The organism is Streptomyces bambusae, from assembly GCF_020532645.1.
GTDB classification, from domain to species: Bacteria; Actinomycetota; Actinomycetes; order Streptomycetales; family Streptomycetaceae; genus Streptomyces; species Streptomyces bambusae.
Genome location: NZ_JAJAUZ010000007.1, coordinates 55946 through 171288, shown reverse-complemented (window position 1 = coordinate 171288; position 115343 = coordinate 55946). Strand labels below are relative to the sequence as shown.

The following is a 115343-nucleotide window of genomic DNA, read 5'->3' as shown; positions in this document are numbered from 1 at the left end:
CTTCCGGTGAGGAACAGTCTGGCCGCATGATTCCGACGAAGATCGCACTGGTCGCTGCCGTCACGGCCGTCACGGCCCTGGTCCCTCTGGCGAGTACCGCCTCCGCTGCGCCCGAACCGGCCCCGCACGCGTGTAAAGGCGCAAAGACCTGCTACGTGAACGTGTCGGTTGCCCAGCTCTGGGAGAGCCCCGACAAGGTGCGCGCAGTGGACGCCAAAGCGCTCACGAACCCCGTCGACCTGCGCGGCTGGTTCGCCGACATGGCCCACGACATCAACCTCCGGCGCGACATCCCCGGCGAGACACAGGCCCTCTACGGCAACCGGGTCACCGTCGTCGCCACGACCAGGACCCGGGACGGCATGCTGTGGGACAAGGTCCTGCTGCACGGGCAGCCGACCCCCAAGGACAAGGCAGGCTATCCGGGATGGGTGCCCGACCGGCAGCTGACGAAGCACCGGAAGAAGGCACCGGCCGGGACGACTCCCGAGCGCATCAGCAGCCGGACGGCGTGGGGCTTCGGCACTCCGCAGGCAGCTGCTTCGGGCTCCGCGTCACGGGGCGGGACCGAGTACTCGTTCAACACCGAGTTCTCCGTGAAGCCCTCCCCTGCGGACCCTTCCCTGCTGGAGGCGTACGCCAACGACGGCAGCCCGATCTACTTCAAGCCCCAGGACCTCACGGCACCACCACCGGACGTGACCGGTGGGACCGTGGTCGCCGAAGCACGCAAGTTCCTGGGGCAGGACTACCTGTGGTCGGGTGCATCGGGGTTCGGCTACGACTGTTCCGGCCTCACGAGCCAGGTGTACTCCGCCCTCGGCATCACCATTCCCCGCGACAGTCAACCGCAGTTCGATGCGGGCGGCGGCAGGGCACCTGCCGGCTCGGCACGCGGCGTACGCATCGACTCCGAAGCCGATCTCCGGCCCGGTGACGTCGTGGGCTTCGGCAGCAGCACGGCGAACGTGACCCACGTGGGCATCTACGCCGGGAGGAACGACAAGGGGGAGCCGATGATGATCGACGCGCCCAAGACCGGTGAGAAAGTGAAGGAAGAACCCATGACGGGAAGGCCGTTCGTGGGAGCCACGCGGTTCATCGGCGCTTGACGCACGGGCCCGTCGCCCCGGCCACCGGAGGGTGGCCGGGGGCGGGTCGGCCCCGCGCCGTCCCGCGGTCGCGCGCTCAGAGCGCTCGGGTCACTCCGCTTCCGGAGAGCGGGCAGAGCCGGGTGTCGGCGAGTTCCGCCGCGGTGAGGGGGATCTCGTCCCAGGTCAGTCCGTCGGACCCGTCGCTCACCGCCTGCTTGACCGACCACGGCACGTCCACCAGGACGCCACCGTCGTTGATCCGCGCCGTGGCCGTGCCAGTCAGCACCTGGTAGGTGGGGGTCTTGTAGAGCACGCTCCGGTGCTTGGCGGGGATCGTCACCGAGTCCTGCTGCTTGAAGGTCGTCGTGTTGGTGGTGGAGTGCCCGTACGTCTGCGAGAACGCCAGCTCGATCCCGGTCTTCAGATCGCCGAACTCAAGACCGAGCACGAGCTTCTGGCCGTACTCGGTGGTGAACGACGTCTCGTTCGCCACGCTGGTCTCCCACCACAGCGCCCTGTTCTGGGCCACGGAGGTGCAGTTGGTGCTGAAGGCCACCGGCTTCGGCTCGCCCGAGACGATCGTCGCCTTGTAGTCCTTCAACGTGCACGTCGCAGCACCGCTCCCACACGCCTGCGCGGCCTCCTCACGGGTGGGCGTCGGGTAGTAGTACACCGAGGTGATCTCGTTGTGGAGGTTCGTGCCGGGGTTGTGCCAGCCGATGGGCCTGGCGTCGCCGGTGACACCGGTGTGGTTCGGGTGCTGAGCGGGGCTGACCTGACACTCGTTCATCCCGATCTCGGAATTGACCCGGTTGTCGAAGGCCGAGTCGATCAGGTGCAGGTTCATGACCCCCGGACGCGGCATGTTCCCCTTGCAGCCGTTGGCCGCGATGGAGAGCACGCTCCCGGTCCAGTCGGGCTGGGAGAAGTGCATGGAAGACATGTAGGGGTTGTACGCCTCGATGCGCTTGCGCAGGGCGTCCATTGCCTGCCAGCCGCCGGTCGCCGTGAGCGGGGCGTCCCCCACCCCGCCGCCGGTGACGATCCTGACCAGCTCGCGGAAGTTGGGGGCGCACGCGAGCTTGCCGTTGAAGTGGCAGTAGCGGTGCACGGTCACGGTATCGGCCTGGGCGACCCCGCCGGCGGTCAGCACGGCAAGGGCGGAGAGGGCGGCGGTGGCGAGCTTGTGTCTCAATGCTGCTCCAAAGTCGGAGGGGTGAGATTTCCGTCCTCCGAGAGACTGCAACTCAACTGTCCCTGTTGAGAATTGGCCGATCGGATGACCTTCTGGTCTAGAACCGGCGGCTGATTCCGTAGATCCGGCGCACCTCGAACATCACCATGGGAGTAGCGCCGGTCACCGTCCCGGCTACTGACGGTCCGTCAGGGTGCGGTGCCGGGGCCTTGACATATCCGTCCAGCGGGGCGAGCACCTTCCATGGGGGATTCGCCGAGGGCTTTACCCCTGCAGGATGGCGCCGAGCATGACGAGAGAGTCGCCGTGCCGGGCGTGCGCACCGCTCCGGGTCCCCTCGCACCGCGCCTCACGGGGAGGCGGAGAGATGACACGAGCTGTTGATCTACTTATCGGCGCAGAGGCATCCAACGGGCTGAAACCGGGCAGCAACCCGGGCTCCTCCACGTCATTTCGGGCTTTTGGGAACAGAATCGGTCCGCTCTTGGCTCCTGCCTACTGCACGGCAGCCTCCGTGTAACTCACCTCGAGGAACCTTCGTGCCTTCGACAACCCCGCATGCGCCACGGACCCGCCGCGGGCGGGCCCTGGCTGCTGTCTGCGTACTCGCCACGGCCACCCTGTCCGCCCTGCCGTCCACCGCCGACGCCCAGGAATCGTGCACCACTCAGGCCAGCGTGCCGGGCCTGTTCAACCCCGGCACCAAGACCTGCACCTACAACTTCCCCACGACGGCCGGCGAACAGACCTTCGTCCTTCCCTCCGGCGTCGGGAGCTTCACCGTCGCAGCCACCGGAGGCCGCGGTGCGAACGCTGCACCCGGCGGGCCGGGCGGGTCCGGGGCCACCGTCAACGCCGTCCTGCCGGCGAGCGTTCTCGACGGCGACCGCACGGTGTACGTCGTGGTGGGTGGCAACGCGTCGGGCAGCGCCGGAGGGTTCAACGGAGGCGGTGGCGCGGCCGCCCCCAATGGAGGCGGCGGCGGGGCCAGCGACGTTCGGCTCGAACCCCTGTCCGTGCCCCTCAGCACCACCGATTCACGCCTGGTCGTCGCAGGCGGCGGAGGAGGAGGCGCGGAGGGTGGCGCAGGCGGGGGTTCCGCCCCGGCGCCCGGAGGGATCCCCGGACCCGGCATGTCCGCCCCCTCCGGCCTGCCCGGTCTCCCCGGCGGGCCCTTCGGCACCGGCGGCGGGGCCGGTGGTCAGGGCGGGGCGACCGGGTTCCCGGGCGGCGCCGGTGGGGCGGCAGCGCCGAACGTGTCCGGAAGCGGCGGCGGAGGCGGCGGCGGAGCCGTCTCCTCGTTCCCCTCGCCGGCACGGGGAGCGGGCGGCGGCGGGGGCGGCGGCGCCACAGCCGGGGGTGCCGGGCAGGGTACCCAGAACGGCAGCAATGGTGCTCTCGGGGTCGGAGGCAGCGGCCCGGGCAACGGCGGCGGAGGCGGAGGCGGAGGCTACTTCGGAGGAGGCAGCGGTGCCGACGCCGCCCTCCCCTCCGGAGGCGGGGCCGGTTCGTCGTTCGCCGCACCGGGTGCCACGTCGGCAGACGTGGGCAGCACTGGCCAGCCGCCTCGGATCGTCATCACCTACCAGCTCGCTGCCACCACCACGACGGTCTCCTGCGTTCCCAATCCGGTGACCTCCGGTCAGAGCTCCGTGTGCACGGCTACCGTCAGTGACAGTTCCACCCCCACCGGCACCGTTGCTTTCAGCGTCGACGGCACCCCTGTCGGCGACCCGGTGGAGCTCGTGACCGCTGGAGGGAACGCCGCCGAGGCGACGTTCACCACTGATCCCGGCCTCGCCGTCGGCGAGCACACCATCGAAGCCAATTACACCGGCAGCATCGCGTACGCCTCGTCCACAGGCTCCACCACCCTCACCGTCGGCGTCGCTCCCACCACGACGGTGGTCACGTGCGTGCCTGCATCGGTTCCCGCCGGAACGAGCTCCACCTGCACCGCGACCGTCACCGACACCACCACGCCCACCGGAACCGTCACCTTCAGCATCGACGGCACCCAGGTCGGCAGCCCGGTCAACCTCACCGATGGCTCCGCAGCCATCACCACGCCCACCACGCTCACCGTCGGCACCCACACCGTCCTCGCCCAGTACAACGGCAGCCCCACCCACGCCCCGTCCTCCGACGACACCACCCTCACCGTCGGCGTCGCTCCCACCACGACGGTGGTCACGTGCGTGCCTGCATCGGTTCCCGCCGGAACGAGCTCCACCTGCACCGCGACCGTCACCGACACCACCACGCCCACCGGAACCGTCACCTTCAGCATCGACGGCACCCAGGTCGGCAGCCCGGTCAACCTCACCGATGGCTCCGCAGCCATCACCACGCCCACCACGCTCACCGTCGGCACCCACACCGTCCTCGCCCAGTACAACGGCAGCCCCACCCACGCCCCGTCCTCCGACGACACCACCCTCACCGTGACCGCGCCCAGTGGTGGCACCGGCCGCCCCCTGATCGACCTCAGCGGCACCGTGACGGCGTTCAACAACATCGCCATCAACAACAACATCAAGAGCCCCGGTGGTCGTAACACCACTGCTCAGGGCCTGACCTCGGAGCCGTCCGGCTCGTGAGGCACCGGTCCTGCGGCGGAGGCAGCCAGGAGAGCATCCCCGGCTGCCTGAGGCACAGCCGTTTGGCCGGATGACGAGGTAGCAAGGGTCGGGGGCGGTCCTCTGCGGACCGCCCCTCGATCGTGTGGTCTCGGCACCGCTGTCCCTGTCAGCCGCGGGACCGCCCCCCAGCGGGTCCGTTGCAGCGGCCCAGGCGGAGGCATTGGTCTTCTGTGCCTCCCCCGGTCGGTGGAGACGTGATGGTCCACGGCACCCTCTGGTCGGCCGTCGCTCACCGGGCGGGTGCATCGCAGGATTGCAGGAGCGCCATCCGGGGGCCGCTCGGCTCCACTCCACCCGGCGACCCCGCCGTCCTCTGGTGCCCCGTCTGGCCGACCGCGCTATGGCGTCGGCCTGCAAGAGGAGATTTCATGCGATCCATCATTTCCACGTTCCGCAGGTCGTTCGCCCGCTGGCTGCACCAGGGACCGGACGATCAGGTCCTGCTGTCGCAGCGGGGTCATCTGGCCGTCCGGCGTGGCGCAGCCTGCCTCTGCGGTGCGTGCAGGGACGGAAGCTAGCCGCACCGAAGCCGGCCGTATCGATCATGCGCGTTCCGGGCACCGGCCCGGTCTTCGCCGGGCTGCCCGAACGGCTGCCCATCCGCTTGCTGTCCCGCCGGCATCTCGCCTGTTGACTCCCGAGGACGCAGCCGGAGCAAGGTTCGGTGCGAGTGCAAGGAGTCAGGACAGCACATGGGCAAGAGGAATCACCGCAGCTCCCGAAGGGGTGTCTACATCGGCACGGGGGCGGCGATGGCGGCGATGTCCTTCGCCGTGCTCCAGCAGGCGAACGCCACCGAGGAGACGGAGGTGCCGCAGACCATCGACCTGAAGAACGGGAGCTTCGAGGAGTCCGACAACGTGGCGATGGCCCTGCACTGGAGGAACGGCGGCACCCAGAAGGTCATCAAGAGCAGCGACCCCGGTGTCAAGGCGTCCGACAAGGACCACTACCTCGAGATGACGGGCATCACCGAACAGGACGTCCCGGTAGAGCTCGGGCGCCAGCTCCGTTTCCGGCTCGACTACCGGGCAGCCGGGCTGACGGGCGGCGCATACATGGCGACCATGTCCGACCCTGACAAGCCCAGCAACGGATACCAGCAGTTCCGGTTCGTCACCGAGCCCAACAAGGACTGGGCGACTATCGACGGCTTGTACACCGTCCCGGCGGAGATGCAGAACGGCAAGAGCTCGCTCCGGCTCAAGATCGGCCCCCAGGTCCCCGGTCCCGAGAATCCGGAGATCCTGGTGGACAACTACCGGATCGAGTACGCGCCTGTGGTGGAGACGTCCTCGACGCAGTCGGAGGGGCCCGTGCAGATCGGGTCCCGCGTCGAGGTCGAGTCGGTCATCCACCACAAGGGCGGTGGGTCTCTGCTGAATCCCCTGTTCGCCGTGCCGATGCCGGCGGGGCTGTCGTACGTCGACGGCAGCGCCGAGGTGATCAAGGACGACGTCCCTCTGGCGGGGTCCCAGGTCAAGCTCGGGAGCGACGGACGGCAGCTGGAGATCGTGCCCGGTACCGAAGGAAAGATGTCCCCCGGCACCTACAAGATGAGGTACACGGTGGAGATCGCCAAGGAGGCGGCCGACACCTTCGCCCTGAAACCCGTGCTGCTCCACCAGTGGGCCGGCAAGACCGGACGCGACCAGGACATCGCCGTTGCCGCGTCGGAGTTCACCGTCGCCACCTCCAACGCGCAGTTCACCGAAGGCGCCGGCGGTTTCGTGAAGGAGAAGTACGCCAAGGGGGAGACCGCCGAGCTCGTCATACCCGTCGAGAACACCGGTCCCGATGAGGCTCGGGAGGTCGCGGTGCTGATCACCTCCGAGGGCGGCGGCATCACTGACCTCACGGGTGAGGGCGGCGAGTGCGAGGCGGCCGCCGATTCCCCCGGCGCCGTTCGCTGTTCCGTGGCGGCTCTGCCCGTGGGCGGCAAGAAGGAGTTCAAGGTCAAGGGCCTCGTCAGCGGCAGCGGCGTCCTGAAGGCCCAGGCCACCTTGAGTACGGGCAGCCGCCAGGCGGCCAGGTCCGAGACGTACACCACCTCGGTCGACCGCTACTCCGCCATGGCCGTCCGCACCAGCGTGGTCAACGCCCGGGGCGAGGAAGCTCAGACCGTCGAGCCCGGCGAGGAGCTGACGTTCAAGACCACGCTGGAGAACACCGGCCCCGACAAGGCGTCATCCGTCGTCGTCTCGCTCGACCTGCCGCCGGGTATGACGTCGGACGAGCCGCTGCCCGGCACCTGGACGGTCGGCGACCTCAACGCCGGGGAGACCAAGGAACTGGTCTTCACTGCGAAGGCGCCCGCGGACCTCGCCGAGTTCCACCATGCGGCGACCGTGACCAAGTGGGTCGGCCAGGACAACTCGCAGGAGCGGACGTCCGAGTCCGTGGTGAAGGTCAACCGCAACGCGAAGCTGGACGTCGCCGTGACCGTGGACCGTGGCGGGCTCCCGACCGCAGCGCCCGTGGTGCCCGGGACCTCCCTGGGCTACACGGTCAAGATCACGAACAGCGGACCGTCCACGGCCGGGCAGGTGGTCGTCGCCCAGCAGCTGCCGGAGGGATTCGCCCCGGACCCGTCGTACCCGCCGCGCGGCATCTGGTACGACGCGAAGGAGCAGAAGTGGACCGTGGACGCCGTGCCCGCCGGGAAGACCGTGGAGCTCACGCTCAAGGGCAGGGTGCTGGCCGACCACCCCTCGCTGGCGTACGGCGCCCGGATCGAGGCTGCTTCCGTTCCGGACCTGCGTGCTGACGGCGGCGGCTACGGTGAGCTGGCGAACCATCGGGCGTCCCACACGACCGAGGTCACGCAGCAGGCGGAGATGAACCTCACGGTCGAACGGAGCAAGCCGAAGGGTGAGGCCAGGCCGGGCGAGGAGGCGGTCTGGACCGTCACGGCGTCGAACACGGGAGTGTCGACCGCCCGGGGCATGGAGATCGCCAACCAGCTGCCCGAGGGGGTCACCTTGACCTCGGCGAAGGACGCGGACGGCAAGGACGTCGAACTGGAGGGTGCCGAGCAGCTGTGGAAGCCGGCCGATCTCGGGGCGGGAGAGAGCGTCACGCTGACGGTCGGCGGCACCGTTCCGGCCGACCGGGACACGCTGGACTTCACCTCGTCGCTGGTGCGCGCCGAGACGGCGGACTCCCGCGGAGAGACCGGCCAGGTCGCCCAGCACAAGGCCGTCAACTCGATGAAGGTGGTGCAGCAGGCCGATCTGGAGGTGAAGCTCACCCCGGCGAGCAGCGGCCTCAAGCCGGGAGAGAAGGGCACCGTCACCGTTACGGTCTCCAACGCGGGTCCGTCCACCGCCCGTTCGGCCGTCGCGGAGCTGACCCTGCCGGAGAACCTCGCGGGAGTCACCGACGACGGGAACGGCTCCTTCGATCCGAAGACCGGCTCGTGGCAGGTCGGCGATCTCGGGGTGGGAGACGAGAAGTCCCTGACGCTCGGCTTCAGTTCCGACAAGGAGCAGGAGAGCACGTTCACCGTCCTGGCGCTGTCCTCGGCCGCGGAGGACCCCAACACATGCGTCGAAGTGTGCGCCAGCGCCACCACCAAGATCAGTGCCACCGGCGAGGCGCCCGGTGGCGGTGACGAGGCGCAGGAAGAGGGGTCGGTGCTCGACCAGGCCCTGGCTGCGACCGGCAGCAATGCGCTGTGGTGGGGAGCGGGCGCGCTCGGCGCCCTGGGCGTCGGCGCGGCGGCTCTGCTGTTCGCCCGCCGCCGCAACAGCAGCTGACCGTCCCCTTCCGCGACCGACGGCCCGCCTCCGCCGAGGCGGGCCGTCTGTCGTGCCGGACACGGACACGGGGCGTTGATCCCAGAGCGCGTTGAGGTGGTGGACGGCGAAGTGCCCCTGGTGGACGGGGCGGAGGTCCGGGCACCGGAGCGCGGGTGGACAGCGGCGTGGCGGAGGCCGGTTCGCCCTCGTCGGTCCCCCGACCGGTTGATGCCCGTCCGGGCCCCGGCCAGCAGGATCGGCGCACGTAATCGTCATGCGGACGCCAGGTCCCGGACGGCTTGACCAGCAGAAGGCACTCCCATGCGCAAGACACGTAAGTGGCTCTCCCTCACCTTCCCCGCCGCGGCGGCCGTCGTCCTCGCGGCGGGCGCCGTGGGCGCGGCCCATGCCGCCGGCCCCGCCGACCCGGCGGAGCCCTCCTGCTCGGACGGTGTCTGCACGCAGACCTTCGAGTACACCGGGCACGAGCAGACGTTCCGGGTGCCTGACGGTGTCGGGCACCTGAAGGTGCGGGCCGTGGGGGCCAAGGGCGGGACATCGGAGGAGAACGAAAGGGACGGCGACCAGAAGGCGAAGGCCGGGGGCTCCGGCGCGGACGTCACGGCCGATGTCGAGGTCTCCCCCGGCAGCCTGACCGTGAAGGTCGGGGGCAACGGCGGTGCGAAGCCCGCAGGCCCTGACGCCGCACCCGGCTTCGAAGGCGGCTGGAACGGCGGGGGCAAGGGCGGCCGGCCCCCGAAGGCGTCCGATCCCCAGCAGGACTGGCGCTTCTACGGCGGCGGTGGCGGCGGGGCGACAGGGCTGTACGACGGCAAGAGCGCGCTCGTCGTCGCTGCCGGCGGGGGCGGCGGCTCGCAGTACCACGTCGGCGGCAACGCGGCCGAGGACGGGAAGAGCTACAGCCCGCCGGCCAAGGCCGGTACCTCGAAGCAGGGCGGCAAGGGCGGCGGTCCGGAAGACGCCGCCAACCGAGGTGGCGACGGCTCTGCCGGCAAGGGCGGCGACGCAGACGTCAAGCTCGACGAATCCGACAACAAGCCGTACTACGGTGGCGGCGGCGGTGGCGGCGGCTCCTTCGGCGGCGGCGCCGGCAACAGCGCCCCCAACGGCTACAACGGCTCCGGGGCCGGCGGCTCCGACTTCGCGCCGCAGGGAGCCGTGGTGAAGACGAGCGCGTCCGGCGAGACGGCGAAGCTGGTGATCAGCTGGAAGGCGCCTTCGCCGGGCGCGGAAGGCAAGGGCGCCGGCTCCGCCGCGGAGCACGAGGAGCCCCGGGCCGAGCCCGGCGGCACCGGCACCGACACCGGCACTGCGGGCACGGACGGTACCGGTCCGGCGGCCCGCGCGGCGGATCCGGCCACGACCGGCCGATAGCCCGTGCTGCCCCCGCCCGCGCGTCACAGGCACGGGCGGGGGCCTCACGACGGCCCGTACGAGCTTCAGCTCGGGGTGATCACGAGGACCTGGGAGGTCCCGTCGCGCATCCCGGCGATGCTGAGCTGCCCGCCGCGCAGGCGGTCGGCTCCCTGGAGGCCGGCCAGGGGCCGGAAGCCCTGCCAGGACGCCGGACGGCGGATGTCGTGCCACACGTTCCCGTCGGCGCCGACGGCCAGGACCTGGGCCGTTCCGTCCGGCATGCCGGCGATGGCGACGGCACTGGCGGACATCGTCGCGGTGGTGACGCCGCGCGGGGCGGCGAACCCGTCGAAGCGCCCGTCCGGGTGGCGGACCTGGTGGTAGACCATGCCGTCCAGGCCGATCGCCACCAGCTGCGAACTTCCGTCCGGTAGGCCGGTGATGTCGAGGGCGGGGCCGGCGAAGTCCGGCCGGCCGTGCGCACCGGGGACCCGGGTCCAGGTGCCCCAGACACCGTTGGGCCTGCGGACGACGAGGTACATGTCGCCGCCTGAGCCGTAGCTCAAGATCTGGGTGCTGCCGTCGGGCATGGCGGCGATGGCGGCCTTGACGGAGGTCCAGGTCGTGCCGGTCTTCGTACCGGGAACGGGGGCGAATCCGGTCGTGCGGCCGTCGGCCTGCCGGACCTGGTGGTACAGCCTGCCGTCGAGGCCGGTGGCGAGGATCTGGCAGGAGCCGTCGGGCATGCCGGCGATGGCGGCGTCGAGGACGGCCGCGCCCGCCTGGACGGCGCTCGCCGCCGCGCCGGCGGGGCCGGCGGCCGCGATGCCCGCGGTGGTGCCGGAGGTGACGATGCGGGCGGCGGCCCCGGAGGGCCCCGAGGCACGCGCCGCGGCTGTGGCTGCGGCATCGGAAGCCGGTCCGGCCAGCTGCTGCCACGGCTGCCACTGCCCGTTCTTCTGGCGGGCGGTGGTCCAGAGGGTGTTGTCGCTGTGGAGGGCGACCGCAGCGGCCGAACCGTCGGGCAGGCCCGTGAGGGAGGCCCTGGGGCCGTTGAACGTGGGCGCGCCGCCGATGCCGGGGACGGGGGCGACACGGGCCCAGCTGTCCGGGTACCGCACCGTGTGCAGGAAGGTCTGGCCGCCCTGGTAGACGGGCTTCGGAGTCGGTGCCGGGCCGAACCACACCGGGTTGGTGAGGGCCACCATCTGGTCGAGCGTGCTGCTGCCGGGCTTCGGGCGCCGCACCTCCACGCGGGCGAAGACCGAGGCCAGGCCCCAGCCTCGCCAGTCGAGGCGGCCGTTGCCGTCGGCGCCGATCCAGGTCGCCAGCATCAGGCCCCATTCGGTGTACAGGGCCAGGAACGAGTTCGGGGCGCCGGAGACGCTGACCGAGACGTCCACCGCGTCGAAGAACGACACCGGGACCGAGTCGCCCGGGCCGCCGGAGCGGCCGTTGCAGCGCGCGTTCAGCGAGACGGTGACCTGAGCCGACTCCGCCAGGTAGGAGTGGCCGCGGCGGACGCCGTCCAGGATCGCGTCACGGGACAGGGCGGTCGCCCGTACGACGGTCTGCGGGAGGCCGACGACGTCCGAGGGGGCGTGGGTGTCGCTGTTGGCGATGGCGGGGATCCGTTGTCCGAAGAAGAGCATGGCGGCCCACAGGGCGACGGCCGCGGCGTCGTCGAGGGTCCACGGGCCGTTCCACACTTCGATGGCGTCGACGTCGGCGAAGCCGAACTCCCAGAAGGATCCGGGTGCCGGGGTGAGCGGGTGGGCTGCCACCACGAGTCCGCCCCGGTCGCGGACGTGGTTGGCGTGCCGGGTCATGGCGCCGGCGTCCCGGGGTCCGAAGTGCCAGTCCATCACCTCCCCTTGGGGCAGTCCCAGGGCCAGCCAGTGGCCGTGACGGGTGGTCACCTCCTCGCCGTTGATGATCAGGAGGTCGGACGGGATGCTGCCGGCCCAGGACACGCCGGCCGCGCTGGTGTTGTGCTCGGTGGAGCCGAGGAAGTGCAGACCGCCCGCGCGGGCCGCGTCCACGAGCTGGCCCAAGGTGCGGCCGCCGTCGGAGTGGACGGTGTGGGTGTGCATGTCGCCGCGGTACCAGAACGGGAGGGGAAACGGGAAGCCCGGGATCTGGCCCCGGCTGGGCGCGGAGGACGGAAGGACGGCGAAGGGGGTGCCGGCCAGCGGAGGGCCGTACTCCAGGGTGACCTCGACGCGCCAGTTCATGCCGGCGGGGTTGAACACGACGGGTCCCAGGGCCACCGACCAGCGGCCGGGCTCGATGGGGCCGGGGACGTAGCCGGGGGTGGCGTCCGCGCCCGAGACCGTGAAGGCGTCACGGGCGCCGCCGGACCAGCCGCGGAAGCCCGAGGGGCCGAACAGGCCGATGTCGAGGACGTCGGACATGATGCCGGGGAGTCCGTCGTAGTGGTCGAAGGCGCGGGTGACAGATATCCGGTTCACGCCCGCCGGGACGTCGAACTCGACCGCGGACCACTGGTCGAATCCGAAGGGCGAGTGCCCGGGGTAGGCGGTGGTGACCCGGTCCCCCGGGCCCGGAGCAGCCCCGGCACTGCGCCGGGTCTGCGCGTATGCCGTGTCCACCGGCACGAGTGCGGCGAGTCCGCCCGCCGCCATGAGGGCGCCGAGCCGCAGTACGTCCCTGCGTCCCCGCCCGTGCGGCGGATGCCCGTGACCGGCACCGCAGTTGCCGCCTGATGCGTCTTGCCCGCCGTGATGACCGCACACAGGTACTTCTCCTTGTCGGGAAGGAATGCAGGAGTCACACCAACCGAGCGCGGGCGGGAGCAGGGCGCCGCACTCCCGTCGAAGGGACACCGGCACCCGAACCCGCCGTTCGTTCGAACGAACGATAGGCCCTCCCGGCCGGTCGGTGAAGGCACCTGACAGCCGCCGTCCGGGGGCAGCTGTGGTGCGTCGGCACAGCGGCGGTGCGGGGACTTCGACCGCTGCGGCACGACGGCCGGGGCCCTGTCCGACGCAGGTCCTCCCGCGCCCCAGTAAGGACGACGGGAACGCCGCCGGGAAGCACCGGCATCCCGACGGAGCGACTCGCATGGCGGTGCGGAGGAGCGGCCCTCCCCCGCGCAGAAGGCCAATCGGGGGAGAAAGAGAACGTTAAGCACTCCCTAGGGTGAGGGGACCGCCGCTTTTGTCCCCGCCTTTCCGGCCGTACCCCTGCCCGGCCCCTACGGAGAGTCCCGCCGATGTCCACGACCGTTTGCCCTCGCCCCGCGCTGCGAACCGATGTGGGCCGGCGATGGCCGGCACGGTTGTGGGGTGTGCTCGCGGTGCTGTGCCTGGTGCTGTTCCTGGACGGCCTCGACGGATCGATGGTCGGGATCGCGCTGCCTTCCGTCGGCCGCGACCTGGGCATGGGTACCGCATCGCTGCAGTGGATCGTCAACGGATACTTCCTGGGGTACGGGGGCCTGCTGCTGCTCGGCGGCCGGGCCGCCGACCTGCTGGGGCGCCGACGGGTCTTCCTGATCGCCCTGGGGCTCTTCGCCGCCGCCTCCCTGCTCGGCGCTCTGGCCGACAGCGGCTCCCTGCTGATCGCGACCCGGTTCGCCAAGGGCATCGCCGCCGCCTTCACGGCTCCCACCGGCCTCTCCCTGCTGACCACGACCTTTCCGGAAGGACCGCAACGCAACCGGGCACTGTCGGTCTTCAGTCTGTTCGGCGCGATGGGCTACTCCCTGGGGCTGGTCCTCGGCGGTGTGCTGACCGGCTTCGGGTGGCGCTACGTCTTCCTGATGCCCGTCCCGCTCGCGTTGCTGGCCCTGGTCGGAGGCTGGAAGCTCCTCCCCCGGGACCGCCCCGGCAAGACCGGTGGGAGCGACCCGGCCGGCGCCGTCACGCTCACCGCGGGCATGCTGTCGGCCGTGTACGCCGTGGTCTCCGCCCCGGCCCACGGCTGGACCTCGGCCGGGACGCTCTGCCCGCTCGCCCTCGCTCTCGTGTTGCTGACCGCGTTCGTGCTGATCGAGAAGCGCGTACGGCACCCGCTGGTGCGTCTCGGCATCCTGCGCCACGCCGGCACCATCCGCGCCAACCTGAGCATCGTGGCACTGGTCGGTTCCTACATGAGCTTCCAGTTCATGCTCACCCTGTTCCTGCAGGACGGCCGCGGCTGGTCGCCGCTGCGCATGGCCTTCGCCCTGCTCCCGATCGGCGTCGTGGTCGCGGTCGGCTCACCCGGTTCGGGCAGGCTCGTCAACCGCTTCGGAACCGCAGCGCTGATCCGCGCCTCCATGATCGCCACCACCCTGGGGTACGGCTGGTTCCTGATCACTGCGGGAACCTCGCCGCCCTACCTGGCCACGATGCTGCCGTCGCTCCTGCTGCTCGGCACGGGCTTCGCCCTCGGCTACGGCACGATCATGTCGCAGGCGACCGAGGGCATCCGCGACGAGGAGCAGGGCCTTGCCTCGGGTCTGGTCCAAACCTCTGCCATGGTCGGAGCCGCGCTCGTCCTCGCCGTCCTCACCGGCCTACTCGGCGGCACGGGCCACGGGGGCGACTTCACGCCCTACCGTCCCGGCCTGAACCTCGTCACCGCCGTCGCAGCCGCCGGCCTCCTCCTGAACCTCGTCCCCCTCCAGCGCCTGCGCCTGCGCCTGGGCGGACGCTGACGCTGACGCAGGGCCGCGCCGCAGACATCACACCGGTCCGGAACGGCCGACCGAAGAACCCGTGCAGCCCGGGCACGCGTGCCCGTACGAGCACACGTGCCTGGCCCAAGGTCCGCCCCGAGGTCACTCGGCGGATGAGCTCTGCGCTCTAGGCTCCGGGTCCGGAATTCAGCAGCGAGGGCGGAGATCAAGATGATGCATGCGGACGGCGAGAGCCGGAACCACCGGATGGTGCGCTGCCGGGTCACCGAGCACGTCGGCGACCTGGGCGTGGCCGTGTCCCTCGTTTCCCCTTCGAGCGATGTGCCGGCCTTCATAAACTCCCGGTTCCTCGGTGACGGGGCGAGGGTGCCGGCAGGTGAGTTCCCGGAAGTGGGCAGCATCCTCGATGCGGTGGTCCTCGGCTCTCACCAGAGCGGGGAACTCCGGCTTTCCGCGCGGGAATCCTCCCTGGAACGAGCCCGCGCCCGGGTCTCGACGACAGGAGCGGGCCGTCAGAGCAGGAGTTCCCCTGCGGGGTATCCCGTGCCGACCCGGGACCGCGGGCGGTAGGAGCCGGTCCCGTCGCCCGGGTACAGCCACAGCACACCCGACCCGTCACGCGCCAGAAGGTCGCGCCGGCCGTCCCCGTCGGCATCGCCGGGTGCCGACAGGGCGTTGTAGATGTTCCAGCCACTGCCGGCCCGGGCACGCGGTGCGAACCCGCCCGCGCCAGTGCCGCGGAACAGCCACAGCACCCCGGCCCGGTCACGGGCCAGCAGGTCCGGCCGGCCGTCCCCCGAAAAGTCACCGGGCGCCACCAGCGCGCCGTACGTCTGCCATCCGGTGCCCGTGCGCACCGGCGCGGCATAAGTGGTGCCGTCCGCCCTTCCGGCGTGCAGCCACATGCCGCCCGCGGTGTCCCGGCCGAGGAGGTCGGGCCGGCCGTCCCCGGTGGTGTCACCCGGAGCGAGTACGGCGTCGTACCCCTGCCAGCCGCTGCCGACGCGGATCCGGGTGGCGCCCGCGTAGGCGCCGGCTGCGTCCGCCGGGTAGCGCCACAGGTCCCCGGCCCCGTCGACGGCGAGGAGGACCTCGCTCTGCGGCGGGCGGACGACGTGCCGCATGGCCTGCCAGCCCGCGCCCACCTTGCACGGCCCCGCGAAGGTCCCGTTGCCGTCCGCTGTGATCCGGAACAGGGACCCGGCGGCATTGCGGCGGAAGAAGGCCGCCCGGCGCACGTCGAGGGGGCCGCAATCGCTCCAGGCTGCCGCGCCCCGCACCATCCGGTGGTCGGAGACCAGGAGGTCGAGGGGCCGCACGTCGGCCGCGGGGGTCGTGAAGTGGGCTGCGGTGAGGAACACGTAGTCCAGCTTCTTCTTCAGGGAGGGCACCGTCGCCTCCCCGGAACGGCACGCCTCGGTGACACCGGGGGTGCAAGCCGCCGGGTCGAAGAAGTCCGCGTCGGACTGGTCCGCCTCGACGAAGCGGCCCATCGCGCCGTCGCCCACGGCGCGGTCGTAGAACCGGGTCATGGTGGAGCTGCGGGGCGAGTGGTTGAAGTCACCGCCCAGGACCACCGGGACGCCCTGGTCCTCCCAGCTGCGTGCGCGTGCCGCCAGCCGGTCCGCCTCGGGCCCGGCCAGCGTGCCGTCGTCCCAGTACAGGTGCACCGAACAGGCCCAGTTCGTGCGGTACTGGACGGTGTTCCTCAGGCAGGGAACCCGGATCGGCTCCTTCTCTCCGCCGACCGTGAGATCGAGGTCCAGGCTCTCCTGGACCTCTCCCCTCACGAAGACGGCGTTGCCGTAGTCGGCATTGCCGCAGACGCCGGGCCGGCCCAGCACCGTACGGCTGAACAGGCCGCGGTAGCCGAGCCTGCCGAGCCGGGTCAGCACGGCGTCGTACTGCGGCCGGCACACCTCCTGAAGGAAGATCTGGTCGGCGTTCCACGTGGCGGCGCCTGCTTGCGCAACGATCGTGTCGATGCGGCGCCCGCTGTCGTAGGAGGCGGCACCACAGCTGTTGCCGCAGATGTTGTAGCTCACGAACCGCAGGGGCGGGGCATCGCCCGCCGTCACCGTGTCGGCCGGCCGGGCGGACCGGGACCCGTCCGCCGCCGTGGTGTCCACCGGACCGCCGGCTTCGGCAGGAGCGGCCGCCGCCGATGCACCACCGGCCGCCATCAGACACAGCGCCGCTGTGACCCACCCGTACCTGGTCCTCCGTGACATGGGGCTCATCGGACCACCCGGGCGGCCGTGCCATGTCCGGCGGCGACCTCTCCACCCCGTGTTTCACTCACCCGGCCGCAGCGGGCGACGGGTCACGCATCCGTGAGGCGGCAGGGCCGCTCAGGGGGTCAGGGGCGGCGGAGGGGCCGCCGGCCGTCGGCGGTGCGATCCAGGGCGTCGATGAGCCGTGCGGCGAGGTCGAGGTACGCATCGAGGTTGTCGCGTCCGAACTCCTCGAGTGCGGGCCTGAGCTCGGCATCGACCTTGTCGATCGTGTCGTCCGCGACCCGTGCGCCGTGGGCGGTGAGGCGGTTCTCGACGATCCGGCCGCGGCCGGAGATCCGTTCCACGAAGCCGTCGGCCTGCAACTGCTTCAGGATCGCCCCGCACGCCTGGGGTGTGTGGCCCGCCGCCCGGGCGAGTTCGGCGGCGGACGCCCCCGGCGTCCGCCGGAGCTCACGCATCACCGTCCACTGGCCGAGCGTGAAGCCCATCGGCTGGATGACCGACTCGACCCGTACCGCGAACAAGTGCTGCACGGTCCGCGCCACTGCGCCGGTGTCGACCGCGAGGGGGAGGTCGCCCTGGAATCTCATGCGTCCAGCATATACACTCCCTTCTATATGGAATGCATTTTCTATATGGAAGGTGCATTCATCACCTCCTGAGGCCGACCTCCGTCAGAGCCCGACGCGCATCCAGAGGTACCCATGCCTACGCCCATCACCAAGGGATCCACTGCCCCCGCCCCTCCGCAGCACGGCACCGCCGGCGCCCCTCCCGGCCGGCTGGTGGTCCTGCTCGCCGCGTCCTGCGGTCTGACCGTCGCGAACCTCTACTACGCCCAGCCCCTGCTGGACGTGCTCAGGCTCACGTTCCGTCTCGACGAGGGCACCGTCGGCACGCTCGTCACCGTGACCCAGATCGGCTACGCCCTGGGCATGTTGCTGCTGGTGCCGCTCGGCGACCGGCTGGAGAACCGCCGGCTGATCTCGGTCCTGCTGGCCGTCGTCACCGCCGCCATGGCCGTCGCCGGGCTGGCACCGGACTTCGCCGTGCTCCTCGGAGCGGCCCTGATCGCCGGGGCGGCGTCCGTCGTCGCCCAGATCCTGGTGCCGTTCGCCGCGGACCTCGCACCGGACCACACGCGCGGCCAGGTCGTGGGCCGCGTCATGAGCGGCCTGCTCGCCGGCATCCTGCTCTCCCGCACCCTCGGCAGCCTGCTCGCCGAGGCCGCCGGCTGGCGCGCGGTCTACCTGGTGTCGGCGGCACTGATGGGCGTGCTCGCCGTGACCCTCCGCATCGCGCTGCCCCGACGCACCCCCACCGCACAGGGAGGCTACGCGGCGTTGCTGCGGTCCACCCTCCGCCTGGTCCGCACCCAGCCGGTGCTCCGGCGCCGCGCCGTCTACCAAGCGGCGATGTTCGGTGCGTTCAGCGCCTTCTGGACCACCATCTCCTACGTCCTCACCGACGCCCCGTTCCACTACTCACAGATCGGCATCGGCCTCTTCGCACTGGTCGGCGCCGCCGGCGCACTCGTCGCCCCGCTCGCAGGCCGCTGGGCGGACCGCGGCCGGGGGCGTCCGATGACCGCGGCCGGCTTCGTCCTGTGCATCGGAGCGCTGGGCCTGGCGATGCTCGGGCAGCACCACATCGTCCTGCTGGTCGCCGCCGCCGTCCTCCTCGACCTGGCCGTCCAGAGCACCCTGATCGTGGGCCAGCACGCCATCTACCAGCTCGACGGCAGCGCCCGCGCCCGCCTCAACAGCATCTACATCGCGACGTTCTTCTTCGGCGGGGCGCTGGGCTCGCAGATCGGATCGTTCGCCTTCCGCTGGGGCGGCTGGACCGCCGTCACCGGCTGCGCCGCGGTCCTGCCTGCCCTCGCGCTCCTGCTGTGGCTGACCGACCGCTCCGGCGGGAGCGGAAGGGCCGCCCGGAGGCCTTCGGGCACGCTTCCGGCAGGGCTGACGGGATCGCAAGGGTGACCCCTCGGGTGCCCGAAAGAGGATTCTCAGCACGGCCGCCCACCTGCAGAGTGGCGATCCTGTCAGGCCCCGCATGCGGTACGTCCTGCCGGTGTGGATGCGCGAGAGCCCATCGCTTTCACGGGCCGGGCCGCGTGCCGTCCCGAGAACTCCGCCGGCCACGGCGTCGGACTCCGGGACAACGGGCGCTCTCACATCCGCGAGGACACCCCGCGGATCCGTTGGAAGGAGACCGCGTGGGTCGGCTCCCTGTTCGAGGACTCGCCGTCACGACTGCCACTGCCGTCACGGTGGTCGGAGTCGTCGTCGGCGCGCACCGCAAGCCGCCCGCCGACCACATGGAAGCAACCGCTGCCGGCACGCCGCTCCTCACGGATCTTGCGGCCGGCGGGGACACCCGACAACACGCCGCGTCCCTGACCCTGCAGGCCAAGACCTTCTCCTCCCTGGCCGACGAGCACGCGAGGAAGGCCGCGGCCAAGGCGAAGAAGGCCCGCATGGCCAGGGAGGCGGCGAACCGTTCTGCAGCCCACTCCGTCCCGCGGTCCTCCTACACGGCCGCGCAGGTCAAGAGCATCGCCCGCCGGATGGTTCCGGCGAGCCAGTTCCAGTGCTTCAGCGACATCGTGAAGCGCGAGTCGTCGTGGAACCACCGGGCGACCAACCCCTCTTCGGGCGCCTACGGCCTGATGCAGGCCCTCCCGGCTTCCAAGATGGCATCGGCCGGCTCCGACTGGCGCACCAACCCCGCCACCCAGATCGCATGGGGTCTGAAGTACATGAAGAGCCGCTACGGCAGTCCGTGCGGCGCCTGGAAATTCTGGCAGGCCAATCACTGGTACTGACCGGTGCTCCGCTCCTCGCCCGTAGCTGCTGGACCGTCCGGGGCGTCTTGATGCGCCGCAAGCCCGTGGAGAGCCTATGGTCCGATTTCCGGTGGAATCCTGCTCGCGGCCCCGGGAACAGGGGCCGCACTGGACCCCATCAGGGAGGCACGATGCACCACCTCGCCCTCACCGTCACGCCACAGGAGGAGCCTGCGCCGCGGGGGGCGGCCGCACGGGGTGGCGGTCGGCGATCAGCAAGGTGGTGTGCCACCAACGCGCTGGTCGCCGGCATGACCGCTGCCGCCTGCGTCCTCGCCCCGCCTGCGGCGGCGGCACCCGGCACCTTCGCGTACGTGGCGAGCCCCTCCGACCATGCGGTGTCGGTCGTCGACACGGGAACCAACAGCGTCGTCGCAACCATCCCGACGGGGGCGCAGGGTGCGCCCATCCAGGTGGCCGCTTCCGGGGACGGCCGCAGGGTGTACGTCACCGAACGGGACTCGGGCGAGCTGTCAGTGATCGACACGGGCACCAACACCGTGGTCGATACCGTGGCACTGGCGGGAACTCCCGAGTCCGTCGCGGTCTCTCCGGACGGCCGCCGGGCCTACGTGACCGCGGAGAACGCGGACCAGATGTCGGTGATCGACACCACTCTGCCCGTGGCCTCGGTGGTTGCGACGGTCTCCACCGGCGCCGACAGCATCCCCAACGGACTCGCGGTCTCGCCGGACGGGAAGCGCGTCTACGTCGTGGAGCGCGGGTCGGGCGAGCTGTCGGTCGTCGATGCCGCGACCAACACCGTCGTCACGTCCGTGAACCTCGGACCCGGCGTGACGGAGCCCCGACGGGTGGCCGTGTCACCGAGCGGTGCCCGTGTCTACGTGACGGAGATCCGCACGAACGAGGTCTCCGTCATCGACGCGGCGACCAACACCGTCACCACGACCATTCCGGTCGGAGACGGTCCCAACGGCGTGGCCGTCTCCCCCGACGGGAAACGCGTCTACGTCGCAGAGCGGAACGCCTTCCGCATCGCGGTGATCGATGCAGCCACCAACACTGTCGTCGCCACCATTCCCGGGGTGGTCGACCCCACGGAACTCGTGATGTCCCCGACAGGTCTCCGTCTTTACGCCGTCCGGCCGAACGGTGGCGGCGTCACCGTGATCGACACCGCCACCAACACCATCTCGGGAGACATGCCCGTGAACGTTCCCACCGGCATGGCCTTGAGCTCGGTGCCGGGCGCAACGACCGCGACCTGTCCGACGGGCAGCGCGCTGACCGGCGGCGGCTTCACCACCACAGGTCCTGCACCCGAGTACGTCAGCAGTCGGCCGGCAGGCAACGGCTGGCAGGTCGAGGGGCAGAACACGTCGGCCGAGAGCATCAGCCTGACTCCGTACGCGGTGTGCACCGCCCCTGCGCCATAGGGATTCGTGACGGGCGAGGCAGTCACCGGCGCCAATTGTGTGAATATCAGCCGGTTCCTGCTGTGTGAGCGCACGGAAGGGAACCGTCAGGGACAGCCGACCGGAGCAGCCGGTCGGCTGTCCCTGCCAGATGCAGCGCACCCGGGCGCAGAGCCCCCGCCACACCGCCGTCACCAGAAAGGCAGCCCATGCCATCCGACTCCAGGCCACACAGGCGCCGAGCGCGGCGAACCCGAGGGGTGTACCTGGCCACCAGCGCACTGGCGGCTCTGGCCCTCGCGGGCGCCGGCCCGGCGGAAGCAGCCCCGGCGGAAGCAGCCCCGGCCACGGGCTTGCGGCTCATCGCAGTGGATCCCCCGGGGCCGCACGAGCCTCGTTGTGACGGCGATGCGCCGGAGGGGGACGTGTCGTGCGAGGGGCACCACGAGGGAGGACCCCCGCCCGGCCGCCCCGGTCGCCCCGGGCCGCCGGGACCCCCCGGACCTGCCGGACCTGCCGGACCTGCCGGACCTGCCGGACCTGCCGGACCTGCCGGACCTGCCGGCGCACAGGGTCCCGCCGGTACTCCGGGCGCACCGGGAGCTCCGGGCGCGCCAGGTGCTCCGGGCGCACCGGGCGCTCCCGGTGCACCTGGCTCCCCAGGGGCTCCCGGTGCACCCGGGCCGGCCGGGCCCGCGGGTCCCGCCGGGCCTCCGGGGCCGCCCGGACCGGTTGCGACCGTCACGGTCCGGGGAGAAACGGTGACGATCCCACCGGCACCCTGATCCTCCACCCTCCGTGCGAGGGGGCACCGGGCCGGTCACGGCAAGGGCCTCACCGCGGCCGGACGGCCGACGCGTCACCGATCGGTTCGCCCCGGCCGCCGCGGGCGCGCCGGTGACCGTCCGGTGCCGGAATCCCGGCGTTCGCGGCATGCGTTCTTTTCGGTCGTTCGAACAGTTTGTTTGCGTGGGCGTTCCGGCCAACCGGTCCGGCGTGCAGGGTGGTTCGACGTGGCACGACGCCGGCGGGCGGGTGGACGACCGGCCACCGGACCGCGTGGCCGGCATCGGCCACCGGGGCGGAACGCCCACTCCGCTTGCCTTCACAGCCCCTCCACATCGTGCTGTCATGTCCGCGTCAATCGCTGACCGGATCTCCGGCCGGCACCCGCGAGATGAGGAGGCATCATGGCCATGCGCCGTGTCCTGTTGGGCGGAGCGTTCGCCCTGGCATCGGTTCTGGGCGCGATCCCGGCGCACGCGCAGGCGGTTCCCGCCCCGCCGGGGCAGATCACCGTGGAAGTCGAGACCGTCAACGGTTCCGGCTGTCCGCAGGGCACCGCATCGGTGGCCGCCGCCGAGGACAACACCGCCTTCACCGTCACCTACAGCGACTACCTCGCCCAGGCGGGCGGCGGCTCCAACCCGATCGACTCCCGCAAGAACTGCCAGCTCGGCCTCAAGATCCACATCCCGCAGGGCTTCACTTACGCCATCGCCCGCGCCGACTACCGCGGCTTCGCCTACCTCCAGCGCGGCGCCTCCGCCCTGCAGCGCACCAGCTACTACTTCCAGGGCTCGTCCCAGACCACCCGCAGCACGCACGGCTTCGCCGGCCCGCTGGTCGACAACTGGCAGGCCAGCGACGAAACCGACTACGCGAGCCTGGTCTGGGCGCCCTGCGGCGAAGAACGCACCCTCAACGTCAACACCGAACTCCGCGTCTCCGCCGGCACCTCCAACCCCCAGGCCGTCAGCTTCATGACCATGGACTCCACCGACGGCAGCGTCAGCACGAAGTACCACCTGGAGTGGAAGGAATGCCCGGCCGGCTGACCACCACCCCCACCCCTCACCCCCTCACCGCCCGCCCCGCGCACACGTGAAAGGCTGAACATGAAGCGAGCCATGACTGCCGGCGCCGCCGCCGCGACCCTCCTGGCCCTGGCCACCCCGGCGCACGGCAGCACTGCCGGTACGACGACGCTCCCCACCCCGCCCGACAAGATCGTCTTAGAGCTGGTGACGGTCAACGGCTCCGGCTGTCCGGAGGGCACCACGACCGTGGACGTGGCCCCCGACAACACGGCCTTCACCGTCACCTACAGCGACTACCTCGCCCGCATCGGCCCCGGCTCACCGGCCACCGAGTTCCGCAAGAACTGCCAGCTCAGCCTGCGCGCCCACGTCCCCGGCGGATTCACCTACGCCATCGTGAAGGCGGACTACCGCGGCTACGCGTTCATCCAGCCGGGTGCGAACGCGGTCGAACGCGCCGGCTACTACTTCCAGGGCATGCCGCAGACGTCCCAGCGCTCGCACCGGTTCGACGGACCGTACGACGACAACTGGCAGGCCACGGACGAGACCGAGTACAGCGAGCTGATCTGGGCGCCCTGCGGTGAGAAGCGCAACTTCAACATCAACACCGAGCTCCGGGTGAACGCCGGGACCTCCAACCCGGCCACCCAGACCAGCTTCATGACCATGGACTCGACGGACGGCAGCGTCAGCACCGTCTACCACGTGGCCTGGAAGGAATGTCCGGCCCGGTAGCCGACCCCCGCCCGCTGCATGCCCGGCGGGCCCTCCGTCCCCGTGGCGGAGGGCCCGCCGGCTTTCCGGCCCGGCACCCCGCACCCCGCACCCGTCCCCCGCTCGGCCGTCCTCGCCCTACCCGGTGCACCCACCCGTGCACCGGGGAGACGGACCGCTTCCCAGCGGTCCCTGCCCCAGGAGTTCGCGTTGAATCCCTCGCCGCGCAGACCGCGCCGCGCGTCCCGGCCGGCGGCATCGGCCGCCGCAGCAGCAGTGGTGCTGGCCCTCATGGCCCCGGCCGCGACGGCCGTTGCCGAAGGCGTCCCCGTCGGCGCCCGGCCCCCCGCCACCCGGCCCCTCGACGTCCCGCAGGGCGGCGCCCTGCCCGTGGTGCTGACACCGGAGCGCCACCGGGACCTCTTACGCCGGGCGGACGCGTCCGCCGACACCACCCGGCACGCCCTCGGCCTGCCCGCCGCGGAAGCCCTCCACGTGCGCGACGTCGTCCAGGACGACGACGGATCGGTGCACACCCGCTACGAGCGCACGTACGACGGACTGCCCGTTCTCGGCGGCGACCTGGTCGTCCACGCACGCAAGGACGGCTCCGTCCGGGGCGTGACCTGGGCCCGGGCCGCGAGCGTGGCGGTGCCCCGCACCGCACCCCGGGTGAGCGAGGCAGCAGCGCGACGTCAGGCGCTCGCCGCCGCGGAGGACCGGGGGACCGTCCGCGCGGCCGTCGTCCGGACCCGGCAGGTCGTCTGGGCCGCGCACGGCACACCTGTACGGGCACGGGAGACGGTGGTCGACGGCCTCCGCCGGGACGGCACGCCCAGTGAGGTGCACGTCGTCGCGGACACCCGGACCGGGGCGCGCCTGTTCGTGCACGACACCGTGCACAGCGGCACCGGCAACACCCAGTACAGCGGTTCGGTTCCGCTGGGCAGCAGTTTCGCCGACCCGACGTACACCCTCACCGACACCGCGCGCGGGAACCACCGTACGCACGATCTCAGGCGCGGCACCTCCGGCACCGGAACCCTCTTCTCCGGCGCCGACGACGTGTGGGGCGACGGCACCGCAGCCGAGCCCGAGACGGCCGGTGCGGACGCCCACTACGGGGCCGCCGCCACCTGGGACTACTACAAGGACGTGCACGGCCGCAACGGCCTGCGCAACGACGGCGTGGCCCCCTACAGCCGGGTCCACTACGGCAACAACTACGTCAACGCCTTCTGGCAGGACAGCTGTTTCTGCATGACCTACGGCGACGGCGCCGGCAATGCCAAGCCGCTGACCTCCCTCGACGTCGCCGCCCACGAGATGACCCACGGCCTCACCTCGGTGACGGCCCGGCTCGTGTACAGCGGAGAGTCGGGCGGCCTGAACGAGGCCACGTCCGACATCATGGCCGCCGCCGTGGAGTTCTCCACCGGCAACGCCTCGGACGCCGGCGACTACCTGGTCGGCGAGAAGATCGACATCCGCGGCACCGGCGCCCCGCTCCGCTACATGGACAGGCCCAGCAGGGACGGCGTCTCGAAGGACTCCTGGTACCCCGGCATCGGCGGCATCGACGTCCACTACTCGTCGGGCCCCGCGAACCACTGGTTCTACCTCGCCTCCGAGGGCTCGGGACCGAAGGTCGTCAACGGCGTCAGCTACGACTCCCCCACCTCGGACGGCCTGCCCGTCACTGCGATCGGACGGGAAGCCGCCGAGCGGATCTGGTTCCGCGCACTGACCGTCTACATGACCTCCAACACCGGCTATGCAGGAGCCCGGACGGCCACCCTCCAGGCCGCCGCCGACCTCTACGGCTTCGGCTCCCCCACGTACAACAACACGGCGAACGCATGGGCGGCCGTGAACGTCGGTCCCCGCATCCTCGACGGAGTGACCGTCGTCGCCCCGTCCGACCAGTACTCGACGGTCGGCGGACAGGCCGACCTCGGTGTCCGCGCCTCCTCCACCAACCCGGGCGCCCTCAGCTACTCCGCCTCCGGCCTGCCGGCCGGATTGTCGATCGACAGCGCCAGCGGACGCATCACGGGCACCCTCACCGAGGCGGGAAGGTACACGCCGACGGTCACGGTCACCGACGAGGCCGGCGAGAGCAACTCGGCGGGCTTCCGGTGGACCGTGGACGAGGAAGGCAACGGATCCGTCTTCGAGAACACCGACGACCACCCGATCGCCGACAACACCACCGTCGAGTCCCCGCTCAGCGTCAACCGCGCGGGGCCCGCCTCCGCCGCGCTGGCCGTCGACGTCCGCATCGTCCACTCCTGGCGCGGCGACCTCGTGATCGACCTCGTCGCTCCGGACGGAACCGCCTACCGGCTCAAGAACGCGGCCCCCGGCGACTCCGCGGACGACGTGACCGAGACCTACACGGTCGACGCCTCGGACAAGAGCGCGGCCGGGGTGTGGAAGCTGCGCGTCCAGGACGTGGCCGACCTCGACACCGGGCACATCGACAGCTGGAGGCTCACCTTCTGACGGCCAACGCCCGTCTGGCCTAGGCCCTCTTCACGTCCGAAGGACGATCACCAGCCGGCGCCCCGGCGCCTACCGTTCCATGCGTCGGGGTGAGCTCCTCGCCGGTCCCACAGGGCCGGCCGGACTCTCCGGCGAGCCCGGCGGCCGGCTTCGATCGCGCCCCGAAGGTGGCCGACCGCCGGGCTGACACCGACGCGGTGGCCCGCCCGCCTCACCCCCCGGGCGGGTCACCGCCCACCCATGGGCCGAGTCCCGAGAGGGCGGTGTGGGGCGAAGCCGTACGGCGATATCGAGACCGATGATGCGTTCATCGCATCAGTAATCCGGACGATCCAACTCTCGGTGCGGGCGGGCGAGTCTGCGATCGAGGACGGGAACCAGCCCTGTATCCCCGTGGCTGGACTGCATTCCGTCTTCCCGCAGATGCACAATCGCGACCAGGAGCCCGCCATGAGGTCTCAGCTTTCTCCCCGTCGGACCGCGATGTTCGTGATGCCGGCATTCGCCGGTCTGCTCCTCGGCGGTGTGGGCGCACCCTCTGCCCACGCCGCCACGATCGACGTCCCCTGCACCACCAGCGCGCTGACCAACGCGGTCAACCAGGCCAACGCCGATCCGGATCCCACCACCCTCAGGCTGGCGCGCAACTGTGTCTACAGCTACGCCGCCGGCGATCCGTCCGCCCCCGCCACCGCTCTCCCGCACATCACCACCCCCGTCGCCTTCAACGGACGGCAGGCCACGATCACCCGAGCCGAGGGCGCCCCCTTGTTCCGGCTCCTGGCCATCGACGGGACCGGTGGGGCAGAGCTGAAGGATCTCACCCTGAGCAACGGCGACATCGTCAACGAAGGCGGCGGGGCCGTTTTCAACGGTGGAACGCTCACCATCAGCAACTGCCGCCTCATCGGCAACACCGTACGTTCGGAGAACGGCGGGGCCGTCAACAACTTCGGCTCCCTGCGCATCACGTCAAGCGTTCTCCGCGGCAACTCCGTGGTCCCCGGACCCAATCCCGGTGGAGGGGGCGGAGGTGCCGTCATCAACAACTTCGGCGCTGTCGCCCGCATCGAGGGCAGCGTGCTGACCGGCAACAGCTCGTTCCGGGACGGCGGAGCCGTGAACAACGGCAGCGGGACGTTCACGCTCACGGGAGGCCTGCTGGCAGGCAACGAGGGCCGCGCCGGCGGGGCCATCGCCAACGGCGGGACGTTCACCCTGACCGGCGCCACGCTCACCGGGAACACCGCCACGCTCACCAACGGCGGAGCCATCACGAACGGCGGATTCCTGACCACGCGCCTGGTCGCCGTCACCCACAACACGGCTGCCGTCGACGGAGGCGGCATCCTGAACGGAGGTGTCCTCGACGCCCGCTCGACCCGCATCGAGAGCAATGCCGCCACCACCGGCACAGGCGGTGGCATCGTCAACCGGGGCGGTACCGCCGAGGCGACCCTCACCGGCTCCCGGGTCACCCGGAACACCGCCGCCCAGGCCCCTGCCGGAATTCACAACGACGGTGGTCTCGTCACCCTCCGCATCACCCTCGTAGCGGGCAACACTCCCGGTAACTGCGCCGGTTCCAGCCCTGCCGTCGGCGGCTGCACCGGCTGAGTTGCACCAGAGCGGTCGGTTCATGTCGCTGTTCCGACGGGGAGCGACGCCTCGTCGAGCAGCGGCATGACCACCGACGCTGCGGGCTTCCGGGGGGCGCGCACTTCTTCGTTCGTGTGCCTCGGCCGGACCGAAAAGCAGGCGGTCCGCACATGGGTGTGCAGTGAATTCACGCCGCTTTTCGTCCTCGATGTGTGAGTCGAAGAAACGTCGGCCTCATGGGACGCACCTTCCCACGGCAGTTGACCGGCTGATCTCCGGACCGCTGTGAATCAGGGGTACTGCGTTGACCCTTCAGATACTTGGCGCTACCTTTCGCTGCATCCACCGAACGGCCCGGCCTGCCCCGCGCGGGCGAGCGCGACTCACGCCTTCACTCGGCCCTTTGCATCGGTTCTTCTGATCGGCCGAGTTTCTTCCCGGGCAATGCATCGCACATTCGGAGAATTCATGCTGCCAGCAGAATGCGTCCTGGACCTGGTCATCGGAGTGACTCCTTTCGGCGAGCCCGACGCGCGGCTCGCGGCCGCCGTCACGCGCGGCGGGGGGCTCGGGGTACTGGACCTGGGAACCGGCGACCGTGTCGCCAGACAGGCCTGGAGAGACCTCCGCAGATGGCTCCCCGCGCGTCACGGGGTCCGCGTCGGCCCGCAGTGCCGATTACCCGTCGGCAGCCTGGCGCGCGGCGCCCTGCCGCACACCGTGGTGCTCGGCCACGGGGCCGCCTGGCGGCCCAGGAACCTGCCCGACGGCGTGCGCGTGCTGGCCGAGGTGACGGATGCGGACGAGGCCCGCAGCGCCCTGGGCACAGGCGTCCACGGGCTCGTCGCCCGGGGCAGCGAGTGCGGCGGAAGGATCGGTGGACTCGGCACGTTCGTCCTGCTCCAGCAGCTCCTCGACCTGGTCGGCCCCGACGGCGTGCCGGTGTGGGCCTGCGGCGGCATGGCGCCGGGCACGGCCGCCGCCGCCGTGGTGGGTGGGGCCGCGGGGGTGGTGCTCGACACCCAGCTCGCGCTCCTGGCCGAATCGGCGGTTCCCGCACGCGTCGCCTCCCTCCTGCACGGGTTGGACGGCTCCGAGACGACCGTCCTCGGCGGCCACCGGTTCCTCCGGAGCCGGGCCGCCGGGGGCACACCTGCGGGGGACGTGCCCGACGATCCCGGGCAGGTGGCGTCCCTGCTGGGAGGCCGGGACCCGGAACGGCAACTGCTGCCGGTCGGGCAGGACGGGTTCCTCGCAGCCCGGTTCGCCGAGCGGTTCCGGGACGCCGCGGGTGCGGTGCGCGCCGTCACCGACGCAGTGTCCGCCGCCGTCCGGGACGACACGGCCGCAGAGGTCCTGCGTCCCGGATCGCCCATGAGCCGCGCGCTGGGCACCCGGCTGCCGGTCGTGCAGGGCCCCATGACCCGTGTCAGCGACGGACCCGGCTTCGCCGTCGCGGTGTCCGACGGCGGGGCCCTGCCCGTCGTGGCGCTCGCGCTCGCCGGCCGCGACCAGGCCCATGCCCTGCTGGCCGAGGCGCACGCCGCCCTGGCCGGCCGGTCCTGGGGCGTCGGAGTGCTCGGCTTCGCCCCCGAGGAGACCCGGGCCGCCCAGCTGGAGGCCGTACGCGCCCACCGTCCCAGCCACGTGATCATCGCCGGCGGCCGGCCCTCGCAGGCGCGGGACCTGGAGGCCGACGGCATCAGGGCCTTCCTCCACGTGCCCTCGCCCGGGCTGCTGCGCCAGTACCTGGAACAGGGTGCCCGCCGGTTCGTCTTCGAGGGCGCCGAATGCGGCGGCCACGTCGGCCCCCGGAACAGTTTTCCGCTCTGGGAGGCCCAGCTGGCCGCGATCGGTGACTGGGCGGACCGTGATCCCGAAGGCGCGGCGGACGTCGAGGTGCTGCTCGCCGGCGGAGTGCACGACGCCCGCTCCGCCGCCATGGGCGCCGCCCTCGCCGCACCCCTCACCGCACGCGGATGCGCAGTGGGCCTCCTGATGGGCACCGCCTACCTGTTCACCGAGGAAGCCGTGGCGTGCGGGGCCATCCAGCCCCTCTTCCAGCGGCAGGTCCTCGCCGCCGAGCGGACCGCCCTGCTGAGGACCGCCCCCGGACACGCGACCCGCTGCGTCCCCAGCCCGTTCAGTGACGCGTTCGACGACGTGGGAGCCGCGCTGCGCGCCGAGGGCGTCAGCGGCCGGGAGGCATGGGAGCGGCTGGAACGCCTCAACGTCGGGCGGCTGCGCCTCGCGAGCAAGGGTGTCGAGCGCACCGCCTGCGGAGACCTGGAGCCCGTGGACGAGGCCCGCCAGTACGCGGAGGGGATGTTCATGGCGGGCGAGGTGGCGGTGCTGCGCACGGCGACCGTCACCATCGCCGCCCTGCACGCGTCCGTCACCGACGACGCCGCAGGCCTTCTCGGCCGCCGGTCCGCCGACCTGCGCGAGCGCCTCGCACCGGACGCGGACCTCGCAGCGGCATCCGCGACCGCGACCGCACCGCTGGATGTCGCGATCATCGGCATGGCCTGCATGTTCCCTCAGGCACCGGACCTGGCCTCGTTCTGGGCGCTCGTCCTCGACGGGCACGACGCCGTCACCGAGGTTCCCCCCGAACGCTGGGACCCCGCCGTGCACTTCTCCACGGAGCCGGGGGCCACGAGCGCCTCCCGGTGGGGCGGGTTCCTGCCCCGGATCCCCTTCGACCCGCTCCGGTACGGCATCCCGCCGGCCTCGCTGGGCGCCGTCGAGCCCGTACAGCTCCTGGCGCTCGAAGCCGCGCGGCGCGCCCTGGACGACGCCGGGTACGGGGAGGAGGGGCGGGCCTTCGACCGTACGCGGGCGGGTGTCGTCTTCGGTGCCGAGGCGGGCAGCGACCTCGCCAACGCCGCCACCCTGCGGGCGGTGCTCCCCTCCTACTACGGTCACGTCCCGGCGGGACTGGACGCACAGCTGCCCCGCCTCACCGAGGACTCCTTCCCCGGGATGCTGGCGAACGTCATCTCCGGGCGGGTGGCCAACCGCCTCGATCTGCGCGGCCCCAACTACACCGTCGACGCGGCCTGTGCGTCCTCCCTTGCCGCCGTCGACGCAGCCTGCAAGGAACTCGTGCTCGGCGCCGGCGACCTCATGCTGTGCGGGGGCGCAGACCTGCACAACGGCATCAACGACTACTCCTTGTTCACCTCGGTGCACGCGCTCTCCCCGACAGGGCGTTCCCGTCCCTTCGACGAGAGCGCCGACGGCATCGCCCTCGGCGAGGGCGTCGCCTGTGTCGTCCTCAAGCGCCTCGCGGACGCCGAACGTGACGGCGACCGCGTGTACGGCGTCGTCAAAGGCGTCGGCAGTTCCAGCGACGGCCGCTCGCTCGGGCTGACCGCCCCGCGGCCCGAAGGCCAGCGCGCAGCGCTGGAACGCGCCTACCGCACTGCCGGGGTCTCACCGGCGCAGGTCACCCTGCTGGAGGCGCACGGCACCGGCACCGCGGTGGGCGACCGTACCGAGCTGAGCGTGCTCACCGAGGTCTTCGACCAGGCCGGCGCCGGGCGCGGCGCGTGCGTCCTGGGGTCGGTGAAGTCGCAGATCGGGCACACCAAATGCGCGGCCGGACTGGCAGGGCTCATCAAGACCGCGCTCGCCCTGCACACCGGAGTACGACCGCCCACGCTCCACCTGGAGCGGCCGCATTCCCTGTGGACGGAGAGCACGAGTCCGTTCGTGTTCCACCGGGAGGCGCTGCCGTGGCCCGCCGCGCCCGGAGGCCGGCTCGCGGGCGTGAGCGCGTTCGGCTTCGGCGGGACCAACTTCCACGTCGTCCTCGCCGCCCACGACGGCGACGGGCCACCGCCGGTCCACGCCCGGGACCACTGGGCGGCGGAGCTGTTCACGTTCCGCGGCCCCACGCGTGCAGTGGCCCGCCGCGCGGTCGCCGAGCTGCTCGACCTCGCCGCCGCGGCCGGAGCGGGCACGGCCCCGTGGCGGCTGCGGGACCTCGCAGCCACGGCGGCGCGCACCGCGGCCCGCGCCCACGGGCCCGTACGCACGGCCTTCGTCGCCCACGACGTGGCCCAGCTGTGCCGGCAGCTCGGACACGCCCTCGCCGCCCTCGGTGCGGGAACGTCCGACGGGGCGGGAGTGCACGATGCCGTCGTTCCCGCAGAGCAAGGAGGTGCCGCCGGCCGGCTGCCGGCCTCCGCGCCGGGCGGCCCGCCGCTCGGGGTGCACCTCGCTGCGGAGGGACCCGAGGACCCCGGTCTCACGGCGTTCCTCTTCCCGGGTCAGGGCAGCCAGCACCCGGGGATGTCCGCGCACCTGTTCACGGCCTTCCCGGATCTCGGCCGGCTGCTGCACACCGGCGACGGGGCCCGCCTGGCCAAGGCCCTCTACCCGCCGGCCGCGTTCGACGAAGCCGCGCGGGAACGTGCCCGGGAGGCCCTGACGGACACCCGGGCTGCCCAGCCCGCCCTGGGCATCGTCGAACTCGCCCTGTACGAGGTCCTCGCGCGCTCCGGCGTGCACCCCGACCTGGCCGCGGGCCACAGCTACGGCGAGCTGGTCGCCCTGTGTGCGGCGGGCGTCCTCGACCCCGATGCCCTGCCCGGGCTCAGCGCCGCGCGCGCGGCGGCGATCCTCGACGCGGCGGGCGACGATCCCGGTGCCATGGCCGCCGTGGCGGCGACACCCGAGGAGATCCACCGGGCCCTCGGCCGTCCGCTGCCGGACGGCATGGTCATCGCGAACCACAACGCCCCGCGGCAGAGCGTCCTGTCCGGGCCGACGGGCGCCGTTGACGAGGCGGTGGGACGGCTGCGGGACGCAGGTCACGGCGCGACGCGGCTTCCGGTCGCCTGCGCCTTCCACAGCCCACCGCTCGCCGCCGCCGGTCCCGTCTTCCGGGCGGCTCTCGAACGGCATCCCTTCGACACGGCGGAGTTCCCGGTCTGGGCGAACCGGACCGCCCGTCCCTACCCGGCCGACACCGGCCTCGTACGCGACGAGCTCGCGGCCCAGATCGGGGCCCCGGTGCGTTTCGTGGAGCAGATCGAGGCGATGTACGAGGCCGGTGCCCGCACCTTCGTCGAGGTGGGACCCGGTCGCGTCCTCACCCGTCTCGTCGCCGGGATCCTCGGCGGGCGACCACACCGTGTCGTCGCCTGCGAACCACGGGCGGGCAGTGGTCTCCCGGGTCTCCTCGACGCGCTCGCCGAACTGGCCGTCGCCGGACTGCCGGTGGCGACGGACTGGATGTTCCGGGACCGGGACGTCCTCGACCCCGACGCGGACCCCGGACAGGCATCCGCAGCACACCGGCCCGGCTGGACGGTGGACGGACACCTCGTCCGCACCGCCGCCGGCGATCCGCTCCCCGGCGCCCTCGCGCCGGCCCGACGAGTCGTGGAGACGCCCGTGACAGCAGACCCCGGCGGTGCCCCGGCCCGTGCAGCCGATGCCCTCGTCGCCGAATTCCTCAGGACCAGCCGGGACATGGTCTCCGCGCAGCGCGATGTCCTGCTCGCCTACCTGGGCGCCGCTCCCGGGGACAGCGTCCCCGGAGCAGTGGCGACGGCGGCGGCTCGCGAGCCGGGGAGCCTGCCGGAAGCAGCACCGCCGTACACCGGACTCGCCGAGCTCGCCGCGCCCACCGCCGTCCCCGCACCGGCGCCCACGCCCCCGGAGCCCGATGGAGGCACCACGGCCGGGGCCCTCACCGAGGAGGGGGTGCTGCGTACGGTCGTAGAACTCATCAGCGAGCGCACCGGCTACCCCCTGGACATGGTCGAGCCCGACCTCGACCTGGAGGCCGATCTGAGCATCGACTCGATCAAGCGCGCCGAAATCGCCGGTGAGCTGGCCAGGCGCCTCGGCGCCCCGGACGACCGGGCGCCCGCTCTGGACGACGCCGAGCTGGAGGAGCTGACCGGCGCCCGGACGGCCGCGGCGGTGGCGCGCTGGATGTTCGGCCGCGCAGCCGGCGCGAGGGCCTCGTCGGCGGCACCCGGCCCCACGGCGTCCGCAACCGACGGTGCTCCGGGCGGCGGACCGCGGCCCGCCGCCCCCCGCCGCCTGAGGATGCTGCCCGTGCCCGCTCCGGTGCCCGCCTCCTCCTCCGCGCCGGGGCCCGGGAGCCCACAGGACCTGCTCTCCGGGAAGCGTTTCGCCCTGCTCGGCGACGGCACCGGCGCCTTCGGCGGGGTCGCGGCCGCACTGGCCGCCCGGCTGACCCGCCTCGGCGCCGAAGCGGTCGCCATGGACGCCGGTCGCGTGCCGGGAGAGACGGACGGGCCGTGGGACGGCATCGTCCTGCTCACGGCTCTCGGAGAGCCCGGGGCACCGTTCCTGCCCGCCGGATTCCCCCTCGTCCGCGACGCCCTCCGGCGGGCACCCCGGCGGCTGCTCCTCGTCCGCGCTGCGGACGGGGTCCGGGCCGCCGGGACGGACGGGCTCGCGCGGACCGCCGCCCGGGAGCATCCGGACGTCGGCGTACGCTGCGTCGCGCTCGGCCCGGGCACCCCCGAGGACCTCGCGTACGCGGCGGACACGCTGGTGGCCGAACTCCTGGCGGACGACGCCCTGCCCGTCGTCCTGCGCACCCCGGCCGGGCGTTTCGCGCCCGCACTGACCCCGGCACCGCTCGGCGCGCTCGGCACCACCGGTGCGGGGCCGTCGGGTGAGGGCGCCGCCGAGGCGGCGGCCCTGGGCCTGGACCGGGACAGCGTGGTGATCGTCGTCGGCGGGGCCCGAGGCATCACGGCGCGGTGCGTGGGCGCCCTCGCCGGCGCGTCCCGGTGCCGCATCGAGCTCCTGGGGCGCACGCCGGCTCCCGAAGGGCCCGAGGGCCCTGAGACCGCCGACGCCTCCGACGCAGCCGCCCTGCGGTCCGTCCTCGCGGGCACCGGGCGCTACGACGGTCCCGCCGCGCTCGAGCGCGCCGTCGGCCTGGTCCTGGCCCGGCGCGAGGTGGCCGCGACGCTGCACACGCTGCGTGCCGCCGGCAGCCGGGCCCGCTACCACAGCGTGGACTGCCGGGACTCCGCCGCCGTGCTCCAGGCGGTCAAGGGGATCCATGCGGAGTACGGCCGCGTCGACGGCGTGATCCACGCCGCCGGGATCATCGAGGACCGCCTGATGGACCAGAAGACGCCCGAGTCGTTCGCACGCGTCTACGGCACCAAGACCGACAGCGCGGCGGCGCTGCTCACCGCCGTGGAGCAGCTGCCCCGGCCGCCGTCCTTCGCCGTGCTGTTCGGCAGCGTCGCCGCCGTGCTCGGCAATCGCGGCCAGGCCGACTACGCGGCCGCCAACGACGCCCTGGAGACCCTTGGTGCCGCCTGGGCCGAACGGACGGGAAGGCGGGCCCTGACGGTCCACTGGGGTCCGTGGGCACCGTCCGACGGCCACCCAGGGATGGTCGGTCCCGAGCTGGCCCGCAGCTACGCGCGGCGCGGGATCACGCTCATCGACCCGGAGGAGGGCGCCCTGGCCCTGCTGCGGGAACTCGCCTGGGGCGAGGAGACGGTCCGCTCGGTCGTCCACACCGCCACGGAGTGGTGAGATGGCCCCCACCGCCCGACGACGGGCCGTCGCCGCGCACTCCGCGCAGGCGGGCCCCCTCCAACCGCCCGTCGCCATCACCGGCATGGCGGTGATGCTGCCAGGAGCGCCCGACCTGGCGACGTACTGGCAGAACCTCACCGCGGGCTCCGACATGATCGGCGACGTGCCCCCGGGACGCTGGGACAGCGCGTACCACCACCCGGGCAGTGCGTCGGAACCGGCCGCGGCCGACCGGGTGTACTGCCGGCGCGGGGGCTTCGTCGACGCCGTCGCGGAGGTCGACGTCACGCGGTTCGGCATCATGCCGCACTCGGTGCCCGGCACGGAGCCCGACCAGCTCATCGCCCTGCACGTCGCGGCGAGCGCCCTCGCGGACGCGGGCGGCGCGCAGAGGCTGCCCGACCGCGACCGCGTCGGGATCGTCCTCGGCCGCGGGGGGTACCTCACGCCCGGCCTGGCCCGCCTCGACCAGCGGGTCCGGACGGCCCGCCAGCTCGTCCGCACGCTCGGTGATCTGATGCCCGGCCTGGACCCGGGGCAACTGGAGCGGGTGCGGGTGGCGTTCACCGACCGCCTCGGTCCCGCCCGGCCGGAGGACGCCATCGGTCTGGTGCCCAATCTCGCTGCCTCGCGGGTCGCCAACCGTCTCGATCTGCGGGGTCCGGCCTACACCGTCGACGCGGCGTGCGCCTCGTCGCTGCTGGCCGTGGACCAGGCGGTGGCCGCGCTCGGCTCCGGGCGCTGCGACGTGATGCTGGCAGGAGGCGTCCACCACTGCCACGACATCACGTTGTGGAGCGTGTTCGCACAGCTCCGCGCCCTGTCGCCCAGCGAACGCATCCGGCCCTTCCACCGGGACGCCGACGGCATCCTCATCGGCGAGGGCACCGGGGTGGTGGTGCTGAAGCGGCTCGCCGACGCCGAGCGGGACGGCGACCGGGTCTACGCGGTGATCCGGGGCACCGGCGTCAGCAGTGACGGCCGCACCTCGGGGCTCGTCAATCCCGATCCGGCCGGGCAGACCCGGGCCGTCCGGGCGGCATGGCGCGCCGCCGGCCTCGATCCCGCCGAGCCGGGCTCGATCGGCCTGCTGGAGGCCCACGGCACCGGCACCCCCGCCGGTGACACCGCCGAACTGGAAACGCTGCGCGCGGTGTTCGGACCGCCCCGGCCGGCGGCGGGGCCGCGCGCCGGAACGGAGCCGGCGGAGCCGGGGGGCCGCGAGGACCACGGGGACCGCGGGCACCGCGAGGACCGGCCGGTGATCGGCTCGGTGAAGTCCATGATCGGGCATGCCATGCCGGCGGCCGGGGTCGCCGGCCTGGTCAAGGCCGCCCTTGCCGTCCACCACGGCACGCTGCTGCCCACCCTGCACTGCGAGGATCCCCACCCGGCGCTGTCCGCCACCCGCTTCGCCCCGATCTCCCGTGCCGTTCCCTGGGTGACCGGGCCGGGGCGGCCGCGCAGGGCCGCCGTGAACGCGTTCGGCTTCGGTGGCGTCAACGCCCACGTCGTCCTCGAAGAGGCGCCCCCGGCCTCCGGGTGTCCCTCCCCCGGGCCGGCCGGCGGGTCCCGGGCCGAGGTACGCGAAGGCGAACCGGTGCTGCTCCTGAGCGCGGCGACCCCCGAAGCGCTCGCCGCACTGCTGGACGCCGCAGACCCGCGGACCCCTCCCGGCGGTCCTGCCTCCGGACCCGTACGGCTGGGGATCGTCTGCCCCACCCCCAAGAGGCTCGCACTGGCCCGCCGGGTGGTTGCCAGGGGTGAGGCCTGGCACGGCCGCAACGACGTGTGGTTCCGTCCCGGCCCGCTCCTCGGCGGCGGACCGGACGGCGGCGGGACCGCCTTTCTCTTCCCTGGCCTGGAAGGCGAGTTCACACCCCGCGTCGACGACATCGCCGACCACTTCGGACTGCCCCGGCCACCCCTTGCCGCACCCCGGACGGGCCCCGACGGCCGGAGGCCGGAGCCGGGCGGCGGCCTCGGCCGCCACGGACTCGGTGTCGTCGCCGTCGGACGGCTGCTCGACACGGCCCTGCGCCGCATCGGCATCGTCCCCGACGCCGTCGCCGGCCACAGCGTCGGTGAATGGACCGCCATGGCCGTCGGCGGCCTGTACGAGGAGGCTGCCGTCGACGCCTTCATGACCGCCCTCGACCCCGAGACGGTCCGGGGTGCCGACCTGGCGTACGCCGCCGTCGGCGCGGGCGCCGGCCGGGTGAACCGGGTCCTGGCCCGCGGACTGCACCCGTCCGTGGTCCTCTCCCACGACAACGCCCCGAACCAGTCGATGGTGTGCGGGCCTCCCGAGGACGTGGAGGCGTTCGCCGCCGGACTGCGCGCCGAGGGGGTCCTCGTACGCGTCCTGCCGTTCCGCTCCGGCTTCCACACCCCCATGCTCGCACCGCTCCTGGAGCCCATCAGGGCGGCCGCCGGCCGCATGCGGCTGAGGGCCCCGCACGTGCCCGTCTGGTCGGGCACCACAGCAGCACCCTTTCCTCCGGAAGAAGCCGCGATCCGCGCCCTGTTCGTCCGCCACCTCCTCGAACCCGTCCGCTTCCGGGCGCTGACCGACGCCCTGTACGGAGCGGGCATCCGCGTCTTCGTGCAGGCCGGGCCGGGGCAGCTCGGCTCCCTCGTCGGCGACACCCTGGCCGGCCGGGACCATCTGGTCGTCGCCGCCAGTTCTCCGCACCGCGACGGAATGGCGCAGCTCCGACGGGTGGCCACCGCCCTGTGGACGGCCGGGGCGGAAACCGATCCCCGTTCTCTGCAGACGGCCGGGACCCCCGCCGCCGCCTCACCGCCCGGGGCCGTCCCGGGGCCGGCTCGGCAGTGCGTCCGTCTCGACCTCGGCAGTGCTCTGGTGGACCTCGCACCGGACCCCGCTCTCGTGGCCGCTCTGGCCCGGGACCGGGCAGCCGCAGATCCGGCCGGCGTCCTCGATACGGCAGCGGCCGGATCACCGGTGGCCGCCGAACTGGCCGCCCTGCTGCGGGAGACCGCGCAGACGGCCGCGGACGTGATGGCCGCGGCGGGCACGCCCCCGCCGGAAAGGGCGCCGCGCCTCCCGGCACCGCCGGCCCGACCGGCCGCCGGGGTGGTGCGGGCCGCAACTGCGCCGGCCGCCACCGGCACCGTGCGGACCGCGACTGCGCCGGTCACGGGCTCCGCCGGCTCCGGGACCGGCCGAGCCGGGGCCGGGACGGCCGGCGCAGGGACCGCCGGCTCCGTACGTCACGAACGCGTACGGGTCGGGGTGGACCGGATGCCGTACCTGCTCGACCACTGCTTCTTCCCGCAGCGCGCCGACTGGCCCGACGTCGCCGACCGCTGGCCCGTGGTGCCCGCCACCACGATCGTGGCCCACCTGATGGCGGCGGCCGAGCGGGCCTTGCCCGGAAAGGTGGCCGTGGAGGTGCACGACGCGTGCTTCGACCGCTGGCTCACGGCCGCCGATCCCGTGGACGTGCCCGTCACGGTGACCCCGCGCGGGCCGGACCTGGTCGCCGTGTCGTTCGGCCCCGACGCCCGCGCGGTGGTGGCGCTGGCGGACCGTCACCCCGGGGCGCCCTCCGCCCCGCATCCGCCCGACCCCGGATCCGAGCGCGTGCCCGCGCACACCGCCGAGCAGGTCTACCGCGAGCGGTGGATGTTCCACGGCCCGTCGTACCAGGGCATGGCCCGGCTCACCGCCATCGGCGACCGGCACGTGCGCGCCACGCTGACGACCCCGGCCGCACCCGGCGCCCTGCTGGACAACGTGGGACAGGTACTCGGCTACTGGATCATGGCAACACACACCGAACGCACCGTCGTCTTCCCGGTGCGGGTGCGGCACCTGCGCTTCTTCGGGCCGCATCCGGCCCCCGGCACACCGGTGGAATGCGCGGTCCGGATCGTGTCCCTCACGGACACGGTGCTCGAAGCGGACGCGGTGCTCACCGTCGCCGGGCAGGTGTGGGCCCAGCTGACCGGCTGGCAGGACCGGCGTTTCGACAACGACCCCCACACCCGGCCGGTGGAGCGCTTCCCGGACCGCAACACCCTCTCCGCGACCCGTCCCGGTGGCTGGTCGGTGGTGTTCGAGCGCTGGCCGGGCCTCGCCTCCCGTGAGCTGATCATGCGCAACGCACTGGGCGGCCCCGAACGCTCGGCGTACGCCGAGCGGCCGCCCCGGGGCCGCCGGCAGTGGCTGCTCGGCCGGATCGCGGCCAAGGACGCGGTACGGCGACTGCTGTGGGCGGACGGGGAGGGACCGGTGTACCCCGCCGAGCTCCTCGTCGGCAACGAGGCGTCCGGCCGTCCGTACGTCACCGGCCGCCACGGGCGGGAACTCCCCCCGCTGGACGTGTCGATCGCGCACTGCGCAGAGGCGGGTGTCGCCCTCGCCCGGCACCGGCCCCCCGGCGGGGACCCCGGAGCCCTGCGGCACGGTCCGGGCATCGACGTCGAGGAGATCACCGAACCCGCGCCGGCGACCGTCGCCACCGCGCTTTCCCCGGCCGAACAGGAGCTGCTGGCGGCCTGCCGCGCCGCCGGCGGAGGCGGGGAGCCGCCAGGAACGTGGTTCACGCGCTTCTGGACGGCGAAGGAGGCCGTCGCCAAGGCCGAGGGCACCGGTCTGCGCGGGCGGCCGCGCGACTTCGAGGTGACCCGTGCCGAAGCGGACCGGCTGACGGTGACCGTGCGCCCGCCGGACACGCCCACCCGTACGTACCGGGTGGGCTGCGAACGCATCGCCAATCCGGCCGGGCTGCCGCCCCGCACGTACGTCGTGGCCTGGACCACCGGCCCGGAACCGGAGCAACCGGCAGCGGGCGCCGTCGGACCCACTCCGCCCCGCCCGCAAGGGCGAAGCCCCCTCGGAGGAACAAGTTGACCACCATCCGGCCCTCCGGATCCGCACCCACCGGATCCGTGCGCCTCGACGAAGCCGCGGTCCTCGCCGAACTGACCGGCATGATCGGACAGGTCCTGGACGGATACGAACTCGACGACACCGAGATCACGATGGAGACCCGCTTCGGCCGCGACCTCGAACTGGAGAGCATCGACCTCGTGACACTCGCCGGTCTGCTCCAGGACCGCTACGGCAGCACCGTCAACTTCGCCGAGTTCGTGGCCTCCATGGAGCTGGAGGAGATCATCGGGCTCAGTGTGGGCCGGCTCGTCGAGCACGTCTGCCTGTGCCTGAAGGCCGAGGGAAGGGACTGAGCCATGGCCATCGTCGACACCGGCGACGTCGGGCTGCACGTCCAGCGCCTGACCGGCGCTCGCCCCACCGCGCACGGGGTCCGCGCCGCCGCCCCGGACGCCACGGTCGTCCTGCTCCACGGGCTGCTCACCGACAGCCTGGCCAGTTACTACTTCACGGTCGCCCCGGCCTTCGCGGCCGCCGGCCTGGACGTGGTCATGTACGACCACCGGGGGCACGGGCGCAGCGGGCGGCCGGAACGCGGCTACACGCTGGGGGCGTTCGTCGACGACCTGGACGCCCTCCTGGACCGGCTCGGCATCCGGAACCCGGTCCATCTGGTGGGCAATTCGTACGGCGGTACGGTCGCCTTCGACTACGCGCTGCGCCGGCCGGAGCGGGTCGCCGCCATGGTGGTGATCGAGTCGGAGCCGGCCACCCCCTCGTGGGCGGTCAAGATCGCCGGGCTGCTGGAGCGGGTCCGGCACGAGATGAGCGTGAACGAGGACGCCGCCCTCGACTGGATCGCCGCCCACCACGGAGGGCACACCGCCCGGTTGGCGAAGTCCGCCGGCCGGCTCGTCCGCGACACCACCCTCGCCGCGGACATCCCGGCGAGCGCGGTCCTGGACGACGACGACGTGCGGGCGATCCGATGCCCGGTACTCGCCCTCTACGGCGCCGACTCCGATCTGGCCGCGCAGGCTCCCCGCATGCGGTCGCTGCTGCCGCACTGTGCGACCGAGTCGTTCCCCGGCCACCGGCACTCGGTCCTGGTCGAGGCGCCGGGCCGGGTGCGCGATCTCGTCCTCGACTGGGTCGGCCGGCACCCCCGGCCCGCCGGCGACCGGGCGGTGCAGGTCCGGTGAGCCGCTTCCTGTTCGTCGTGCCCCCGCTGGTCGGACACATCAACCCGGCCGTGGGCGTCGCGTCGGCGCTCACCTTGCGGGGCCACCAGGTGGCCTGGGCGGGCGAGCCCGCGCTCGTACGCCGCCTCGCGGGCAGCGGAGCGGCCGTCCACCCGTGCCCTGCCGCCGGAGGAGGGCCACCGAGCGTGCGGCCCCCGGACCTGCGCGGCCCCGAGGCGCTGCGGTTCCTGTGGGAGCGTTTCCTCGTCCCGCTCGCCGAGGCCATGGCGCCCGGCGTACGGGAGGCGGTCCGCGCCTTCCGGCCCGATGCGGTCGTTGCCGACCAGCAGGCTCTCGCGGGCGCCCTCGTCGCCGAGGACCTGGGGCTGCCCTGGGCCACCTCGGCGACGACCTCGGCCGAGTTCACGGACGCCCTGGCTTCGATGCCCCAGGTGGCCGCCTGGAACGCGGCCTTGCTGGACGATCTGCGCGCCCGGATCGGCGATCCGCAGGGAAGCGGCGACCCGCGCTTCTCCCCGCACCTCGTGCTCGCCTTCAGCACGCCCGAGCTGGCGGGGCCGCCCGCACGGGGCGGCGACCGGGTGCGCTGGGTCGGCCCGTCCCTGACCGCCCGGCCTTCCCCCGCCCCCTTCCCCTGGGAACGGCTCGATCCGGCACGAGAGCTGGTCCTGGTCACCCTGGGCACCGCCAACACCGATGCCGGGGAGCGCTTCCTGGACCGGGCGGCCCGGGCCCTGCGGGCCCGATCGCACCGGGTGCAGGCCGTCGTCGTCGATCCCGGGGGCACCCTCGGCGCCGCGCCCGGGGACCTCGATGTCATCACCCTGCCCGTCGTCCCCCAGCTGGAACTGCTCGCGCGCGCCGACGGCGTCGTGTGCCACGGAGGACACAACACCGTGTGCGAGGCGCTGTGGCACGGCGTTCCGCTGGTCGTCGCGCCGATCCGGGACGACCAGCCGGTGATCGCCGCGCAGGTGGTCGGCGCGGGGGCAGGGGTACGGATCCGCTTCGGCCGGGCCTCCGTCGACACGATCGGTACGGCCGTCGACACCGTTCTCGCCGACCCGCGTCCCCGGGACGCGGCCCACGCCGTCTCACGGGCCTTCCGCAACGCCGGCGGTGCCCGGGCTGCCGCCCTCCACCTGGAACGACTGGCCCAGGGCCGAAAGGACGAGGCATGAGCTCCGCTTCGCGAAAGGCCCGTACGCTCCGGGTGGCCGCGCTGCGCCCCGCGTACGGCAAGGACCTGGCCGACGGCACCTCCGTCTTCTTCGCACCGCGCTCGCCGGTGTGCCCTTGGTGCGGCTCGGGACGGCTCGGCGAGCACCTGCGCACCGGCGACCTCCTCCAGCACAAGCCCGGCGTCTTCGTCCTCGACCGCTGCCACGACTGCGGACACCTCTTCCAGAATCCGCGGCTGAACGAGCGCGGTCTCGCCTTCTACTACCGGGACTTCTACGACGGCCTCGGCGAGGAGCGGCTGGACGGCCTGTTCAGCGGACGCACCGCCGCCTACCGCTCACGGGCGGACTCCGTGCGGCCCCACCTCGCCGAAGGTGCCGTCGAGTGGCTGGACGTCGGCACCGGGCACGGCCACTTCTGCCAGCACGCCCGGGCGGTACTCCCGGCGGTGGCCTTCGACGGGCTGGACCGCTCCGAGGGTGCCGAACTCGCCGAGCAGGCCGGTCGCGTACGCCGGGGCCACCGGGGGGCGTTCCCCGAACTCGCCGAGCGGATGGGCGGTTCGTACGACGTGGTGAGCATGTTCCACTACCTGGAGCACTGCACCGATCCCCAGCACGAACTGGAGGCGGCGCGCACCGTGCTGCGGCCGGGCGGGCTGCTCGTGATCGACGTGCCGGATCCCGAGAGCCGGTACGCACGGCTGCTGGGCCGCTGGTGGCTGCCCTGGCTCCAGCCGCAGCACCTGAACCTGGCACCGGTGGCCAATCTGCGCCGCCGGCTGGCCGAGACGGGCTTCACCGTCCTCACGGAGGAACACACCGAGGCGCACGACGCGGTCGACCTGGTGGCCGCCCTGTGGATCGCACTGGACGCAGTCGCCCCCCGGGAGGACCTGCCGTGGCTGGCCTCGGCACCCGGGGCCTGGCGGCGCGCCGTGCGGACGGCCGTCCTGCTGGCCGGGATCCCGCTGCTCCTGGCGGCGACCGCCCTGGACCGGCTGCTGGCGCGCCCGCTCGCCGGCCGCCTCCGTCTGACGAACGCCTACCGCCTGATCGCCAGACGGGACGGTCACGTTCCTCCCCCGCCGTGAGGCCTGATCGGAGGATTCCGGGGTGTCCCGTTCCGCGGATGCTGGGAGGCACCACCCGCCCCGTGAAAGGAACCCGATCATGCGGCCCAAGGCCTACCAGATCGCCGGCTTCAAGCTCAAGGACGAACAGGTGTGCGATTCGTGGTGTACGGAGTGTGACGGACGGCCTTCCCGGAAGGTCGCGACGTACCCGATGTCCGACGCGCCCCGCGCGGACCGCGCGGTCGCCGGCCTCGGCACCGAGGCCCACGTCCACTACGTGGCCAGGGGCGACCGGCTGACGGTCGTCGTTCCGGCGGTCTCCCGGTGAGGCCGAACCGGACGCGGCACGCTCTTCGGACGGCTCACCGCGGGTGGGAGAGGTGCCACGGGTAGGGGGCGGCGACCGTGTCGGTCCGCTCGGGACCCCAGCTGCCCGGCACGTACGGCTCCACCGCCGGAGGCGCGTCCAGCAGCGGGGCCGCGACCTCCCAGAGGCGCTCGATGCCGTCGGACCGGGTGAAGAGGGCCTGGTTGCCGAGCATCGCCTGGAGGATCAGGTGCTCGTACGCCTCCAGCGCGTTCTCGAGGGTGAAGGACGTGCCGTACTCGAACACCATGGCGGCTTCTGCGAGCCGAAGGGCCGGGCCGGGTTCCTTGGCGAGGAAGCGGGCCGTGAGCGTGCCGGGGTCGGCGAAGTCGATGACCAGCTGGTTGGCGCGGCCGTCCGCCGCCGCCTGCGCGTCCAGGGGGAACATGCGCAGGACCGGCTCGCGCAACCCGAGGGTCACGGTGTGGCGGCCTTCGGCCAGCGCCTTGCCCGTTCTGAGGTGGAACGGCACGCCGGACCAGCGCCAGTTGTCGATCCAGGCACGCAGGGCGACGAACGTCTCGGTGTCCGAATCCGGAGCGACACCGTTCTCGGTGCGGTACCCGGTGTACTGGCCGCGGACCACGTCCTCGGGTGCGAGGACCCGCATGCTGCGGAACGCCTTGATCTGTTCGTCCCGGAGGGCCTGCGCGTCCAGGGCGACCGGGGGCTCCATGGCGACGAAGCCGAGCAGCTGGAACAGATGGGTGACGACCATGTCGCGGAACGTTCCGGTGCCCTCGAAGAAGTGGGCGCGGCCCTGGATGTCGATCTTCTCGGGAACGTCGATCTGCACGTGGCTGATGTGCCCGCGGTTCCACAGGGGCTCGAACAGTCCGTTGGCGAACCGGAGCGCGAGGATGTTGTCGACCGCTTCCTTTCCGAGGAAGTGGTCGATGCGGAACACCCGGGACTCGTCGAAGACCGTGTGGATCGTCGCATTGAGTGCACGGGCGGACACGAGGTCGGTGCCGAACGGCTTCTCGACGATGACCCGGCCTCCCCGGGCGAGGTCCGTGTCGCCCAGCAGGCCGATCACCGACGGGAAGGCTGCGGGCGGGACCGCGAGGTGGAAGAGCCGTTGCGGCGTTCCGCCGATGGCCTGCTCGGCTTCGCGTACCGCCCGGAGCAGCGGTGCCGCGTCGTCCCGGTCCGCCGCCCCGAAGGACAGCGAGGCTTCGAAAGCCTGCCAGGCCGCTCCTTCGGGGCGTGAGCGGCCGAACTCCTCCACCGCCTGCCGCGCATGGGCGCGGAACGCTTCGTCACTCAGCGCCTCGGCGGCCGGGGCGGTACCGACCACACGGCACCGCCTCGGCAGGAACCCCGCCTTGGCGAGGTGGAACAGGCCGGGCAGCAGCTTGCGCCTGGCGAGGTCGCCCGTCGCGCCGAAGAGGACGATGACGTGGTCCGCGGGGAGGAGCTCACGGGACGTGGCCGTTCGGTCCATGACGGTGTCCTCCTCTGCCGGTCCGCAGTCGCCGTCGTACGTCGCCGGCCGCGTGCCACCGCTCCTCATGGCTCACTGTGCGGGATGGGAGGGGATCCGGCACGCGGGGGCGCCGGCCGTCACTGGGACCAGGGCAGGGGCTGTTCCCGTTCCACGAGGCCGAGGGCCTGATCGGTGGGCGTGAGCCCCGTCAGGTACTCCAGACCGGCCGCGAGCGCCTCGACCGCGGCGAGTGCCGCGGAGTCTCCGGCCGAGGCCTGCCGGAGAGACGTGCAGAACGCCGTGAGCCGGGTGCCCGCCTCACTGGTCGGCGGGTAGTAGAAGCAGCTCTCGACAGCAGTCGCGAACGCCTCCAGCCGGTGGAGACCCGTGTCCCACACCTCGGCCGGCATGCTGCTGCGGGGCCCCGACGCCTGTACTCCGAGGACCAGCCCTCTGAAGGTTTCGGTGGCGTATGCCGCCCGGTCACGCCGGTCGCACAGGTCGCTGTACACCTGCTGCCACGTGGGGCGCTTGAAGAGGGAGTCCTGCTCCCAGGACTCCAGGTCGTGCAGCCGGGCCCAGACCAGGCGTACCTGCTCGGCGCGCTCGGCCCGGTCGAGCGAGAGGTGGTCGACCCGGGGCTCGGTCCCGTTGAGGATGTGGGTGATGGCCTGCCTGGTCTCCAGCGGCACCACGTCCAGCTCGTAGCGCGTGGCGTGGGCGGTGCAGGCCACCTGGAGGTAGGCCAGGACCGGGTTGGTCTTCCGCAGGGTGACGAGCGACTGCACGTATGCAGCCATGTCGTTGTGGTAGTCGGACTGCTCCTGGGTGTAGTCCTGCCGGGGGTCGGACTCCTCCTCGGTCGTCACGCCCTTCTCGCGGCAGGTCCAGAAATTGATGACGCCGCCGTTCAGGACGACGTCCTTCAGGCGCCCCTTGCGGCCCAGCAGGCCCTGGCAGTCGGGATGGTGGTGACCATCGGTGCCCTCGTAGAAGTAGCACTTGAGGCTGCCGTCCATCGAGTCGCCGCAGAGGTAGATGTCGCCGTCGCCCGGGCGCACTTCGAAGCAGTTCTGCAGGTAGCGGGTTGCGTGCGCCGACTCCTTGGCCTCCCCGGGCTTGAGGGGGGAGACCAGGAGGTTCTCCACCTTCTCGCCCGGGCCCTTGGTGTCGACCGGGTCGCCGGCGGCGATGATCGCCCGGGACTTCTCGTTCTTGTTGAGCACCCGGTCCCGGTGGGTCCAGAAGCGGATCGTGACGCCCGCGGGGACGAGGACGTCGTCGTCCGCCTCGGTGTACGACCCGTGTCCCAGGACGTTCCTGTCCGCGTCCCTCGGCGTACGGGTCACCGGCTTGCGGGGACCCGGGCCCGCATGCGCGACCTCCGCGGCAGCGGAGTGATGGTGGTGCCCGACCCCGGTCTTGTAGGCCAGGCAGCTGCCTCCCTGGCACTTGACCCTCTTGTCTTCGGGACACTTGCCCCAGCACCAGTGCCTGAGAGACGGATGCAGGGCCGCCTCCCCGATCTTGTTCGCCGTCCCGGCCATCACCGCCGCAAGGAATTCTCCGCTGCTCCCCGGCTTCCGCTCGGCGAGGTATCCGAGGTGCTGGACGGCAGCGGCCTCCGCAGGGTCGGTGAAGGCGTTCTCGTCCAGGGCCCGGGATACCCAGCTCAGGAGCACGGCGTCGTCCTGAGAAGCGAGGACCCGCTGCAACTCCTTGTCCTGCGCCCACAACCGCAGCCAGAAGTCTCCCTCGGGCCGGATCAGGTGCAGCCTGTCGGTCGCGAGGTCGTACATCGTGGCGTACCGGTACTTGGGGTGGAACGGCATGGAAGGTCTCCTGGGTCGTCGTCTTCCCGGGAAACGTACGGTGGCTGAATCGGAAGGCGGCAGGGAGAACGGACAGCCCGGGGGGCACATGTATGCGCTTTCACGCATGCGAGCAATGCTCACGACCCGCCGAAAGCTCATCTTCATGACGTACCGCATTATTCGCGCTTTGCCGGCAACTGCGTTGTGGACAGTGCGAGTTGCTGCTGCGTAGGTTGCGTCTCGGCAATTCCGGATCGCCGAGAGGATTCCCGTGGAAGAAAAGGGCTTAAGAAGAAGAATCCCGCATCTGGTGACGGCCGCGCTGCTGCTCCTGGGGATGATGATCACCACGACCGGCCAGGCGGAAGCAGCCCCGCAACCGCTCGCCGGCACCACCATCTGCTCGTACTCGCCCATCCCCCCGGGCTGGGTCGTCACACGGTCCGTCGGCAGCTACCGCTGCGGGGGCTACAACGAGTACACGATCACCGAACTGACGACGCAGACCAGCGCCACCGTCTGCTCCTTCTCGCCCATTCCCCCCGGCTGGGTCGTCACCAGGGCCGCCGGCAGCTACAGCTGCGCAGGCGTCGCCTACGAGTACACCATCACCAAACTCACGACGCAGACCAGCGCCACCGTCTGCTCCTTCTCGCCCATCCCCCCCGGCTGGGTCGTCACACGGTCCGTCGGCAGCTACCGCTGCACGGGCGCCAACGAATACACCATCACCAAACTCACGACACAGACCAGCGCCACCGTCTGCTCCTTCTCGCCCATTCCCCCCGGCTGGGTCGTCACCAGGGCCGCCGGCAGCTACAGCTGCGCAGGCGTCGCCTACGAGTACACCATCACCAAACTCACGACACAGACCAGCGCCACCGTCTGCTCCTTCTCGCCCATCCCCCCCGGCTGGCTGGTCACACGGACCGCCCCCAGCTCCAAGTGCACGGGCGCCGACGAATTCACGATCACGAAGGCCTGACCGACCGTCGGGGTGCCTGGTTCCACGACCGGCTCCGGGCGGGCGTCTGCTGCCGCCGTCATACTGGGGCGCGGCTTCGTGGCGAGGGAGAGGGTGCGACGCGTGGGGTTCGGGGCGGGGTTACCGGAGCGCATCGGTGTCTACGTGGTGGAACGGCAGCTGGGTGCGGGCGGCATGGGGACGGTCTACCTGGCGCGGTCGCGCGGCGGGCGTCCCGTGGCCGTCAAGGTGGCCCATCCCGACCTGGCCGCCGACCCGCATTTCCGTGAGCGGTTCCGCGCCGAGGTGAACGCCGCCCGCAGGGTCGGCGGTTTCCACACGGCGCCGGTGGTCGACGCCGATCCGGATGCGGAGGCGCCCTGGCTGGCGACGGCGTACATCGCGGGCCCCACGCTGTCGGCATTGGTCCGGGAGCAGGGCCCGTTCGACGAGCAGCGGCTGAGGCTGCTGGGCGCCGCCCTGTCCGAGGCACTGCTGGCCATCCATGCCTGCGGTCTCGTCCACCGCGACCTGAAGCCCGGAAACATCATCATGGCCGAGGACGGGCCCCGGGTCCTCGACTTCGGCATCGCGCGGGCGGTGGAGTCCACTCGCCTCACTGCCGCCGGTGCGGCGTTCGGCACTCCCGGCTTCCTGGCCCCCGAGCAGGCGCAGGGCCTCGAAGTCACCGGAGCCGCCGATGTGTTCGCCCTGGGTACGGTGCTGGTGGCGGCAGCCGGCGGCAGCGCGTTCGGCTCCGGCACGCCGATGGGACTGATGTACCGCTCCGTCCACGAGACCGCGGATCTGTCCGCCGTGCCGGAGGGCCTGCGTCCCTTGCTCGCCGCGTGCCTGGCCAAAGACCCGGCTCAGCGGCCCAGCCCGGCCCGGCTCCTGGACTCGTTCGCACCCGGCGACCCGGCCGGGCACTCCCCCGCCCCCGGGGCCCCGCCGGGGCGGGTGCCGGTCGCGTCCGGGCGTAGCCGGGACGGAGAGGGAGACGGAGACGGAGACGAGCACGCGGGGGACGGCGGGACGGGCGGTCATGAGGCGACGCTCCCCGACGGGGGTGACGCGCGCGGTACGGAGCCGGCCGGCGGCACGCTGCCTCTCGGGGCCGGCGGCCGGGTCGTGGCCCTCGCCGGTGACGACGTACGGGGCGACGGCCCTTTGTGGATCACCTCGGCCGGGCGTTCCCGGCGGCGCGTCGTCCTCGTGGCGCTCGCGGCCGTGACGACGGCGGGGGTCCTCGGCGGTGCGCTCTACCTCACCCTCGACGGCGACCGTACAGGCCCCCGTTCCGCGTCCCCGTCGGAGTCCCGGCGGGCGTCGTCGCCGGCCCCGGCACCCGGCGCCGTGAAGTCGCAGCCCCGGCAGGAACCGTCACCCACGCCCACCCCCGGCCGCTCGGACGGCGGGGCCGCGCCCGCCCCCAAGGACGTGGTCACCATCGCGATCACCGGCGAGGGTCCGGGGAGCTGGTTGTCGGCGAAGGACTCCGCCGGCAGGCTGATCTTCGACGGTGTCCTCGGCCCGGGCGAGACCAGGACGTTCACCGACAAGGAGCGCATCGACCTGGTCCTCGGCAACGCGGGCGCCGTGAAGCTCCTCGTCAACGGCAAGCGGATCGAGGACGAGTTCGAAGATGGCCGGGTGGAGCGCCTGACGTACACGAAGGGCTTCTGACCCGGTCCCGCCGGGGTCGGAGATCCGTCCGGACGGCGCGGGACCGGAGCCGGGAACACGGCCCGCGCGTCCTCAGGGAGCCAGGAAGGATGTCAGTGCGTCGGCGACGGCGGCCGGGTCCTCCAGCTGGGGATAGTGGCCGACGGCAGGCGGTCCGGCGAGTTCGACGACGGCGGCCCGCGGGAGCCTGCTGCGCACCCGCGCGAGCATGTGGGCGCCGCTGACGGGATCGGCGGGTCCCCACACGAACAGCACCGGGCCCGGGTACTCCTCCAGAGCCGCCGTCCACCGCCCGGCATGGCGGCGGCGTTCGTCGATGTAGCGCAGCAGCCGCGGCGCGAGGCGGTGGCCGCCCGCGCGGGATGCCGCCGCCCACAGCGCTCGTACGTCCTCGTCGCACAGCTCCCGTCCCAGCACACCGTGCAGGGCCGCGGCGAACCGGCGGCGGGTGGTCAGGGGCGCGATCAGCGGGCCGAGCGGCCCGTGCAGGAGGCGCTGGGTGCGTACCGGCCGGTGCAGGTCGGGGTAGAGGCCGCCGTTGAGCCAGGCCATGCGGCTGATGCGCGACGGATCCCGGGCCAGCAGTTCCTGCCCCACGCTGACGCCGTAGTCGTGGGCGACGAGGGCGGTGCGGCCGGTGCCGGTCTGCCGCCACACCTCCTCGACCAGCGCGGCCTGGTCGAGCAGCGAGTAGGCGTGCCGCCGCGGCTTCGCGCTCTCCCCGAAGCCGAGGAAGTCCAGCGTGGTGACGCGCAGTCCGGCCCGGGTGAGGGCGGGAACGATCGGCGCCCAGTCGTGCGAGGACGTGGGAAAGCCGTGCAGCAGCGTCACGGGTGCCCCGTCCGCGGGACCGTCCTGGCGGACGAAGACCTGGTGACCGCCGGCCTGGACCCGGCTGCCACCGCGCGTCCACTCGGCCAGCGGCGGAAGGACCGCGGTGCCGTTCATCCCTGTGCCTCCTCGGTGTCCCCGTGACTCTCCCCCGAAAGGAGCACGCGCACTCCGAAGGCGGACTCCTGCGCCCGGGCGCCCGGTGCCCGGTGGGGAGTCCCACCGGGCCGGCGGGAGGGGGTGGGTCAGGAGTAAACGTTCCAGTGGAGGGTTCCGTTCCGGGGGAGCCTGGTCTCGCTGAGGTCGACGTCACGGCCGCCGACGGCGCGGTTGCCGTACTTGTACCACTTGCCCTTGACAGGTCCGCTCGAACTCGCTGCCGCTGGGCTGCGACCGGCCGCGCGATGCGGAGACCGGCCTGCCCCCGCCGGAGCGGGAGCTGCTGCGGCTCCTCAGCCAGGGCTGGCTGTGAACCTCGCCGGGGGAGCTTGATCAGGAATGGCACTCGTGGGCGTGCGGAGAACGCTCCGTCACCGGTGCGCCGGCACGTAGAGCGTCCCGGCGCGCAGCGCCTCCCTCCGCGAGGACAACGCCCATCCCCCGCCGCGCCGTTCGTCCGGATTCCCCTCACCGCCCCCGTGCGGTTCGAGGCCGACCGTTCCGCGGGGTCCGGGCGGATGGGATGCGGAAGCGAACGGCAGGCCGGTGCGACCCGCGGTAACCGGCCGGGCGGACGGAGGAATCCGGCCGATTCCGTGCGCCGGTCACGGGGTGCGGCCGCCGCGGCCGTCACGGGCACCGGGCCCGGCCGGCCTGCCGGAACGCCTGTGCGGGGTGCGGGCGTACGCACCACTCCCCCGCCGGCGGGCGCCGGGCCGACGGCCGCAGGCCGCCCCCGGTGGCCGACGCGCCGGTGGCCGAACCAAGCCGTCCGTTTCCAAATCATGAGAGAAACTGCTGTTCAGGCGGCCTTTTGTGCAGCCGGGGGCGGGGTTCTCGGCGGCATGTGGCGTAGCTCACGAGGTGTTCTGCGGGGTGACCTCCCGCGGCACTTCGCACTCCTTCCCGGTGGGGGCATCGGAGGAGCGCCGGCGGCGCCGGGCCGGACGACAGTACGGAACATGGGGGGCATGAGATGACCACCGAAGCGACGGGCCTGCGGTTCGCCCTGCTCGGCCACTTGCGGGCCTGGCGGGGTGCACGGGAACTGGACCTCGGATCGCGACAGCAACGGACGCTGCTGGCCATGCTGTTGCTGCGGGACGGCCGGCCGGTGTCGGTCGATGCGCTGATCGCCGACGTTTGGGGCGACCAGGCACCGGCCCGTGCCGTGGGGGCCCTGCGGACGTACGTGTCCCGGTTGCGCAAGGAGATCGAGGCGCCGGACGGTGACGGCGGCGGGCCGCGGGTGCTGGTGTCCGAGCACGGGGCCTACACCTTGCGGGTGCCGGCCGGGGCGGTGGACTTCGGGCTGTTCCGCCAGGACGTGGCCGCCGCCGATCTGGCCCGGGCCGCGCGCCGCCCCGAGGAGGCGCGGGCCCTGCTGCGCACCGCGCTCGCCAGGTGGGGTGACGAGCCTCTGGCGGGGCTGGGCGGCCCCGGGGTGGAGGCGGAGCGGGACAGGCTGGCCGGGCAGCGCCTCGCCGCCCTGGAGACGCGGCTGGCCCTGGACGTGGAGCTCGGCGAACACGCGGCCGCGATAACGGAGTTGCGCGAGCTGACGGAGCGTCACCCATTGCGGGAGCGGCTGGGGGCGCTGCTGATGCGGGCGTACGTGCTGAGCGGGCAGGATGCGGAGGCGCTGGCCGTCCACGAGCGGACCCGGCGGATGCTGGCGGCAGAGTTCGGCATCGACCCGGGGCGCGAGATGGCCACGATGGCCGAGGGCATCGCGAGCGGGGCGGGGCAGCCGGAGCCGCCGGGCGCGAGCCACCTCGCCGCCGTCGCGGCCGTCGCGGACGGGGTGCCGCCCGAGGCGGCCGGACCGGCCGCCGACGGATTCCGGCGTCCCGCCCAGGTCCCCCGCGACCTGGCGGACTTCACGGGCCGGGCCGACGTGCTGGCGCAGCTGGCCCGCGAGCTGACGGGGGCGGGAGCGCAGGCGGGTGCGGGAGCGCAGGCAGGGGCGGGAGCACGGGCGGGGTTGCGGGAGCCGACGGCCGGCGGTCCGGCGGCAGTCGTCGTCGTGTCCGGGTCGACCGGCATCGGCAAGAGCGCGCTGGCCGTGCACGCCGCCCACCGGGTGCGCGGCGAGTTCCCCGACGGACAGCTGTACGCCGACCTGCGCGCCCCGGACGGCACCCCGGTCCCCCCGGCGGCGGTCCTGGAGTCCTTCCTCCGCGCGCTCGGCGGCCCCGGCACGCCGGTCCCCGCGCAGCAGGCGGACCGGGTCGCGCTCTACCGGTCGCAGCTCGCCGAGCGCCGCGTCCTGGTGGTCCTCGACAACGTCGCGGAGCCGGCCGCCGTCGACGCGCTGCTGCCCGGCGGGCCGGGCTGTGCCGCCCTCATCACCAGCACGGCGCGGCTCTCCGGGGTCGCCGGCGCGCGCCACGCGCATCTGGGCGAGCTGTCCCGGGCGGAGGCGCTGGCGTGGCTGGAGACGGCGATCGGCGCGGAGCGCGTCGCGGCCGAGGAGCAGGCCTGCGCCGAGCTCGCCGACCTGTGCGGCGGGCTGCCGCTGGCGCTGCGGATCGTGACGATGCGGCTGGCCACACGGCCGGCCTGGCCCATCGCCTCGGTGGTGGCGGCGCTGCGCGGCCGGCACCGGCTGGCGCTGCTCGGGATCGCGGACCTGTCCGTAAGGGAGGCGTTCCGGCGGGAGTACGAGGGCCTGCCGGCGTCCCTGCGGGCGGTGTTCGCGCGGGTGGCGCTGCTGCGGGAGCCGGACGGGCGGTTCGGACCGACGGCGGTGGCGCTGGCGCTGGGGCTGTCGTCGGAGCAGGCCCGCGCGCTGTGCGAGGAGCTCGTGGACCGCAGCTGGCTGGAGTCGGCGCGGCCGGACCGCTACCACGTACACGGTCTGGTGCGGGAGTTCGCCGTCTCGGTGCAGCGGGACGAGCCGTCGCCGCGGGCGGACCAGGACCGGCCCGCGCCGGTCCTCTACGCCCCGGGCGGCACGGACCTGCGCCTCGGCGGGCCGCTGCGGCGGCCGCCGGCGGGCGGGGCGCGCGAGGGGCTGGCGTCCTGATGGCGGGCCCCCGCCCCTGACCCGTACCGCCTTCGGCCGGGCGCGGTGTGCCGCGTCCGGCCTCCCGGCCATGCCCGGATCCGCATGCGCCGGCCCGATCCGTACGCCCGGCCGCCGTGCCGTGGGCGTTCGTTCCTGCCCGCAACACCCGTTGGAGAACCCCCGTGTCAGCCGTACCGCGCCCCTCCCCCGACCGTCCCCCCGTGCCCGGTCTGTCGTTCCGGGTGCTCGGCCCGCTGCGCGTGCAGACCGGGGCGGGCGGGACGGACGTACGACCGCCGCTGGCGGCCGCCCTGCTCGCCACGCTGCTGCTGCGGCACGGCCGCCGGGGCAGTACGCAGGCCCTCGTCGACGCCGTGTGGGGCGGTGCGGCGCCCGGCGGGGCACCGGCGGCCCTGCGCGGGCACGTGGCCGCGCTGCGCCGGATGATCGAGCCCGGGCGGGCGCCGCGCACCCCGGCGCGGGTGCTGGTGTCGCGGCCGAACGGGTACGCCCTGCACCTGCTGCCGGACGCGCTGGACCTGACGGTGTTCGACCGCCGGGCGGGCAGCGCGGCCCGGGCGCTGGATGCGGGGCGGCCGGGGGACGCGCTCGCGCTGTACGACGACGCGCTGGCGCTGTGGGACGGTGACGAGCCGCTGCCCGGGGTGCCCGGTCCGTTCGCCGCCGCCCAGCGGTCGGCGCTGCGCGAGCGGCGGCTGGCGGTGCTGGAGTCCCGGTGGGAGGTGGCGCTGCTGCTCGGCGGCCATGCCCGGGCCGTGGAGGAGCTGCGGGGGCCCGCGGGTGCGTATCCGAGGCGGGTGCGTCTGCAGGAACTGCTGATGGCCGCCCTGTACGAGACGGGCCGTCAGACCGAGGCGCTGGACGTGTACGGCCGGGCCCGGGCGGCCCTGGGCGGCTCGGACGGGCCGGACCGTGCGGGCCTGGAGCGGATCCGGCAGCGGATCCTGGCCGGTCCCGGCGCGGCCGGGGCGGACGGGCCGGGGGCGTTGGGCGGTACGGGGACGGGGGTTTCCGCCGGGCCGGGCGATCGGGCGGGCACCCGTCCGGGTCCGGCGCGTGTGCATGCCGGGGCTTCCGGTGCGGCCCCGGCCGGTCCGCCCGTTCCCGGTGCCACCGCTCTGATGGCGCCGACGCTGCGCCTGCCGCCGGACGTGGCGGACCTCGTGGGGCGTGACGCGGAGATCGCCCGGTTGCGGCAGGCGCTGGAGGGCGGCGCCGCGGCGGCCGTCGGCGCGATCAGCGGGATGGGCGGGATCGGGAAGACGACGGTGGCGGTGCGCGTCGCGCACGAGGTGGCCGCGAGCTTCCCCGACGGCGTGTTCTTCGTCGACCTCGGCGGCATGGACGCCCGGCCGGCCGACCCGCACCAGGTGCTGGGCGACCTGCTGCGCGCGCTCGGGGTGACACCCGCGCAGCTGCCGGCCGAGACGGCCGAGCGGGTCGCGCGGTACCGCGCGCTGCTGGCCGGGCGGCGGGTGCTGCTGGTCCTCGACAACGCCCGCGACCTGGAACAGATCCGCGACCTGCTGCCGGACTCGCCGGGCTGCGGGCTGCTCGTGACCTGCCGGACCTGGCTCACCGGGCTCGGCAGCCTGGCCGGTGCGACGCTGGTGCACCTGGCGGAGCTGACCGACGGCGTGGCCCTGGACCTGCTGGTGCGGCTGGTCGGCGCGCAGCGCGTGCGGCGGGAGGAGGAGGCCGCCCGGGCGCTGGTGGCCGACTGCGGGCGGCTGCCGCTGGCCCTGCGGGTGGTCGGCGCCCGGCTGGCCGGCTCGCCCGCGCTGTCGGTGGCGGAGACGGCCCGGCGGCTCGCGGACGAGCGGCGGCGGCTGGCGGAGCTGCGCGGCGACGGGGACGGCGGCGTGGACGCCAGCTTCCGGCTGGGTACGGCGCGGCTCGGTCCGGAGCAGCTGCGGGCGTTCCGGCTGCTGGCGCTGCCGGACGTGCCGGAGCTGGGCGGGCTGAGCACCGCGGCCCTGCTGGACCGGCCGCGGGAGGAGGCGGAGGCCCTGTGCGAGGACCTGGTGGACGCCAGCCTGCTCCAGTCGCCGGCGCCGGGCCGCTACCGCTACCAGGACCTGCTGCGGCTGTTCGCCCGGACGTCCGGGGCCGAGGAGCTGCCGGCGGCGGAGCGCGGGGGCGCGATGCTGCGGCTGCTGAGCACGTACACCGGCATCGCGCGGGCGGCGTACCGGGCGTCGACCGTGGGCGATCCGTTCCCCGCCGACGGCCTGCCGGAGGGGGCGGCCGCGGTGGGCCGGGGCGTCGGGGACGGGCAGGTGTTCGGCAGTCCGGCGGAGGCCACCACCTGGCTGTTCGACGAGCAGAAGCACCTGCTGGCGCTGATCGAGCAGGCAGCCGGGTTCCCCGAGGTCCCGGCGGCCGTGTCGGCCCGGCTGCTGCTGGCCACCGACCCGCTGGGGCGCTACAGCACCGGGACGCGGAACCAGGAGCGGGCCGCCCGGGCCGTGGTGGCGGCGGCCGGGCGGGCCGGCGACGCGGTCGCCGGCGGCATCGCGCACTACATGCTGGGCGGTTCCTTCGCGATCCGGTTCCTGATGGGCCGGGCGCTGCCGCACCTGCGCGAGGCTGCCGACGTGTTCCGGCGCGAGGAGCGGTGGCCGCTGCTGGCTCACGCGCTGAACGCCCTCGGCGGGTGCGCCCTCGCGCGCCGGGACTTCCCGGCCGCCCTCGGTCACCTCACGGAGTCCCTGCCGCTCAGCCGGGCGTCGCAGAGCCCGGCCTGCGAGTCGCTCACCCTCGGCTACCTGGGGCTGGCGCAGCTGGCGACGGGGCAGCCGGCGGAAGCGGTGCGGTCGGGGCGGACGGCCGTGGAGCTGGCGCGGTCCTGCGGCGACGGCCCGGGCGAGGCCAACGCGCTGCGCGCGCTCGGGCAGATCCTGCTGTACACGGGGCAGTTGCAGGAGGCACTGGCGTGCATGCGGACGAGTCTGCGGCTGTGGCGTACGACGGGTTCGGCGTTCCGGGAGGCGCTGGTGCTGGGCGGGATCGCGGAGGTGCTGAACGCGCTGGGCCGGCACGAGGAGGCGGTGGCCCGTGCCACGGAGGCGCGGGACATCGCCACGCTGCACGGTGACGCGTACCTGATCGGGCGGGCGCTGGTACAGCTCGGGGACGCGGTCGGGGCGCTGGGCCGCGCGGGGCAGGCGGCGTACTGCCACCGACAGGCGCTCCAGGTCTTCAGGGAGCTGGGCATGCCGGACGCGGCAGACGCCGAGGCACGGCTCGGGGGCGGCTGACGCGGTGGGGTCCGCCGGGGCGGGTGGCCCGCGGCATCCGGGCCGGGCGTCCGCGGCGGGGCAGTGGCCGGGCATGCGGGGGCGGTCGAGGTCCGGTTGAGGTTCCGTTGATGTGCTGTTGAGGGCGTGCGAGCAGGGCGGTGACAGGCTCTTGTCACCGCCCCCCGCACGGACGTCCGACCGGTTCCGGGGGTGGCCCGGGCGACCTCGATCGCCCGGGGCCGACGCACGCCGAACTGCTGAGGACTCCCTTTGAACCCCCAGGACCTGCTCTTCTCCCTCTTCACGCCGGAAGGCCGGGAGAACCCGTTTCCGGCGCTGGAAGCGCTCCGCGAGAACTTCCCGGTCTACTACGACAAGGACCTCGACACCTACTTCCTGACGACGTACGCCGACTGCCAGGCGGTCCTGACCGATTCCTCGTTCCGTACGCCCGACCTGGCCTGGTGCGAGGACCACCTGCCGGACTGGCGGGAGCACCCCGCCGCCGACTTCTTCTACGCCTCGATGCTGCGCGCCAACCAGCCCGACCACACCCGGCTGCGCCGGCTGATCGGTGCCGGGTTCACCCCGCGGCGGGTGGCCGCCCTCAGCACGGCCGTCGAGGAGCTCACCGACTCCCTGCTCGACGCCTTCGCCGAGGCCACGGCGGACGGCGCGGCGGCCAACTTCCAGGAGCTGGTGGGCTATCCGCTGCCGGTGGCGGTGGTCGGCGAGCTGATCGGGGTGCCGGCCGAGGACCGGCTGCGGTTCCAGCGGCTGGGCGGTGACGCCAGCCGGCTTCTGGAACCGGTGCGCACCGAGGAGGACTGGGCGCGCGCCGACGCCGCCGTCATCGAACTCCGCGCGTATTTCGAGGACTTGCTGCAGCGCCGGGCGGTCGAACCCCGCGAGGACCTGGCCACCGTGCTGCTGGAGACCGGGGAGGGGCAGGACCGGCTCACCCGCAAGGAGGTGGTCGACACGCTGCTCCTGACGTTCGTCGCCGGCTTCGAGACGACCGCCGCCATGCTGGGCATCGCGACGCACGCGCTGCTGACGCATCCGGAGCAGCGGGCCGCGCTGGAGGCCGATCCGGAGCTCGCGGCGCAGGCCGTCGACGAGGCGCTGCGCTGGGACACGCCCGTGCAGATGACCGAGCGGATCGCCTCGGTGGCCACCGAGATCCGCGGGGTCGCCGTGCCCGCGGGGGCGAACGTCACGACGGTGCTCGCCGCCGCCAACCGGGATCCGGCACAGTTCACGGACCCGCACCGGTTCGACGTACGGCGGTCCGGGAGCAGGGTGATGAGCTTCAGCGCCGGACCGCACTACTGCCTCGGTGCGGCTCTGGCCCGGCTGGAGGGATCCATCGCGGTCACCCGGCTGTTCGCCCGGTTCCCCGGCCTCGCACTGGCGGGGACGCCGGTGCGGCGCGAGTCCTTCAGCCTGCGCATGTACGAGGACCTTCCCCTGACCACGACCACCGCTGCCGGATCCGTGGCGGCCCCTGCGCGGGCCGCGGCCGGCGCCACGACGACGAAGGACTGACCCATGGCCTTTCTGGACACCGAACGCGCAGTGCTCGACGCTCTGCTCCCCGGCCTCGACGCCGAACTCTCCCGCCATCCGCTGGCCGAGCTGGAGCGGCCGGGCAGCCCGGCCATCGCCGCGTTCCGCGAGGCGGGCGGTGCGGCGCTGCTGGTGCCGCAGCAGAACACCGGGGTCGGTGCGAGCCCGTTGCAGGCCGTGCGGGTCCAGCGGGCCGTGGGTGCCCGCTGCCCGTCGCTGGCCGTCGCCACGACGATGCACCACTTCTCGGTGGCGAGCCTGGTGGAGGCCGCGAAGAACGGCGCCGGGTTCGAGTGGATGCTGCTGGAGGCCATCGTCGGCAAGCGGATGCTGCTGGCGTCCGGCTTCTCCGAGGGCCGGACCGGCCAGTCCATCCTGCGGCCGGCGATCCGGGCCGAGCGCCGGGGCGGCGAGGTGGTGCTGAACGGCAGCAAGAAGCCGTGCAGTCTGGCCCGTTCGATGGACCTGCTGACGGCGTCGGTGGTGATGGCGGACGAGGACGGCACCGAGCGCCTGGCAGTCGCCATCGTGCCCGCCGATGCGCCGGGCGTCTCGGTGCGGCCCTTCTGGCAGAGCACGGTGCTGGCCGGCGCGGAGAGCGACGAGGTGGTGCTGGAGGACGTCGCCCTCGACCCGCAGATGGTCGTGCCGACGGAGGTGACCGCCGATTCGGTGCTGGATTCGCTGAACGTGGCGGGGTTCCTCTGGTTCGAGCTGCTGATGACCGCCGGCTACCTGGGCACGGCGAGTGCACTGGTGGAGCGTGTCACCGGGCACGGGAAGGCGCCGGCCGCGGTGCGGGCGGGGCTGGTGACCGAGGTCGATGCGGCGATGCTCGCCGTCGAGGCCGTGGCCCGCAGGATGGAGGAGTCCGCGGAGTGGGGCGAGCCGCTGCTGGCCGCCGCGCTCACCGCGCGCTACGCGGCCCAGGACGCCATCGCACGGACCACGGCGACCGCTCTGGAGGCGCTGGGCGGCATGTCGTTCATCGGCTCCGACGAGGGCACGTACCTGGCTTCGGCGGCCGCGGGCCTGAACTTCCACCCGCCGGCCCGGGCCCGGATGGCCGAGGCGCTGTGCGCGGCACTGGACGGCGAGCCGCTCCGTGTCGGCTGACGGCGGGATCGCCGCCCCGGCCGGCGCCGGCGCCGGCGAGGCGGGGGCGGCCGGGCGGGACGCCGGGGCCGGCGAGGGGGCCGTCTTCACGGTGGAGCGGCTGGAGCGGGCCGAGGACCTGCCGCGGCCGGTGTGGGACGAGCTGGCGCCGGCGGACGACCCGATGTGGGGGCAGGACGTGTTCGCCGCCATGCAGGGTGCCTCGATCGGCCCGGACGCGTACGCGTACCTGCTGGTGCGCCGGGACGGCCGGCCGTTCGCGGCGCTGCCGCTGAGTGCGGTGCGCCGGCTGCGGCTCGACCGGGTCGTGGGGCCCGAGGAGCGGCGGCTGATGGCGCCGGTGGCCCGGGCCTTCCCCCGGCTCGTGCGGGTGTCGATGCTGTTCTGCGGTAACTTCCTCGGCCAGGGCCACGTCATGGGACGGGAGCCGCTGCCGGCGCCGGCGGCCCGGCTGCTGGTGCGGGAGGTGATGGCCTTCGCGCGCGAACACCGCCTGGGGACAGTCGTGTTCAAGGACTTCGCGCCGGACGGCCTCGGCGCGCTGCGGCCGGGGCTGGATGCGGCGGGGTTCTTCACCGTGGCCGCCCTGCCGGACACCGAACTCCCGCTGGGGCACGCCGACTTCGAAGGCTTCCTGGCCTCGCTTCCGGCGAAGCCGCGGCGCAACGCCCGCAGCAAGATACGGAAGTTCGAGCAGCAGGAGGACCTCCGTATGGAGGTGCTCGACGAGTTCGGACACCTCGTCCCCGCGATGATGGGGCTGTACCGGCAGGTCATGGACCGCGCCGACCAGACCCTCGACGTCCTCGACGAGACATTCGTGCGCACCCTCGCCGAGGGCGCCGACGGCGGGGCCGACGGCACCGAGCAGCGGCTGGTCGCCTGCTTCGAGGGCGACCGGCTGGTGGGGTACCTGCACTGCCTGTTCCGCGGCAGCGGTGCGGTCGGGGCGCGGATCGGCCTGGACTACGGGCTGGCCCACCGGGCGCGGCTCTACCACAACCTTCACTACGCGGCGATCGAGCTGGCCATCGGCCGGGGCTGCCGGCACATCCGGTTCGCGCAGACCGCGTACGAGCCCAAGCGGGAATTCGGCTGCGAGCTCGTCGAGCAGTCGTACGCGCTCACACACACCGGGCGGCTGCCCCGGGCGGTGCTGCGGATGCTGCTTCCGCGGGCCCTGGAGGCGGCGCGCGAGCAGGCGCTGGCACCCAAGTCCTGATCCACCCCTGCACCACTTCTGACATTCCGTCACTTCACTGACATCGTCAAAGAGAGAGAACAGCCATGCCCCTCGTCCAGGTTGAGATCCCCATCGCCGCCCGCCCCGAGGACAGCTGGGCCGCCGTCATCGACGTCGAGAGCTACGCGTCCTGCATGGACAGCGTCCAGTCCGTCACGGTCGTCGACCGCAGCGGCGAGGACGAGCGCACGACGGCCTGGTCCGTCCACCTCAAGGGCTCGGTCCTGGAGTGGGTGGAGGCCGAGCGGCTCGACCACACCGCCCGGCGCTTCGACTTCCACCAGGTCAGCGGCGACCTGGCGCACTTCGTGGGCCACTGGGCCGTGCAGCCCTCCGGTGACGGCGGCAGCCGGGTCTCGCTGACCGTCGAGTTCGAGATCGGGATCCCGCTGCTCGCCGACATGCTCAACCCGGTCGCCGCCACCGCGCTGCGCGAGAACGCCGAGCAGATGCTGCACGCGCTGGAGCGGCGGCTCACCGGCAGCGCCGCCCTCTGACGCGACCCCCCCGCCCGCCGTCCCCACCCTCTCCAGGAGGTCTTCCCGTGGCCGACACGTCCACGACCACCCCGCCGCAGGCCGGCGAGGTCTTCGACCAGCTCCGCCGCCACCAGTCCCCGAAGCTCGCGCTGACCGGCAAGTTCGCCGGCCAGGGAGCCGTGGAGGCCAGTGCGCTGGGCTCCCGCGTCACCCTGTCCGACGGCCGCTCGGCGCTCGACTTCGGCTCGTACGCGGTCGCCCTGCTCGGCCACCGGCACCCCGGTGTGGTGGCGGCGGTGGCCCGGCAGCTGGAGGTGATGCCGACGTCGACGCGCAGCCTGGCCAATCCGGTGGCCGCGCGGGCGGCGGCCCTCCTCGCCGACTACCTGGGCGGCCGGCTCCCCAAGGTCTACTTCGGCCTCAACGGCGCCGACGCCGTCGAGGTGTCCGTGAAGCTCGCCCGGCTCGCCACCGGCCGGGACCGGGTCCTCGCCGTGACCGGCGGCTACCACGGCAAGACGCTGGGCGCCCTCGCCCTGACGCACAGCCCGCTGTTCCGGACCGGCCTCAAGGGCGCCGTCGTCGACGTCGTCCACATCGACCCCGAGGACCCGGACGCGGTCCGGAAGCAGATCGCCGCGGCGCCGGTGGCGGCCGTCGTGTTCGAGCCGGTGCAGGGCGAGAACGGCGCCGTGCCGCTGCGGACCGAGGTCCTGCGGCAGTGGTGCGAGGACGCGCACTCCCACGGCGCGTTCGCCATCGCGGACGAGATCCAGTGCGGGCTGCGCCGCTGCGGGGAGCCCTCGGTCGCGCTGGCGGACGGGCTGCCGGTGGACGCCGTGCTCGTCGGCAAGCCGCTCGGCGGCGGGGTGGTGCCGCTGTCGGCGGTGGTGTGCAGCGAGGAGCTGTACGCGCCGCTGGCGCAGGACCCGTTCCTGCATTCGGCGACCTTCGGCGGCCACCCGCTGAGCTGCGCCGCGCTGCCCGCCGCGCTGGAGGCGGTGGAAGAACTCGCCGAGCACGGTGCGAAGTTGTCGGCGCGCCTGGCCGACGGGCTGCGGGCCCTGGGCGAGCGCCATCCGCGGGTGATGGCCGGGCACCACGGCCGGGGGCTGCTGTGGGGCATCGAGTTCACCACTCCGGCGGCGGCCGGCGAGGCCGTGGTCGGGCTGGCCAACAACGGTCTGCTGGTCTCGCCGTGCCTGGGCCGTCCGACCACCGTCCGGCTGCTGCCCCCGCTGGTCACCACCGACGCGGAGCTGGACGAGGCGCTGGCGATCCTCGACACCGCGCTCGGCGCGGCGGCCCCGGCCGGGCTCCCGGACTGACGTCCGTTCCTGACGTCCGTTCCTGACGTCCGTTCCTGACGTCCGTTCCTGACGTCCGTTCCTGACGTCCGTCCCTGACATCCGTTCCTCACCACATGCCTATCGGAGGCCTGAGTTGAACTCCATCGAATCCACCGCCGTGGCGACCGACGATCTGTTCGGCGTCGTGCGGGAGACCGTCGCCGACATTCTCGGGACCAGTCCCGACGCCATCCTCGAGAGCACCGATCTGCGTGCCGAACACGGCATCGACAGCCTGGAGTTGATGGCGATCGGCGCCCGGCTCGAGCAGGTGCTCAACGTGCCCATCGCGGCCGACGAGCTGATGCGGGCCGAGACCGTAGGCGACGCCGTCGCCCTCCTCGCGGAGCGCCGGGCGGGCCGCTCATGACCACGCAGCACACCGCCGGCGCGACGGGCCGGGCCGCCGGGCGGCCGCGGGTGGTCGTCACCGGGATCGGCGTGAAGTCCCCGGTCGGCCTGACCCTCGACGAGGTCATGGACACCGTCCTCGCGGCGCGTCCCGCCGCCGCCGTGCACATGGACCTGATCGATGCGGGCTCCCCTGTCCACATCGCCTGCCGGGTGCCCGAGTTCGACATCGACGCGTACATCACCCGCCGGGAGCGCCGTCAGATCGACCGGCCGACCGAGCTGGCACTGTGCGCCGCCGCCGACGCGGTCCGGCAGGCCGCGCTGCCCGAGCTGCCGCCGTCCCGGGTGGGGGTCCACCTCGGCACCGGCATCGGCGGCCTCCCCACGATGGAGGGGCTGGTACGGGACAACGACGCGAAGCCGACGGCCATGCCGGTGCACTCGGTGCCCCGGACCATGGCCAACTCGGCGGCCGCCCGGGTGGCCATGCGCTTCGGCTTCCAGGGTTCCTGCGTCACGTACGCCACCGCCTGCGCCAGCGGCGCCACGGCCATCGGGGAGGCGGCCCGCCGCATCCAGTACGGGGAGCTCGACGTGGCGGTCGCCGGCGGGTTCGACTCGGCGGTGACCACCTTCATGCTGAGCGGTTTCTCCCGGATGCAGGCGCTGTCCACCCGCAACGGCGATCCAGCGAAGGCGAGCCGGCCGTTCGACGCCGACCGCGACGGGTTCGTGATGGGCGAGGGCGCGGCCGTGCTCGTCCTGGAGCGGCGCGATGCCGCGCTGGCCCGCGGGGCGACGATCCTGGGCGAGATCGCCGGGTACGCCACCAACGCCGACGCCCACCACATCGTGGCGCCGCACGCCGACGGGGCCGTCGCGGCGGCGTGCATGGCTCAGGCCGTCGCGGACGCCGGGCTGCTGCCGTCGGACATCGGCCAGATCAGTGCGCACGGCACGTCCACGCAGGCCAACGACCGGGCCGAGGCGGCCGCCATCCACCGTTGCTTCAACGGTCAGGCGCCTCCGGTGACCGCCGTGAAGGGCGTCACCGGGCACCTGATCGGGGGCTCCGGCGCGCTGGAGGCCGCGATCGCCCTGGTCTGCGCGGAGCGGCGGATCGTACCGCCCGTCGCCAACCTGACCACGTCCTCGGAGGCGGACCGGATCGACGTGGTCGCCGGTGCCCCGCGCAGCGTGGACGCCGCGCCGGTGCTCTCCAACTCCTTCGGCTTCGGCGGGCAGAACGTCTGCCTGGTCCTGCAGCCCTCCACCTGAACCCCGGGAGTCTTGCCATGCGCATCCTCGTCACCGGCGCCTCCGGCGTCGTGGGCACCGAAGTGGCCGAGCGGCTCGCCGCGGACGCGGGTCCCGGCGGCATCGTCCGTACGGCACGCCGTGCGGCCGGCGGCGACTCCGGTCCCGTGCCCTGGAACATCGGGGCCGAAGCGGCCCCGGAACCGCTGACCGGGCGTCCCTGGGACGTCATCGTGCACACCGCGGCGTCCACCCGTTGGACCATGAGCCGCCAGGAGGCCACGGACGCCAACATACGGACGCTGCGGGCGGTGCTGGGTCTGGCCGGTCCGGACACCCATGTCGTGCACGTCTCCACCGCCTACGTGGGCGGTGTCCGCTCCGCCGAGGACCTCCGCGGCGAGGAGTTCGAGGGCTACCGCAACGGCTACGAGTGGTCGAAGGCCGTCTGCGAGGAGATCGTGGCGACCGAGCACCGCGGTCCGGCGACGATCGTCCGGCCGCCGCTGGTGCTGGGCCGCCGCGGCGACGGCCTGATCAACCGCTTCTCCGGCCCGTACAGCCTGTTCCCGGCGCTGGTGACCGGTCTGGCGGCGGTGGCCGTCGGGGACCCGGACGGGTACGCGGAGATCGCCCCGGTCGACGAGGTCGCCGAGGTGATCGCGCAGGCGGCCCTCGGGACGGCTCCGGGGGCGCCGCGCACCGAGGTGATCTCCGCCGGGGAGGACAGCATGCGCCTGTCCGACCTGGTGCGGATCACCTGCGAGACGCTGAACGCGTTCCGGGCCGAGCACGGGGTCGATCCGATCGCGCAGCCGCCGACCGTGTCCACGGACAGCTGGAACCGCTTCTTCCTGCCGCTGGCCGCGCAGTGGCTCTCCCCCGTGCAGCAGGAGGCGGTGCGGCTGCTGGCGATGTTCCAGAGCTACACCAGCATGAGCCGGCCGTTCGAGCCCACGCACAAGGTCGCCGACCCGGGCGGGGTGATGGCCGCGGCGGTGCGGCACTGGGCGCAGAGCAAGCCGCGGCAGGCCCTGGGCCGCACGGTGCCGTGGACGATGATCAACGCTGCCTGAGGGCCGGGACGGGAGGGCCGGTTCACCGCCGGCTCTCCCGTCCCGCGCCCGACCGACCGTCTGAGGAAAGGACTACCGACCGTGCACGCCCTGCTGATCAGCGGGAGCCCCCGGGTGGGTTCCGGCACCGCCGCGCTGGCCGCGCTGGTGGGTGATGCCCTGCGCGACCGGGGCGCCACCGTGACCTCGCTCGAACTGGCGGAGCCCTCGGCCCCGCGGCTGCGGTGCTCCCCGGACCGCTACGACGCCGTGGTGCTGGCCAGTCCCGTGCACCACGCCAGCTACTCCGGGCTGCTCAAGGTCGCGCTGGACGACGTGCCGGGCGACTGGCTCGCCGACACGGCGGTGGGGCTCGTCGCCCACGGCTCCGGGCCGCGGACCGGCAGCGTGGTGTGCGAGCACCTGCGGACGGTGGCCAAGGCGCTCGGCGGCTGGGTGGCGCCGACGCAGATCGCCGCCTGCCCGGCCGACTTCACCCCCGGCCCGCCGGGTACGGCCCCCCTGCCCGACAGTGCGCTCCTGCGGCGCTGCGACGCCCTGGCGGCGGAGCTGCACCGCTGCGCGGCGATGCTGCGGGCGCCGGTCGCCGGGCACGTCTGACCTCACGCCCGCCCCTGGACGTCACCCGGCCGGGAGCTTGGCCGGGTGCCTGGCCGTCCGCTCCTGGAGGACCGTGCCGTGCCGCCGAAGAATGGCGCCCCGAAAGGACGTGAGGCAGGAGGACGGGACCATGAGCATTGCCGAACGTGAGGGTGCCCGGCCCGACATGTGGCTGCTGCTCGGACCGAGCCGGTTCCGGGGCCGCCCGGGCAGCTATCCGGAGGAGGACGTGGTCGCCTTCCTCGGGGCGTTCGGTCCGGAGTCCGTCGTGACGTGCGACCAGCTCCTGATGGGGGTCGAAGGCGGACGGCCCGTCCTCCGCGACCTCGGCGGGCGGACCCTGCTGCCGCCGCGGCTGGTGTACCCGCGCCTCGGACCGGACCTGGCGGGCAAGCTCGAACTCGTGTCACACCTGGAGGCCATGGGAAGCAGGGTCTTCAATTCGGTCGAGGCCCGGCTCAACTGCGACAACAAGTTCCGCCAGCTCCGGCTGCTCGCAGCCGCGGGGATCCCCGTCTCCGACACCTACATGTGCGTGGACGCTCCGCTCCCCGACGTCGTGGGCGCGGGAGTCCCTGACCCGTGCGTGGTCAAGGCGGTGCGCGGCACCGGAGGCAGCCGGGTCTTCCGTGCGACGCACGAGATGCTGGAAGACCTCCACGGCAGCCTCCGCGGCGACTGCCCCCACCTGCTCCAGCGCTTCCACGGCTTCCGTCCGGGCCAGGACCTGCGCGTGGTCGTCGTCGACGGCCGGGCGGTCGCCGCGCAGGTGAGGTCCAGCGTCAAGGGTTTCAAGTCGAACGTGGCGCTGGGCGGGACGATGGAGGCGTGCCTGGGGCGGTACCCCGGGGCGGAGCGGCTGGCCTGCCGGGCGGCCGGGGCCGTCGGGGCGGACCTGGTCGGCGTCGACCTGCTCTTCGAGGCCGACGGCACCTTCACCGTCTGCGAGGTCAATTCCGCCCCCGGCACGAAGGGCCTGCCCGAGGTCACGCCCGCGATCATCGAAGCCTGCCGGACCAGGGCGGCAGCGCCCGACGGCCGGCCGGCCCCCCTCCTCGCCGCGGCGTAGCCGGGCCGCGCCGCTGCCGGCCCCGCGTCCCCCGTTCCCCGTCCCCCGTTCCCGGTCCGCCCGGGGACGGGGGACGGCTGCGTCCACCGGTGCGCTCCACCGGTCGGCGGAGCCTGGCGCGGGCCGGCCGGGGCCAGCATGGGTAGCGCGCCAGGCAGTGACTGCAGTGGCAGACGTGAGACGGCCGAGGCGCTCAGACGACGGGCAGGACCCGTGAGGGCCGCGAAGCAGCACGCACGGGCACCGTCCGACTCGTCCGGAACAGCAGCGATCCCCGAGGGCCGCCGCGGCCCCTTCCAGGAGAGTCCGATGACACTGCATTCCTCTTCCCAGTGCGACGTCTGTGCCAAGGCCACGATGACCGAGGCCGTCGGCAACCCGTACTACCCCCAGGTCACGGCCAAGGACGGCCACGCCTTCGACATCGACGGGGTGCCCGCACTGCTGGCCGCCGGCAACGACTACCTCGAACTCTCCGGTGACCCCCGGGTCCGGCAGGCGGCCCACGACGCGATCGACCGGTACGGCGTGGGCGTGCCCTCGCCGACGGGTGCCGGCGGCAACGGGAGCCGGCGGTCCCGGCGCGCCGCCCACGAGGCCGTCGACCTCTACGGCGTCGGCATGTGCGGGTCCCCGCTCATGAACGGCTACCTGGGCATCCACCACGATCTGGAAGCAGAGATCGCCGCCTGGACGGGACAGGAGGCAGCGCTGGTCTTCACGGCGGAGGACCTGGCCTCGGTCGGAACGCTGACGCAGCTGGTGCTGCTCAACCGCGACACCGCGGTGCTCGTCGAGGAGTGCGTCACCGACCGGCTCACGGACGGCCTGCGGGTCGTCGAGCCCCGGTGGACGGAGCGCTTCCGCCACAACGACCTGGACGGGCTGCGCGAGCGCCTGGCGGAGCACCGCGGCCGCACCGACCACATCCTGATCGTGCTCTCGGCCAACGAGCCCGGCACGGGCACCAGCATGGCGCTGACCAGCATCTGCGACCTCGCCCAGGAGTACGGGGCCGAGATCTTCCTGCACGACCCCGCGGGAGTGATCAGCCGCGACGGCTCGGCGGCCCTGCTCGGCCGCGCCGACCGGATCGGCTTCATCGCGGGCTCCTTCTCCGGACCGATCGGCTCCGCAGGTGCCTATCTGGCCACCTCGCGGGCGATGGCCAGGCACCTGATCACGCAGTGCACGACCCGCATGTTCGCCGCAGCGCTCCCGCCGTTCCTCACGGCGGCCGCCCGCGCGGGCCTGTCCGCGCTGCGCTCCCCCTCCCGGGATTCCGCCGGCACCGCGGATCCGACGCACGACTTCATCGGCCGGGGCATGGAGATCTCCCGCTGGGAGGACTACCGGACCATGAGGGCCAACCTCGGCCGTGAACTCGCCGAGTGGGCCGGCAAGGAGAGCGGCATCGTCTTCGCCGCCGGCTACCTCGCCAACCTGCACGGTCTGGCCCGGGTCATCCGCCAGGACCGGGACGTCACCGTCATCACCGACAAGTCGGCGCACGCGTCGATGGTCGACGGCATCCGTCTGGGCCGGCCCCGCCGGAGCGTGAGGTTCGCCCACAACGACCTCGACGACCTGCGCAGCAAGCTGGTGGAGGCGCAGACCCGGACCGGGCGCAGCATCGTCCTCGTCGAGGGGGCGTACTCCGTCGAGGGCGACCTGGCGCCGCTCCCCGGCATCGTGGCCCTCGCCAAGGAGTTCGGTGCCGAGATCTTCCTCGACGGCGCCCACGGCGTGGGGGTGGTGGGAGCCGGACGCGGCACCGCAGCGGCGTTCGACGTCGCCGAAGACGTCGACTACATCACCGGCACCTTCTCCAAGGCGTTCGGCTCGACCGGCGGCTTCCTCCTGGGCTCGGCCGAGGCCGTCGCCGCGATCGACACCTACGACCCGGCCGACCCGGCCATCGCCCTCGCCCCCGCGCTCATCGCGGCCGCCCAGCGCTCGCTGGACATCATGAAGCAGGAACCGGACCGGCCCGCGCGCGCCCACGCCATGGCCGACGCGCTGCGCAGCGGACTGACTCTGGCCGGTTTCGAGCCGCACGGCGCCACCCCGATCGTGTCACTCTCGCTGGCAGGTCTCTTCCGGTCCGACGAAAGTCCCGAGGTGCTCGCCATCAGCCACGAGAACCCCCGTCGCGAGGCCCTGGAGCGGGCAAAGGCCCGGATCGCGCGGGACAGCGTGTCCACCATCAAGGCCCACAACTGGCTGCTGTCCCGGCGGGGCGTCTACACCAACGCCTTCATCGCCCCCGGAGTGGACGAGCCGGTGCTGCGGCTGAGTGCCACGGCCGGCTTCACCGAGGAGGACGTCGCGACCGTGGTCGACGCCTTCGTGGCCCTGCGCGAGGCCTACCGCGCCTGCGGGGAGGTCCCGGACGCGCCGGCGGCCGGCCTCGCCCTTCCCGCCGCCTGAGCCGGCCCCTGCTCCCGTCCCCCTCATCCTCCTTCCGTCCCCGCCGAATCACCCTCCTTCCGTCCCCGCCGACCGCACGCCCTACACGAGAGGACCGCCGCCATGGCCGTCGCCCTGATCACCGGTGCCAGCTCCGGAATCGGTGAGGAGTTCGCGCGCCAGCTCGCCCCGACCCACGACCTCGTCCTCGTCGCCCGCGACGTGGCCAAGCTGGAGCGGCTCGCCGAGCGGCTGAGCTCCGAACACGGCACCCGCGTCGACGTGCTCGGAGCCGACGTCTCGACCAGGGCCGGCCGCGCACCGGTCCTGGCCCGGCTCACCGACCCGGACCGTCCGATCGACCTCCTCGTGAACAACGCGGGCATGGGCTACTCCACCGGGGCCTCCCAGAACCCCGTGGACGACGAGATGTACATGCTGGAAGTGAACGCCGTCGCCAAGGTCCATCTCTCCCTCACCGCGGTACAGGCGATGCTCGCCCGCGGCAGCGGCGGCATCATCAACGTGGCCAGCGTCTGCGGCATCGCCCCGGCCTGGGTCGACTCCCTGTACGGGACGAGCACCGCCACCGTCCTGCGCCACACCGAGGAGATGGCCTACAGCAAGGCCCTGCGCAACTCCGACGTCACCGTCATGGCGCTGTGCCCGGGCGACGTGCAGACGGACTTCAACAACCGCGCCGGCATCCCGAACAAGACGGACTGGGGCTGGGTCGACGTCTCCGTACTCGTCCGGGTCGCCCTGGCCGACCTGCGCAAGGGCAAGGTCGTCTCGATCCCGACGGCCCGCTACAAGTTCCTGTCCACGCTCATGAAGCTCGCCCCGAACAGCTGGTCCAGGATGTACGGCTACGACCTCGGCCGCCAGCACCCGGAAGTCCCGCGCGCCACGCCGCACTTCGCCGCCGGCGCCTGAGGAGCACGTCATCGTGAACGAGCGGATCATCACCCCCAGAAACCGCGGATTCCTCTTCCTGGACGCCCATCCGGCGGGCTGCCGGAGCCTCGTCCGGGAGGCCTGGGATTCGGTTCCGCCTCCGGCGGCCGGCACACCGGACGGCAAGGGGCCGGTCGCCCTCGTCGTGGGCTCCTCCGCCGGCTACGGGCTCGCGGCGACCGTCGCCGGCCTCGCCCGGGTGGGCGTCCGGGGCATCGGCGTGTGCTTCGAGAAGGGCCCGGGCCGCAGGAGCGCGACGGCCGGCTGGTACCGCACCGCCGCCCTCGCCGAACTCGCCCGCGAACACGGCCGCGACATGGTGTTCGTCAACGGCGACGCCTTCGGTGACGACGTGAAGGACGAGGTGGCCCGGCTGCTGCGCGAGCGCTACGGCCGGCTGGACCACCTCGTGTACTCCGTGGCCGCCCCCCGCCGCACCCACCCCGACACGGGCGTCGTGCACCGCAGCGTCCTCAAGCCGATCGGGCGCCCCCACCACACCAAGACCCTCGTCTTCGGGCCCGACGGCGACCCGGAGGTGCAGACCGTGTCGATCGCCCCGGCCGAAGGCGGCGACATCGAGGAGACGGTGGCCGTCATGGGCGGCGACGACTGGGCGCGCTGGATCGACCACCTCGCCGACCGGGACCTGCTGGCCGAGGGGTTCACCACGGCGGCCCTCTCCTACATCGGCGCTCCGATCACCGAACGCGTCTACCGGCAGGGCACGATCGGTGCGGCCAAGGCCCATCTGGAAGCGACCGCCCGCGCGCTCGACGCCCGGCTGCAGAGCCGCGTACGCGGGCGCGCGGTGGTGTCCGTCAACGGCGCCGCCGTCACCCAGTCCTCCACCGCGGTTCCCAGCATCGCCCTCTACACGGCCATCCTGCGTGCCGTCCTCGGCGAGCGGATGGTTCCCCCGGTCGGCCAGCTCGTGCAGCTGTGGGACCTGCTCACCTCGGGAGGCCCCCTGCCGCTGGACGACGAGGGCCGGGTGCGCCTGGACACCTGGGAGCTGGACGGGGAAGTGCAGCAGGAACTCAACCGGCGGTGGGACGCCGCGACCACGGGGAACATCGCGGCCGTCGCCGATCTCGACTGGTTCTCGGCGCAGGTCCGCCGGCTGTACGGCTTCGAGGCCCCCGGGACGGACTACGGGCGGCCGGTGGCGGTCGACGTTCCCTGGCCCGAACCCGCACCCGCACCCACACCCGTGCCGTAGTCCGTGGCGGCGTCGGGCGGCCGTCGCGCGGCGGGAGGACACCGGGGCCGGTACACGCGGCCCGGTCCGATCGGCGGTCCGATCGGCGGATACGGACGTACCCGGAACGCTGTGCGTCCGGGCGATCCGCCGGGTGCGCCGTCCGGGGACCCTCTCCCCCATGGCCTCTGACACCCGGCGCATCGCCGCTCCCGCACCGGCCGCCTGGCGCTTCGTGCGGGAGGCGGTCCGGGACTTCCGTACGACCGGTGCCGTCGCACCCAGCAGCCGGCACCTGGCGTCACGGCTGGCCGACCCGCTGCGCCGGCGGTCCGGGCTGCCCACGGACGTTCTGGAGGTGGGTGCCGGAACCGGCGCGGTCACCCGTGCCCTGCTCCCCCTGCTCGGCCCAGGCAGCCGGCTGGACGTCGTGGAATCCAACCCCCGGTTCGCGGCAGGACTGCAGGACCTGCTGGACTCCGACCCGCACCTGGCCGCAGCCGGCGTACGCGCGGTGCTCCACCGCACCGGCATCGAGAACCTGCGCACGGACGAGCGCTATGACGTCATCGTCTCCGGGCTCCCCCTGACCAACTTCGCCCCGGGGCGGGTGGCGGCCCTCATGGACCACTACTGCCGTCTGCTGCGCCCCGGCGGGACGCTCACCTACTTCACCTACCGCGGAACCGGCATCGCCCGGTCCGTGACCGCCTCGCGCCGCGAGGCGGCCCGGCACCGCGAGGTCGAGCGCGTCCTCGCCTCCCGTCGAGCACAGGTGCAGGCCGGGGCGGGCACGGTGTGGGCGAACGTCCCGCCCGCCAGGGTCTGGACGATGACGGCACCCGCGCCGGTCGCCCCGGGGGCCGAAACGCCGGTTCAGAAGTCCTGACCCGGTACGACCAGCCCCGCGCGGCGCAGGGCCGTCCGGACGGAGTCCAGGTAGCCGGGTCCCCATTCCCGGTAGACCTCCAGCGCGCGGGTCCGGCCGGCTTCGCTGAGGCCGCTCCAGACCGCCGGAGTGAAGGACCGTTCGAGGTCGACGAGGAACTCCGTTTCCGCCCGGAGCCGCGCCTTGTACTCGAGGACCCATGGCCACTCGTCGGTGTCTCCGGCGGCGCGGAGGATCTCCTGGCAGTCCTTCGGCATGGCCGACTGGAAGTCCTGGAGCAGGGCGAACTCACCCTCGGCGGCGGCAGCCCGCAGATGACCGGAATGGACCTGGTACCAGAGGATCACGCCCTCGAAGCCCAGGTACCTGGAGCGCTCGGTCTCGTCCATGCGCTCCCAGGCGGCGAGCGTGGTGGCGTAGTCGGCATCCAGGAAGGCGCTCGTTTCCCTGATGAGGGCCTCGACCACGGCGTTGCCGGAATCGGCACCGCCGCGGCAGGCCAGGATGTGGATCCGGTCGTAGGCGGCGAAAGCGCGGCCGAGCACCCCGTCGCACCCGTGCCCGGCGGCGGTACAGACCTTGGGGCTCGTGCAGAGCCACATCGCCTGCGGCACCGTGCGCAGTTCGCCGTTGCAGTCGCTGAAGTGAGCGTAGACGGTGGACAGTTCGAAGTCGGAGACCGGGAAGAGCTGGAGGTTCGTGACCGCACCGCTGGTACGGGCGTTCGCTTCGGGGCGGCCCGCGGAACCGGAGACGACCAACTGGAGCTCGGTCGTCGACACGGCCTGCCCGGGAGGGCCGTAGGTCACGAGCGTCCTGCCGTGGGGCACCGGGGCGCGCCGGCCGAGAGAGGGTGAAGAGCCGTGGGCCATCAGATAGAGATCGGGCACTGTGCCGCTGCTTTCGCTCGGGAGCTGGGATGCCGGACCGGTTCCCGCACCGTCCGGGGCGGCGAGCCTAGGAACGCCGTGGCGGGGTGCGCAGGGCCGGAGCGCCAGCCCTCAGGGCACGAGTGAGACCTCGCGCGGCTGCCCGCAGGTGCCGGGTTTCCCCCGGATGCCCGCGAGCCGTGTTGTTCCTCTGGACCGGGGACACCACCCGGGTCTCCGCCTTTCGGCGGTCCGGCGAGGGGATCCGCTGCGCGGCTGCGGTACCTAGCGTTCCGGATGTGTTCCGCCGCGCGCGGTCCGGTTGCCCGGCGGTCCCGTCGGGCCGGTCCGGACCGCCGCCGGCACCCCCGTCCATGGAAGAGAATTGCCGTGTCCCTCGTGAAGAGCGCCCTCCCCGCCGCAGATCTGAAGACCGTCGGCGAGGCACTGCAGGGCGCACTGGTCGATCTGGTCGACCTCGCGCTCGTCGCCAAGCAGATCCACTGGAACGTCGTGGGCCCCCGGTTCAGGACCGTCCACCTCCAGCTGGACGAGGTCGTCACGACCGCCCGCACCCACTCCGACGTGATCGCCGAACGCGCATCGGCCCTCGGTGTGTCCCCGGACGGCCGCGCCGCCACGGTCGCCGCCGGCCGGGCGATCGACGGGGTTCCCGGCGAGTGGGTGACCGACACCGACGCCGTGCGCATCCTCGTCGCCGCCCTGGACGACGTGATCGCCCGCATGCGTCGGCGCATCCGGGCGACGGCCGATCCGGACCCGGTGACCCAGGACCTGCTGATCGCGGTCACCGGTGACCTGGAGAAGCACCACTGGATGTTCCGGGCCGAGAACGCGTGAGCCCGTCGCCCGGCGCGTGAGCGGTCGGCACGTCCCGGGTCCGGCGCTGCGGCGCCGGGCCCGGGATGCCGTGCCGGGGCCCCGGTGGAATGCTGGTGGCCATGCTCGACACGGATCCGGCGTCCCCGACGGCCGGCGCACCCGGCGGGCCCGGCACGGAACCCGTGCTGGTGCTGCCCGAGGACGACGCGGTGGAACTGCTGGCGTACCTCGTGACGGCGGCGCGGATCCAGTTGGACGAGGCGCCGGAGAACGGGCCGAAACGCCTGCTCACCGCGGCGGGCAGGCTGGCGGAGATGATCGGCCCGCGGGTCGGCGACGGCCTGCGGCCGCTGATCGCCGAGGTCCGGCGGCAGGCGGACGACACGGCCGTCCAGGCCGGGGACCCCGAGGCGTATGCGGCACAGGTCGATGACCTGTGCCGGACGCTGGCCGCGCATCTGGCGGTCCGCCTGGGCCTGGCGGAAGCCGCGGTCCCGTGAACGACACGGTCGCGCGCACCGACGCCGACGCGGTCCTGCGGGCGATCCGCACCCGGCGCGTGGTCCGCGCGCTCACCGCGGAGCCGGTCGCGAGGGCGGACGTGGCGGCGGTGGTCGAGAGCGCGCGGTTCGCTCCGCGCGCCGGGAACCGCCGTATCCACCTGTATGTCGCCGTCACCGACCCGGCGCTCCTGCGCGGGCTGCGGATGGTCTCGCCCGGGATGCTCCAGGTCCCCACGGCGGCGGTCGTGATCTGCGTGGACTGGGACCGGGCCCGACGGTACGGCTTCGCGCCGACCCATCCGGGGGCGCACGTCGACGTCGGCACCGCTGCCGCCACCATGCTCCTGGCAGCGCACGCCCTGGGGCTCGGAGCCGGACCGGTGACCTCGTTCAGCAGCACGGCTGCCGCCACCCTGCTCGGTCTTCCCGAGCCGGTCCGCCCCGAACTGATCGTGTGCCTCGGCCATCCGGTCTCCGCGCAGACACCGCCGTTGCGCGTCCGCCCGGGGAACGCCTGGGCCGACGTCGTCCGGTGGGACCGCGGCGCAGCCACCCACGAAGCTGCCGCGCCCGGGCAGGCGGCGCAAGGACCACGCCATGCGCAACCGTGAGATCGAGGAAGAACGGATCAGGAGCCTGATCCATGGGATGGTCGCCGGCTACGAGGAGTACCGCGCCGACGCCTTCGCTGACCTCTACGCCGAGGACGCCGAGCTGACCAACGTGGTCGGGCGGACGCTGTCCGGCCGGCAGGCCGTCCTCGGGCACCTGCGCCGGCTGTTCGCAGAGCCCCGTTTCCTCGCGGGGCGGCCCGTGGGTGAGACCCGTTCGCAGCTGCGGTGGGTGACCGACGACGTGGTGGTCGTGCGGACCTATCAGGAGCGCGCCGGGCAGCAGACCACGTCCGGAGCGGTCCTCCCGACGCGCCGGACCCATTCCCTGAAGGTGCTGCGGCGCGAGGACGACGCCTGGCGTGTCGTGTCCGACTTCTACATGGACGAGCGCGAGGACTCGTCCCTCACCTACGAGGACGGCTCCCCGGGCGACGGGTGAGCTGCCGGGCTGCCTGCCGGCCCGCCTGCGGGCTCACTGCGGGGCGGCCCATGGCGCACCCGGCCGCGAGACCCGCCACAGCACCGCGGCGCACACGGTCAGCAGCGTCACCGCCGCCCCCAGGACGAGGGAGACGCCTGCCTTCAGCAGCAGCGCGCCGGCGAGCGCTCCCAGGAGCATCGCCAGCACGGACAGGATCCGCCGGCCGGGCCGGGGCGCGGGTCCGCCGGCGGGCCCGGAGTCGGCGGCGAGTCCCGTCAGGGTGAGGGTGAGGACGGTCGTCGTGAGGTCCGGGACGGCGAGGCGCCGTGCGACCGCGTTCTGGAGGCCCATCGCGAGGCCGAGGAGCACGATCAGGGTGTACCGGACGGCGGTGCCCGTCTCGTCGTGGCCCGCCAGGGCGGCGGCCAGCGCACCGGCGAACAGGACCGCCTGGACGGTCGTGGCGGCGGCGAGCAGCCGGCCGCGGTGCGCGGCGAACCGGACGCCGAAGCGGCCGCCGGCCAGCGCACCGGCGAGGAAGGACGCCAGCGAGACGAGGGCGGCGAGGGCCGACAGGCCTTCCGTGCCGGTCAGGGCGAACCCGAGGAACACCACGTTGCCGGTCATGTTGGCGACGAAGACGTGCCCGAGTGCCAGGTAGCTCACCGCGTCCACGAGGCCCGTGACGACGGTGAGGGCCAGCAGCACGGGCGGCAGCGGGCCGTGCCGGTCCCCCCGGAGGGGGACCAGCGTGCGGCCCGCGTCACGCAGCAGCGCGCGCACGGTCGGACGTTCCTTCCGTGACCGGGCCCCGGTGCAGCAGGGCGCGTACGAGCAGACCGCTGACGGGACCGGTGACGAGGGCGGCGGCCGACAGCCATCCGGGCCACGGGTCCAGGCCGAGGGCCTGGTCCGCGGACCAGTTGCCGGGACCGGTGAGCGCGAGCACACCGGCCACGGCGACCAGGAAGACGGGGTATTCGTACCCGTCGTTCTGCACCCACAGGCCGTTGCGCCACTTGACGGTGGTGGCCACCGTCATCACTCCGGCGGCGGCCGCGGCCGCCAGGGGGGTCAGCAGGCCGGCGGCCAGGAACAGGCCGGAGCCGATCTGGCCGGCGCCCGCGGCGAGCGCGGTGAGGCGGCCGCCCCGGAAGCCGTCCCGCCGGAACTCCTCGGCCCCTCCGGCCAGGCCCGCACCGCCCAGCCGGAAGCTGACCTTCTGCACCCCGTGCCCGGCGATGAGGAGTCCCGTCACGAGCCGGAGGACCAATAGCCCGGTTTCCATCACGTTGCCGCCGCTCCTGTCGTCTTCTCGTTGTCCGTCGGCTGCCGGTCAGCCGGCGGCGTGGGCGCCGATCACGGCCTGGGCGTACACGACGCCGAGGCCGTAGGCGCCGGCGTGCTCCTTGACGAGGTCGGTGGTGGCGACGTAGGTCTCGCCGCGCGCCCAGTCCCGCTGGAGTTCCAGGAGCACCTGTACCCAGGTCATCGGGATCGCACCGGCCTGCACCATGCGCTGCACGGCGTTGTCGTGCGCCGTCGGGCTGACGCCGCCACAGGCGTCGGTCACCACGTACACCTCGTAGCCCTGGGCGATGGCGGACAGCGTGGGCAGCGCCACGCAGATCTCGGTCCACAGCCCGGCGATGACGAGCTTGGTGCGGCCGGTCGCCTTCACCGCCTCGACGAAGGCCTCGTCCTCCCAGGCGTTCATGGTGGTGCGGTCGATGATCTCGGCGTCGGGGTGGACGGCGGCGAGCTGCGGCAGGATCGGCCCGGAGAAGGACTCCGCGGCCACGGTGCTGAGCACGACCGGTACGTCGAAGACGCGGGCGGCCTTGGCCAAGCCGACGGTGGCGTTGATGATCGCGGTGCGGTCGCCGCTCTCCGTGCCGAAGAACATCTGCGGCTGGTGGTCCACGAAGAGGACGGCACAGTTGTCGGGGGTGAGCAGGTCGGCGCTGGGGGTCGCGGTGATCTGGGTGGTGTCGGGCATGGGGTTCGGCCTTTCGGAGGGCTGAGCAGCGTGGCTGAGCAGGTGGACTGGTGGGGTTCAGAAGAGGCAGGGGTCGGTGAACCCGCCTCGGTGGGCGTCCGGGTGCCCGGGGGTGAGGTCCCTGCGGACCCGCCACCGGAGGTGTTCGGCGGACTCGTCGGCGGCCTCGCCGATCAGCTCGGCCTGGCGGACGCCGTCGGGGCGGGCGGCGGGACCGGCGGACCGGTAGCAGCCGAAGTGGGCGACCGGGCTCCAGGCGGGACTCACCGGGGGCAGCGCCTCGTCGAGGCCCTCGTACTCGCCTGCGGCGTAGACGATGCGGCCGCCCACGACGGTGAGGAGGGACTCGATGTGCGCGATCTCGGGCTCCGGCACGGTGAAGTAGTCCTCGGAGAGGACGGCGAGGTCGCCCAGGTATCCGGCGCGCAGGATGCCCTTGACGTCCTGTTCGCCGGTGAGCTCGGCGCCCGCCGCGGTGAACATGGCGAGGGCGGTGGCACGGTCGACCCGGTTGGACGGGGGCCGCAGGAGGAGGTCTCCCACCGTGCGGCCGGAGACCAGCCAGTGGAGGGCGACCCACGGGTTGTAGGTGGAGACGCGGGTGGCGTCGGTCCCGGCGGCGACGGTCAGGCCGCGCTCGCGCATGGCCCGCAGCGGGGGCGCGTCGGCGGCGGCGCCGACGCCGTAGCGGCGGACGAAGGCCTCGCCCTGGAACGACAGCCGGTTCTGCACGGACAGGGCGCCGCCGAGCGCGGCGATGCGGTCGAGGCTGTCCGCGGTGACGGTCTCCGCGTGGTCGAAGAGCCAGCGGTTGCCGGCAGGGAACAGGCCTTCCGCGGCGAGGCGTTCGAAGACGGCGAGGTCCCGGCGGATCGTCTGGTCGTAGGTGGCGTGGAGCCGGAAGCCCCAGCCGTTCGCCATGAGGAGGCGTACGGCCTCCTCGAACTCCGCCTCGTAGTCCGGGGCGAGTTCGGGGCGTGGCTGGGTGAAGTTCTCGAAGTCGGCGGCCGCCCAGGTCAGGTTCTCGCCGGCGCCGTTGAGCCGCAGCCACTCGTCGCCGTCCTCGGGGCGCGCGGTGGCGATCCACCGGGTGAGGTCGGCGAGTTCCTGCCCCGCGGTCTGCGGGAACAGGTGGTAGGCGATCCGCAGCGTCAGCTCCCCCGCCTTCGCGAGGTCGACGACCGTGGCGTAGTTCTCGGGGAAGTTCTGGAACCCGCCGGCCGCGTCGATGGCCGAGGTGAGGCCGAAGCGGTTGAGTTCCCGCAGGAAGTGGCGGGTGGACGTCTTCTTGTCCTCGTCGCCCAGGAGCGGGGCCTTGGCGAGGGTGGAATACAGGATGAGGGCGCTGGGCGCCGCAAGCAGCATGCCGGTGGGCTCGCCGTCCCGTCCTCGTACGATCTGACCGCCGCGGGGGTCCGGGGTGTCGCGGGTGTAGCCGGCGGCCTTGAGCGCGGCCCGGTTGAGGATCGCCGACTGGTACAGGTGCAGGACGAAGACCGGGGTGTCGGGGGCGGCGGCGTTGAGTTCGGCGGCGGTCGGCAGTCGGCGCTCGGCGAACTGCTCGGCCGACCAGCCGCCGACCACCCGCACCCACTGGCCCTTCGGTGTGCGGGCGGCCTGCTCGCGCAGCATGGCCAGGCCTTCGCGGAGGGTCGGCACGCCGTCCCACCGCAGTTCCAGCACGTAGTTGAGACCGCCGCGGATGACGTGGAGGTGGGAGTCGTTGAGCCCGGGGACGACCCGGCGGCCGAGCGCGTCGACCACGCGCGTCGCGGGGCCGACGTGGCGGGCGATGTCCCGGTCGTCGCCGACGGTGAGGACGCGGCCGTCCCGTACGGCTACTGCCCGGGCGGCGGGGCGGGACGGGTCTCCCGTGTGGATCTTTCCGTTGCGGACGACGAGGTCCGCGGCGTCGGCGGTCGGGTGGGGCGTCAGGCCTCCGACCGGCATCGTGGACACCATCCGCAGTCCTCCTGAGACGTGGGTGTGCTTGCCGTTCACGGCGCTGCCCGGGCGGCCCGACGGGGCGCCCCGGAAGCAGCGGTTACACGAAAGCAGCACGTCGCGCGTGCTCACATCCACTGGCCGGAGGGTCGATTCGGTGCCGTCCGGGCGCCCGTGGGCGTAGTCCCGGTGGCCGGCCGGTGGCCGGCTGGGGGCCGTCGGCGGCCGCCTGATGCGCGTACCGGGGTGGATCAGACTTCGATGTAGGCCACGACCACCACGGTGCGCAGGGCCGTGACGAAGTACAGGACACGGACGGCTTCGAGGCCGTCCGCGTATTGCCGGAGCACGGGACCGTCCGTCGACCCCGGGATCGGCTCTCCGATCCCGGGGTCGACCGAGATGACGACCAAGGTGCGGTCCAGGGCGTGGAGCGCGGCCTCGCTGGTGATCTGCTCCACCTGCTTGGCGGCGGAGTCGGACATGGCGATGCGGGCGCGGCGGGGGCCGTGCGAGGCGGTCATCACGGGCTCCCGTGGGCAGTGCCGACGCGTGGGGTCACCGTACCGCCGCTGCCCGACCTGTGCCGCCGCCTCCCCGGAATCCGGGTCCCGGGCCTCAGATCCGCTCGAAGCGGGAGGGCACCGGGAAGTAGGCGCTCAGGAAGGCGCGTACCACGCGGTCCTGTTCGTCCGCAGGCACCTCGGCATCGGCGGATTCCCCGATGCAGAAGACGTCCCGGTTCCGCTGGGCGAGCAGCCGGCCGAGGACGGCGTGGTGCTCGCGGTTGCCGGCGTCCACGTAACCGCACGAGAGCGTGGCGGGGACGGAGGTTCCTGTGAGATAGCCGTAGTGGTGGTGCAGGGAGGAGGGGATGGAGAGGTCCGTCGCGGACCGGAACGGGGCTCTCGCCGTCGTGGCGACCCGGTCGGAAAACCTGTCGGCGATCTCGGCCAGCACCCTGCGGCGCAACGGGTGGGGCGCATGCAGGAAGCCGTGGGTGGCGACGCGGCCGAAGGCCTCTTCCAGCAGGGCGCGGTTGTTCTTGGCCGCCGTGAAGTAGCCCTCGTCTTCGGGGGTGGGCGGGCCCGGCGGGACAGCCGTCGGTGAACGGAACATCTTCGCCGTGCCGTTGCTCAGGAAGAACGCGCCCGGTGTCAGCGGACGGCCGAGGAACACGTCGTCGTTGAAGTAGAGGAAGTGCTCCGCAAGCCCTTCGATGCGGTACAGCTGGCTCTCGATGGCGTGGGAGTTGAACGTCGGCAGCCAGGACGGCTCCGGGAAGAGGTCCCGGTGGGAGACCACTTCGAGGCCCGGCTGACGGATGTCCAGCCAGTCGGGTACCTGGTCGTCGGTGACGATGTGGACCGTGCGCACCCAGGGCGCGAACATCTGGAGTGACCTCAGCGAGTAGCGCAGTTCGTCGCGGTTGCGGAACCGCACGTCGCCGCTGTCGGCTCCGTCGACGGGCATGCCCAGCCGCCGCCGGACGCCGTCGCGCCGCTGCCGCCAGGCCGGGTCGGTGTCGTCGACCCATGTGTAGACCACGTCGATGGGGAAGTCGACGTCGTCGACGAGCCTCTGGGTGAACGCAGCGGTCGTCGGGTACGCGCGGTCGCCGATCCGGAGCGTGTCGGTGGCCTCCAGTGACGGAAGGCGGCGGCCGACGAGCGTGGTCGAGCCGGGGCTGCTGCGCCAGCCGTCCTCGTCTTCCTCCCAGAACTCCATCGTGCAGCCGTAGGCGGGCCCGTACCTCAGGGTCCGGCTCGAACTCGTGACGGGCCGGAAGATCCGCACGCCGGCGATGTCGCCGACGGTGTCGAGCCGCTCGGCCAGGACGGCGCCGGGGGCCGCGCCGCGGGGGGTGACGAGTTCCCCGTAGACGGGCTTGCCGTGCAGCAGGGCGGCGAGGGAACCGAGTGCACGCGAACGGTGCTCGACCGGTACTGCCAGGGAGTGGGAAGTACCGTCGGCCCGGACGAGGACGAAGGGAATGCCGGCCGTCGTCAGAGCGTGGGCCGTGACCTCCAGGTTGAGCCGGGCCATGGTGGGGGCGTCGATGTCGTCCCGTTCCTCCGCGAGCCGCCCCGCCGAGCGGATGAGGGTGCGGCTGCGGGCCTGGATCACCAGCTCGCGGGCCTTCTGGTCGGCCGCCGAGTCCGGGAGCAGGCCGACCGGCGCGGCAAGGCTGAAATTGCCCGTCCCACCGTTGGCGATCCGCAGGGCGGTGCGGTCGGCGCGCGCTGCCAGGCGTGCGGCGGTGTCGCGGCCGGCGAGGAGGCGCTCGAAGAGTCCCTCCCACTGCGCGGTGATCTTCTCGCCCGAGAAGCGCTCCGCGACACCAGCGCGGGCGGCCCTGCCGAAGGCCCGGCGGCGGTCGTCGTCGCCCATCAGGCGGGCCGTGGCTTGGGCCAACGATTCGACGTCCCCCGCCGGGACGAGGAGTCCGTCAACGCCGTGCCGGATGATCTCGGCGGGGCCGGTGACGACGTCGTAGGCGATGGCGGGGACACCCGCGGCGAAGGCTTCCACCAGGACGAGGCCGAAGGCTTCGTTGCGCGAGGGCAGCAGGCACAGGGCGGCCTTGGCCCACTCTTCGTCCATGCGGTCCGTGCTGCCCATCAGCTCGACCCGGGACTGGAGTTCGAGACCTTCCACGAGTTGGCGGAGCCGCACCTGCTGCGGACCGTCTCCGAATATGCGCAGGGTCCAGTCGGGGAAGTCGGCGCAGACGAGGTGGAAGGCGTGGATCGCGTGGTCCACCTGCTTCTCCGGCGTCAGCCGTGCGGCCAGCACGATCCTCTTGCCTTCGAGGTCGGAGCGGGGCCGGTAGCCGTCGGGCAGGGCGTTGGGGATGACGGCGAGTTCGGGTGCCGAGTCCCGGAGGGATTCCGCGAACCAGTCCCGGGTGCGTCCGGTAAGGGAGACGAGGGCGTCGATGCGGGGGGCGTTGACGAGGAGGGGATCCCCTGATGTGCCGCGCAGCTGGGAGGCGCGGTGCTCCTGGTGGACGGTGACGACGCGCGCGGGCGCGAGTTCCACGGCGGCGGCCATGAGGGCGGGAGTGGTCGTGACGAGCACGTCGGAGTCGAGGGAGCCGAGTGCCGCGGTCATTTCGATGTCGGAGAGCCGGTTGAAGGCGCTCTCCCATGACGGATTGACGATCTCGCTCGGCAGCGAGCCGAGAGTGCGGCAGGCCACGTCGTCGAGGGGGGAGCTGCGGGTGGGCCGGGCGACGGGTCCGGTCTGGTCGATCAGGTAGCGCCGCTTCACCTTGCGGCCCTCCGTGAAGAACGGCTCCGGCCGCGTCTTGAACACGCTGAGGACTTCCACGTCGTGGCGGGCGCCGAGGTGGTTCGCCTGGGTGTAGGCGGCCATCTCGGTTCCGCCCATCTCGTCCGCCCAGGTGAGCAGATAGGTGATCTTCACTGAGGTGCCTCCGGGCTGCAGGCTGCTGAAGGGTGGTCTGCGCAGTCGACGACGGCGGCGCCGCCCGCTGTGATGCGGGCGTGCACCCGCACCAGGGCGCCGTCGGCGAGGGCGACGAGGCGGAAGGCCGAGCGGTGGACCTGGCGCAGCCGACGGACGTCGGTCAGCTTCCGGGCGATCTTCAACCGGGTGCGGCCGGTCCGCAGGTAGAGGTCCCACGCCTGGGCACGCCCGGGTGCGGCGCGCATGGCGGCGAGGGGCAGGTCGAACGTGAAGCGGTCGCCCTGCCAGTCGGGGCGGACGGTGACGGGGCGGCGGGGGCCGCGGCGCGGCACGGCCTGAGCGGCGGCATCGGCGGCGGGGACGGACCCGACGAGGCGGCCGTGGACGGTCACACGGTCCCAGAGGGTGTCGAGGGAGACCAGTTCGGCGTGCGGCCGGGGTCCGCGGACCTTGAGCAGCGCGAAGTCGTCGAGGGACCGGACCACCCGGAACGTCGCCCCGTCGGCCGGTGACGGGCAGTGGTCCAGCGTGGGGTCGCCCGGAGACGGGAGCCGGGCGGCGGCCGCCTTGACCGCGGTACGGCAGGACCGGCCGGCGGGGTCCGTGAGGACGAGCGCCGCGCGCCACAGCCCGTCGCCCAGCACGGAACCGCGGGCGCCGGACTCGGCGTGGTCCGCGTGGCGCAGGGGGACGGTCGCAGTGAGCAGTACGGTGCCGTCCGGCTGCGGTTCCGGTTCGAGGGGCACCTGCACGCGGTCGGCGCCGCAGGCGAGGACGAGGCGGGCGGTGCTCACGCTGCCGGCGGGGACGGCCACCGCGAAGTTGAGCGTACGGCCGCCGACGACCGACCAGTGGAGGGGACGCAGCCCCGGGCGGCGCCGGATGCCGCCGGCGACGACGGGCACGGTCTGCGACTCCTGCGTGCGCCGGCGGACCCGTACTGCGGTCCGGCGGACGTGCCTGGCTGCACTCACCGCGTGGCGCAGGGGGCTACTCACGAGTGCCTCCGGGCCTCGCGCCCCTCGTTCCGTTCCCTCGCTCGAACGGGCCGGCCACCGGGAAGTAGGTCTCCAGGAACGGGCCCAACAGCGCCTGCTGTTCGTCGGCGTCGTGTCCCGTGGAGACGGTGTCGTTGATGCAGAAGACGTGGCGGTCCCGGTGCGCGAGGAGCCGGTCCAGGCGGGTGGGGGTGTTGGGCTGGGAGAGGTCGAGGTAGTCGTACCGGAGGTCGCCGGGGACGGCGCGTGCGCTCTGAAAGGCGTAGTAGTGGTACAGGCTCGACGTGATGGACAGGTCGTCGATGCTGCGGAACCGGTTGCCGGCGGTCGCGGTGTGCGGCCGGGGGAACGTCTCCTCGATCTCCGTCAGGATGCTGCGGCGCAGCGCGTGCGGAGTGTGCTTCATCTTCTGGGTGAGCGTCGTGCCGAACCGGGACTGCAGCAGGGACCGGTTGTTCTTGCCGGCCGCCGCGACGGGCGGGTCGTCCTCGCAGGGCGTGCCCAGCGGGACGAGTGCGGACGAGGTGAAGAACTTGCTGATTCCATTGGCGTGGAAGAAGTCCTGGGGGACGGTGGGGAGTCCGAGGAAGACGTCGTCGTTGAAGTAGAGGAAGTGCTCGGACAGGCCGTCGATGTGGTGGAGCTGGCTCTCGATGGCGTGCGAGTTGAACGTGGGCAGGAGCGCCGGGTCGCTGAAGATGTCCCGGTGGCTGACGACCCGGAGGCCGGGGCCGGACGTGTCGAGCCAGTCGGGTGTCTGGTCGTCGGTGACGAGATGGACGGTGCGGATCCACGGGGCGTGCTGGTGCAGGGACCGCAGGGAGTAGCGCAGCTCGTCCCGGCTGATGTAGCGCGCGGCGTTGGCGGCTTCTGCGTGGTATCCGGTGCCGCCGGCCTCGGCCCGGCGGCGCATCCAGTCCGGATCCCCGCCGTCCACCCAGGTGTACACGGCGTCGATCGGGAAGCGGATGCCTTCAGGGGGCGGGGCGGCGAATTCGGCGCGGCTGCGCACCTGGAGCCGCGGGGAGCCGGCGGGGCCGGCAAAGGGCGACGACAGGCCGGTGAACAGGGCGTCGGACACCTCGACGGGGGCGGGGGCCAGCGGGACCTGTGCCGTGGTGCGGTTGGGGCGGGGGGCGATCAGCTGCCCGTCCGTGCGGGTCCAGAACTCGATGTCGCAGCCGTACGTGCGGCCCAGCACGAGCTGCATGTCCGGGCTTCCGTAGTACTGCGTCAGACGGATCACGTCGGCCTGTGCCAGCCCGCGCCACGTGGCGGGCAGCCAGCCGCGGCCTCCCCGGTTCTTCCGCCTCGGGACGCCCGCCGACGAGACGTAGGCGGGGTGGTCCTTGCAGAGCTCGGCCAGCGCCTCGAACACCGCGGGGCGGTCGTCGGCGGCCACTCCCACCGTCGCTGCGGTGTCACTCAGACCGCGCACGGCGAAGTAGTCGACCCCTGCCCGGTCCAGGGCCGAGCAGACGGCGGAGAGGTTGCGCGCCCGCGCCTGGAAGGGAGACAGGTCCGGTACGACGGCCACCGCTCTCGGTACGCCTTCCACCGGGCACAGCACGCGCCCGCGGCCGGTGGACACCTCGGGGAAGCGGCGTGCCTCCCACGTCGTCCTGAGCCCCGCGACGGCCTGCCCGGCGGACGGTGCGGCGGCCAGCCGTGCCTTGACCTGCCGGCGGGTCTGCGGAGCGACGCAGCCCGCGAGGGCCCGGCGCGCCTGCACCGGCAGACCGCGCCGGTACGCCCGCACCCACCACGACACCTCGGGGTTGTGCCGCGGCGGTGTTCCTGCAGATTCGTGTGCGGCCGGATCGGAAGTCCGGTCGGCGCGTATGTCCCGATTCACCACTAAACCTCTCGCGGGGCCGGCTGACGCAATGGATCTCCCCACTGTCTGCCGGGCCGGATTCCGCCGAATCCGCCGATCGGGCCCCGGACGCGGGGGACGGCGCCTCCCCCGCCGGCCCGGCCGGCGGGACGGCGTTCCCCGCCCGGCGCTGCGTCGCCCCTGCCCGCGCGTTCCCCCGGCCCGCTCCGCCGATCGGACGAGGAGGGGCTCCTGCCGCCGTGCGTACCCTGACCGACGACCGCAGCCGACCGGCCGCGGCGGGAAGGAGCGACCGTGCACAGGTCTCGGGCACGGGCCACGGTCCTGGCGGGAGTCGCCGCCGTGCTGCTGGGCGCTGCGCCGTCCGCACGGGCAGCGACGCCCGCGCCGGCCGTTGCGGCCGCCGCCCCGTCCGCAACGGCCGCCACCGCCCTCACGGGGCCGGTCGTGCACAGCCTGCCGGGGCTGGGACCCGGCATGCGGGCACTGATTCCGCGGCAGGCGCGTCAGGTCCTCCTGGTGTCCGGTGCGTCGGCGGACTCGGACCGGTCCACCGAGGCGCTGTACGAACGCGGACCCGCCGGATGGGTCCGTACCGCCGGGCCGTGGCCCGCGCACAACGGGAAGCTGGGATGGACCCGGCACCACCGGCTGGGTGACCTGCGCTCGCCGTCCGGCGTCTTCGGGCTGACGGACGCCGGTGGCTGGCTCCCCGATCCGGGGTCGCTGCTCCCGTACCACGGCAGCGCCCTGTTCCGGACGGACCGCGTCTTCGACGGCAGGTCCCTGCGCAACGCGTTCGGCCTGGTGGTCGCCGTCGACTACAACAGGACGCCGGGCACCTCTCCCCTGGACCGCAGCAGGCCCCTGGGGGCGGCACGGGGCGGGGGGATCTGGCTGCACGTGGACTCGGACGCCCCCACCCAGGGCTGCATTTCCGTGTCTTTGCCCCACATGGAGGAACTGCTGCGCCTCCTGGACCCGGCCGCCCACCCGGTCGTGGTGATGGGGGACGGCCCGGATCTGGCGCGCTGAGCTGCCCGCCGCACGGCGCCGCGGTTCCGCCCCGGCCGGACGTGCCGGTCCGGGACGGAACCGCGGGGCGTGCGCCGGTGTCAGCTGCTGCGGCGGCGGGCCACGACGAGCAGCGCCGCGCCGATGCCGGCCGCGCCGAGGGCGCCCAGACCCCACCACAGGGCGTGGCTGCCGGTGGCGGCGAGGGCCTGGTCGACGAGGGACTTCTCCTCCTCTGCGCCCTTCTCGGCGGCCGCTGCGCCTGCCGCTTCGTCGGCCGCTGCGGCCGCCGCTTCATCGGCCGCGCCCCCGGCGGTGTCCGCGGTGACCGTCGCGCTGCCGCAGATGTCGACGCACTCGTTGGGATCGGCCGCCTCCGAGGTCAGCGCCAGGGCGTCGAAGCGGTACTCCTTCGCCTTGTCGGCGGTGAAGTCCAGCGTCAGCGACTTCTCCTCACCGCTCTTCAGGTCTCCTGCCTTCCAGGTGCCGGTGGCCGGGTCGAAGTCCCCGCCCGCATCGTTCGCGAAGTCCTTCAGGGCGGCCGGCAGGCCGAGTTCGACGGTGGTCCCGGTGGCGGTGGACGGCCCGGCGTTGGACACCTTGACCGTGACCGTGCCCTTCTCGCCCGGGGCGACCGAATCCGCGCCCGGAGTCAGCTGCACGTCCAGATCGGCCTGCTGACGTACCGACAGCGTGTGCTTGGCCTGTGCCTTGAGCGCTGCCTCCTGGTCCTTCAGCTGTGTTGCCGATCCCTTGATCTGCGCCGTGGCGACCATCGCCCGGTCGGCCGGGACCGTACCGGTCAGCTTGAGCACGGCCTTGCCGTGCGGGGCGATGCCGTCGGGCTTCCAGTGGCCCTTCTCCTCGTCGAAGTCACCGCCTTCCTTCTCCACGGAGACGTCGGTGACGCCCTCGGGCAGCAGTGCCTCGATCTCGACGCCCTTCGCGGTCGACGGGCCGTCGTTCACTGCCTCGACGGTCCAGGTGATCTTCTCGCCGGGCAGCGCCTTCGGCTTGTCCGCAGTCAGCGCCACCGTGACCTCGGCCTGCTGGGTGACGGCCAGCTCGTGGGAGGCCGCGTGGGCGTCCGCCGCTTCCTCGTCGCCGCACTCCTTGAACTCGCCCTGCTCGTCGGGCAGGCCGGAGCCGGTGATGCAGACCTGGTGCACGGTCTTCTCCCGGTCGGCGGGGACCATGCCCTCCACGGTCAGGGTGACGGGCTTCTCGGCATCGACGGCGACCCGCGGGATGCTCCACTCGCCTTCGTGGTACGACGTACCCGCCGGGCCCGTCCACTTGCCCATCTCCATGCCCTCGGGCATGACGTGGCGGACCTTCACGTCCTCGGCCGTGGACGGACCGGCGTTGTCGACCCGGATCGTGTACACGACCCGCTCGCCGGGCAGGTAGGTGCCCTCGGGACGGTCGGCGGACACGCCCAGCTTCAGTGCGGCGTGGCGTTGGACGGCGACCTCCTTGCTGCTGTCGTTGTTCGACAGGTCGACGTCCTGGAGCCTTTCGCTCTTGGTGGAGGCACGGACCTCGATGGTCTCGTTGTCTGCAGGCACGGTCGCTGCCAGCAGGAGAGTCGCGTCCTCGGCGCCGGCCGGCAGCGACGGGATCGTCCACACACCGTCCTTGAAGTCCGCATCCGCGTTCCGCTCGTCGAGCACGGCACCCTGCGGGACCCGCACGTCCACCTTCACCTGACCGGGGTTGGCCGGGCCGGCGTTGCCGGCCTTCACCGAGAGGACCACCTTGTCGCCGGGCTTGATCTGCTCCACCGGCTCCAGATCGGGGGTGAGGACGGTCGCGTTCACGCTCACGTCGACGTCATCGGTGATGCGGCTCGTGTACCGGGAGGAGTTGTCGTTGACATCGCCGTCCACGGCATGCGGAGAGGTGATCTCGACGTCGGTGAACAGGGAGGTGCCGGAGTCGGCCTTCACCTTGCCGCTGAAGGTGAGCGTCCGGGAGGTCTTGCCGGCCATCTCACCCAGGTCGCACTCGATCCATCCCTTGACGGTGCTGTCCTTGCACGTGGCGTCCGCGGTGCTGAAGTCCGCGAGGTTCACCGGCTTCAGCAGCTTCAGGGTGGTGCCCGGGGCGCTGTGCTCGCCCTTGTTCTCGACCTCGACGGAGAACTTCGCCTCCTGGTCGTCCACGTAGACCTCGCTGGAGAACGTCCCCTTCACCAGTGCCAGATCCGCGGCGGCGACCTTCACTTTGGACTGCGGCAGCGCGACCTCCCGGGCACCGACCCAGTTGTACTTGATCACGGGGTTGTGATCGAACTCCAGTGTCGCCGGCACACGGTGTGGTTCGTCGAGTTTCAGCTGGTACTCCAGGACGTAGTCGTCCCCCGGGTCGACCCGGCCGCCCTTGCCTGTCGCGGCCCCGGTGCCGAGCGGTACGAGCAGCCTGTTCTGCGAGAACTGCACCCGGCCGTCGCCGATGTCGACCGGCGTGTCCTTTCCGTCGACGATCTTCTTCAGTGTCACGGTGTCTTCGTCGATCACCACGCCCGCCGGGACGGGGACGTGGAACGATGCGCCGTCCATGGCCGCTCCGCCTGTATGCCGGAACTGGGTCCGCACCGTCTTGCCCACCCCGATGTGCAGCGGCTCACCGACGTCGACCTGGCCCGCGAACTGCGGTGAGTACTCGAAGCGGATGTCGTCGAGCCCCAGGTCGCGACCCGATGCCGAGTCGCTGACGATCTGTATGCGCGTCTTCTTCTGGTCGTTCGGGACCTTGTACACGCCCGTCGAGGTGGTCCACGGGCTGTAGCTGTGGAAGGTGAACTCCTGGCGGCCCTTGGCGGGATCATCGGCGTCCGAGATGATCACCTTGGGGGAGATGAAGGGCTCCTCCCTCACGGGCGAGAAGTTCGTCACGCTCCAGCGCGTCTCGACGTTGGGGACGGTCTCCACCACCTGATCGATGACGACGCCCCTGCCCCCGATTCTGACGGACGTGCCGCCCTCCGTGGGCATCACCCCAAACGAGTGGCCCGCCTTGTAAAGGTACATTTTCGGGGATGCGGGGCCGCCCGGCACGGAGCTCACCTTCCACCCCTGGGGAGTGGTGGTCGACCATTCGAGACCGCCCCACGTGTCCGCCTCGAAACCCCCGTTCGCCAGGCCCGTGGTCTGCGGCAGGAGCTCGTTCGGATCGTCGGTGCCGGCGCTGGCGCGCTCCAGGGTGACGAGGGACATCGCGGCCACGGCCACCCCTGTACCGATCAGTACTGCTTTTCGCGATGCGCGATGCTTCTTCTGCCCCATTTGCATTCCTTCAGGCACTGGAAACCGAAACACGGACGAACTCCGTTTCGTTTCCACGAGCCAACCCGCTCGGAGGCGGGCGGCATCGAGCCCGCCGCGCAGTCGTTCGGGCAGCACTGCGCGGTGCCCCGCGGCGAACGGCAGGGCACCGCGTCAGGTCACGCGGGGGCCCGTCAGTCGGCGCAGACGGCGTGTGCCTGGAACGTGGCCTGCTGGCCCTGGACGGAACCGACGGTGACGGTCCAGCCGTTGGCCACGGGGTCGGCGTGGTTGGCGTAGACCGGCCCCACGACCGTGCCCGTGAACACGTAACCGCCGCCCGTGATGCGCCGCCCGGCCGGGCAGAGGGCTGTGCGGGTGGTGGACCCCTCGGTGTTCGTCGACGCCAGTTCCGACACGACGACCTGGGTGGTCACGGGGCGCGCCGGACCGGGCGGGCCCGGCAGGCCCTGGGGACCGGGCAGACCCTGGGGGCCGGGCAGACCCTGGGGGCCGGGCGGGCCGGACACGCCCGGAGGGCCGGCCGCTCCCGGGGTACCGGGAACGCCCTGGGCCCCCGGCGGACCCGGTACGCCCTGGGGCCCGGCGGGACCGGACGCTCCGGGCGGTCCCGCCGGGCCGGGAGGGCCGGGAGGACCGGCCGGACCGGCCTTGCCGCAGTGCTTGCCGCCCGACTCCTGGAGCGCCCAGTCCGGTTCGCCCGCACAGCCCTTGTCCACCGTGGTGGCCGGCGCCGGATCGTCCGGGTGCGGAAGCGCGCCCGCCGGGAGTGCGGCGCCGAGGACCAGCGCTGCGGCAGCCAGCGCCCCGGCCGCCGCCCCGCGGTGCGTGCGGCGTGGCGGTCGCCCTTCCGGCTCGGGTTTCGTACGGTCGCCTGCTCTTCGCATGCCATGGACCTCCGGGAGTACGGGTCGGGGACGGCAGTCCCCGCCCGTATGCCTTGCACCGCACGCGTCGGCCGTCACGCACAGCCGGCCGGATTCCCCGAGAGGGGGGAACCGGTGCCGCCGGTCGACCGACCGGCGGCACCGGTTCTTCCTCACCCGGTCTGCTTGGGTGCGTCCCTGCGCACCTTCCACAGGTCGTCGTAGAGCCGCTCGCCCGGGCAGGCGGTCCTGTTGACGTCCTGGTGCGAGGCGATGACCGGTACGTCGAGCCCGGTGCCCGGCGGGTGCGGGTTGCCCACACCGCCGGCCGAGGTCAGGCGGGCGGAGCCGTCGGGGTCCAGGCCGTACTGGCCGAGCTTCCAGGCGAGCAGGGCGGTGAGGCTCTGGCGGGCGGCGTTGGGCATCTTCGGGTTGTTGCCCGTGTCCTCACCGCCTTCGGCGTTGTTCGGCTCGAAGTTGCCGAGCACCGCGACTCCGAAGGTGCCCGTGTTGAAGCCCGCGGCGTGGCCGCCGAGGATGCCCGGCACGTCGGAGCCGGGCCGCATCTCGCGGGAGCCCTTGCGGCCCTCCCAGATCCCGCCGAACCGGTCGACGACGAAGTGGTACGGGAAGTCCCCGTAGCCGAGGTTGCGGATGTGGTGGACGTAGATGCCGTTGACGATCTCGGGCACCTGCTCCTCGGTGTACGTGTTGTTCCCGGTGACGGTGTGGTGGACGAGCGCGGCCTTGATGCCCGGCTGGAGCTTGTAGCCGGGATCGGCGATCGTCTCGTCGGCGCCCCACTGCGCGCGCGTCTTCACCTCCGGGGCACCGTCCGGCTTGGGCTGCTGCCCGCCGCCGGCAGCGCGCGTGACGCCGCCCGCGCCCGGGTCGATGAAGGACATCCGCAGGTCCTGCGGCAGGCTTCCGTTCGGGGACGTGAGGCGGAGGTCCACGGCTTCCGCCCGGTCGGTGAAGAACGCGGGGGCGCCGGCCCGCTTCGCCTCCTCGCTCACACCCTCGTCGACTGCCAGGGGGAGGGTGCGCCACGGTTCCCAGACGCCGTCGCGCCGGATGCGCACCTGTGCGGTCAGTGCGCCGTCGACCGGGGAGTCCTTCTTCCAGCTGAGGCCGAGGGAAGTGAACCGGCTGCCCTTGACCTCACCGGTTTCGAACACCGTACCCGCCGCTCCGGCGTCCGCTGCCGCGGTCTGCTGTGACAGCGGCCCGGCCGGCCGGCCCGTGCCGTCGGTGAGGGAGACGTCCTCCGTCTCGGTGCGCTCGCCGCTCCCGGAATCGGCTTCCGCGGACGGACCCGCCGTGGATTCGGCGGCCGGGGCGGCGGCGCTGGTGCCCGCCACGGCCAGCGGGACGGTCAGTGACACCATGCCCAGGGCGATGGCGGAGATCTGCGTACGGAACTTCATGGGCTTCTTCCTGTCGCACGTACCGGGGTGCCGGTCCTGCATGCCGGCGCCCGGTCGTGTGGGTGGCCGTTGCCGGGCCAGGCTCGCGCAGTCGGACTTCCGATACCTCCCGCGATCGGCGGACGGGGCGGTGGAGCGCGGTTCCCCCGTGCGGAACCGTGCGGCTGCTCCCCGGCCGGGGGAGGGCGGGGCGACCGCCTTCTCCCCCGATCGGGGCTGCCCCGCCGTGCCGTGCGGCGCCGACGATGCAGGGGCCGCAGCGTGTGCTTCGGGGCCGCCGGCCTCCGGGCGCTGCGGCGACGCTCTGCGTCCCCACCCGAGCCGAGGAAGTGCAGCAGACATGACGACGGCCACCTTCGAGTCCGCAACGGCCGCAGTCGTCGGCATCGTGCAGGACACGACCGTCCTCGACATCGCCGGCCACGACGTGAGCAGCCTCCGGCTGGAGGGCGACCTCGGTCTCGACGCGGGCCGTCTGGCCGGTCTCGTCGCAGGGCTGGAGGACCGGTTCGGCGTCGCGATCGACGGTGCGGCGACAGCGGATCTGCAGACGGTCGGCCACCTGGCCCGGCTCGTCGTCGATCTGACGGCAGGCGGGGCGGGAGACGAGGACGACGACGTGTGAGGCGCCCTCTCCCCCGCCCCTCGGGGCACGATTCCGGCGCCGTCCCCGGCTAACTTCGGCGCCGCACCACACAAGAGAGAGAAAAGGTGAGGAACATGGCAGCAGTCACCCTGGAATCCGCAACGGCAGCGGTGATCACCGTCCTGCACGAAATCACGGGCGTGGAGGTCGGCACCGAGGAGGTGGCCGACCTGAACCTCCAGAACGACCTCGACGTGGACTCGCTCAACGTCGTCGAGGTCGTCGTGGCCCTGGAGGAGCAGTTCGCCATCAGGATCCCCGACGAGGAAACCCAGAACCTGGAGACCGTCGGCGACGTCGCACGGCTGGTCGTCGACCTGTCACGGGACGCCGGTGCACCGGCCGGGACCGGGTGAGGACGCGGAATGGAACGACAGCGCGTCGCGATGACGCCGGAGGCCGTCCAGTGCGCCGCGACGGCCGTCCGGGACAAGGACCGGACCACCGCGCGGGTCGAAGCGGCGGCCCTGTCCTTCCAGGACTGGCTGGCCGCCGACCTCGCGTACCCGACCGGCGTCTCCGCAGTGGAGGCGTGGGCGGTGTACGACGGTCTCGGCGCCGGAACCGTGCTGGTGGCCGCCGCGGTGGACCGTCTCAGGGGCTGCTGCGAAACGGCGTGGATGCGGGAGGACTTCACCGCTGCCGTCGCGTTCCTGGAGCGGTTCGCCCGGACGGGCGGCTCCCCGCACCTCGACGGCACGAGGCGGTCCGTGGAGAAGTGGCTGTTCGGACAGGGCCGCCTGCTGGAGGAGATGTCGGCTGCCCTGTGGGTCCTCATCGAGGAGGCTGCCACCTGCCGGTTCAGGTACGAGAACCTCCGGCGCGAGGTCGATCAGGTGCCGGACGCCTCGTTCGGCCTGGGCGCGCCGGCCGGGGTGGTCCTGCCGGCGGCCGACGCGGTGGCCGGCGCCGGCGGGCTCGGCGACATCGTGGCCGCGCTCGGCGCCACCCGGAACCTCGTGTCGGCGATGGCCGACGCCTTCCGCAAGATGGCACGCGAGGGGTTCGCCGAGAAGAGCGACACCCTCGCCTACGTCGACGCGATGACAGCGCCTGCGCCCGATCCCGACGACCCGGACTGGATGTCACCGAAGCGCATGGCGCGGAAGATGAAGGACCTCACCAACGCACTCGAATTCGGTGGCGAGGGCTGCGCCATGGTGAACACCGCGGTCATCGAGACGCTGAAGGGGCGCCCCACCGTTCCCACCCGGCGGCCGGCCCCGGACGAACGCTGGCCCGCCCGGGGTGCTGCGCGGCTCTACGGCGACGAGGGCGAGACGCTGTACGGGATGCGGGCGCTCACCGCCTACCTCGACGAGCAGGCGCAACAGGTCGGCGACCTGTTCCACGTCGAGATGGTGTCCAGGGACTCGCCGATCGGGCATGCGGTGACCGTGGTCAGGACCCACCGCGGCCTCCTCTACATCGACGTCGGCCTCGGCGGCGGCCGGCGCAAGGCGTCCGGCCGGCTCGAGAAGGCCCAGTGGGGGGACTACGGCTTCGACACGTTCACGGTCACCGCGGCGGGCAACGCCCGATTGGACGCGGCCCTGGACTCGGACCCCGAGACGTGATGGCCGGCACCGGTCAGTCGCGCTGGAATCGGCCCATCAGCACGGCCCGGTCCAGGACGTGGCCTTCCATTGCGGATTCGAGTTCGCCGCGCCCCGCCGTGTCGGGGAGGTCGAGCGTGCGGTCGAGCGCGTACAGGGTGAAGTAGTAGCGGTGGGGTCCGTCGCCGGGCGGCGGGGCCGGGCCGATCCAGGTGTTGGTGCCGCGGGTCGTCCGGCCCACCACGGCCGGGTGGTCGGGGATGCCGGAGGTGCCGGGGTGCGCCGGGGGGATGTTCCACACGACCCAGTGGTCGAAGTTGCCGTCGGGGCGTCGGTCGCGCGGCACGTCCGGGTCGTGGACGACCAGGGCCAGGGCCTCGGCCGCCTCCGGGACGTCGTGGAAGAGCAGCGGTACCGGCGCGTCGGCGCCGTCCACGGTGTGCTCGACGGGAATCCGGTCGCCGTCGCGGAACGCGGGGCTTTCGATCCTCATACGGCCATCCTGCCGCGTGCCGGTGGATCGGGCGCGCCGGACGGGGCTGCGGCCCGCGGCGGCGGGTCCCCTCGCCGTTCGTTGCAGTTGCCGCCTGGCACGGAGTCGTACCGGCGCACGGCCGAGGGGCACCGCCGGCCGGGGCCCGTGCCCGGACCCCGGATCCCCGGGGCCGCAAGGTCCAGGATGGGCGTTCGCCCGGTCCGGGTGGGGGGCCGTCGGGCAGCACGGCGGCCAGGCGTACGGGCACCTGCCTCTTCCCGAAGCCTGCACACGCCCCGACGGTGACGCCCGGAACGCTGCACCCGCGCTTGACCGGAGGTCCCCGCGGTGCCGGCGTCCTGCGCACTAGCTTCTCCCGCACCGGGTCGCCCGTCGCGATCCGGTCCGGACGCGGAGGCGCAAGGAGCACCATGACCGAAAGACGGCCGACGAACGTGAGCGCGCCGGGCACCGTACGGTGGCCTTGGCAGCGCCTCGGCACCCACAAGCCCCGGCCGGTCCCCGCCCACCCCGGGGCGGCCGGTGCGGGATCGAACGGGGCCGGAGCCGACGGCATGCTCCAGAAGTCCCTCACCGCCGCCGTGGCGAAGGTCCGGCGGATGGCGGACGACCAGGAACTCCCCCTCACCCGCAGACAGGAGTGGGAGGCCGCCAAGCGCGCACTCCGCCTCGTCCTCAAGCAGCTCGACTCTCCGAAGCAGGGTCGGCCGCACGCCGTCGACCGGCGGCTGGAGGAGCAGATACGGAGCCAGGACCGCTGGCTGAAGGCGCTGGCCGACGCGGCGCGGGCCCAGCAGGGCTTCGTCACCTTCAAGGACAGCCCGCGCACCCCGCTCATGCTCCGGTGCCTGATCGAGCAGCACGACAACTACGCCAGAGCGTGGGACGGTCTGAGCCGGCCGGCCCAGCGGCGCGCCGCCTCCACGCGGAAGGAGTTCGACGAGACCGTCCGCAAGTGGACCAAGGAGGTGGCGCGGAAGTACGGCAAGGTGGGCGAGCTCGGCCAGGTCAGGCAGATCGCCGTCCAGCCTGGTCCGTACGTGCCTCCCCTGCCTCCCGACTTCGCGTTCGCGGGCGATGTCGATGCCGGCTGGGCCCGGCTCGTCGCCTGCGGGCCGCCCGCCACCTGGACGGACATCGGCCACCTGCGGGCCTTCTACCTGTACTGCCGGGTGGTGGCCGGACTGTCGTACGCCGTCGACGAGCAGACGTTGCACGTACTCGACTACACGGAGTACGCGGACTTCGCGGGCGAGATTGCGCTGCTCGGCGTGGACGAGGAGCACGCCTACCGGTGCTACCGCCAGGCGTGTGCGCGGCACGCCGGCTCCGGGGGCTGGGCGTGAGGCGCGTCCCGTAGCGCGGTGCGCGGGACGTACGTCCGTCGAGGCGCCGCGCTCCTCTCATCGGCCGCTGCGTCCGTGGTCACCGGTGCCGTCAGGAGGAGACGGACGTCAGCACGGCGTAGTCGACGAGGTTGTCCAGGTAGCCGCTGCCGGGTGGGCCGGCGCGGTGGGCGCAGGTGACCAGGCGGAGCTGCGGGGTGCTCGTGGCGCCGTACACGGCGCGGGCGGGGAAGCGGGACTTCGGGTAGAGGGCGGTCCGTGTGACCGTGAAGACCGCGGTAGTGCCGTCGGCGCGGGTGACGCGGATCTGTGCGCCGGGCCGGAGGCGGTCGAGGTGGGCGAAGACGCCGTCCCCGTAGCGCCCGACCGTCACGTGGCCCAGCAGCACACTGGCGCCGACCGCCCCCGGGGTGGCGGAGTGGCGGTACCAGCCCACCGGTGAGTCGGGGGTGATGGGCGGTACCTGGACCGTGCCGTCGGCGGCGAGTCCCAGCCGGGTGACGGGGCTGTCGACGCCGATGGCCGGGATCACGATGCGTTCGGGCGGGGAGGGCGCCAGGGCCGGTGGGGTGCCCGGGGACCGGGCCGGTGCGGTGGCCGGTGAGGCGGCCGAGGTGCCGGGCGTGGGGCGGAAGTGGTGGAAGGCTCCCAGTCCGGCGGCGGAGACGGCGGCCAGGGCGAGGACGGAGCAGGCCCAGATGCGGAAGGTCCGGCGCCGGTCCGCCGGCCGGGTGTCCCCGCCGGCCGGTGGGCCCGCCGGCGGGGTGTGCGGGGTGCTCATCGCTTCTGCGTCCGCAGCCAGCGGCGTCCGAGGAAGCCCGCTGCTCCGAGCACCACGGCCAGGCCGGCTCCTTCACCGGCGTCCCGCAGGGGGCTCTGGCCGGATGCAGCGCCGACGGGCCGGTCGGGGGCGACTCCGGTGGCGGGCGCTCCGCTGGGTATCCGGCTGCCGCCGCCGGCCGACGGCTCGTTCGGAACGCGGGGCTCGACCGGGGTGACGGGCTCCACCGGCGTGACCGGCTGGACCGGCGTGACGGGCTTGACCGGCTTGACCGGTGTCACGGGTGCCGCCGCGACGGTGAAGGTGTTGGTGAAGGACGCCATGGAGGGGTCGCCGCCGCTGCACTGGACGGTGACGTTGTAGGTGCCCGGTTGAGCGGTCACGACGGCGTGCCCGGTGAAGGCGGACGGGTCGGTGGGCGTCCCCAGGACGGCGGGGCCGGCGAAGGCCTTGGAGTTGATGGACGTGACGCCGGTGGCTCCGGAGGCACAGGTGCCGCTGAGGGTGACCTCGTCGCCGGAGTGGATGGGTTCCGTTGCGGAGTTCCCGTTGGCGGGATGGGTCGGGGTGATCGTGACGACGCCGGGCTCGGCGGGCGGGGTGGGGACGTCGGGGGTGTTGCCACCGCTCGGGGTGGTGCCGCCGCCGGGGGTGTCGCCCCCGGCGGTGCCGCCCCCGCCGCTCGGGGTGGCACCCCCGCCGCTCGGGGTGGTGCCGCTCGGGGTGGTGCCGGAGCCGCTTCCCGTGCCGCCGGTCGTGGCCGGTCCGTTCGCGGTGCCCGCCGTCACGGTGCCGACGGCGGGCGCGGTGCGGGCCGGCGGGGTGGCGGCGAATGCCGGCGCGGCCGCGGGGACCATCAGGGCCGCCGCTCCGATGGCGGTGGCGGCGAGTCCCGTCGCAAGGGTCGACCTCATGGCCAGTCTCCTTCTGAGTGTGCGCGGGGTTCCCGGTGCGCAGCCCCCGCCTCGACTGCCGGTGGGGGCGCCGGAACGCCGCGTGGCTCACTCTCCGGCACCGGGCCGGCGGCCGGCATGGGCCGATCGGTGGACCGGCCGGTGGATCCGGAGCGGCACCCCGCTGCCGCGGGGCGGGGTCACGGCCGGTCGTCCGGCAGGTCCCGGACGCAGTCGGCGATCGCGGCGAGCAGGTCGACGACGGGTTCGTCCTCACGGACGGCAGCCCGCACCCCGGTGTCCTCCGCGCCCCGGCCCGCGGTCAGTTCGGCCAGTCGGCGGGTGTGCAGTGCGTCGATGTGGAGCCACATCTCGTCGACGGCGTCGGCCAGGCCGGCCACCGCGGCCCGGCGATGGGCGGCGTCCGGTGCATCGAACGCGGCCGCGGCGTGTGCGGCGTACACGGGCAGGGCGGGGATCCTGGCCGTGGCGGGTACGGGGTGAGCGGCCAGGGCGGCGAGGTGGGCGGTGAGGGCGTACAGGGTCCGGATGACGGCCTCCGCACGGTCGGTGGCAGCGCGGTCCGTGCCGGGTTCGTGCCGGCTGTGCTCCGCTGCCGCGTGTGCCTCGTCGAGCGCCCGCTCCGCTGCGGCCCGGGCGGCGTCCGGGCGGGCCTGCGGATGGGGGCCGGGGTGGATGCGGTCGCGCAGCACCGCGTTCACGTAGACCGCGATGGCCGCGCCGGCGGCCGCCGTCCGGGCGCCCAGCCGGCCCTGCTCCCAGGTGGGCCACAGCAGGTAGCCGCCCAGGAGGGCGGCGGCGCTGCCCAGCAGCGTCATGGCGACGCGGGCCAGGGCGGCATGCCAGTCCCCCGGGTCGGACACGTCGCCGATGAGGAGGATCAACGGCGTACCGAAGATCACCCAGAAGGCGTAGTTGACGGGTCGCAGGGTGAAGCCGAGGGTGATGACGGCGAACAGCAGTGCCGCGATGACGGCGGGGTCGTGGACACCTGCGATGGCCAGGGCGGCGCCGGTGCCGCCGATGACGTTGCCGATGATGCGCTGGGCGGCGCGTTCGAGGGTGTCCGCGTAGCGGGGGCGCAGGATGCGTACGACGGCGAGGGTGGCCCATTCCCCGTGGGGCAGGCCGAGGGCCCAGACGAGGGTGAAGACCGCCGAGGTGACGGCAGTTGCGCGCAGGGCGTGGCGGTGGCCGGTGGAGCCGGGCCGCAGGGCGGCGCGCAGGCGGGCCCGGTCGAACGAAGGCCGCGGCCCGGGCGCGGGGCGGGCCCGGGCGCCCGGGTCGGCGGGCAGACCTGCGGCCAGGTCGTGGGCGAGGTCGGCTTGCGCGGCAAGGCGGGTGAGAAGGCGGCGCTGCCTTCCGGCCCGGGACAGCACCGCGTACGGGACCTCCCCGGCGGGCCCGCGGGCCCGCAGGAGGTCGTCGGCTGCGCTGAGGCGGCCCAGGGCGTGGTGCGGATCCGGCCCGTCCGGCTTGCGGCGGGGACGGCGGGCGAGCCGGTCCGCCACGTCGGCGACCCGCTCGGCGAGCGCGGCGGCGGTCCCGGTGAAGGCCGCCGCGGTCTCCGGGGCCGGCGCACCCGCGGTGGTGAGGGCCGCGGTGAGGTCGGCGAGGGCTGCGGCCCGTTCCACCAGGGGGTCGAGGAGTACGGCCAGGTGTTCGTCGCCGCCCGGGCCGCGCAGCGACTGCACGGCGTTCCGGGCGCGGGTGACGGCGGCGGTGGTCCGGGCGTGTTCCTCGGGGGTGCCGGGTGCACCGGCGGCGATCGCGGCGAGCCGGCGGCCGGTTTCCCGGTAGGGCTCGGCGAGGACAGTCAGGACCCCGCGCAGCCGGGGTGCCGGGGTGAGGACGCCGCTGGCGGCGGCGTACCAGAGGCCGCCGCCGAGGACGAGGCCGGCCGTGCCCCAGATGTCGGTGCTGCCGGCGGAGACGCTTCCGGCGCCGCTCAGCAGCGCGGTGGCGGGCATGGTGCCCAGCCGGCCCACGGCAGGGTGCACCGGATCGCCGAGCGAGGCGAGGTAGACCAGGACGGCGAGGACGGCGAGGGCGAGCGGGAAGACATCGGCGACGAGTTCGCCGGTCAGGAAGGCGGCGGCGTTCGCGACGGCGGCCACGAGCAGTCCCCGGGTGCGCCGGCCGCGGGGGCCGCCCTTGTTGGTGAACGCCGCCACGTACGCGCCGAGGCAGGCCCAGGCGCCGGAGGCCGGGGCGCCGGCCGCGATGCCGGCCAGCAGCGGGGAGGCCACCGCAATGCCGTTGACGAGCCCGCCGGCGGCGGCGGGCCGCATGCCCGGCGCCGGGCGGAACAGGCGGCGCCAGCCGCCGGCCCCGGTCACGACCGACCGCACCGGCCCGCCGGGGCGGACCGCCGGCAGCGGGCGGGGGCGCCCTGCTCGGTTCGCATCCCCACATCGTGGCACGGCCGCGGCGGCGGGTCAGGGACAGTACTGCCGGTCGAACGCGTCGGTGACCAGATCGGAGGCGCACCCGCGGACGTACCAGTACTCGCGGACGGCGGCAGCGGCCTGTCCGGCGGTCACGCCCGGCGTTCCGAAGTCCTCGTCCGCGCACTGTTGCACGTCGGCCACGCTCACCACGCCGGGGATGCCGGAGTATCCGCCGCCGTAGGCCCGCCGGACGCACCAGTCGGCTGCCGCGACCGCGGCGCTCCACTGCTGCTCCGCTGCGGAAGGGGCGGCCTGCGGCCGGTGCCGCCGCCACGTTCGCCATGTACGCATGGGCATCGCTCCCGGCTCCCGCCCCCGCTGGTTGACGCTCCCATCCTGGGGACGCGGTGCCGGCGCGCCTTCCGCCGAACGGTGGGGCGTGCCGGTGGACCGTGCGCACCGCCGGCCGGTGCCGCGGAACGTCCCCACGCCGTCCGCACACGTGCGTTTAGCGCTCCGTTGGGCCTGTGCCGCCCAGGATGATCCCTCCACCACGGCATGGAAGGAACACTTCGTGGACCGCTCTGACATCCGCCCTCGTACCGTCACGGGTACGGACTCCGAAAGCGACGTACCGCCGCTCTTCTGCCGGGCCCTGCTCGCCGCCGGGGACGGCGGCCGGAGGGTACCCGGCATCGCCGCCCCCTACCCGGCGGAGGTCCCGGACGGGGTGACGGCCCGGTGAACGAGCTGCTCCTCTCCACCGGACTCGGTCTCCTGCTGTCCGTGGTGGGCACCCCGGTCCTGATCCGGATCCTGGCCCGCCGTGGTTACGGGCAGGTCATCCGGGACGACGGGCCACAGAGCCACCAGGGCAAGAAGGGGACGCCCACGATGGGCGGCATCGCCTTCGTGGTGGCCGCGGTCCTCGCGTACGGGCTCACCAAGCTCATCACCGGGACCGGGCCCACCGCTTCCGGGCTGCTGGTCCTCTTCCTCATGACCGGCCTCGGCCTGATCGGTTTCCTGGACGACTACATCAAGATCGCGAAGAAGCGGTCGCTGGGGCTGCGGGCGAAGGCCAAGCTGGTCGGCCAGTGCGCGGTGGCGGTCGTGTTCGCCGTGCTCGCGCTGCAGTTCGCCGACGAGCACGGCGTCACTCCTGCGTCGACGAGCATCTCGTTCGTGCGCGACTTCGGGTGGGAGCTCGGCCCGGTGCTGTTCGTGGTCTGGGCCTACCTGATCATCTCGGGCACCTCGAACGGCGTGAACCTGACCGACGGCCTGGACGGGCTCGCCGCCGGGGCGACGGTGATGGTGCTCGGTGCGTACACGTTCATCGGCATGTGGCAGAGCAACCTGCTGTGCTCGGCCGGGGACATCGCCGGCGGGTGCTACGTCGTGCGCGACCCGTTCGACCTCGCCGTCGTGGCGTCGTCGCTCATGGGTGCGGTCTTCGGGTTCCTGTGGTGGAACACCGCGCCCGCGAAGATCTTCATGGGCGACACGGGGGCGTTCGCGCTGGGCGGCGCGCTGGCCGGTCTGGCGATCCTGTCCCGTACGCAGCTGCTCCTGCCGCTGCTCGGCGCGCTGTTCGTCCTGGTGACGCTCTCCGTGGTCACGCAGGTCGGCTATTTCAAGCTCTCCGGCGGTAAACGCGTCTTCCGCATGGCCCCCATCCAGCACCACTACGAGCTGAAGGGCTGGAGCGAGGGCCTCGTGGTGGTCCGCTTCTGGATCGTGCAGAGCCTGTGCGTCGCGCTGGGCATCGGGGCCGTCTACAGCCTTTGAGCGGGACACGACCCTGCCCGGCCCTGCAGACCTCGGACCCGCACGGCCCTGACGGTCGCCCACCGTGCCCGTCCTCTTGACCGCGGGGCGGTTCCCGTGCAGCGCTCGCGGCGATGCAATGGACCCCCACCTGCACCTCGCACAATCGGGAGAATCAATGACCCCTGCATTCCACCAGTTGCTGATCGCCTCGGTGCAAGACAACGCGTTCCTTCCAGAGATCTACACGCATCAGAGCAATTTCTACAACCTGCTGATCGCACCGACGGGTTCCTCCCGGTGGTACGAATGCGGAGGCGAGAAGATTGCTGCCGCGTGGGCGGACACGGAGGACCCGACACTGGCCGAAGAGCGCGACCTTCTGGAGGTCGCGCTGAACCAGACCTCCTACCGCACCCCCGAGCTTTTCTTCGAACGCCTTTTGGAACTGGAGCTCCAGCTTGCACAGCAGCTCTGGTCGGGCAACGGGGCGCAGTTGTCCGAGGAGGGCAACGAGAACACGCCCCCCAAGCAGGGAAAGAGGAAGGTTCTGCCCAAGCAGGACGGCAAGGGGCCGGGCAGCGGACCGCAGAACCCGGAGCGGAGTGGGGAAAATACCGGCGCCTCCAGCACCCAGAATTCGTCGGATCAGGATCCGAAGCAGTACCGACTGCTCATGGACGCATTGGACAAGATCAACGGTAAGGAGATTTCACCGACGCAGTTCAGGAAGATGGTCGAGGCACTGGAGAAGTTTGGCGACAAGACGTTTACCGTGACGGTCACGAGCGGTGCAGGAGAACTCGAATACTCCGGCGCCGAGGGGAATGTGACTCTCGCCTGAGAAACACCCATCAGAGGAACTGGTTTAAGGAAACAGGATGTCCGAATTCATAGCCGGGGCGATGCAGCCGTTCGCCCAGGGGGGTCAGGCCGCGACATCGCTGGCCTCCCTCGTCCTCCCGACCGCGGGAAACGTCAAGCTGAGGGCCGAGGTCCGCAAGGATGACTTCGGGAGGGGCGCCGTGGTCAGCCGGCACCCCACCCTCAAGGCGACCGATCTCTTCAAGATCAGGTTTACGTACAGCAAGAACCGAAGCGCGTTGGTGACCACGAACGTCTTCGAAGCGATGGGCCGCGCAGCGCAGTTCGCCTACGCCGAGGCAGAGAAGACCTACCACAAGAAGAAGTACTCGGAGGACGACGTCATCCGGGCCGCCGACAAGCACGCCATTGAGCAGAAGTTCGAGCTCAAGACGCGGCTGGTCATTCCGCTCGAACTGACCCTGGACCTCACTCCGTACATACGGATAAATCAGGCCGAATACGAGGAGTACAAGATCCGGCTGGCCGGCGCGAGCCAGCGCGGCGAGGACCTGGCAGCCTACAACGGGCCCACCCTGTCCCATTACCTCGCCATCGGGTCGATCGACCTTCACCTGGGCGCACATGTCAATCTTGAAAACAAGAATGACGAACCTTTCGAGATGTTTGCAGACATCATCCCCGATGACCACACGAAGGACAGGACCGGGCGATACATTCGCGTCATAATCCAGGTACGGGATTTGGGTTTCCGCGGTATCGGAAAGATCGAAGAAAGTTACGATTTCAAGTTCCTGGTCAAGAGCGACTTCACCTGGGAACTGGTGGACGAAGAGCCTCCGTCGAACGCTTCCAACCGCCTGAAGGAAGTCTTCGCGAACAACAAGGCCCAACGGGAAGCGCACTTCAGTTTCGGAGATGACGCCTACTTCCCGAAGGAGGGGTCCCAGGCGGTGCAGGAAGCGCGGAAGAAGAAGGTCGACATGCCGGCCACCGCCAACCGCTTCACGATGGACCCGGACCTCACCGCGGACAACGTCACCCCCGAAATCCTCGACGGCCTCCTCGAACAGGTCTACGTCCTGGCCCTGCACAACGACAAGGACAGCGCCCTGCAGGCGCTCCATGCGATCACACTGAAGAACCTGGTGCCGTATCCCGTGGTGGGCCTGGGGCGACTCCTCAAGTCCAAGGGCCTGAAGAACGTTCCGACCAGCTTCTTCGCCGACGGTGTGACGGCGCTCGAGATCATCACCTGGATCGCACGCAGCGGTACGTCCGACCGCATCGGCAAGGAGGCCCTCGAACTCGCCCTCGTCGTGGGAGGTGCCACAGGCGCGAAGAAGAGCACCGCGAAGAAGGCCGATGAGAGGCTCAGGAAGCTTCTCACGGATGAATTCGGGGACCAGCAGGGAGAGAAGATCCTCTTCATGGTCCAGGAAGCCAACGCGCAGCTCGGCATCATCGTCAACTCCGGCGGGGTCACGCGGCTGGCCGATCTCTTCAAGCTGATCGCGGCAACGTACAAGAAGCAGGGTCCGCCGTCGACGACCAGCCTGAAGCCGGAGACCGTCGACGCAGTGACCATGGGTCAGATCAGCAAGCTGCTGACGAGGAACGACCACGGGGGCGCGTACGGAATCCTTCAGGACTACGTGGCCCGGAGCGGCACGTACACCGAACTCGGCCCGGCCCTCCTTCACCTTGCCCATGCCGCGAAGCTGTTCGACGAGGAGCAGACCGTGCTCGCGACCCGCATCCTCACCGACATCACGTCGCCGGACAAGACACGTGTGCTCGACGGCTTCGGCTACATCGCCATGGTGATGTCACAGCAGAACGCCGACCAGTGACCAGGCGGTCTTGTCGTCGGCGCCGGTGACCTGACGGCACACAAGAGCCGGGCTCCCGCGGGAGCCCGGCTCTTGTGTGGATCGACGTGTAATGGGTGTCAGCGGCCCGCGGGGGTTTCGGCCGGGGTGGGGCCCGCCAGGAGGGCCGCTTCCTCCGGGGTGATGTCCCCGTCGGGGCAGGAGGTCTTCTTCGACGCGCGCAGCCGGCGCTCCAGCCAGGAGGCGAAGGACGTGAGGGCGAAGTTCACCACGATGTAGATGACGGCGATGACGACCAGGGTGGCGATGGTGTTGGCGCCGTAGTTGGCCGGGATGGTCTGGTAGGCGGACAGGAGGTCCTCGACGCCGAGGAGGGCGCCGCCGAGGGCGGTGTCCTTGAGGATCACGACCAGTTGGCTGACGAGGGCGGGCAGCATCAGGCTGACGGCCTGGGGCAGCAGGACGTTGGTCATGGCCTGGCCCTTGCGCATGCCGAGCGCCTTGGCCGCGTCCGACTGTCCGTGCGGCAGCGCGTGGATGCCCGCCCGGACGACTTCCGCGATGACGGCGGCGTTGTACAGGACCAGGCCGGCGACCACCGCGTAGAAGGGACGCAGCTCCGGGCCGATGTCGGTGAACTGCACGAACAGTGCGAAGCCGAAGAGCATCAGCATGAGGACCGGGATGGCGCGGAAGAGCTCGACCACGGCGCCGGCGGGTATCCGGATCCACCGGTGGTCGGAGAGCCGGCCGACGCCCAGCAGCGCACCCAGCGGCAGGGCGATCACGATCGCGAGGGCCGCGGCCTTGAGGGTTTCGGCGAGGCCGGGCAGCAGGAACGTCGTCCAGACCGCCCCGTCGTTGACGAAGGGGCTCCACTTCTCCGCCGCCAGCTGACCCTTGTCGGCCATGGTCGTGAGCACCCAGACGAGGGCGCCGGCGAAGGCGGCGAGGAAGACCACCGTGTAGAGGATGTTGCGGGTCCTGGCCTTGGGGCCGGGGGTGTCGTACAGGACGGAGCTCATCGCTTCACCGCCATTCGCTTGGCCGTCCAGCCCAGCAGCAGGCCGGTCGGGAGGGTGAGGACGGTGAACCCGAAGGCGAACACGGCGAACACCGCGAACAGCGCATCGGCTTCGTTCTCGATCATTTCCTTCATGAGCAGCGAGGCCTCGGCCACGCCGATCGCGGATGCCACCGTGGTGTTCTTGGTGAGTGCGATCAGTACGTTGGCCAGCGGTGCGATGACCGCACGGAACGCCTGCGGCAGCACGACCAGGGTCAGGACCTGGAAGAAGCTCAGGCCCAGCGCCCGGGCGGCCTCGGCCTGCCCCGGCGGCACCGTGTTGATGCCGGAACGCAGCGCCTCGCACACGAAGGTGCCGGTGTAGGCGGCGAAGCCCAGGACCGCGAGACGGAAGCCGGTCTGGTCGAAGGTGCCACCGCCCAGGGTGACCCCGAGGGTCTGTCCCAGGCCCAGGGAGCAGGCGATGATCAGCAGGGTGAGGGGGGTGTTGCGGACCACGTTCACGTACGCGGTGCCGAAGGCACGCATCAGCGGAACGGGACTGACCCGCATGCCGGCCAGCACGGTGCCCCAGACCAGGGACCCGGCCGCCGACCAGAGGGCGAGCTGGACCGTCGTCCAGAAGGCGCCCAGGACGTCGTACTGCGGATTGTGCAGGAAGTCGAACACGTCGTTGCCTTGCGCTCAGCAGGGTGGTGGCGGGGCGCCGCCGACGGCTCCGGGCCGCCTGCGGGCCCCGCCCTGGGCTCAGTTGGCTGCGGTGATCTTGGGGGCGGGTTCGTTGGCGAATCCGGCGGGACCGAAGTTGGCCTGCACCGCCTTGTCCCAGGAGCCGTCGGCGACCATCGCGGTGAGCGCCGCGTCGATCTTCTTCTTGAGGTCCACGTCGCCTTCCTTCAGGCCGATGCCGTACTTCTCGTCGCTGAGCTTCAGGCCGGCGAGCTTGAACTTGCCCTTGTGCTGGGCCTGGGCCGCGTAGCCGGCGAGGATCGCGTCGTCGGTCGTGACGGCGTCGACGGCCTTGTTCTCCAGGCCGGTGAGGCACTCGGAGTAGCCGCCGCGCTGGAGCAGGTCGGCCTTGGGGGCCAGCTTCTCCTTGACGTTCTGCGCCGAGGTCGAGCCGGTCACCGAACAGAGCTTCTTGCCGTTCAGGTCCTCGGGCTTGGTGATGCTCTTGTCGCCGGCACGGACCAGCAGGTCCTGGTGGGCGAGGAAGTAGGGGCCGGCGAAGTCGACTTCCTTCTCGCGCTTGTCGTTGATCGAGTAGGAGGCGACGACGAACTTGACGTCACCGTTCTTGATCATCTGCTCGCGCTGGGCGCTCGGCGCCTTCTTGAACTGGATCTGGCCCGGCATGTATCCGAGCTTCTTGGCGACGTAGCGTGCCACGTCCACGTCGAAGCCGGCGTACGAGCCGTCGGGCTGCTTCAGGCCGACGCCCGGCTGGTCGAACTTGATGCCGATGACGATCTTTCCTTTGCTGCCGCTCGCGGCGGAGCGGGAGGGGGACTCCGTCTCTCCGTCGCTTCCGCAGCCGGTGGCCGTGAGGGCGAGGGCGGCGATGACGAACGTGGCCGAACCGGCCTTCCAAAGCTTCATGGGAATCACTCTCGATACAAGGGGGTGGGGGGTGGGGTGGGGAAAGCCCGCTTCGGAGCGGGTGGTCACAAGGGGGCGCGACCGGTCAGTGCTTGAGGATCTTCGAGAGGAAGTCCTTGGCGCGGTCGCTGCGGGGGTTGCCGAAGAACTCCTCCGGCGTGGCCTCTTCGACGATCCTGCCGTCGGCCATGAAGACGACGCGGTCGGCCGCGGAGCGGGCGAAGCCCATCTCGTGGGTGACGACGACCATGGTCATGCCCTCGCGGGCGAGCTGCTGCATGACCTCCAGCACCTCGTTGATCATCTCGGGGTCCAGCGCCGAGGTCGGCTCGTCGAAGAGCATGACCTTCGGGTCCATCGCCAGCGCCCGGGCGATCGCCACGCGCTGCTGCTGGCCGCCCGACAGCTGGGCCGGGTACTTGTCCGCCTGCGAACCGACGCCCACCCGGTCCAGCAGGTCGCGGGCCTTGCGCTCGGCGGTGGCCTTGTCCGTCCTGCGGACCTTGACCTGGCCGAGGACCACGTTCTCCAGCACCGTCTTGTGCGCGAAGAGGTTGAAGGACTGGAACACCATGCCCACGTCCGACCGCAGCCGGGCGAGTGCCCTGCCTTCGGAGGGCAGCTCCCTGCCGTCGATGGTGATCGTGCCGGAGTCGACGGTCTCCAGCCGGTTGATCGTCCTGCACAACGTCGACTTGCCGGAACCGGACGGGCCGATCACGACCACGACCTCGCCGCGCGCAATGCTCAGGTTCACGTCCTGGAGCACGTGCAGCGCGCCGAAGTGCTTGTTCACGCCACTCAGTTCGACCAGGCCGCCGGTGGCCGGCAGGCTGCCGGGGCCGCCACGGGTGATTGCCACTGCACTCATCGCCTTTGCGCTCCGTCCTTCTCGGGAATCAGGACCCTAAGAGCGCACGGGCAACAAGTCAGCAGAGCTGAGGATAAATTGAGCTTAACGTCCGCGTTTCATCCTCGGGACGATGCCGCGGTGCCGGAAGAACTAGTCCTTCCGTTCATTCCTTTGCCCTTTCGTACCACCCCGGACGGGCAGGATCCGGCGTCAGCGGCCCGGCGGTGCGCGATGAACTGACCGGAGGGGATGGCACGTCCGGCTTCCCCGGCGGAACAATCGGCATCCAGCGAAGGAGACGAAAGGTGTAGGACCATGGAGATGCGTGTCACGTCCTGGATGGGCGACCATTCCATACCGTCGGACGAGATTCCCGACAAGGCATCCGAGGTCCTCGCCTCGGAGTGGCATGCCCTGTTCACGGCCTGGATGCTGACGTACCACCGCCATCGCGAGAAATACATGTACGCCATGACGCTCGTCCAGCAGCGGCGCGTGGACTACATCAGCATCGGGCAGCAGAAGACAGCCGGCGAGATACCGGAGGAGCACGAGCAGAAGGTCCGGGAATTCCTTTCCCTCTACGAGAAGAACGAAAAGCTGCTGACCAAGCTGATCCCGGACTTCGTGAAGGATTTTCAACACGAGATCAAACGCGGCGTGCCGGAGAACCCCGTGGACCGGATCGCCGGCCAGAAACTGGACCGGCAGATCGAGTTCCACCGGAAGAACTGGGACTTCTCCCGCGGCACCGGAGCCCACTACATCGGCGTGGCAGATGCTCTCCTGAAGATCCCGGACAGTGTCATCGACCACGTCCCGGTCGCGAAGAAGCGGTTCGGCGGGCGGAACGAGATGCCGGCGGACGGCATCGACCTGCGGAAGGCCGAGCACAGCCGTTTCCTCCAGTTCAAGGAGACCGCGGCGGGCCTGATGCAGCTGGCGGTCAACCACCTCGCGTCCGTCGACGCCCTGTACCGCACCGGTGACACGCCGATCTGGAAGCTGGATGCCACCGGGCTCCAGGGGCTGGGCGACGTCCATGTGCTCCTGCGCGGCTGGTACGACAGCACCGAGAGCCTGACCACCCGTTTCCTCACCCAGGCACAGACACTGCTCGGGAAGTGCGAGAAGTACCTCCTGAAGATCGCGACACCCCAGCTGGTCAAGGTGCTCGACGAGGTGGCCCCCGTACACGCGGGCGCCGGCATGGCGCTGCGCGGCCTCGCCGGCGCGATCGGGGTGGCGGCCGCCACCGTCAGCCCGATGATCGGGCCGGCCTCCCTGCCCATCGGCTTCCTGGCCACCGGTGTCATGAAGGCCGCGGTCAAGGTCGAAAAGAGCGGCTCCAAGAAGGCCGTCAAGGAGGACCCCCGCCGGCTGGAGTCGACCGTGCTGGGGCGGGTCAAGCCCACGAGCTACATCAAGCAGTTCGTGCAGGGCAGCAAGGGCGCCGCCATGGGCATCGACACGATCGACAAGTGGGCCACGGAATTCGAGGCGTGGAACCTGGCTGCGCAGGGAAGTACGGCCGGCCAGCTCGCCACTCCGATCGCGACCGCCATGGAGGCGGCGGGCGTCCCCCTGGCCGGGATCTCGGGGATGCTCGGGCTGGGGACGCAGGGTGCGATGTACGCCTCGGACAAGACGCTCGTCGACAAGTTCGCCAGCGCGGAGGTCCGTGAGGCCATGTCGGCCGTCGTCCGCAAAGTGATCGCCGAGAAGGGCGTCACGCATCAGGACCTGGTCAAGGAGGCGCAGCGGCTGACGGACCGCCACCACGCCGTGCTGCGCACGTTCGCGAAGAACGACCGGGTGTTCCCGTGGCAGCTGGATGAGGACATCAGGATCAGCCTGTCCACGGCCGGTCTGGTGGCGGGGCGTCCGAAGTTCGTCGCCATGTCCGAGGACAACGCGCGTTTCATCTTCAAGAGCAGCGACGTCAAGCTGGTGGGCGAGATCGCCTACGCGACGCACGTGCACTCGGTCGTCTGGCAGTGCATGGCCGACGGCACCTTCAAGCCCGAACGCGACATCCTGCGGGTCGTCCCCGGCGAGGCCTGGGTGCGCCCGGGCCACGACTGGCCGGCCCTCACCAAGAAGTACCGGGAGTTCATCGGCAGCAAGCCGTCCCTCCTCGCCTTCGTCCACCACGGCCTCAACTGGCGATGGCTGACGGCCTGGGAAGGCTCCACCGTCAACACGGCGCAGGTGCGGTACGGCGATCTGCTGCCCGTCGTGGAGGAGTACATCACGTGCTGGAACGAGAAGCAGAAGGCCCTCACCGAGAAGTACGGGGCCCTCGCCCGGGGCACCCAGTACGAGGCTCCGTCGTGGTACGGATCTCCCGCCGAGCAGGAGCTGCTCTACCAGTCCGACGCGATCGAGATGGCCTCCCCCGGCGACGGCATCCTGCCGGTGTACAAGCCCAAGGACCTCACCAGCAAGCCGCTGCTCCTCCAGGTCGCGCTGCTGAACCGGGCGAACGGCTACACCGACGCCTTCCTCAGGAGCAGCACCACGTGGGACACCTTCGATTTCGACATCGACCTCACCCGTTTCTGAGGAATGGGCACGCCGTACGGCCCGCGCGGCGTGCCCTCTCCCGGCTCCCCCGGCGGGCGGGGCGGAAGGCTCGGGCGGACAATGGGAAGGTTCTCTCCGGAGGGATGCACATGGCTCGCGAGTACGGTTCCGTCCGGTTCGCGCTCCCGGTGTTCAGGCGGACGGACACCCCGCCCGACGGGTCGGTCGGGGCCGTGATGCGCGACCACACCTGGCTCGCGCTGCGCATCCAGAGCGCCGCCCGGATCGGCATCGTCCTCGTCGTGTTCACGATGAACATGACGGTGTTCCCGCCGCGGGAGCACGCGACCATCGCCTACGTCATCGAGTGGTCGGTCGTCGTGGTCTACCTGTTCCTGCTGCTGGCGCAGTGGGACCGGCTGACACCGGTGGTCGCCTCGCTCGGGCCGGTCGTGCTCGACCTCGCCGCCATCACCACCGTGCTGATGCTGACGGGCGGCTTCCCGAAGGACACGTCGAAATACATCACGCTCTTCGACGACCTGTACTTCCTCGTCCCGATCGTCGCCGCTTTCCAGCTGTTCCCGTACGTCACCGCCTTCGCCGGGGCGGCCTCCGTGGTGGCCTACCTCGGTGCGGCGATCGCCGCCGAGCCGGCCCCCGACTGGGTGTACCTGATCAGCCACGCCTCGTTCCTGGCGATGGTGTCGCTGTGCTGCGTGCTGTTCTCCGCCATCCAGCGGTCCCGGGTCTCGACGATCGCCGATCTGGTGCGGCAGCGGTCGGAGCTGCTGGGGCAGGTGATCTCGCTGGAGGAGGACGAGCGGCGCAAGATCTCCGAGGTGCTGCACGACGGGGCCTTGCAGAGCGTGCTCGCCGCGAAGCTGGACGCGGAGGAGATCAGCGAGGCCCGGCCCGGTGAGGACGTCCGGGAGGCGCTGGTGCGGCTGGAGGCGACCCTGGAGGACGCGGCCCGGCAGCTGCGCTTCTCGGTGACCGAGCTGCACCCCGACCAGGTGGAGCTGGCCGGCCTGGAGCGTGCCCTGCGGTCGCTGTTCGAGGAGGGGGCCGCCCGGGGCGGCTTCGAGCTGGACATGGAGTTCCGTATCGCCGGCCCCACACCGGTCGACGAGCTGATCTTCCGGGCGGCCGGCGAGTTCCTCTCCAACGTCGTCAAGCACGCCGAGGCCGGGCGCGTGCGGGTCGGCGTCGACGTCACCGACCGGACGGCGCGCCTGGAGGTCGTCGACGACGGCAAGGGCATCGCCCCGGGGCAGCTGGCCGCGAAGGCCGCGGCGGGACACATCGGGGTGTCCTCGCAGCGGGTGCGGGCCGAGGGCATGGGAGGCCGGTTCACCCTCGAGAACGTCCAGCCCCGCGGCACGGCAGCGGCCATCGAACTCCCGCTGCGCCCGGGTCACCCCGACCGGTCCCCCGACCCCGAACCCGGCCCGGGCCCCGGCCCCGGCGGCTGAAGACCAGGGCCCCGACCGGAGCCCCGGTCGGGGCGGGCCCGGCCGCCGTGGTGGCTCAGACCACGGCCTTCACCGCGGCAAGGACGATGTCGGCGACCGCGTCCGGCCTGGACACGGCGACGGCGTGCGAGGCGGCCACCTCGACGGTGACGGCCCCGGCCCGCTCGGCCTGGAAGCGCTGGGCCTCGACCGGGATGGTCCGGTCCTGCGTGGCCACGAGGTACCAGGACGGGATGTCCCGCCAGGCCGCCCCGGTCCCGGCGTCCGAAAGGCTCGCCGCCTCCACGGGGCGCTGGACGGCGGCCAGGACGGCGGCCGTTTCGGCGTCGACGTCGGCGGCGAAGACCCGGTGGAAGGCGTCGGGCCTGATGTACAGGTCGGTGCCCTCCCCGCCGGACTCCGCCACGTACGGGACCGGGACCAGGACCTCGCCGAGCTCGCTGCCGGGGAAGCGGCCGAGGAGGTCGGAGGCGCTCTCGCCCGCCTCCGGGGCGATGGCGGCGACGTAGACGAGCGCCTTGACGTGGTCGAGGCCCTCGGCGGCGGCGGCGGTGATCACCTCGCCGCCGTACGAGTGTCCGACGAGGACGACGGGACCATCGATCTGCCGGAGGTAGCCGGCCAGGTAGGCGGAGTCCCCTGCGAGGCCGCGCAGCGGGTTCGGGGGTGCGGTCACGTCGAGTCCGGCGTCCTGGAGGTTGCGCACGACGCCGCTCCAGCTGGAGGCGTCGGCGAAAGCGCCGTGGACGAGGACGATCCGGGGTCGGTTCATGCTGGTGTTCCTTAGCTGACTGAGGGGCTCCGAGCCTGGCACCGGGGCGACGCGGCGCGCGTCCCCCTCCGGGCGCCGACGGAGGGGGAACACGGCCACGTCATTGGGTCTAGGACCGGTATGGGGTCAGCCCATTTCCTCCAGCTTCCTGCCCTTGGTCTCGGGGACCCACTTGAGGATGAAGGGGATGGAGAGCAGGGCGAAGGCCGTGTAGATCACGTAGGCACCCGACAGGTTCCAGTGGGAGAGGCTGGGGAAGGTCACCGTGATGACCCAGTTGGCGACCCACTGGACGGCGGCGGCCAGGCCGAGGGCGGCCACGCGGATGCGGCTCGGGAACATCTCGCCGAGCAGCACCCAGACCACGACGCCCCAGGAGAGGGCGAAGAACAGGACGAAGGCGTGCGCGGCGATCAGAGCGACCGTCGCCGGTCCCCCCGCGAGGTGCACTCCGGCGCCGGTACCCGTGCGCTGGGCGAACGCCCAGGCGGCGAGGCCGAGGGAGAGGGCCATGCCGACGGAGCCGATGAGGGCGAGCGGCTTGCGGCCGATCCGGTCGACGAAGACCATCGCGATCACCGTGCCGATGATGTTGATGATCGACGTGGTGAAGGAGTAGAAGAACGAGCTGGTCGGGTCGATGCCGACGGACTGCCACAGCGAGGAGCTGTAGTAGAAGATCACGTTGATGCCGACCAGCTGCTGGAAGACGGACAGCCCGATGCCGATCCAGACGATCGGCAGGAGACCCGCACGTCCGCCGAGCAGGTCCCGGAACCTCGACTTCACCTCGCTGCGCATGGCCGTGCGGATCTCGGAGACCCGGGCGTCGAGGTCCGTGCCGGCACCCTCGATCTCGCCCAGCACCTGCTTCGCCTGCTCGGTGCGGCCGGCGGAGATCAGGAAGCGCGGGGACTCCGGGATGACGAAGGACAGCAGGCCGTAGAGCAGGGCCGGGACCACCATCACGCCGAGCATCCACTGCCAGGCTTCCAGCCCGCCGATCCTGCCGCGCTGGTCGCCGTCGGCCAGCTTGAGGACGCCCCAGTTGACGATCTGGGAGACGGCGATGCCGATGACGATCGCGGCCTGCTGGAACGAGGCCAGGCGGCCGCGGTAGGCGGGCGGGGAGACCTCGGCGATGTACGCGGGACCGATGACGGAGGCCATGCCGATGGCGAAGCCGCCGATCACCCGCCACATCGCCAGGTCCCACAGGGCGAACGGCAGCGCCGAACCGACCGCACTCACGGTGAACAGCACCGCAGAGATCTGCATGCAGCGGATCCGGCCGATCCGGTCCGCGATCCGGCCGGCCGTCGCCGCGCCGATCGCACAGCCGATCAGGGCCGCCGCGATCACCTGGGCCAGCGCCTCGGGCCCGATCGCGAAACGGTCCCGGATGGCCTCGACCGCGCCGTTGATCACGGAACTGTCGTAGCCGAACAGGAAGCCGCCCATGGCCGCCGCGGCGGCGATGAGCACGGCCCTGCGCAGCGGATGCTCCGAGGGGGTGCGGGCAGCTGGGGTGCGGGCAGAGGTGCCGCCGGTGCTTCCCGGCGGGGTGATGACGCTTTCCACGGTCGCTCCTGGGGGAACTGGTGCGGCCGGCGCCCGGCGGGCGCCGGTGGCAGCGCGATGCAGCTTCTGCTTCTTTGTAGTCCGGCCGCCCGTCGCGCCCCTCCCCCTGCCGGAGGAGACCGCAGGGGGATCGA

At 72.5% G+C, this 115343-nt stretch carries 82 protein-coding genes; 52 read left to right on the top strand and 30 right to left on the bottom strand.

The genetic code is table 11. The features are described from left to right. The first annotated feature begins 26 nt into the window (after positions 1-26). Entirely contained in the window at positions 27-1112 is a 1086-nt protein-coding gene (locus LG634_RS07625) for a C40 family peptidase (protein ID WP_226732874.1), read from the top strand. A gap of 76 nt (positions 1113-1188) precedes the next feature. Here the strand turns inward: LG634_RS07625 and LG634_RS07620 are convergent, their stop codons facing one another. Beyond that, on the bottom strand, positions 1189-2289 hold the full coding sequence (locus tag LG634_RS07620; protein WP_226732873.1) for a hypothetical protein: 1101 nt from the start codon (positions 2287-2289) through the stop codon (positions 1189-1191). Positions 2290-2828: 539 nt separating this feature from the next. Between LG634_RS07620 and LG634_RS07615 the strand changes: the two genes are divergently transcribed. From LG634_RS07615 to LG634_RS07605, 3 genes are all read left to right on the top strand, one after another. Then, entirely contained in the window at positions 2829-4889 is a 2061-nt protein-coding gene (locus LG634_RS07615; protein WP_308072338.1) for an Ig-like domain repeat protein, read from the top strand. Positions 4890-5623: 734 nt separating this feature from the next. Further along, positions 5624-8689 carry a COG1361 family protein gene (locus LG634_RS07610; RefSeq protein WP_226732872.1) on the top strand — a complete coding sequence of 1022 codons (3066 nt, stop codon included), beginning with the start codon at positions 5624-5626 and terminating at the stop codon, positions 8687-8689. Positions 8690-8992: 303 nt separating this feature from the next. Next, positions 8993-10066 (top strand): glycine-rich protein, encoded by a 1074-nt coding sequence (locus tag LG634_RS07605; RefSeq protein ID WP_226732871.1) that lies wholly within the window; start codon positions 8993-8995, stop codon positions 10064-10066. A 65-nt stretch (positions 10067-10131) separates the two neighbouring features. Here LG634_RS07605 and LG634_RS07600 read toward each other — a convergent pair whose 3' ends face one another. Next, positions 10132-12660 (bottom strand): CehA/McbA family metallohydrolase, encoded by a 2529-nt coding sequence (locus LG634_RS07600; RefSeq protein WP_226732870.1) that lies wholly within the window; start codon positions 12658-12660, stop codon positions 10132-10134. Between the two features lie 698 nt (positions 12661-13358). Here LG634_RS07600 and LG634_RS07595 point away from each other — a divergent pair. Next, positions 13359-14711 (top strand): MFS transporter, encoded by a 1353-nt coding sequence (locus tag LG634_RS07595; RefSeq protein ID WP_226732869.1) that lies wholly within the window; start codon positions 13359-13361, stop codon positions 14709-14711. A 494-nt stretch (positions 14712-15205) separates the two neighbouring features. On the opposite strand, the gene LG634_RS07590 is transcribed toward LG634_RS07595, so the two are convergent. Together LG634_RS07590 and LG634_RS07585 are read right to left on the bottom strand one after the other, a co-directional pair. After that, positions 15206-16924 carry an FG-GAP-like repeat-containing protein gene (locus LG634_RS07590; RefSeq protein ID WP_226732868.1) on the bottom strand — a complete coding sequence of 573 codons (1719 nt, stop codon included), beginning with the start codon at positions 16922-16924 and terminating at the stop codon, positions 15206-15208. Positions 16925-17052: 128 nt separating this feature from the next. Continuing rightward, positions 17053-17520, bottom strand: coding sequence for a MarR family winged helix-turn-helix transcriptional regulator (locus tag LG634_RS07585; protein ID WP_226732867.1), 468 nt, complete (start codon positions 17518-17520; stop codon positions 17053-17055). Positions 17521-17634: 114 nt separating this feature from the next. Between LG634_RS07585 and LG634_RS07580 the strand changes: the two genes are divergently transcribed. The 14 genes from LG634_RS07580 (at position 17635) to LG634_RS07515 (ending at position 44003) form a co-directional block, all read left to right on the top strand. Then, the gene (locus LG634_RS07580) at positions 17635-18915 is read left to right on the top strand and encodes an MFS transporter (RefSeq protein ID WP_226732866.1); all 1281 of its coding nucleotides are present in this window, start codon (positions 17635-17637) and stop codon (positions 18913-18915) included. A 236-nt stretch (positions 18916-19151) separates the two neighbouring features. Then, positions 19152-19760 (top strand): aggregation-promoting factor C-terminal-like domain-containing protein, encoded by a 609-nt coding sequence (locus tag LG634_RS07575; protein ID WP_226732865.1) that lies wholly within the window; start codon positions 19152-19154, stop codon positions 19758-19760. A gap of 272 nt (positions 19761-20032) precedes the next feature. Then, on the top strand, positions 20033-21178 hold the full coding sequence (locus tag LG634_RS07570) for a YVTN family beta-propeller repeat protein (protein WP_226732864.1): 1146 nt from the start codon (positions 20033-20035) through the stop codon (positions 21176-21178). 1175 nt (positions 21179-22353) lie between these two features. Then, positions 22354-22995, top strand: coding sequence for a DUF4360 domain-containing protein (locus LG634_RS07565; RefSeq protein ID WP_372482385.1), 642 nt, complete (start codon positions 22354-22356; stop codon positions 22993-22995). Positions 22996-23055: 60 nt separating this feature from the next. Further along, entirely contained in the window at positions 23056-23715 is a 660-nt protein-coding gene (locus LG634_RS07560; RefSeq protein ID WP_226732862.1) for a DUF4360 domain-containing protein, read from the top strand. A 270-nt stretch (positions 23716-23985) separates the two neighbouring features. Beyond that, complete coding sequence (locus tag LG634_RS07555; RefSeq protein ID WP_226732930.1) at positions 23986-26199, top strand: M4 family metallopeptidase; 2214 nt, start codon at positions 23986-23988, stop codon at positions 26197-26199. Between the two features lie 450 nt (positions 26200-26649). Further along, complete coding sequence (locus tag LG634_RS07550; RefSeq protein WP_226732861.1) at positions 26650-27816, top strand: hypothetical protein; 1167 nt, start codon at positions 26650-26652, stop codon at positions 27814-27816. A 450-nt stretch (positions 27817-28266) separates the two neighbouring features. Then, positions 28267-35349 carry a type I polyketide synthase gene (locus LG634_RS07545; protein ID WP_226732860.1) on the top strand — a complete coding sequence of 2361 codons (7083 nt, stop codon included), beginning with the start codon at positions 28267-28269 and terminating at the stop codon, positions 35347-35349. Position 35350: 1 nt separating this feature from the next. Beyond that, a complete protein-coding gene (locus tag LG634_RS07540) occupies positions 35351-40234 on the top strand; it encodes a type I polyketide synthase (RefSeq protein ID WP_226732859.1) in 4884 nt (1627 codons plus the stop codon). Further along, a complete protein-coding gene (locus tag LG634_RS07535; protein ID WP_226732858.1) occupies positions 40231-40569 on the top strand; it encodes an acyl carrier protein in 339 nt (112 codons plus the stop codon). The genes LG634_RS07540 and LG634_RS07535 overlap by 4 nt, the downstream gene beginning before the upstream one ends. Positions 40570-40572: 3 nt before the next feature. Beyond that, positions 40573-41418: an alpha/beta fold hydrolase gene (locus tag LG634_RS07530; protein ID WP_226732857.1), complete on the top strand. Its 846-nt coding sequence runs from the start codon at positions 40573-40575 to the stop codon at positions 41416-41418. Beyond that, positions 41415-42599, top strand: coding sequence for a glycosyltransferase (locus LG634_RS07525; RefSeq protein WP_226732856.1), 1185 nt, complete (start codon positions 41415-41417; stop codon positions 42597-42599). The genes LG634_RS07530 and LG634_RS07525 overlap by 4 nt, the downstream gene beginning before the upstream one ends. Then, positions 42596-43693, top strand: coding sequence for a class I SAM-dependent methyltransferase (locus LG634_RS07520; protein ID WP_226732855.1), 1098 nt, complete (start codon positions 42596-42598; stop codon positions 43691-43693). Before LG634_RS07525 ends, LG634_RS07520 begins: the two co-directional genes overlap by 4 nt. Positions 43694-43772: 79 nt before the next feature. Beyond that, positions 43773-44003, top strand: coding sequence for a hypothetical protein (locus tag LG634_RS07515; RefSeq protein ID WP_226732854.1), 231 nt, complete (start codon positions 43773-43775; stop codon positions 44001-44003). A 34-nt stretch (positions 44004-44037) separates the two neighbouring features. Here LG634_RS07515 and zwf read toward each other — a convergent pair whose 3' ends face one another. Continuing rightward, positions 44038-45489, bottom strand: a complete 1452-nt coding sequence (gene zwf, locus LG634_RS07510) for a glucose-6-phosphate dehydrogenase (RefSeq protein ID WP_226732853.1) — start codon at positions 45487-45489, stop codon at positions 44038-44040. A 119-nt stretch (positions 45490-45608) separates the two neighbouring features. Further along, a complete protein-coding gene (locus tag LG634_RS07505) occupies positions 45609-47303 on the bottom strand; it encodes a putative adhesin (RefSeq protein ID WP_226732852.1) in 1695 nt (564 codons plus the stop codon). A gap of 253 nt (positions 47304-47556) precedes the next feature. Between LG634_RS07505 and LG634_RS07500 the strand changes: the two genes are divergently transcribed. Both LG634_RS07500 and LG634_RS38195 read left to right on the top strand, forming a co-directional pair. Then, on the top strand, positions 47557-48270 hold the full coding sequence (locus LG634_RS07500) for a hypothetical protein (protein WP_226732851.1): 714 nt from the start codon (positions 47557-47559) through the stop codon (positions 48268-48270). A 102-nt stretch (positions 48271-48372) separates the two neighbouring features. Continuing rightward, positions 48373-49935, top strand: a complete 1563-nt coding sequence (locus tag LG634_RS38195) for a RodZ domain-containing protein (protein WP_226732850.1) — start codon at positions 48373-48375, stop codon at positions 49933-49935. Positions 49936-50007: 72 nt separating this feature from the next. Here LG634_RS38195 and LG634_RS07490 read toward each other — a convergent pair whose 3' ends face one another. Then, entirely contained in the window at positions 50008-50883 is an 876-nt protein-coding gene (locus LG634_RS07490; RefSeq protein WP_226732849.1) for an alpha/beta fold hydrolase, read from the bottom strand. Positions 50884-51901: 1018 nt separating this feature from the next. Between LG634_RS07490 and LG634_RS07485 the strand changes: the two genes are divergently transcribed. The 16 genes from LG634_RS07485 (at position 51902) to LG634_RS07410 (ending at position 72766) form a co-directional block, all read left to right on the top strand. Next, positions 51902-53953 (top strand): AfsR/SARP family transcriptional regulator, encoded by a 2052-nt coding sequence (locus LG634_RS07485; protein WP_226732848.1) that lies wholly within the window; start codon positions 51902-51904, stop codon positions 53951-53953. Between the two features lie 203 nt (positions 53954-54156). Next, the gene (locus LG634_RS07480) at positions 54157-57216 is read left to right on the top strand and encodes an AfsR/SARP family transcriptional regulator (protein ID WP_226732847.1); all 3060 of its coding nucleotides are present in this window, start codon (positions 54157-54159) and stop codon (positions 57214-57216) included. Positions 57217-57468: 252 nt separating this feature from the next. Next, positions 57469-58746, top strand: a complete 1278-nt coding sequence (locus tag LG634_RS07475) for a cytochrome P450 (protein ID WP_226732846.1) — start codon at positions 57469-57471, stop codon at positions 58744-58746. Between the two features lie 3 nt (positions 58747-58749). Continuing rightward, positions 58750-59883: an acyl-CoA dehydrogenase family protein gene (locus LG634_RS07470; protein ID WP_226732845.1), complete on the top strand. Its 1134-nt coding sequence runs from the start codon at positions 58750-58752 to the stop codon at positions 59881-59883. After that, positions 59873-61105 carry a GNAT family N-acetyltransferase gene (locus tag LG634_RS07465; RefSeq protein WP_226732844.1) on the top strand — a complete coding sequence of 411 codons (1233 nt, stop codon included), beginning with the start codon at positions 59873-59875 and terminating at the stop codon, positions 61103-61105. Before LG634_RS07470 ends, LG634_RS07465 begins: the two co-directional genes overlap by 11 nt. A gap of 65 nt (positions 61106-61170) precedes the next feature. Then, positions 61171-61623 carry a type II toxin-antitoxin system RatA family toxin gene (locus LG634_RS07460; protein WP_226732843.1) on the top strand — a complete coding sequence of 151 codons (453 nt, stop codon included), beginning with the start codon at positions 61171-61173 and terminating at the stop codon, positions 61621-61623. A gap of 47 nt (positions 61624-61670) precedes the next feature. Next, complete coding sequence (locus tag LG634_RS07455; protein ID WP_226732842.1) at positions 61671-62933, top strand: class-III pyridoxal-phosphate-dependent aminotransferase; 1263 nt, start codon at positions 61671-61673, stop codon at positions 62931-62933. Positions 62934-63048: 115 nt separating this feature from the next. After that, positions 63049-63324 carry an acyl carrier protein gene (locus LG634_RS07450; protein ID WP_226732841.1) on the top strand — a complete coding sequence of 92 codons (276 nt, stop codon included), beginning with the start codon at positions 63049-63051 and terminating at the stop codon, positions 63322-63324. Beyond that, the gene (locus LG634_RS07445; RefSeq protein ID WP_226732840.1) at positions 63321-64586 is read left to right on the top strand and encodes a beta-ketoacyl-[acyl-carrier-protein] synthase family protein; all 1266 of its coding nucleotides are present in this window, start codon (positions 63321-63323) and stop codon (positions 64584-64586) included. Before LG634_RS07450 ends, LG634_RS07445 begins: the two co-directional genes overlap by 4 nt. A gap of 17 nt (positions 64587-64603) precedes the next feature. Further along, a complete protein-coding gene (locus LG634_RS07440; protein WP_226732839.1) occupies positions 64604-65641 on the top strand; it encodes an SDR family oxidoreductase in 1038 nt (345 codons plus the stop codon). An 81-nt stretch (positions 65642-65722) separates the two neighbouring features. Continuing rightward, positions 65723-66241 carry an NADPH-dependent FMN reductase gene (locus LG634_RS07435; RefSeq protein ID WP_226732838.1) on the top strand — a complete coding sequence of 173 codons (519 nt, stop codon included), beginning with the start codon at positions 65723-65725 and terminating at the stop codon, positions 66239-66241. A 130-nt stretch (positions 66242-66371) separates the two neighbouring features. Further along, complete coding sequence (locus LG634_RS07430) at positions 66372-67310, top strand: ATP-grasp domain-containing protein (RefSeq protein ID WP_226732837.1); 939 nt, start codon at positions 66372-66374, stop codon at positions 67308-67310. A 621-nt stretch (positions 67311-67931) separates the two neighbouring features. Further along, positions 67932-69740: an aminotransferase class I/II-fold pyridoxal phosphate-dependent enzyme gene (locus LG634_RS07425; RefSeq protein WP_372482384.1), complete on the top strand. Its 1809-nt coding sequence runs from the start codon at positions 67932-67934 to the stop codon at positions 69738-69740. A gap of 102 nt (positions 69741-69842) precedes the next feature. Beyond that, positions 69843-70655: an SDR family NAD(P)-dependent oxidoreductase gene (locus tag LG634_RS07420; protein WP_226732835.1), complete on the top strand. Its 813-nt coding sequence runs from the start codon at positions 69843-69845 to the stop codon at positions 70653-70655. A gap of 13 nt (positions 70656-70668) precedes the next feature. Beyond that, the gene (gene fabV, locus LG634_RS07415; RefSeq protein WP_226732834.1) at positions 70669-71898 is read left to right on the top strand and encodes an enoyl-[acyl-carrier-protein] reductase FabV; all 1230 of its coding nucleotides are present in this window, start codon (positions 70669-70671) and stop codon (positions 71896-71898) included. A gap of 160 nt (positions 71899-72058) precedes the next feature. Then, positions 72059-72766 carry a class I SAM-dependent methyltransferase gene (locus tag LG634_RS07410; protein WP_226732833.1) on the top strand — a complete coding sequence of 236 codons (708 nt, stop codon included), beginning with the start codon at positions 72059-72061 and terminating at the stop codon, positions 72764-72766. On the opposite strand, the gene LG634_RS07405 is transcribed toward LG634_RS07410, so the two are convergent. After that, on the bottom strand, positions 72754-73638 hold the full coding sequence (locus tag LG634_RS07405; RefSeq protein WP_372482383.1) for a putative adhesin: 885 nt from the start codon (positions 73636-73638) through the stop codon (positions 72754-72756). The two genes, LG634_RS07410 and LG634_RS07405, sit on opposite strands and share 13 nt — an antisense overlap. Positions 73639-74025: 387 nt before the next feature. Here LG634_RS07405 and LG634_RS07400 point away from each other — a divergent pair, with 387 nt between their 5' ends. From LG634_RS07400 to LG634_RS07385, 4 genes are all read left to right on the top strand, one after another. Next, positions 74026-74496, top strand: a complete 471-nt coding sequence (locus LG634_RS07400; RefSeq protein WP_226732831.1) for a Dps family protein — start codon at positions 74026-74028, stop codon at positions 74494-74496. A 101-nt stretch (positions 74497-74597) separates the two neighbouring features. Continuing rightward, a complete protein-coding gene (locus LG634_RS07395; protein ID WP_226732830.1) occupies positions 74598-74978 on the top strand; it encodes a DUF6092 family protein in 381 nt (126 codons plus the stop codon). Then, a complete protein-coding gene (locus LG634_RS07390; protein WP_226732829.1) occupies positions 74975-75592 on the top strand; it encodes a nitroreductase family protein in 618 nt (205 codons plus the stop codon). Before LG634_RS07395 ends, LG634_RS07390 begins: the two co-directional genes overlap by 4 nt. Further along, positions 75579-76034, top strand: a complete 456-nt coding sequence (locus LG634_RS07385) for an SgcJ/EcaC family oxidoreductase (RefSeq protein WP_226732828.1) — start codon at positions 75579-75581, stop codon at positions 76032-76034. The genes LG634_RS07390 and LG634_RS07385 overlap by 14 nt, the downstream gene beginning before the upstream one ends. A gap of 33 nt (positions 76035-76067) precedes the next feature. Here LG634_RS07385 and LG634_RS07380 read toward each other — a convergent pair whose 3' ends face one another. The 8 genes from LG634_RS07380 to LG634_RS07345 all read right to left on the bottom strand — a co-directional run bounded on the left by LG634_RS07380 (position 76068) and on the right by LG634_RS07345 (position 86160). Then, positions 76068-76799: a YoaK family protein gene (locus LG634_RS07380; protein ID WP_226732827.1), complete on the bottom strand. Its 732-nt coding sequence runs from the start codon at positions 76797-76799 to the stop codon at positions 76068-76070. After that, positions 76780-77304: a DoxX family protein gene (locus LG634_RS07375; RefSeq protein ID WP_226732929.1), complete on the bottom strand. Its 525-nt coding sequence runs from the start codon at positions 77302-77304 to the stop codon at positions 76780-76782. The genes LG634_RS07380 and LG634_RS07375 overlap by 20 nt, the downstream gene beginning before the upstream one ends. 48 nt (positions 77305-77352) lie before the next feature. Then, positions 77353-78015 (bottom strand): hydrolase, encoded by a 663-nt coding sequence (locus tag LG634_RS07370; RefSeq protein ID WP_226732826.1) that lies wholly within the window; start codon positions 78013-78015, stop codon positions 77353-77355. Between the two features lie 57 nt (positions 78016-78072). Further along, entirely contained in the window at positions 78073-79977 is a 1905-nt protein-coding gene (locus LG634_RS07365) for an amidohydrolase (protein WP_226732825.1), read from the bottom strand. Between the two features lie 233 nt (positions 79978-80210). Continuing rightward, complete coding sequence (locus tag LG634_RS07360; protein WP_226732824.1) at positions 80211-80483, bottom strand: hypothetical protein; 273 nt, start codon at positions 80481-80483, stop codon at positions 80211-80213. 94 nt (positions 80484-80577) lie between these two features. Continuing rightward, on the bottom strand, positions 80578-83388 hold the full coding sequence (locus LG634_RS07355) for a stealth family protein (RefSeq protein WP_226732823.1): 2811 nt from the start codon (positions 83386-83388) through the stop codon (positions 80578-80580). After that, positions 83385-84389, bottom strand: a complete 1005-nt coding sequence (locus LG634_RS07350; RefSeq protein ID WP_226732822.1) for a hypothetical protein — start codon at positions 84387-84389, stop codon at positions 83385-83387. The genes LG634_RS07355 and LG634_RS07350 overlap by 4 nt, the downstream gene beginning before the upstream one ends. Continuing rightward, positions 84382-86160 (bottom strand): stealth family protein, encoded by a 1779-nt coding sequence (locus LG634_RS07345; protein ID WP_226732821.1) that lies wholly within the window; start codon positions 86158-86160, stop codon positions 84382-84384. Before LG634_RS07345 ends, LG634_RS07350 begins: the two co-directional genes overlap by 8 nt. A gap of 360 nt (positions 86161-86520) precedes the next feature. Between LG634_RS07345 and LG634_RS07340 the strand changes: the two genes are divergently transcribed. Continuing rightward, positions 86521-87261, top strand: coding sequence for a hypothetical protein (locus LG634_RS07340; RefSeq protein ID WP_226732820.1), 741 nt, complete (start codon positions 86521-86523; stop codon positions 87259-87261). An 80-nt stretch (positions 87262-87341) separates the two neighbouring features. Here the strand turns inward: LG634_RS07340 and LG634_RS07335 are convergent, their stop codons facing one another. From LG634_RS07335 to LG634_RS07325, 3 genes are all read right to left on the bottom strand, one after another. Continuing rightward, entirely contained in the window at positions 87342-90458 is a 3117-nt protein-coding gene (locus LG634_RS07335) for a DUF11 domain-containing protein (RefSeq protein ID WP_226732928.1), read from the bottom strand. Positions 90459-90700: 242 nt separating this feature from the next. Continuing rightward, complete coding sequence (locus LG634_RS07330; RefSeq protein WP_226732934.1) at positions 90701-90943, bottom strand: hypothetical protein; 243 nt, start codon at positions 90941-90943, stop codon at positions 90701-90703. Positions 90944-91566: 623 nt separating this feature from the next. Continuing rightward, positions 91567-92820 carry an N-acetylmuramoyl-L-alanine amidase gene (locus LG634_RS07325; RefSeq protein ID WP_226732819.1) on the bottom strand — a complete coding sequence of 418 codons (1254 nt, stop codon included), beginning with the start codon at positions 92818-92820 and terminating at the stop codon, positions 91567-91569. Positions 92821-93160: 340 nt separating this feature from the next. On the opposite strand from LG634_RS07325, the gene LG634_RS07320 reads away from it, so the two are divergent. The 3 genes from LG634_RS07320 (at position 93161) to LG634_RS07310 (ending at position 95043) form a co-directional block, all read left to right on the top strand. Beyond that, positions 93161-93445, top strand: coding sequence for an acyl carrier protein (locus tag LG634_RS07320; RefSeq protein WP_226732818.1), 285 nt, complete (start codon positions 93161-93163; stop codon positions 93443-93445). 95 nt (positions 93446-93540) lie between these two features. After that, positions 93541-93822, top strand: a complete 282-nt coding sequence (locus LG634_RS07315; RefSeq protein ID WP_226732817.1) for a phosphopantetheine-binding protein — start codon at positions 93541-93543, stop codon at positions 93820-93822. A 9-nt stretch (positions 93823-93831) separates the two neighbouring features. Further along, positions 93832-95043 carry a hypothetical protein gene (locus LG634_RS07310; RefSeq protein ID WP_226732816.1) on the top strand — a complete coding sequence of 404 codons (1212 nt, stop codon included), beginning with the start codon at positions 93832-93834 and terminating at the stop codon, positions 95041-95043. A gap of 13 nt (positions 95044-95056) precedes the next feature. Here LG634_RS07310 and LG634_RS07305 read toward each other — a convergent pair whose 3' ends face one another. Next, positions 95057-95515, bottom strand: coding sequence for a YbhB/YbcL family Raf kinase inhibitor-like protein (locus LG634_RS07305; RefSeq protein WP_226732815.1), 459 nt, complete (start codon positions 95513-95515; stop codon positions 95057-95059). Between the two features lie 413 nt (positions 95516-95928). Here LG634_RS07305 and LG634_RS07300 point away from each other — a divergent pair, with 413 nt between their 5' ends. After that, positions 95929-96864, top strand: a complete 936-nt coding sequence (locus LG634_RS07300; protein ID WP_226732814.1) for a hypothetical protein — start codon at positions 95929-95931, stop codon at positions 96862-96864. A gap of 91 nt (positions 96865-96955) precedes the next feature. Here the strand turns inward: LG634_RS07300 and LG634_RS07295 are convergent, their stop codons facing one another. The 4 genes from LG634_RS07295 to LG634_RS07280 all read right to left on the bottom strand — a co-directional run bounded on the left by LG634_RS07295 (position 96956) and on the right by LG634_RS07280 (position 101300). Beyond that, positions 96956-97645, bottom strand: a complete 690-nt coding sequence (locus LG634_RS07295) for a class F sortase (RefSeq protein ID WP_226732813.1) — start codon at positions 97643-97645, stop codon at positions 96956-96958. Continuing rightward, a complete protein-coding gene (locus tag LG634_RS07290; RefSeq protein ID WP_226732933.1) occupies positions 97642-98559 on the bottom strand; it encodes a hypothetical protein in 918 nt (305 codons plus the stop codon). Before LG634_RS07290 ends, LG634_RS07295 begins: the two co-directional genes overlap by 4 nt. A 179-nt stretch (positions 98560-98738) precedes the next feature. Next, positions 98739-100898, bottom strand: a complete 2160-nt coding sequence (locus LG634_RS07285) for an FUSC family protein (RefSeq protein WP_226732812.1) — start codon at positions 100896-100898, stop codon at positions 98739-98741. A 99-nt stretch (positions 100899-100997) separates the two neighbouring features. Further along, positions 100998-101300, bottom strand: coding sequence for a hypothetical protein (locus tag LG634_RS07280; protein ID WP_226732811.1), 303 nt, complete (start codon positions 101298-101300; stop codon positions 100998-101000). 223 nt (positions 101301-101523) lie between these two features. Between LG634_RS07280 and LG634_RS07275 the strand changes: the two genes are divergently transcribed. The 4 genes from LG634_RS07275 to LG634_RS07260 all read left to right on the top strand — a co-directional run bounded on the left by LG634_RS07275 (position 101524) and on the right by LG634_RS07260 (position 105397). Further along, complete coding sequence (locus tag LG634_RS07275) at positions 101524-101694, top strand: hypothetical protein (RefSeq protein ID WP_226732810.1); 171 nt, start codon at positions 101524-101526, stop codon at positions 101692-101694. Continuing rightward, positions 101691-102740: a phospho-N-acetylmuramoyl-pentapeptide-transferase gene (gene mraY / locus LG634_RS07270; protein WP_226732809.1), complete on the top strand. Its 1050-nt coding sequence runs from the start codon at positions 101691-101693 to the stop codon at positions 102738-102740. The genes LG634_RS07275 and mraY overlap by 4 nt, the downstream gene beginning before the upstream one ends. Before the next feature lie 157 nt (positions 102741-102897). Further along, a complete protein-coding gene (locus LG634_RS07265) occupies positions 102898-103563 on the top strand; it encodes a hypothetical protein (RefSeq protein ID WP_226732808.1) in 666 nt (221 codons plus the stop codon). Positions 103564-103600: 37 nt separating this feature from the next. Further along, positions 103601-105397, top strand: a complete 1797-nt coding sequence (locus LG634_RS07260) for a hypothetical protein (protein WP_226732807.1) — start codon at positions 103601-103603, stop codon at positions 105395-105397. Between the two features lie 98 nt (positions 105398-105495). On the opposite strand, the gene LG634_RS07255 is transcribed toward LG634_RS07260, so the two are convergent. From LG634_RS07255 to LG634_RS07240, 4 genes are all read right to left on the bottom strand, one after another. After that, complete coding sequence (locus LG634_RS07255) at positions 105496-106401, bottom strand: amino acid ABC transporter permease (RefSeq protein ID WP_226732806.1); 906 nt, start codon at positions 106399-106401, stop codon at positions 105496-105498. Further along, positions 106398-107072, bottom strand: a complete 675-nt coding sequence (locus LG634_RS07250; RefSeq protein WP_226732805.1) for an amino acid ABC transporter permease — start codon at positions 107070-107072, stop codon at positions 106398-106400. The genes LG634_RS07255 and LG634_RS07250 overlap by 4 nt, the downstream gene beginning before the upstream one ends. Positions 107073-107150: 78 nt before the next feature. Then, complete coding sequence (locus LG634_RS07245) at positions 107151-108002, bottom strand: glutamate ABC transporter substrate-binding protein (protein WP_226732804.1); 852 nt, start codon at positions 108000-108002, stop codon at positions 107151-107153. An 85-nt stretch (positions 108003-108087) separates the two neighbouring features. Further along, a complete protein-coding gene (locus tag LG634_RS07240; protein WP_308072334.1) occupies positions 108088-108873 on the bottom strand; it encodes an amino acid ABC transporter ATP-binding protein in 786 nt (261 codons plus the stop codon). 297 nt (positions 108874-109170) lie between these two features. Between LG634_RS07240 and LG634_RS07235 the strand changes: the two genes are divergently transcribed. Further along, positions 109171-111420, top strand: coding sequence for a hypothetical protein (locus LG634_RS07235; RefSeq protein WP_226732803.1), 2250 nt, complete (start codon positions 109171-109173; stop codon positions 111418-111420). 110 nt (positions 111421-111530) lie between these two features. Then, positions 111531-112856, top strand: a complete 1326-nt coding sequence (locus LG634_RS37775) for a sensor histidine kinase (protein ID WP_264202818.1) — start codon at positions 111531-111533, stop codon at positions 112854-112856. Between the two features lie 55 nt (positions 112857-112911). On the opposite strand, the gene LG634_RS07225 is transcribed toward LG634_RS37775, so the two are convergent. After that, a complete protein-coding gene (locus LG634_RS07225; RefSeq protein WP_226732802.1) occupies positions 112912-113628 on the bottom strand; it encodes an alpha/beta fold hydrolase in 717 nt (238 codons plus the stop codon). 126 nt (positions 113629-113754) lie between these two features. Then, a complete protein-coding gene (locus LG634_RS07220; RefSeq protein ID WP_372482382.1) occupies positions 113755-115113 on the bottom strand; it encodes a sugar porter family MFS transporter in 1359 nt (452 codons plus the stop codon). Between the last annotated feature and the right edge of the window lie 230 nt (positions 115114-115343).

Bases quoted from the DNA above. Each gene is read 5' to 3' on its own strand.
- LG634_RS07605 (WP_226732871.1), top strand. From the start codon at position 8,993: ATGCGCAAGACACGTAAGTGGCTCTCCCTCACCTTCCCCGCCGCGGCG.
- LG634_RS07610 (WP_226732872.1), top strand. From the start codon at position 5,624: ATGGGCAAGAGGAATCACCGCAGCTCCCGAAGGGGTGTCTACATCGGC.
- LG634_RS07430 (WP_226732837.1), top strand. From the start codon at position 66,372: ATGAGCATTGCCGAACGTGAGGGTGCCCGGCCCGACATGTGGCTGCTG.
- LG634_RS07290 (WP_226732933.1), bottom strand. From the start codon at position 98,559: ATGAGGTCGACCCTTGCGACGGGACTCGCCGCCACCGCCATCGGAGCG.
- LG634_RS07365 (WP_226732825.1), bottom strand. From the start codon at position 79,977: ATGGTGTCCACGATGCCGGTCGGAGGCCTGACGCCCCACCCGACCGCC.
- LG634_RS07445 (WP_226732840.1), top strand. From the start codon at position 63,321: ATGACCACGCAGCACACCGCCGGCGCGACGGGCCGGGCCGCCGGGCGG.
- LG634_RS07555 (WP_226732930.1), top strand. From the start codon at position 23,986: ATGGCCCCGGCCGCGACGGCCGTTGCCGAAGGCGTCCCCGTCGGCGCC.
- LG634_RS07225 (WP_226732802.1), bottom strand. From the start codon at position 113,628: ATGAACCGACCCCGGATCGTCCTCGTCCACGGCGCTTTCGCCGACGCC.
- LG634_RS07245 (WP_226732804.1), bottom strand. From the start codon at position 108,002: ATGAAGCTTTGGAAGGCCGGTTCGGCCACGTTCGTCATCGCCGCCCTC.
- LG634_RS07570 (WP_226732864.1), top strand. From the start codon at position 20,033: ATGACCGCTGCCGCCTGCGTCCTCGCCCCGCCTGCGGCGGCGGCACCC.
- LG634_RS07420 (WP_226732835.1), top strand. From the start codon at position 69,843: ATGGCCGTCGCCCTGATCACCGGTGCCAGCTCCGGAATCGGTGAGGAG.
- LG634_RS07295 (WP_226732813.1), bottom strand. From the start codon at position 97,645: ATGAGCACCCCGCACACCCCGCCGGCGGGCCCACCGGCCGGCGGGGAC.
- LG634_RS07255 (WP_226732806.1), bottom strand. From the start codon at position 106,401: ATGAGCTCCGTCCTGTACGACACCCCCGGCCCCAAGGCCAGGACCCGC.
- LG634_RS07470 (WP_226732845.1), top strand. From the start codon at position 58,750: ATGGCCTTTCTGGACACCGAACGCGCAGTGCTCGACGCTCTGCTCCCC.
- LG634_RS07260 (WP_226732807.1), top strand. From the start codon at position 103,601: ATGTCCGAATTCATAGCCGGGGCGATGCAGCCGTTCGCCCAGGGGGGT.
- LG634_RS07395 (WP_226732830.1), top strand. From the start codon at position 74,598: ATGCTCGACACGGATCCGGCGTCCCCGACGGCCGGCGCACCCGGCGGG.
- LG634_RS07565 (WP_372482385.1), top strand. From the start codon at position 22,354: ATGCGCCGTGTCCTGTTGGGCGGAGCGTTCGCCCTGGCATCGGTTCTG.
- LG634_RS07540 (WP_226732859.1), top strand. From the start codon at position 35,351: ATGGCCCCCACCGCCCGACGACGGGCCGTCGCCGCGCACTCCGCGCAG.
- LG634_RS07305 (WP_226732815.1), bottom strand. From the start codon at position 95,515: ATGAGGATCGAAAGCCCCGCGTTCCGCGACGGCGACCGGATTCCCGTC.
- LG634_RS07590 (WP_226732868.1), bottom strand. From the start codon at position 16,924: ATGTCACGGAGGACCAGGTACGGGTGGGTCACAGCGGCGCTGTGTCTG.
- LG634_RS07505 (WP_226732852.1), bottom strand. From the start codon at position 47,303: ATGCCGTTCCACCCCAAGTACCGGTACGCCACGATGTACGACCTCGCG.
- LG634_RS07490 (WP_226732849.1), bottom strand. From the start codon at position 50,883: ATGAACGGCACCGCGGTCCTTCCGCCGCTGGCCGAGTGGACGCGCGGT.
- LG634_RS07580 (WP_226732866.1), top strand. From the start codon at position 17,635: ATGCCTACGCCCATCACCAAGGGATCCACTGCCCCCGCCCCTCCGCAG.
- LG634_RS07405 (WP_372482383.1), bottom strand. From the start codon at position 73,638: ATGGCCCACGGCTCTTCACCCTCTCTCGGCCGGCGCGCCCCGGTGCCC.
- LG634_RS07530 (WP_226732857.1), top strand. From the start codon at position 40,573: ATGGCCATCGTCGACACCGGCGACGTCGGGCTGCACGTCCAGCGCCTG.
- LG634_RS07320 (WP_226732818.1), top strand. From the start codon at position 93,161: ATGACGACGGCCACCTTCGAGTCCGCAACGGCCGCAGTCGTCGGCATC.
- LG634_RS07325 (WP_226732819.1), bottom strand. From the start codon at position 92,820: ATGAAGTTCCGTACGCAGATCTCCGCCATCGCCCTGGGCATGGTGTCA.
- LG634_RS07315 (WP_226732817.1), top strand. From the start codon at position 93,541: ATGGCAGCAGTCACCCTGGAATCCGCAACGGCAGCGGTGATCACCGTC.
- LG634_RS07375 (WP_226732929.1), bottom strand. From the start codon at position 77,304: ATGGAAACCGGGCTATTGGTCCTCCGGCTCGTGACGGGACTCCTCATC.
- LG634_RS07360 (WP_226732824.1), bottom strand. From the start codon at position 80,483: ATGACCGCCTCGCACGGCCCCCGCCGCGCCCGCATCGCCATGTCCGAC.
- LG634_RS07335 (WP_226732928.1), bottom strand. From the start codon at position 90,458: ATGTCCCTCGTCACCCTGGAGCGCGCCAGCGCCGGCACCGACGATCCG.
- LG634_RS07310 (WP_226732816.1), top strand. From the start codon at position 93,832: ATGGAACGACAGCGCGTCGCGATGACGCCGGAGGCCGTCCAGTGCGCC.
- LG634_RS07625 (WP_226732874.1), top strand. From the start codon at position 27: ATGATTCCGACGAAGATCGCACTGGTCGCTGCCGTCACGGCCGTCACG.
- LG634_RS07385 (WP_226732828.1), top strand. From the start codon at position 75,579: ATGCGCAACCGTGAGATCGAGGAAGAACGGATCAGGAGCCTGATCCAT.
- LG634_RS07440 (WP_226732839.1), top strand. From the start codon at position 64,604: ATGCGCATCCTCGTCACCGGCGCCTCCGGCGTCGTGGGCACCGAAGTG.
- LG634_RS07585 (WP_226732867.1), bottom strand. From the start codon at position 17,520: ATGAGATTCCAGGGCGACCTCCCCCTCGCGGTCGACACCGGCGCAGTG.
- zwf (WP_226732853.1), bottom strand. From the start codon at position 45,489: ATGGACCGAACGGCCACGTCCCGTGAGCTCCTCCCCGCGGACCACGTC.
- LG634_RS07485 (WP_226732848.1), top strand. From the start codon at position 51,902: ATGACCACCGAAGCGACGGGCCTGCGGTTCGCCCTGCTCGGCCACTTG.
- LG634_RS07515 (WP_226732854.1), top strand. From the start codon at position 43,773: ATGCGGCCCAAGGCCTACCAGATCGCCGGCTTCAAGCTCAAGGACGAA.
- LG634_RS07550 (WP_226732861.1), top strand. From the start codon at position 26,650: ATGAGGTCTCAGCTTTCTCCCCGTCGGACCGCGATGTTCGTGATGCCG.
- LG634_RS07370 (WP_226732826.1), bottom strand. From the start codon at position 78,015: ATGCCCGACACCACCCAGATCACCGCGACCCCCAGCGCCGACCTGCTC.
- LG634_RS07560 (WP_226732862.1), top strand. From the start codon at position 23,056: ATGAAGCGAGCCATGACTGCCGGCGCCGCCGCCGCGACCCTCCTGGCC.
- LG634_RS07545 (WP_226732860.1), top strand. From the start codon at position 28,267: ATGCTGCCAGCAGAATGCGTCCTGGACCTGGTCATCGGAGTGACTCCT.
- LG634_RS37775 (WP_264202818.1), top strand. From the start codon at position 111,531: ATGGCTCGCGAGTACGGTTCCGTCCGGTTCGCGCTCCCGGTGTTCAGG.
- LG634_RS07240 (WP_308072334.1), bottom strand. From the start codon at position 108,873: ATGAGTGCAGTGGCAATCACCCGTGGCGGCCCCGGCAGCCTGCCGGCC.
- LG634_RS07235 (WP_226732803.1), top strand. From the start codon at position 109,171: ATGGAGATGCGTGTCACGTCCTGGATGGGCGACCATTCCATACCGTCG.
- LG634_RS07410 (WP_226732833.1), top strand. From the start codon at position 72,059: ATGGCCTCTGACACCCGGCGCATCGCCGCTCCCGCACCGGCCGCCTGG.
- LG634_RS07265 (WP_226732808.1), top strand. From the start codon at position 102,898: ATGACCCCTGCATTCCACCAGTTGCTGATCGCCTCGGTGCAAGACAAC.
- LG634_RS07520 (WP_226732855.1), top strand. From the start codon at position 42,596: ATGAGCTCCGCTTCGCGAAAGGCCCGTACGCTCCGGGTGGCCGCGCTG.
- LG634_RS07300 (WP_226732814.1), top strand. From the start codon at position 95,929: ATGACCGAAAGACGGCCGACGAACGTGAGCGCGCCGGGCACCGTACGG.
- LG634_RS07425 (WP_372482384.1), top strand. From the start codon at position 67,932: ATGTGCGGGTCCCCGCTCATGAACGGCTACCTGGGCATCCACCACGAT.
- LG634_RS07280 (WP_226732811.1), bottom strand. From the start codon at position 101,300: ATGCGTACATGGCGAACGTGGCGGCGGCACCGGCCGCAGGCCGCCCCT.
- LG634_RS07460 (WP_226732843.1), top strand. From the start codon at position 61,171: ATGCCCCTCGTCCAGGTTGAGATCCCCATCGCCGCCCGCCCCGAGGAC.